The 113,682-nt window shown below is 52.4% G+C and carries 114 protein-coding genes, 2 tRNA genes and 2 pseudogenes (2 of these 118 cut by a window edge); 54 read left to right on the forward strand and 64 right to left on the reverse strand.

Annotation, left to right across the window (positions count from 1 at the left end; all coding sequences use genetic code 11):
• From trmD to ffh, 4 genes and pseudogenes are all read right to left on the reverse strand, one after another.
• Positions 1-200, reverse strand: the 5' end (the start) of a protein-coding gene (gene trmD / locus AACZ19_RS12075; protein ID WP_339634253.1) for a tRNA (guanosine(37)-N1)-methyltransferase TrmD. It extends 517 nt beyond the left edge of the window; the window shows 200 of its 717 coding nt (coding positions 1-200); it begins with the start codon at positions 198-200; its stop codon lies off the left edge, out of view.
• Between the two features lie 13 nt (positions 201-213).
• Positions 214-768, reverse strand: a complete 555-nt coding sequence (gene rimM, locus AACZ19_RS12080) for a ribosome maturation factor RimM (RefSeq protein WP_339634255.1) — start codon at positions 766-768, stop codon at positions 214-216.
• 315 nt (positions 769-1,083) lie between these two features.
• Positions 1,084-1,323: pseudogene (gene rpsP / locus AACZ19_RS12085) on the reverse strand (30S ribosomal protein S16); the annotation flags it as partial.
• Between the two features lie 34 nt (positions 1,324-1,357).
• A complete protein-coding gene (gene ffh / locus AACZ19_RS12090) occupies positions 1,358-2,719 on the reverse strand; it encodes a signal recognition particle protein (RefSeq protein ID WP_339634256.1) in 1,362 nt (453 codons plus the stop codon).
• Between the two features lie 249 nt (positions 2,720-2,968).
• Between ffh and dapF the strand changes: the two genes are divergently transcribed.
• From dapF to AACZ19_RS12115, 5 genes are read left to right on the forward strand one after another with little or no spacing between them, the layout of a single operon-like run.
• Positions 2,969-3,808 carry a diaminopimelate epimerase gene (gene dapF / locus AACZ19_RS12095; protein WP_339634258.1) on the forward strand — a complete coding sequence of 280 codons (840 nt, stop codon included), beginning with the start codon at positions 2,969-2,971 and terminating at the stop codon, positions 3,806-3,808.
• Positions 3,808-5,073: a tRNA (N(6)-L-threonylcarbamoyladenosine(37)-C(2))-methylthiotransferase MtaB gene (mtaB, locus tag AACZ19_RS12100; protein ID WP_339634260.1), complete on the forward strand. Its 1,266-nt coding sequence runs from the start codon at positions 3,808-3,810 to the stop codon at positions 5,071-5,073. Before dapF ends, mtaB begins: the two co-directional genes overlap by 1 nt.
• 8 nt (positions 5,074-5,081) lie before the next feature.
• On the forward strand, positions 5,082-6,023 hold the full coding sequence (gene ftsY, locus AACZ19_RS12105) for a signal recognition particle-docking protein FtsY (protein WP_339634262.1): 942 nt from the start codon (positions 5,082-5,084) through the stop codon (positions 6,021-6,023).
• Positions 6,024-6,037: 14 nt separating this feature from the next.
• Entirely contained in the window at positions 6,038-6,613 is a 576-nt protein-coding gene (locus AACZ19_RS12110) for a septation protein A (protein WP_339634264.1), read from the forward strand.
• Positions 6,610-7,458, forward strand: coding sequence for a DUF3445 domain-containing protein (locus AACZ19_RS12115; protein WP_339634266.1), 849 nt, complete (start codon positions 6,610-6,612; stop codon positions 7,456-7,458). Before AACZ19_RS12110 ends, AACZ19_RS12115 begins: the two co-directional genes overlap by 4 nt.
• On the opposite strand, the gene AACZ19_RS12120 is transcribed toward AACZ19_RS12115, so the two are convergent.
• From AACZ19_RS12120 to ccmA, 11 genes are all read right to left on the reverse strand, one after another.
• On the reverse strand, positions 7,455-8,213 hold the full coding sequence (locus AACZ19_RS12120) for a DUF4197 domain-containing protein (protein ID WP_339634268.1): 759 nt from the start codon (positions 8,211-8,213) through the stop codon (positions 7,455-7,457). The two genes, AACZ19_RS12115 and AACZ19_RS12120, sit on opposite strands and share 4 nt — an antisense overlap.
• A gap of 24 nt (positions 8,214-8,237) precedes the next feature.
• Complete coding sequence (locus AACZ19_RS12125) at positions 8,238-8,801, reverse strand: NUDIX hydrolase (RefSeq protein WP_339634270.1); 564 nt, start codon at positions 8,799-8,801, stop codon at positions 8,238-8,240.
• 37 nt (positions 8,802-8,838) lie between these two features.
• Entirely contained in the window at positions 8,839-10,227 is a 1,389-nt protein-coding gene (gene ccmI / locus AACZ19_RS12130) for a c-type cytochrome biogenesis protein CcmI (protein ID WP_339634272.1), read from the reverse strand.
• Positions 10,224-10,727 (reverse strand): cytochrome c-type biogenesis protein, encoded by a 504-nt coding sequence (locus tag AACZ19_RS12135; RefSeq protein WP_339634274.1) that lies wholly within the window; start codon positions 10,725-10,727, stop codon positions 10,224-10,226. Before AACZ19_RS12135 ends, ccmI begins: the two co-directional genes overlap by 4 nt.
• Positions 10,724-11,257 carry a DsbE family thiol:disulfide interchange protein gene (locus AACZ19_RS12140; protein ID WP_339634276.1) on the reverse strand — a complete coding sequence of 178 codons (534 nt, stop codon included), beginning with the start codon at positions 11,255-11,257 and terminating at the stop codon, positions 10,724-10,726. Before AACZ19_RS12140 ends, AACZ19_RS12135 begins: the two co-directional genes overlap by 4 nt.
• A gap of 4 nt (positions 11,258-11,261) precedes the next feature.
• On the reverse strand, positions 11,262-13,259 hold the full coding sequence (locus AACZ19_RS12145; protein WP_339634278.1) for a heme lyase CcmF/NrfE family subunit: 1,998 nt from the start codon (positions 13,257-13,259) through the stop codon (positions 11,262-11,264).
• Positions 13,259-13,699: a cytochrome c maturation protein CcmE gene (gene ccmE, locus AACZ19_RS12150; protein WP_339634280.1), complete on the reverse strand. Its 441-nt coding sequence runs from the start codon at positions 13,697-13,699 to the stop codon at positions 13,259-13,261. Before ccmE ends, AACZ19_RS12145 begins: the two co-directional genes overlap by 1 nt.
• A complete protein-coding gene (gene ccmD / locus AACZ19_RS12155; protein ID WP_339634282.1) occupies positions 13,696-13,902 on the reverse strand; it encodes a heme exporter protein CcmD in 207 nt (68 codons plus the stop codon). The genes ccmE and ccmD overlap by 4 nt, the downstream gene beginning before the upstream one ends.
• A 110-nt stretch (positions 13,903-14,012) precedes the next feature.
• Positions 14,013-14,747 (reverse strand): heme ABC transporter permease, encoded by a 735-nt coding sequence (locus tag AACZ19_RS12160; protein WP_339634284.1) that lies wholly within the window; start codon positions 14,745-14,747, stop codon positions 14,013-14,015.
• A 29-nt stretch (positions 14,748-14,776) separates the two neighbouring features.
• Complete coding sequence (ccmB, locus tag AACZ19_RS12165) at positions 14,777-15,445, reverse strand: heme exporter protein CcmB (protein ID WP_339634286.1); 669 nt, start codon at positions 15,443-15,445, stop codon at positions 14,777-14,779.
• Positions 15,442-16,050, reverse strand: coding sequence for a heme ABC exporter ATP-binding protein CcmA (gene ccmA / locus AACZ19_RS12170; protein WP_339634289.1), 609 nt, complete (start codon positions 16,048-16,050; stop codon positions 15,442-15,444). The genes ccmB and ccmA overlap by 4 nt, the downstream gene beginning before the upstream one ends.
• A 282-nt stretch (positions 16,051-16,332) precedes the next feature.
• Between ccmA and acnA the strand changes: the two genes are divergently transcribed.
• From acnA to AACZ19_RS12185, 3 genes are all read left to right on the forward strand, one after another.
• Positions 16,333-19,026, forward strand: a complete 2,694-nt coding sequence (gene acnA / locus AACZ19_RS12175; RefSeq protein WP_339634291.1) for an aconitate hydratase AcnA — start codon at positions 16,333-16,335, stop codon at positions 19,024-19,026.
• Between the two features lie 178 nt (positions 19,027-19,204).
• Positions 19,205-19,879, forward strand: coding sequence for a DUF1223 domain-containing protein (locus AACZ19_RS12180; protein WP_339634292.1), 675 nt, complete (start codon positions 19,205-19,207; stop codon positions 19,877-19,879).
• A gap of 70 nt (positions 19,880-19,949) precedes the next feature.
• Positions 19,950-20,771: a hypothetical protein gene (locus AACZ19_RS12185; protein ID WP_339634293.1), complete on the forward strand. Its 822-nt coding sequence runs from the start codon at positions 19,950-19,952 to the stop codon at positions 20,769-20,771.
• On the opposite strand, the gene AACZ19_RS12190 is transcribed toward AACZ19_RS12185, so the two are convergent.
• Both AACZ19_RS12190 and AACZ19_RS12195 read right to left on the reverse strand, forming a co-directional pair.
• Positions 20,760-21,086: a hypothetical protein gene (locus tag AACZ19_RS12190; RefSeq protein ID WP_339634294.1), complete on the reverse strand. Its 327-nt coding sequence runs from the start codon at positions 21,084-21,086 to the stop codon at positions 20,760-20,762. The genes AACZ19_RS12185 and AACZ19_RS12190 overlap by 12 nt on opposite strands.
• Positions 21,070-22,179: a hypothetical protein gene (locus tag AACZ19_RS12195; protein WP_339634295.1), complete on the reverse strand. Its 1,110-nt coding sequence runs from the start codon at positions 22,177-22,179 to the stop codon at positions 21,070-21,072. Before AACZ19_RS12195 ends, AACZ19_RS12190 begins: the two co-directional genes overlap by 17 nt.
• 108 nt (positions 22,180-22,287) lie before the next feature.
• Between AACZ19_RS12195 and AACZ19_RS12200 the strand changes: the two genes are divergently transcribed.
• Positions 22,288-23,661, forward strand: a complete 1,374-nt coding sequence (locus tag AACZ19_RS12200; protein ID WP_339634296.1) for an MFS transporter — start codon at positions 22,288-22,290, stop codon at positions 23,659-23,661.
• 38 nt (positions 23,662-23,699) lie between these two features.
• Here the strand turns inward: AACZ19_RS12200 and htpG are convergent, their stop codons facing one another.
• On the reverse strand, positions 23,700-25,577 hold the full coding sequence (htpG, locus tag AACZ19_RS12205) for a molecular chaperone HtpG (protein ID WP_339634297.1): 1,878 nt from the start codon (positions 25,575-25,577) through the stop codon (positions 23,700-23,702).
• Positions 25,578-25,901: 324 nt separating this feature from the next.
• Between htpG and AACZ19_RS12210 the strand changes: the two genes are divergently transcribed.
• The gene (locus AACZ19_RS12210) at positions 25,902-26,630 is read left to right on the forward strand and encodes a UTRA domain-containing protein (RefSeq protein ID WP_339634298.1); all 729 of its coding nucleotides are present in this window, start codon (positions 25,902-25,904) and stop codon (positions 26,628-26,630) included.
• 26 nt (positions 26,631-26,656) lie between these two features.
• Here AACZ19_RS12210 and AACZ19_RS12215 read toward each other — a convergent pair whose 3' ends face one another.
• On the reverse strand, positions 26,657-28,159 hold the full coding sequence (locus AACZ19_RS12215) for an AAA family ATPase (protein WP_339634299.1): 1,503 nt from the start codon (positions 28,157-28,159) through the stop codon (positions 26,657-26,659).
• Between the two features lie 278 nt (positions 28,160-28,437).
• Between AACZ19_RS12215 and AACZ19_RS12220 the strand changes: the two genes are divergently transcribed.
• The gene (locus AACZ19_RS12220; protein WP_339634300.1) at positions 28,438-28,974 is read left to right on the forward strand and encodes a hypothetical protein; all 537 of its coding nucleotides are present in this window, start codon (positions 28,438-28,440) and stop codon (positions 28,972-28,974) included.
• A 3-nt stretch (positions 28,975-28,977) separates the two neighbouring features.
• On the opposite strand, the gene AACZ19_RS12225 is transcribed toward AACZ19_RS12220, so the two are convergent.
• The 18 genes from AACZ19_RS12225 to urtA form a co-directional block, all read right to left on the reverse strand.
• A complete protein-coding gene (locus AACZ19_RS12225; RefSeq protein WP_339634302.1) occupies positions 28,978-29,340 on the reverse strand; it encodes a hypothetical protein in 363 nt (120 codons plus the stop codon).
• Between the two features lie 85 nt (positions 29,341-29,425).
• On the reverse strand, positions 29,426-30,571 hold the full coding sequence (locus AACZ19_RS12230) for a M14-type cytosolic carboxypeptidase (protein ID WP_339634303.1): 1,146 nt from the start codon (positions 30,569-30,571) through the stop codon (positions 29,426-29,428).
• Positions 30,568-30,975 (reverse strand): hypothetical protein, encoded by a 408-nt coding sequence (locus AACZ19_RS12235; RefSeq protein ID WP_339634304.1) that lies wholly within the window; start codon positions 30,973-30,975, stop codon positions 30,568-30,570. The genes AACZ19_RS12230 and AACZ19_RS12235 overlap by 4 nt, the downstream gene beginning before the upstream one ends.
• 42 nt (positions 30,976-31,017) lie before the next feature.
• Positions 31,018-31,989 (reverse strand): zinc transporter ZntB, encoded by a 972-nt coding sequence (locus AACZ19_RS12240; protein WP_339634305.1) that lies wholly within the window; start codon positions 31,987-31,989, stop codon positions 31,018-31,020.
• Entirely contained in the window at positions 31,986-32,948 is a 963-nt protein-coding gene (locus AACZ19_RS12245) for a mechanosensitive ion channel domain-containing protein (RefSeq protein ID WP_339634306.1), read from the reverse strand. Before AACZ19_RS12245 ends, AACZ19_RS12240 begins: the two co-directional genes overlap by 4 nt.
• A 104-nt stretch (positions 32,949-33,052) precedes the next feature.
• Complete coding sequence (locus tag AACZ19_RS12250; protein WP_339634307.1) at positions 33,053-33,448, reverse strand: type II toxin-antitoxin system MqsA family antitoxin; 396 nt, start codon at positions 33,446-33,448, stop codon at positions 33,053-33,055.
• 118 nt (positions 33,449-33,566) lie between these two features.
• Positions 33,567-34,181, reverse strand: a complete 615-nt coding sequence (ureG, locus tag AACZ19_RS12255; RefSeq protein ID WP_339634309.1) for an urease accessory protein UreG — start codon at positions 34,179-34,181, stop codon at positions 33,567-33,569.
• A complete protein-coding gene (locus tag AACZ19_RS12260; RefSeq protein ID WP_339634311.1) occupies positions 34,178-34,909 on the reverse strand; it encodes an urease accessory protein UreF in 732 nt (243 codons plus the stop codon). The genes ureG and AACZ19_RS12260 overlap by 4 nt, the downstream gene beginning before the upstream one ends.
• A complete protein-coding gene (locus AACZ19_RS12265) occupies positions 34,854-35,339 on the reverse strand; it encodes an urease accessory protein UreE (RefSeq protein ID WP_339634313.1) in 486 nt (161 codons plus the stop codon). Before AACZ19_RS12265 ends, AACZ19_RS12260 begins: the two co-directional genes overlap by 56 nt.
• 3 nt (positions 35,340-35,342) lie before the next feature.
• Complete coding sequence (gene ureC, locus AACZ19_RS12270) at positions 35,343-37,055, reverse strand: urease subunit alpha (protein WP_339634315.1); 1,713 nt, start codon at positions 37,053-37,055, stop codon at positions 35,343-35,345.
• Between the two features lie 2 nt (positions 37,056-37,057).
• Entirely contained in the window at positions 37,058-37,375 is a 318-nt protein-coding gene (locus tag AACZ19_RS12275) for an urease subunit beta (RefSeq protein ID WP_339634317.1), read from the reverse strand.
• Positions 37,376-37,385: 10 nt separating this feature from the next.
• Positions 37,386-37,688 carry an urease subunit gamma gene (locus AACZ19_RS12280; RefSeq protein ID WP_339634320.1) on the reverse strand — a complete coding sequence of 101 codons (303 nt, stop codon included), beginning with the start codon at positions 37,686-37,688 and terminating at the stop codon, positions 37,386-37,388.
• A gap of 12 nt (positions 37,689-37,700) precedes the next feature.
• Positions 37,701-38,600: an urease accessory protein UreD gene (locus tag AACZ19_RS12285; protein WP_339634322.1), complete on the reverse strand. Its 900-nt coding sequence runs from the start codon at positions 38,598-38,600 to the stop codon at positions 37,701-37,703.
• A complete protein-coding gene (gene urtE, locus AACZ19_RS12290; protein ID WP_339634325.1) occupies positions 38,572-39,267 on the reverse strand; it encodes an urea ABC transporter ATP-binding subunit UrtE in 696 nt (231 codons plus the stop codon). Before urtE ends, AACZ19_RS12285 begins: the two co-directional genes overlap by 29 nt.
• A 2-nt stretch (positions 39,268-39,269) precedes the next feature.
• Entirely contained in the window at positions 39,270-40,043 is a 774-nt protein-coding gene (gene urtD, locus AACZ19_RS12295) for an urea ABC transporter ATP-binding protein UrtD (RefSeq protein ID WP_339634327.1), read from the reverse strand.
• A complete protein-coding gene (urtC, locus tag AACZ19_RS12300) occupies positions 40,040-41,218 on the reverse strand; it encodes an urea ABC transporter permease subunit UrtC (protein ID WP_339634329.1) in 1,179 nt (392 codons plus the stop codon). Before urtC ends, urtD begins: the two co-directional genes overlap by 4 nt.
• A 3-nt stretch (positions 41,219-41,221) precedes the next feature.
• Positions 41,222-42,859, reverse strand: a complete 1,638-nt coding sequence (urtB, locus tag AACZ19_RS12305) for an urea ABC transporter permease subunit UrtB (RefSeq protein WP_339634331.1) — start codon at positions 42,857-42,859, stop codon at positions 41,222-41,224.
• A gap of 78 nt (positions 42,860-42,937) precedes the next feature.
• Positions 42,938-44,224: an urea ABC transporter substrate-binding protein gene (urtA, locus tag AACZ19_RS12310; protein ID WP_339634333.1), complete on the reverse strand. Its 1,287-nt coding sequence runs from the start codon at positions 44,222-44,224 to the stop codon at positions 42,938-42,940.
• Positions 44,225-44,576: 352 nt separating this feature from the next.
• Here urtA and AACZ19_RS12315 point away from each other — a divergent pair, with 352 nt between their 5' ends.
• Positions 44,577-45,887: a hypothetical protein gene (locus tag AACZ19_RS12315; RefSeq protein ID WP_339634335.1), complete on the forward strand. Its 1,311-nt coding sequence runs from the start codon at positions 44,577-44,579 to the stop codon at positions 45,885-45,887.
• 94 nt (positions 45,888-45,981) lie between these two features.
• Here the strand turns inward: AACZ19_RS12315 and AACZ19_RS12320 are convergent, their stop codons facing one another.
• The 4 genes and pseudogenes from AACZ19_RS12320 to AACZ19_RS12335 form a co-directional block, all read right to left on the reverse strand.
• Positions 45,982-46,191, reverse strand: a complete 210-nt coding sequence (locus AACZ19_RS12320) for a cold-shock protein (protein WP_339634337.1) — start codon at positions 46,189-46,191, stop codon at positions 45,982-45,984.
• A gap of 210 nt (positions 46,192-46,401) precedes the next feature.
• Positions 46,402-46,812: pseudogene (arfB, locus tag AACZ19_RS12325) on the reverse strand (alternative ribosome rescue aminoacyl-tRNA hydrolase ArfB); the annotation flags it as partial.
• A 62-nt stretch (positions 46,813-46,874) separates the two neighbouring features.
• The gene (locus tag AACZ19_RS12330) at positions 46,875-47,105 is read right to left on the reverse strand and encodes a DUF465 domain-containing protein (RefSeq protein WP_339634339.1); all 231 of its coding nucleotides are present in this window, start codon (positions 47,103-47,105) and stop codon (positions 46,875-46,877) included.
• A gap of 94 nt (positions 47,106-47,199) precedes the next feature.
• A complete protein-coding gene (locus AACZ19_RS12335) occupies positions 47,200-48,174 on the reverse strand; it encodes an NADPH:quinone oxidoreductase family protein (protein WP_339634341.1) in 975 nt (324 codons plus the stop codon).
• A 112-nt stretch (positions 48,175-48,286) separates the two neighbouring features.
• On the opposite strand from AACZ19_RS12335, the gene AACZ19_RS12340 reads away from it, so the two are divergent.
• Positions 48,287-49,243 (forward strand): helix-turn-helix domain-containing protein, encoded by a 957-nt coding sequence (locus AACZ19_RS12340; RefSeq protein WP_339634343.1) that lies wholly within the window; start codon positions 48,287-48,289, stop codon positions 49,241-49,243.
• Here AACZ19_RS12340 and AACZ19_RS12345 read toward each other — a convergent pair.
• Both AACZ19_RS12345 and AACZ19_RS12350 read right to left on the reverse strand, forming a co-directional pair.
• Positions 49,195-50,853 (reverse strand): AMP-binding protein, encoded by a 1,659-nt coding sequence (locus AACZ19_RS12345; protein WP_339634345.1) that lies wholly within the window; start codon positions 50,851-50,853, stop codon positions 49,195-49,197. The genes AACZ19_RS12340 and AACZ19_RS12345 overlap by 49 nt on opposite strands.
• Before the next feature lie 54 nt (positions 50,854-50,907).
• On the reverse strand, positions 50,908-51,702 hold the full coding sequence (locus tag AACZ19_RS12350; RefSeq protein ID WP_339634347.1) for an enoyl-CoA hydratase/isomerase family protein: 795 nt from the start codon (positions 51,700-51,702) through the stop codon (positions 50,908-50,910).
• Between the two features lie 117 nt (positions 51,703-51,819).
• On the opposite strand from AACZ19_RS12350, the gene AACZ19_RS12355 reads away from it, so the two are divergent.
• A complete protein-coding gene (locus AACZ19_RS12355) occupies positions 51,820-52,245 on the forward strand; it encodes a PaaI family thioesterase (RefSeq protein ID WP_339634349.1) in 426 nt (141 codons plus the stop codon).
• A 42-nt stretch (positions 52,246-52,287) separates the two neighbouring features.
• Here AACZ19_RS12355 and AACZ19_RS12360 read toward each other — a convergent pair.
• Positions 52,288-52,362: transfer RNA gene (locus tag AACZ19_RS12360), tRNA-Gly, on the reverse strand.
• Between the two features lie 159 nt (positions 52,363-52,521).
• Here AACZ19_RS12360 and AACZ19_RS12365 point away from each other — a divergent pair.
• The 5 genes from AACZ19_RS12365 to AACZ19_RS12385 all read left to right on the forward strand — a co-directional run bounded on the left by AACZ19_RS12365 (position 52,522) and on the right by AACZ19_RS12385 (position 55,349).
• Positions 52,522-53,022, forward strand: a complete 501-nt coding sequence (locus tag AACZ19_RS12365; protein WP_339634351.1) for a prolyl-tRNA synthetase associated domain-containing protein — start codon at positions 52,522-52,524, stop codon at positions 53,020-53,022.
• Positions 53,023-53,182: 160 nt separating this feature from the next.
• Positions 53,183-54,088: a thioredoxin gene (gene trxA, locus AACZ19_RS12370; RefSeq protein WP_339634353.1), complete on the forward strand. Its 906-nt coding sequence runs from the start codon at positions 53,183-53,185 to the stop codon at positions 54,086-54,088.
• On the forward strand, positions 54,085-54,744 hold the full coding sequence (locus AACZ19_RS12375; protein WP_339634355.1) for an LON peptidase substrate-binding domain-containing protein: 660 nt from the start codon (positions 54,085-54,087) through the stop codon (positions 54,742-54,744). Before trxA ends, AACZ19_RS12375 begins: the two co-directional genes overlap by 4 nt.
• A gap of 21 nt (positions 54,745-54,765) precedes the next feature.
• Positions 54,766-54,966 (forward strand): Trm112 family protein, encoded by a 201-nt coding sequence (locus AACZ19_RS12380; protein WP_339634357.1) that lies wholly within the window; start codon positions 54,766-54,768, stop codon positions 54,964-54,966.
• Entirely contained in the window at positions 54,966-55,349 is a 384-nt protein-coding gene (locus tag AACZ19_RS12385; RefSeq protein ID WP_339634359.1) for a DUF971 domain-containing protein, read from the forward strand. Before AACZ19_RS12380 ends, AACZ19_RS12385 begins: the two co-directional genes overlap by 1 nt.
• 4 nt (positions 55,350-55,353) lie before the next feature.
• Here the strand turns inward: AACZ19_RS12385 and AACZ19_RS12390 are convergent, their stop codons facing one another.
• On the reverse strand, positions 55,354-56,583 hold the full coding sequence (locus tag AACZ19_RS12390; RefSeq protein ID WP_339634362.1) for a UbiH/UbiF/VisC/COQ6 family ubiquinone biosynthesis hydroxylase: 1,230 nt from the start codon (positions 56,581-56,583) through the stop codon (positions 55,354-55,356).
• Positions 56,584-56,635: 52 nt separating this feature from the next.
• Between AACZ19_RS12390 and AACZ19_RS12395 the strand changes: the two genes are divergently transcribed.
• The 10 genes from AACZ19_RS12395 to AACZ19_RS12440 all read left to right on the forward strand — a co-directional run bounded on the left by AACZ19_RS12395 (position 56,636) and on the right by AACZ19_RS12440 (position 68,162).
• Positions 56,636-58,003: an amidase family protein gene (locus tag AACZ19_RS12395; protein ID WP_339634363.1), complete on the forward strand. Its 1,368-nt coding sequence runs from the start codon at positions 56,636-56,638 to the stop codon at positions 58,001-58,003.
• Positions 58,004-58,206: 203 nt separating this feature from the next.
• Entirely contained in the window at positions 58,207-58,545 is a 339-nt protein-coding gene (locus tag AACZ19_RS12400) for a P-II family nitrogen regulator (protein ID WP_207041894.1), read from the forward strand.
• Between the two features lie 10 nt (positions 58,546-58,555).
• Positions 58,556-59,881, forward strand: coding sequence for an ammonium transporter (locus AACZ19_RS12405; protein WP_339634367.1), 1,326 nt, complete (start codon positions 58,556-58,558; stop codon positions 59,879-59,881).
• A 226-nt stretch (positions 59,882-60,107) separates the two neighbouring features.
• A complete protein-coding gene (locus AACZ19_RS12410; RefSeq protein WP_339634368.1) occupies positions 60,108-61,337 on the forward strand; it encodes an ammonium transporter in 1,230 nt (409 codons plus the stop codon).
• A 146-nt stretch (positions 61,338-61,483) separates the two neighbouring features.
• Positions 61,484-62,677 (forward strand): aminotransferase class I/II-fold pyridoxal phosphate-dependent enzyme, encoded by a 1,194-nt coding sequence (locus tag AACZ19_RS12415; protein ID WP_339634369.1) that lies wholly within the window; start codon positions 61,484-61,486, stop codon positions 62,675-62,677.
• Between the two features lie 9 nt (positions 62,678-62,686).
• On the forward strand, positions 62,687-65,062 hold the full coding sequence (locus AACZ19_RS12420; RefSeq protein ID WP_339634370.1) for a DNA translocase FtsK 4TM domain-containing protein: 2,376 nt from the start codon (positions 62,687-62,689) through the stop codon (positions 65,060-65,062).
• A 96-nt stretch (positions 65,063-65,158) separates the two neighbouring features.
• Positions 65,159-65,776, forward strand: a complete 618-nt coding sequence (locus AACZ19_RS12425) for an outer membrane lipoprotein carrier protein LolA (RefSeq protein ID WP_339634372.1) — start codon at positions 65,159-65,161, stop codon at positions 65,774-65,776.
• Positions 65,777-65,839: 63 nt separating this feature from the next.
• On the forward strand, positions 65,840-66,433 hold the full coding sequence (locus AACZ19_RS12430) for a hypothetical protein (RefSeq protein WP_339634374.1): 594 nt from the start codon (positions 65,840-65,842) through the stop codon (positions 66,431-66,433).
• A 22-nt stretch (positions 66,434-66,455) separates the two neighbouring features.
• Positions 66,456-67,268 carry an exodeoxyribonuclease III gene (gene xth / locus AACZ19_RS12435; RefSeq protein WP_339634376.1) on the forward strand — a complete coding sequence of 271 codons (813 nt, stop codon included), beginning with the start codon at positions 66,456-66,458 and terminating at the stop codon, positions 67,266-67,268.
• A 96-nt stretch (positions 67,269-67,364) separates the two neighbouring features.
• Positions 67,365-68,162: a glucose 1-dehydrogenase gene (locus AACZ19_RS12440; RefSeq protein WP_339634378.1), complete on the forward strand. Its 798-nt coding sequence runs from the start codon at positions 67,365-67,367 to the stop codon at positions 68,160-68,162.
• Between the two features lie 5 nt (positions 68,163-68,167).
• Here AACZ19_RS12440 and AACZ19_RS12445 read toward each other — a convergent pair whose 3' ends face one another.
• The 7 genes from AACZ19_RS12445 to AACZ19_RS12475 all read right to left on the reverse strand — a co-directional run bounded on the left by AACZ19_RS12445 (position 68,168) and on the right by AACZ19_RS12475 (position 78,312).
• Positions 68,168-68,656 (reverse strand): class I SAM-dependent methyltransferase, encoded by a 489-nt coding sequence (locus AACZ19_RS12445; RefSeq protein WP_339634379.1) that lies wholly within the window; start codon positions 68,654-68,656, stop codon positions 68,168-68,170.
• Complete coding sequence (gene queG / locus AACZ19_RS12450; RefSeq protein ID WP_339634381.1) at positions 68,643-69,809, reverse strand: tRNA epoxyqueuosine(34) reductase QueG; 1,167 nt, start codon at positions 69,807-69,809, stop codon at positions 68,643-68,645. The genes AACZ19_RS12445 and queG overlap by 14 nt, the downstream gene beginning before the upstream one ends.
• A complete protein-coding gene (locus AACZ19_RS12455; protein ID WP_339634383.1) occupies positions 69,790-70,458 on the reverse strand; it encodes a glutathione S-transferase family protein in 669 nt (222 codons plus the stop codon). The genes queG and AACZ19_RS12455 overlap by 20 nt, the downstream gene beginning before the upstream one ends.
• A gap of 86 nt (positions 70,459-70,544) precedes the next feature.
• Positions 70,545-70,817, reverse strand: a complete 273-nt coding sequence (locus AACZ19_RS12460; protein WP_339634385.1) for a hypothetical protein — start codon at positions 70,815-70,817, stop codon at positions 70,545-70,547.
• A gap of 214 nt (positions 70,818-71,031) precedes the next feature.
• Positions 71,032-75,594: a glutamate synthase large subunit gene (gene gltB / locus AACZ19_RS12465; RefSeq protein ID WP_339634387.1), complete on the reverse strand. Its 4,563-nt coding sequence runs from the start codon at positions 75,592-75,594 to the stop codon at positions 71,032-71,034.
• 15 nt (positions 75,595-75,609) lie between these two features.
• Positions 75,610-77,052, reverse strand: coding sequence for an NAD(P)-dependent oxidoreductase (locus AACZ19_RS12470; RefSeq protein WP_339634389.1), 1,443 nt, complete (start codon positions 77,050-77,052; stop codon positions 75,610-75,612).
• Positions 77,053-77,358: 306 nt separating this feature from the next.
• Positions 77,359-78,312: a complex I NDUFA9 subunit family protein gene (locus AACZ19_RS12475; protein ID WP_339634391.1), complete on the reverse strand. Its 954-nt coding sequence runs from the start codon at positions 78,310-78,312 to the stop codon at positions 77,359-77,361.
• Positions 78,313-78,481: 169 nt separating this feature from the next.
• Between AACZ19_RS12475 and AACZ19_RS12480 the strand changes: the two genes are divergently transcribed.
• The 10 genes from AACZ19_RS12480 to AACZ19_RS12525 all read left to right on the forward strand — a co-directional run bounded on the left by AACZ19_RS12480 (position 78,482) and on the right by AACZ19_RS12525 (position 86,111).
• Positions 78,482-78,568 (forward strand) — tRNA-Leu (locus AACZ19_RS12480).
• A 69-nt stretch (positions 78,569-78,637) separates the two neighbouring features.
• Entirely contained in the window at positions 78,638-79,252 is a 615-nt protein-coding gene (locus AACZ19_RS12485) for a ribonuclease D (protein ID WP_339634394.1), read from the forward strand.
• Between the two features lie 131 nt (positions 79,253-79,383).
• Positions 79,384-80,385: a KpsF/GutQ family sugar-phosphate isomerase gene (locus AACZ19_RS12490; RefSeq protein ID WP_339634396.1), complete on the forward strand. Its 1,002-nt coding sequence runs from the start codon at positions 79,384-79,386 to the stop codon at positions 80,383-80,385.
• A gap of 4 nt (positions 80,386-80,389) precedes the next feature.
• On the forward strand, positions 80,390-81,067 hold the full coding sequence (lptC, locus tag AACZ19_RS12495) for an LPS export ABC transporter periplasmic protein LptC (RefSeq protein WP_339634398.1): 678 nt from the start codon (positions 80,390-80,392) through the stop codon (positions 81,065-81,067).
• A complete protein-coding gene (gene lptA / locus AACZ19_RS12500; RefSeq protein WP_339634400.1) occupies positions 81,068-81,649 on the forward strand; it encodes a lipopolysaccharide transport periplasmic protein LptA in 582 nt (193 codons plus the stop codon).
• A 14-nt stretch (positions 81,650-81,663) separates the two neighbouring features.
• Entirely contained in the window at positions 81,664-82,437 is a 774-nt protein-coding gene (lptB, locus tag AACZ19_RS12505) for an LPS export ABC transporter ATP-binding protein (protein ID WP_339634402.1), read from the forward strand.
• 33 nt (positions 82,438-82,470) lie between these two features.
• On the forward strand, positions 82,471-84,018 hold the full coding sequence (rpoN, locus tag AACZ19_RS12510) for an RNA polymerase factor sigma-54 (protein WP_339634404.1): 1,548 nt from the start codon (positions 82,471-82,473) through the stop codon (positions 84,016-84,018).
• A 160-nt stretch (positions 84,019-84,178) separates the two neighbouring features.
• On the forward strand, positions 84,179-84,781 hold the full coding sequence (raiA, locus tag AACZ19_RS12515; protein WP_339634405.1) for a ribosome-associated translation inhibitor RaiA: 603 nt from the start codon (positions 84,179-84,181) through the stop codon (positions 84,779-84,781).
• Positions 84,782-84,825: 44 nt separating this feature from the next.
• Complete coding sequence (ptsN, locus tag AACZ19_RS12520) at positions 84,826-85,290, forward strand: PTS IIA-like nitrogen regulatory protein PtsN (protein ID WP_339634407.1); 465 nt, start codon at positions 84,826-84,828, stop codon at positions 85,288-85,290.
• A gap of 59 nt (positions 85,291-85,349) precedes the next feature.
• The gene (locus tag AACZ19_RS12525; protein ID WP_339634409.1) at positions 85,350-86,111 is read left to right on the forward strand and encodes an FkbM family methyltransferase; all 762 of its coding nucleotides are present in this window, start codon (positions 85,350-85,352) and stop codon (positions 86,109-86,111) included.
• Positions 86,112-86,146: 35 nt separating this feature from the next.
• On the opposite strand, the gene AACZ19_RS12530 is transcribed toward AACZ19_RS12525, so the two are convergent.
• Positions 86,147-86,365: a hypothetical protein gene (locus AACZ19_RS12530; protein ID WP_339634411.1), complete on the reverse strand. Its 219-nt coding sequence runs from the start codon at positions 86,363-86,365 to the stop codon at positions 86,147-86,149.
• Positions 86,366-86,400: 35 nt separating this feature from the next.
• Positions 86,401-86,859: an Hsp20 family protein gene (locus AACZ19_RS12535; RefSeq protein WP_339634413.1), complete on the reverse strand. Its 459-nt coding sequence runs from the start codon at positions 86,857-86,859 to the stop codon at positions 86,401-86,403.
• A gap of 191 nt (positions 86,860-87,050) precedes the next feature.
• On the opposite strand from AACZ19_RS12535, the gene AACZ19_RS12540 reads away from it, so the two are divergent.
• On the forward strand, positions 87,051-88,562 hold the full coding sequence (locus tag AACZ19_RS12540; protein WP_339634416.1) for a 3-hydroxyacyl-CoA dehydrogenase: 1,512 nt from the start codon (positions 87,051-87,053) through the stop codon (positions 88,560-88,562).
• Between the two features lie 16 nt (positions 88,563-88,578).
• Here the strand turns inward: AACZ19_RS12540 and AACZ19_RS12545 are convergent, their stop codons facing one another.
• The 4 genes from AACZ19_RS12545 to nthA all read right to left on the reverse strand — a co-directional run bounded on the left by AACZ19_RS12545 (position 88,579) and on the right by nthA (position 90,554).
• Positions 88,579-88,842: a hypothetical protein gene (locus AACZ19_RS12545; protein ID WP_339634417.1), complete on the reverse strand. Its 264-nt coding sequence runs from the start codon at positions 88,840-88,842 to the stop codon at positions 88,579-88,581.
• Positions 88,843-88,907: 65 nt separating this feature from the next.
• The gene (locus AACZ19_RS12550) at positions 88,908-89,270 is read right to left on the reverse strand and encodes a nitrile hydratase accessory protein (RefSeq protein ID WP_339634419.1); all 363 of its coding nucleotides are present in this window, start codon (positions 89,268-89,270) and stop codon (positions 88,908-88,910) included.
• Entirely contained in the window at positions 89,260-89,931 is a 672-nt protein-coding gene (gene nthB, locus AACZ19_RS12555; RefSeq protein ID WP_339634421.1) for a nitrile hydratase subunit beta, read from the reverse strand. The genes AACZ19_RS12550 and nthB overlap by 11 nt, the downstream gene beginning before the upstream one ends.
• An 11-nt stretch (positions 89,932-89,942) precedes the next feature.
• Positions 89,943-90,554: a nitrile hydratase subunit alpha gene (gene nthA / locus AACZ19_RS12560; RefSeq protein ID WP_339634423.1), complete on the reverse strand. Its 612-nt coding sequence runs from the start codon at positions 90,552-90,554 to the stop codon at positions 89,943-89,945.
• A gap of 158 nt (positions 90,555-90,712) precedes the next feature.
• On the opposite strand from nthA, the gene AACZ19_RS12565 reads away from it, so the two are divergent.
• The 3 genes from AACZ19_RS12565 to AACZ19_RS12575 all read left to right on the forward strand — a co-directional run bounded on the left by AACZ19_RS12565 (position 90,713) and on the right by AACZ19_RS12575 (position 93,042).
• Positions 90,713-91,252 (forward strand): hypothetical protein, encoded by a 540-nt coding sequence (locus tag AACZ19_RS12565; RefSeq protein ID WP_339634425.1) that lies wholly within the window; start codon positions 90,713-90,715, stop codon positions 91,250-91,252.
• 105 nt (positions 91,253-91,357) lie between these two features.
• Positions 91,358-92,260: an ATP-binding cassette domain-containing protein gene (locus tag AACZ19_RS12570; protein ID WP_339634427.1), complete on the forward strand. Its 903-nt coding sequence runs from the start codon at positions 91,358-91,360 to the stop codon at positions 92,258-92,260.
• Between the two features lie 5 nt (positions 92,261-92,265).
• The gene (locus AACZ19_RS12575; protein WP_339634428.1) at positions 92,266-93,042 is read left to right on the forward strand and encodes an ABC transporter permease; all 777 of its coding nucleotides are present in this window, start codon (positions 92,266-92,268) and stop codon (positions 93,040-93,042) included.
• Between the two features lie 15 nt (positions 93,043-93,057).
• On the opposite strand, the gene AACZ19_RS12580 is transcribed toward AACZ19_RS12575, so the two are convergent.
• Complete coding sequence (locus AACZ19_RS12580) at positions 93,058-95,325, reverse strand: NADP-dependent malic enzyme (protein WP_339634430.1); 2,268 nt, start codon at positions 95,323-95,325, stop codon at positions 93,058-93,060.
• A 96-nt stretch (positions 95,326-95,421) separates the two neighbouring features.
• Here AACZ19_RS12580 and mutS point away from each other — a divergent pair, with 96 nt between their 5' ends.
• On the forward strand, positions 95,422-98,100 hold the full coding sequence (gene mutS, locus AACZ19_RS12585; protein ID WP_339634431.1) for a DNA mismatch repair protein MutS: 2,679 nt from the start codon (positions 95,422-95,424) through the stop codon (positions 98,098-98,100).
• Between the two features lie 75 nt (positions 98,101-98,175).
• On the forward strand, positions 98,176-98,946 hold the full coding sequence (locus AACZ19_RS12590; RefSeq protein WP_339634432.1) for an SDR family oxidoreductase: 771 nt from the start codon (positions 98,176-98,178) through the stop codon (positions 98,944-98,946).
• Between the two features lie 3 nt (positions 98,947-98,949).
• Here the strand turns inward: AACZ19_RS12590 and AACZ19_RS12595 are convergent, their stop codons facing one another.
• Complete coding sequence (locus AACZ19_RS12595) at positions 98,950-99,582, reverse strand: LysE family transporter (RefSeq protein ID WP_339634433.1); 633 nt, start codon at positions 99,580-99,582, stop codon at positions 98,950-98,952.
• 3 nt (positions 99,583-99,585) lie between these two features.
• A complete protein-coding gene (locus tag AACZ19_RS12600; RefSeq protein WP_339634586.1) occupies positions 99,586-100,008 on the reverse strand; it encodes a DUF1801 domain-containing protein in 423 nt (140 codons plus the stop codon).
• A gap of 152 nt (positions 100,009-100,160) precedes the next feature.
• Here AACZ19_RS12600 and AACZ19_RS12605 point away from each other — a divergent pair, with 152 nt between their 5' ends.
• The 8 genes from AACZ19_RS12605 (at position 100,161) to AACZ19_RS12640 (ending at position 110,532) form a co-directional block, all read left to right on the forward strand.
• Positions 100,161-102,953 carry a [protein-PII] uridylyltransferase gene (locus AACZ19_RS12605; RefSeq protein WP_339634435.1) on the forward strand — a complete coding sequence of 931 codons (2,793 nt, stop codon included), beginning with the start codon at positions 100,161-100,163 and terminating at the stop codon, positions 102,951-102,953.
• A 35-nt stretch (positions 102,954-102,988) separates the two neighbouring features.
• Positions 102,989-104,545, forward strand: a complete 1,557-nt coding sequence (gene murJ, locus AACZ19_RS12610) for a murein biosynthesis integral membrane protein MurJ (RefSeq protein ID WP_339634437.1) — start codon at positions 102,989-102,991, stop codon at positions 104,543-104,545.
• Positions 104,546-104,658: 113 nt separating this feature from the next.
• Positions 104,659-105,660, forward strand: coding sequence for a tryptophan--tRNA ligase (trpS, locus tag AACZ19_RS12615; RefSeq protein WP_339634438.1), 1,002 nt, complete (start codon positions 104,659-104,661; stop codon positions 105,658-105,660).
• A 79-nt stretch (positions 105,661-105,739) separates the two neighbouring features.
• Positions 105,740-106,729, forward strand: a complete 990-nt coding sequence (locus tag AACZ19_RS12620) for a DUF2333 family protein (protein WP_339634440.1) — start codon at positions 105,740-105,742, stop codon at positions 106,727-106,729.
• 53 nt (positions 106,730-106,782) lie between these two features.
• A complete protein-coding gene (locus tag AACZ19_RS12625; protein ID WP_339634442.1) occupies positions 106,783-107,268 on the forward strand; it encodes a universal stress protein in 486 nt (161 codons plus the stop codon).
• Between the two features lie 307 nt (positions 107,269-107,575).
• Positions 107,576-108,535, forward strand: a complete 960-nt coding sequence (locus AACZ19_RS12630; protein ID WP_339634445.1) for a glucosaminidase domain-containing protein — start codon at positions 107,576-107,578, stop codon at positions 108,533-108,535.
• Positions 108,536-108,685: 150 nt separating this feature from the next.
• On the forward strand, positions 108,686-109,456 hold the full coding sequence (locus tag AACZ19_RS12635) for a glucose 1-dehydrogenase (protein WP_339634448.1): 771 nt from the start codon (positions 108,686-108,688) through the stop codon (positions 109,454-109,456).
• Between the two features lie 32 nt (positions 109,457-109,488).
• On the forward strand, positions 109,489-110,532 hold the full coding sequence (locus AACZ19_RS12640; protein ID WP_339634449.1) for a malate/lactate/ureidoglycolate dehydrogenase: 1,044 nt from the start codon (positions 109,489-109,491) through the stop codon (positions 110,530-110,532).
• A gap of 42 nt (positions 110,533-110,574) precedes the next feature.
• On the opposite strand, the gene AACZ19_RS12645 is transcribed toward AACZ19_RS12640, so the two are convergent.
• The 3 genes from AACZ19_RS12645 to ddpX are packed head-to-tail and all read right to left on the reverse strand — an operon-like array spanning position 110,575 to position 113,009.
• On the reverse strand, positions 110,575-111,345 hold the full coding sequence (locus tag AACZ19_RS12645) for an aldolase/citrate lyase family protein (RefSeq protein ID WP_339634451.1): 771 nt from the start codon (positions 111,343-111,345) through the stop codon (positions 110,575-110,577).
• A gap of 26 nt (positions 111,346-111,371) precedes the next feature.
• Positions 111,372-112,406, reverse strand: coding sequence for a polysaccharide deacetylase family protein (locus AACZ19_RS12650; protein ID WP_339634453.1), 1,035 nt, complete (start codon positions 112,404-112,406; stop codon positions 111,372-111,374).
• A 24-nt stretch (positions 112,407-112,430) separates the two neighbouring features.
• Entirely contained in the window at positions 112,431-113,009 is a 579-nt protein-coding gene (ddpX, locus tag AACZ19_RS12655) for a D-alanyl-D-alanine dipeptidase (RefSeq protein WP_339634455.1), read from the reverse strand.
• Between the two features lie 92 nt (positions 113,010-113,101).
• On the opposite strand from ddpX, the gene tsaB reads away from it, so the two are divergent.
• On the forward strand, positions 113,102-113,682 hold the 5' portion of the coding sequence (tsaB, locus tag AACZ19_RS12660; protein ID WP_339634457.1) for a tRNA (adenosine(37)-N6)-threonylcarbamoyltransferase complex dimerization subunit type 1 TsaB. 130 nt of this gene lie beyond the right edge of the window; the window shows 581 of its 711 coding nt (coding positions 1-581); the start codon lies at positions 113,102-113,104; the stop codon falls past the right edge of the window.

A 113,682-nucleotide genomic window follows, 5' to 3' on the forward strand; every position in this document is an offset into this window, starting at 1 on the left:
ATTCCGGCCCCGCCGCCAAAAGGACTGTCATCAACTGTGCGATGATTGCCTTTAGCAAAATCGCGTATATCACTGACCTTCAGGTCCCACGCCCCCTCTTCCAGCCCTTTACCAGCAAGGCTTAACCCAAGCGGCCCCGGAAACATTTCCGGGAATAGGCTCAAGATATGGGCGGTCCAGACCATCCGCTTTCCTGCCATCCGTTCTTCCGCGCTAAGACTTTGCCGTCTCTGGCGGAGACTCCGGATTTTCAAAAAAATCCTCACTCAATTCAACGACGATCCGGCCTCCCGCAATATCCACCTCGGGCACCATCTCGACGGTAAAGGGAATCAATACCGCCGAATTATCGCCTTTGTTTTCCGGCACAATCTCCAGCATGTCGCCCGCACCAAAATCATGCAGCCGCAGGATTGTACCGAACTTCGTCCCATCCCGAAAGAATACCGGCAGACCGATCAGATCGGCATGATAATATTCTTCCTCTTCTTTCGTATCGGGCAACCGGTCCCGCGTAACATAAAGTTCCGTTCCTTTAAGGGCCTCAGCCGCACTGCGGTCTGATATACCCTTTATTCGCACCACCGGCAAACCTTTGCTAAGACCGACAACTTTCAGCTTATAAGTTGCCTTCCCCGATTGATCCTGCAAGGGACCGTAGGCAACAATATCTTCGGGGTTTTCAGTGAAACTTTTCACCTTCAACTCGCCTTTGATACCTTTCGCTCCGACGATCACGCCCAGCAGCAACATGCCTGCCTGCGGCATAGCAATATGCCCTTAAGCTTCTGCCTTTTTATCAGATTCATCAGCCGAAGGCTCTTCCGCGGCTGCTTCCTCTGCTGGCGCTTCTTCAACCGCCGCCTCTTCAGCAGGAGCTTCCTCTGTTGGAGTTTCCTCAGCTGGTGCTTCTTCGGCCACGACCTCTTCAGCTGGGGCTTCTTCAGCCGGCGCTGCCGCAGCTTCAGCAGCTGCATCTGCCGCCGCCTGCTTGGCTTCGGCCTGTTCGCGCAAACGCTCCTGTGCCTTGGCTTTCGGCTTGGCTTTTTCCGGATTGCTGCGAACTGGCTTTTCAGCAAGTCCGGCACTAGCCATCAGACTGGCAACGCGATCTGTCGCCTGTGCGCCATTGCCAATCCAATGCTGAATGCGTTCGGCGTTCAGGGATACACGATCTTCGCTATCCTTCGGCAACATCGGGTTATAGGTGCCAAGACGTTCAATATACCGTCCATCACGCGGGCTACTGGCCTCTGCCACAACGACACGATAGAAAGGGCGCTTTTTAGCGCCCTGACGGGTGAGGCGAATTTTCAATGCCATATTAAGTTCTTTCCTTTAACAGACTCAATTTCAGTTACAATTTCATTCCCGGCGGCAAAAGACCTTGCATGCCGCCGCGCGCAACACCTTTTTTGCCGAGTTTCTTTACTTTTTTCATCATGCCCGCCATCTGCTTGTGCTGTTTCAGCAAACGGTTGACATCCTGAACGGTCATGCCGGATCCTGCGGCAATCCTCTTCTTACGGGACGCGGCAATAATTTGCGGATTACGCCGTTCTTTTGGCGTCATTGACTGGATCATCGCTTCCTGACGAACCAGAAGCTTGTCGTCGAGGTTCGCGGAATCCAGCTGCTTTTTCATCTTGCCGACACCCGGCAACATTCCAAGCAAGCTGTTCATGCCGCCCATTTTACGCATCTGTCGCAGCTGGCTGGCCAGATCATCAAGATCGAATGTGCCCTTCTGCATCTTGAGGGCGAGTTTATCGGCCTCGTCTTTTTCAATAGTCTCCGCTGCTCTCTCAACCAGCGAAACGATATCGCCCATACCAAGGATGCGGTTCGCGATCCGATCCGGATGGAACGATTCCAGCGCGTCAAGTTTTTCACCCGTGCCCAACAACTTGATAGGGCAGCCGGTTACCTCGCGCATGGAGAGAGCCGCACCACCGCGTCCGTCGCCATCGATGCGGGTCATGACAATACCAGTCACATCAACACGCGCCTTGAACTGCTCGGCCACATTAACCGCATCCTGACCGGTCAGGCTATCGACAACCAGCAGGGTTTCCGTGGGATTGGTATTGCGATGGACGGCGTCCATCTCCGCCATAAGCTCTTCATCCACATGCAGGCGACCTGCCGTATCCAGAAGGACGACGTCAATACCCTGCAACCGGGCGGACTGAACGGCGCGATTCGCAATATCCACCGGCATCTGCCCGGCGACAATCGGCAAGGTGACAACACCCGTTTGCTCGCCCAGGATTTTAAGCTGCTCCTGAGCGGCAGGACGGCGAACGTCAAGAGAGGCCATCATGACCTTCTTGCCCTTTTTCTCCGTCAGCCATTTGGCGATCTTCGCTGTCGACGTGGTTTTACCGGAGCCTTGCAAGCCGACCATCATATAGACAACAGGTGGCACGGCGACGAGGTTCAGCTCTTGTTGCTCGGATCCCAGCATCTCGATCAACTGGTCATGCACAACCTTGATGACCATCTGCGCCGGATTAACGGATTTCAGGACATCCGTACCAACAGCCTTGGTTTTGACCCGTTTGATAAAGCTTTTGACAACGGGCAGCGCGACATCCGCCTCAAGAAGGGCAACGCGCACTTCGCGCATCACCTCCGAGACGTCTGCCTCTGTAAGGGCGCCCCGCTTGGTCAATCGACCCAGGACATCGCCCAGTCTGCCTGTCAAACTTTCGAACATTCGGTAACTAACCTGTTCAAACCACTTAATAATTCCATCTCGCGGCAACTGTTTCAAACAATGCAAAAAAGCGCCAGGGCGCGAAACTCGCGGGCTGACGGATACCAAAAAGGTACTTCTATGTTGCGACTCAGTTGTCTTGAGTGGCCGGAATTAGCCACAGACACCCGCATAAGTCAAGCAGAACTCTTGGCTGACCGCCGATAAATATGCTGGACCGCAAGCCTACAAACGCCTATATCGCGGGTTATGGAACCGATACCCTTCATAAAGATGCATGGCCTTGGCAATGATTTTGTCATCATTGATGGACGCGAGCGGCTGCCCGAACTTTCGGGAACCGCCTTGCGAGCTATTGCCGATCGGCATCGTGGTGTTGGCTATGACCAGCTGATCGTGATGGAGCCCGGCAATTCAGCCGCCGCGATATTCATGCGCATCTATAACGCCGACGGCAGCGAAGCCGAAGCCTGTGGAAACGCAACGCGCTGTGTCGCACATCTGCTAATGCAGGAAAGCGGCACGCAAGATGTCATTATAGAAACGCGCGCCGGACTACTCGTCGGCACAAGGAATGATCACGGCGACATTGTCATTGATATGGGAAAGCCGAAATTGGAGTGGCAGGAAATACCGCTGTCGCAGCCCGAGGACACGGCACATGTCCGCTTGGAAGTTGGCCCCCTCGCCGATCCGGTTGCTGTCAATATGGGCAATCCCCATGCGGTCTTCTTTGTTGATGAGGCGGAGGCTATCAATCTTGAAAAATGGGGTCCGGTCGCGGAAACCCACCCGCTATTTCCGGAAAAAGCCAATATCAGCGTCGTCAGTAAGATGAATGAGGGTGAATTTCGACTGCGGGTCTGGGAACGCGGCGTCGGGATCACGCTCGCCTGTGGTTCGGCGGCTTGCGCCACCATGATCGCGGCCAATATCCGTGGTTTGGCCGACAAAGCCGCCAGGTTACATCTTAACGGCGGACCGCTTGATATGCGTATCGACGAAAACGGTCACATCTTTATGGGCGGCGCCATCGCAACTTCTTTCCGCGGCTTTCTGGATACCGACTTATTCAAGGGAGCCGCCTGATGGGAGAGATTAAACCGCTCGCCATACCGGAGGTTATAACTTTCGGGTGCCGCCTGAATACCTATGAGTCCGAAGTCATGCGCGGACACGCCACCGCAGCTGGCATGAACAATGCCATCATCATCAATAGTTGCGCCGTTACCAATGAAGCAGAACGTCAAGCACGGCAGGCCGTTCGAAAGGCCCGCCGTGACCATCCGGAAGCAAAAATCATCGTAACGGGCTGCGCGGCCCAGACGAATCCTGATCAGTTTGCAAAAATGCCCGAAGTTGACCAGATTCTTGGTAATCTTGAAAAGCTGGACCCGCACTCCTTCGGACTGGAGCAGAGCGAGCGGGTACAGGTAAATGACATTATGTCTGCAGAAGAAACGGCAGGTCATCTGATCGAAGGATTTGACGGTCGTGCCCGAGCCTTCCTGCAAATCCAGAATGGCTGCGATCATCGCTGCACCTTCTGTATTATCCCTTATGGCCGTGGCAACAGCCGCTCTGTGCCGCTTGGCGCGATTGTCGAGCAGGCGCGCGCGCTCACCCAGAATGGATACAAGGAATTCGTCCTGACCGGCGTTGATATCACTGCCTATGGCGAAGATTTGCCGGGCCGTCCGACTTTGGGTCAGATGTGCCGCCGCCTTCTTAATGCTGTACCGCAAATCGAACGACTGCGCTTGTCCTCGCTCGACCCCGTGGAAGTCGATGATGACCTGTGGCGTCTGATCGAGTCGGAGCCGCGTCTAATGCCACATCTACACATAAGCCTGCAAGCCGGGGATGATATGGTATTGAAACGGATGAAGCGGCGGCATCTGAGGAAAGATGTATATGATTTTGTTGAAAAGGCTCGCAAGCTCCGGCCAGAAGTTGTGTTTGGCGCGGATATCATTGCCGGATTTCCCACCGAGAGCGACGAAATGGCAGAGAATAGTGTCAGGCTGATTGAGGAATGCAATATCGTCTATCTACATGTTTTTCCCTATTCCGCGCGTCCGGGGACACCCGCCGCAAAAATGCCGCAGGTTCCGGGAGATATTCGAAAGACGCGCGCCGCTACCCTTCGCCAGGCAGGAGAGATTAATCTGTCCCGGTTTCTTGAAACGCTGGTCGGAACCAAGCAGTCCATTCTGGTGGAAAATGAGACAACGGGAAGAACCTTGCATTACGCGCCGGTCAACCTTGATTTCCCGGCCAACGGGGGCGACATTGTCGACGTTAGAATTACGGGCACAGATGGCAGAAAATTGTTTGCCGGGCATTTGGAATAAACAGCGTAATGAGTGAAACTAAAGAGAAAAAGGGCTGGTTCCGTCGACTAAGCGATGGCTTAAAACGCTCTTCCGGTGCAATATCGAGCGGTATTTCTGACATCTTCACTAAGCGCAAGCTCGATGATGATGTCGTCGAAGAGCTGGAAGAGCTTTTGATCAGCGCCGACCTTGGTGTCTCAACTGCAGCCCGCATTTCAGCAAACATAGCTAAATCCCGCTATGACAAGGAAATCGCGCCGGAAGAGATCCGCAGCGCCCTGGCAGATGAGATCACCCTCATTCTCGATCCGGTCGCAAAAGACTTTGAACTTCAGGAAAGCCGCAAACCCCATGTGGTTCTGGTTGTCGGGGTAAATGGATCAGGAAAAACAACCACTATCGGTAAATTTGCTAAACAATACAAGGCTATGGGTAAGAACGTAATGCTTGCCGCAGGGGATACATTTCGCGCGGCCGCCGTTGAACAGTTACAGGTTTGGGGCCAGCGCACGGGTTGTGAAGTCGTGACTACCAAAGTTGGCGGAGATGCAGCCGGCCTTGCCTATACGGCCCTTGAGAAAGCAAAGATTGACGGCGCGGATTTATTACTGATCGATACCGCCGGGCGACTGCAGAATAAATCAGACTTGATGGCGGAGCTTGAGAAGATCCTTCGCGTGATCAAAAAGCTCGATCCGGATGCACCGCATTCATGCCTTCTCGTACTGGATGCGACAACGGGACAGAACGCCATTAACCAAGTGGAGATATTTGGCAAAATCTGTAACGTGACAGGGCTGATCATGACAAAGCTGGATGGAACGGCCCGCGGCGGTGTGCTCGTCGCAATCTCGGATCGCTTTGGCCTGCCGGTTCATGCCATTGGTATCGGTGAGGGCGAAGATGACCTCCAAGCCTTCGCCGCGAAGGATTTCGCCCGCGCCCTTTCCGGTGTCGGCGGCAACTAACAGGACGCGTGTAGATGACAAGCAGCAATCCAATGCCCAAGGGACTAAAACCGGCAACAGAGTTAGGCCCGATATTGATTTTCTTTGCGGCCTATTATTTTGGTGATCTGTTCATTGCAACCGCCGCCATCATGATCACAACCCTTCTTGCGCTGGCCATTTCCTATTACTACACACGAACGTTGCCGATGATGCCTTTGGTTACGGCAGTGGTCGTGACCATTTTCGGCGGGCTTACCCTATATCTGAATGACGAAACCTTCATAAAAATGAAGCCAACGATCATTTACGGGATTTTTGCCGCGGTTCTGTTCGCCGGGCTGATGCTCGGGAAGTCCTTTATCAAAATCCTGTTTGATAATTTCTGGAAACTCGATGATACGGGATGGAGAAAGCTTACTATTCGCCTCGCGGTTTTTTTCCTGTTCATGGCCGTTGCCAATGAAGCCATATGGCGGAATCTCTCAACCGAGATATGGGTGAACGCGAAGGTGTTTGGGTTCACCGCGGCGACATTCCTCTTTTTCGTCGCGCAGGTGCCGCTGATAACCCGGCACGGAATTCAGGAAAAGCCAAATCCGGACGCATGAGCCTTCTCTACTTCCCTCTAGATGGTACTGATTTTCGCCTGAGTATGGGCCTTCAGGCCCTGCGAGGCCGCTCCTGGATCGACACGGATCAAAATCATGGGCGGGATGTAGCCGAAAAGAGCAGGCTCATTCAAGATCATCGAAATCAGGTCTTTGCCGAAACATCCGGGAGTTTGTCCGCGCAGCATAAAATCCTTGATCTTGTCAGAAATGAAGTGGCTGCCAACCACCGCAACATTACACCTCTCGCGTCAATAAAAGAGGAGCCGAGCCCGCTCATTCAGGCGGCCCTGGCCGTGCAGGAGGATCTCGTCCTCATGAGAGAGACGGATGACGGATATATCCTTGCCGCGGCTTGCGTCTGCTTTCCGACGGGTTGGAACTTGGCCGAGAAAGTCGGCAAGGTCATGCAGACCATTCACCAGCCGGTGCCGGGGCTTAACCCGCGCCTCGGGAAGCCCATCGACCGGTTTTTCCGCAAACTGAGGGCCGGCAAACAGGTGGAGCGGTTCAATTGGGGCCTATATGACAGCGATGCCCTGTTCCAGCCCGGATGGTGGCGAAGGAAACGCGCCGTTGATACGTCCATCAACTGTCATAATGTCGGTGAAAAGATTTTTTTCCGGGTCGAGCGGCAAACCCTTCAAAGGATAGATGATGACCCGGATATTCTTTTTACCATCCGGATTTTCAACAACAGCCTAGCCGAGGTATGCGAAGACAGAGCTCGTGCGAAACGTCTCCTGCATGGGCTTCAAACCATGAACGCCGATATGCGCGGCTACAAATCGCTTCCGCGGTATGAACAGTTAATCGCGAAGTATCTGGAGCAGGCCGCAAGCTAATTCCCGAAAACGGTGGTCAGGATTTCCGTTGTCCGCTTGACCGGATCATTGCGAATGGCGGCCTCTTCATCGGCGAGGTAGTGAAACAATCCTTCCAGCGTCATGTCCGTGGTGTAGTCGGTCAGGTTGGTTTTGATATCCGGAACCAGCGGATAAGTCTTGTATTGCGAAACCAGACTGTCATAGAGGGAAATTGCGCCGACATCCTGCAGAGATTGTTCGATAATCGGGCGGATAGTTTCGGTCAGCTCCCCCGTTGACACCTTCCGGAAATATTGGGTAGCCGCGTCATCCGGCCCGCTATAAATGGACTGCGCATCCTCAACGGTCATTTCGGATATCGCATTTATGAGGATTTCCTTGGTTTTCGGCGCAGCTGCTTCCGCTCCGCGGTTAAGGCGTTCCTCAAGGTCATCCGCCATGCCGGAAAGACCGAACTTTTTCATCAACGACTGTGCCTGCTGCATCTTTTCAGGGAGCGGTATATGAATGGCCGGGTCATCATTATACCCGCCAGTAGTTCCAATCTGGGCGACGACCGTTTCCGTCCCGACCTGCAAAGCTTCCTTCAGACCCTCAATAATCTGGCTCGTCGAAAGATTGCTCGTGCTCCCACTCTCAGAGCCGCCGGTGACCGAAGATGCCGAATCCGTAATTTTCTTTTGAATATTATCGAGTAATCCAGCCTGTACGTTTGTGCTAAAGCCAAGCGCTATAAGAGCGCCCATGACAAGAGCCGCCACTGTCTTTTTCATACTGATTTCCTTTTTTCCCGCCGATCAGCGTCGTATTATTTCGAGTGACTTCTCGAGCATGTCACCAACAGCGTTCGAAAAGGGAGTGAAACTCTCCCTATCCTTGATCTCCTGATACTGATGTAGCGCCCAATAGACCGTTGGAAAGGCAAGATCGTTCCAGGGTATTTCAGCCCAGTCAAACAACTCGACTTCCAGCGATTCAGGTCCCGCTGAAAATTCCGGCTCTTTCAGGATGGATCGATACATGATCTGTACCTGACTGATATGCGTTACGCTATAAACGGCGAGCAGGTCGCGAATATGAATTTCCGCTGTCGCCTCTTCATACGCCTCACGAATTGCGCCATCCGCGGTCGTCTCATTTTGCTCCAGGTATCCGGCAGGAAGGGTCCAGAATCCCTTGCGCGGGTGAATGGCACGCTTGCAGAGGAGGAATTTATCTTCAAAGGTAACGACAGATCCCACAACGATTTTCGGGTTGTCGTAATGCACCCAGCCACAGTCCGCGCAAACGTGGCGTTCCATATTGTCGCCCACCGGAACCTTGCGCTCAAACGCATAATCATCTGGATTTGTTGACGTCAACGGCCATTATCTTTCTACTGTTCAATATGTAACGGTATCAATTTTTATTCTTATCGGAAAGGCTCTTTATGGCGGCTCCCGCAGCGTCATACACAGGAGTACCTGCTTCCGTCACCGCCTGCAACCGCCGCCAGAAATCTATGGCCCCTGCATCATTTCCTTCCGCTGCTTCGGCAACACCCAGATACCAAAGAGCCTGGGGATGCTCAGGGTTTTTATCAAGCAACATGCGATAGAGCCCGATGGCTTGCGCGGGCGGTATTCCATTGTCTTCCGCCATTTGGACATAGGCGAAGGCTTCTGCCTCAATTGCTGTCGAATCTTCCGATTTCAGCATTCGGGCCCGCCCATAGGCATTGGCCGCTTTTTCATGCTGCTGAAGCGTTGAATAAGCCTGACCCAGACGCATTAACCCGGCATAGTCCGGTGCTTCCTCCATGCGCGACGCCAGCCCTTCAACCATGGAGGCAATCATGTCCTGCCGCTCCTGCGACGACATATCGGCTGCTGCGGCTATCTCCGCATCCGACGGTCCCTTGGGTATATCGGGCACATTTTTGCGAGAAAAGAGATCTCCAAGATCTGTTCCAGTCAGTTCAGCTGTCTGCTCAATGCGTTGCTCCAGAACCGGCATGAAGGGTGCTTCAGCCGGACTTTCTTCATAAAGCAATATCCATTTCTGAAGTGCACCAGCGTTATCACCGGCCTCCGCATCTCTCAGAGCAAGATAATAACGGGCACCCGGATTTTCCGGCTCAAGCGCAAATGCTTTTTCAAACGCTTCTTCAGCCGCCGCCGTCACATTCCCATCAGCCGCAAAATAATAGTTTTCTCCCGCCCCGATATAAAGCTCCGTCGCTCTTGGCGCTAATAACGTTGCTTTCTTGTAGGTTTCTGCGGCCTCTTCATATCTCTCCATCCGGCTCAAGGTGCGGGCCAGAAGAACCCAGCCTTCCAGATTGTCCGGCTGTTCCTTTAATGCTTCGATAAGACGCTGGATCAAAGGTCCTGCATCCCTTGCTTGTAGCGCTCTCGTGTCTGCCGCGAGGTCACGCCCGGCCAACGGGCGAGCGAGTTCATTCGGAGAACCAAGTTCGTTATAAAGGCCGAAGCTGACAGCCGGAATGACAACCGCAAGCACGGCTGCGATACGCCAATGCTTCCCGGTATTTAGGGATGAAGAGGCTTCATTTTCAGAGCGGTCCAACCGCAACATACGCCGCTTGATTTCAAGCGCCATGGCCTCCGCCTCGGATTTATCGATTGTTTCACGTGTAACATCTGTTTCCAATTCATCCAGCTGTTGACGATAAACAGCCAGCCCCTGATCCGCATGACGACGGGCCATACGGTCCGTTCGCAGAAACGGCCAGGCCAGAATCGCGAGTGCCGCCAGAATGATCAAGGAAACAATGAACCAAATCATGGTTTATGCCCGGATACGTCCGTTTCGGAATCAAGCAGGGTTTTCAATTCGGCTTCTTCATCTGCCGTGAGTTCACTTGTGTCTTCCGCGTCAGGTCGCCTATTCCGGCCACGAAGGAACATAAACGCCGCAATCGCGCCGATGATGAAAATCAGTACTGGTCCCAACCAGAGAAAAAGCGTGCTGAGTTTGAATGGCGGGTCCAGCAATACCCAGTCCCCATAGCGGGTCACCAGAAATTCGCGAACCTTGTCGTCGCTCTCGCCGAGCGCGACACGTTCCCGGACAATCTGCCTCAGGTCTCTTGCAAGATCGGCATTGCTGTCAAGAATGGATTGGTTCTGGCAAACCAGGCAGCGGATATCTGCCGAAATATCCCTTGCCCGCGCCTCTTGTTCAGGATCATCCAGCCGTTCCTCTAGGAAGACAGCCGACGCTGACAGGAGGATCATCGGTACAAACAGCAACGCGAGAATAAAAGAACGAGCTCCAGTCGTCACGATCCTGCCTCATTCAGCAACGGCCGGATGCGCATATCGAACATGTCCTTGCTGACCGGGCCGATGATTTTATCCAGTATCTTGCCGTCCGCACTGATGACAAATGTTTCGGGTACGCCATAAACACCAAAGTCGATACCGACGCGCCCTTTCAAATCCATCCCTGTCCGTGCGTAGGGATTGCCATGGCGATCTAGCCATTGGGCGGCGGCATCCGGCTTGTCCTTATAGTTGAGCCCGTAAATCTCAACGACATTCTGTTTTGTCAGCTCCATAAAGAACGGGTGCTCGGCCATACAGGCAACACACCAGGAGGCAAAAACATTCAGCAGCGTCACCTTGCCCGTTGCCAGATCCGCTTGCGCGAGGCCCGGTCCGTACCCGGGTACCGGCTCCAGCGAGAATGCAGGCGCAGGCTTACTGACCAGCTCAGACGGAATTTCTGTCGGGTTGAGATTGAACAGGGCGTACCACAGGATCACGGCAATCGCCGCGAATGTCAGAACAGGTGCCAGAAACTTCAATTTCATTACCCTATCCTTTCACACTTGAAGGAACAGGTGTCGCCGCAGAAGCATGCTTTGCCGATCTCGGCGCGCCAAGACGCAACCGCCTGTCACTTAAGCTGATCGCACCGCCTGCGAACATCACAAAGGCGCCGATCCAGATCCAGGAAATGAAAGGCTTGTGGTAAATCCGGACCGCATATCCGCCCTTTCCGTCCGCTTCGCCAATAACCGTATATAGATCAGCACTTAGCATCGGTCGGATTGCTGCCTCCGTTGTCTCCATCGGTGGATCTGTATAACGCCGCTGTTCAGGATAAAGATAAATGCCCTTGTTATCGCCCGTATAAGCGAGAAAGGTGCCCTGAACGGCGTCATAATTCGGACCAGTAATCGTCTCGGCCCCGTCAAAACGGAATTCATATCCGCCAACCGTCACGGTTTCACCGGGGCGCATGACACCAAGATGCTCACTTTGCCACGTTTCAGATGCCGTGATTCCCAGAATGACAAGGGCGACACCGATATGGGCAACTGTCATGCCATGAGCGCTTCGCGGGAGCTGGATCATTCTCTTCCAGCTACTTGCCAGCGGGCCGCGAAACAGCTTGATGCGTGCTGTCCATTCGAGGATGGAGCCAACCAGCAACCAGGCAAAAAGGCCCATTCCAAGCAGGGCCATTATCGGGGCACCCGTCTGCCACCACCAGAGAAATCCTGTGAACGCAAGCGCCGCAAACAGTGCAAATTTGAGGCGCGAGACAACGCCCGCAAGGTCACCTCTTTTCCAGGCAAGAAAAGGCCCAAACGCCATCGCCACGGCTAAAGGAATAGCAAGCGGCAGAAATGTCGCATTGAAATAAGGCGGTCCGACAGAGACTTTTGCGCCCGTGAAGGCATCAAGGAAAATCGGATAAAGCGTTCCAAGGAGAACCGTCGCCGTGATGGTGGAAAGCAGCAAATTATTCAGAACCAGTGCTCCTTCCCGGCTGATCGGGGCGAACAAGCCGCCCCCTTTCATCTTCGGCGCACGAATGCCGTAAAGCAATAGCGACCCCCCGATGACGAATATCAGGAATATCAGGATAAAAACACCCCGCGCCGGATCAGACGCAAAGGCATGAACCGAATTCAGAACGCCGGACCGCACCAGGAAAGTGCCCAGAAGGCTCAGGCTAAAAGCAATAATCGCCAGCAGAATGGTCCAGTTTTTAAGCGCATCGCGCTTTTCCACAACAATCGCGGAATGCAGAAGTGCCGTTGCTGCCAGCCAGGGCATGAATGAGGCGTTTTCAACCGGATCCCAGAACCACCAGCCGCCCCAGCCGAGTTCATAATAGGCCCACCAGGAACCGAGCGCGATCCCGATGGTCAGAAATCCCCAAGCCGCCAGCGTCCATGGCCGCACCCAGCGCGCCCAGGCCGGATCGACCCGTCCCTCAATCAAAGCCGCAATCGCAAATGAAAACGTAATCGATAATCCAACATATCCGAGATACAGAAAAGGCGGATGAAAGGCGAGGCCGGGATCCTGCAATAACGGGTTGAGTCCATTGCCATCAAGCGGCGCAGGACTGACCCTCTCGAACGGATTGGAGGTGAACAGGATAAACATCAGGAAGCCCACACCGATCAATCCCTGTATGGCCAGAACCCGCGCCTTCAAGCCGTCCGGCAAATTACGCCCGAAAAGAGCGACAGCCAACCCGAAGAGCGCCAGTATCCAGCTCCAAAGGAGAAGGGAACCCTCGTGATTCCCCCACACACCACTGATTTTATAGAGCATCGGCTTGAGAGAGTGCGAGTTGTTCACAACGTTTAGAATGGAAAAATCACTGGTGACGTACCCAATAGTCAAGCAGGCGAATGCTCCGGAAATGGCGGCAAACTGGACAAATGCCGCATTATCGCCAAAACGCATCAAGGGACGATTGTCACGTGCCGCACCGACTAGTGGCAAGGCACCTTGCAAACAAGCCGTGACCAACGCCAGAATTAGAACAAATTGACCGATTTCCGCAACCATCAGTCACTCCCCTCAGGTTTCCATTGCCCCGATTTTTTCAGAGCCTCCGCAACTTCGGGCGGCATATAATTCTCATCATGCTTGGCCAGAACATTTGTCGCGACGAATAACCCCTCTTCGGTCAGGGAGCCTTCGGCAACAACCCCTTGCCCTTCACGGAACAGATCGGGAAGCAATCCGTCAAACGTAACCGGAACCGCCTCATTCAAATCCGTTACCCGAAAGCGATGTGTTACCCCTTCGCTGCCAACGCTGCCCTCTTCAACAAGTCCTCCAAGACGAAAATTCCGTCCTGCCGGGATTGGCTTTTCCAAAAGGTCGGACGGGCTGCGAAAAAAGACAAGGCTATCCTGAAAGGACGTAAGCACCAGCACAGCCGCAAGGCCAAGCACGGTCATTCCCCCAAGGACAAAATATAACCGGCGTTTTTTGCGCGTCATGGTTTGCTTTCCCGAACGGCAGAGGCACGGCCGCGCTTTTCTGATCGATTGCTTTCTGCCACAGCCAATTCCCGCTCCACCGCTTTGAGTTTCCGGAAGCTCAAGAGATAAAGCGCCAGCAGCACAATTGCAGACAGCACGAAGCATGGCCATACAAACAGCCCATACCCGCCCATATCAAAAAAGTTTGTGACCTGCTCCACCAATTTTCCTCAAATCCTGCTATTGTCGGCGAATATACTGACTCTGCGCCTAAAATACATACTGGAACCCTAATTCTGCGTCACAATGCCGCGATCATCCTTTGGACACGTCATTGCTTTCGTAATTCAGCTATCTGCATAACACGCAGGCGCCTTTGTAAAATCTCAGCTTTTACACGGATTATCAGAACCATGACAAAGAAAGCCGTATATGCCAGCCCCATAATTAGAAGCGGAATCAAAATCGAACTATGTATCTTTGGGCCTGACATGGTAGCGACGCTGGCCGGCTGGTGGAGCGTGTTCCACCAGTCCACAGAAAACCGAATGATCGGTATATTGATAACTCCGACGAGCGCAAGGATCGCCGCGGCCTTCGCGGCCTTGGCTGTATCATCAAAACTTTCCCATATCGCCATATAGCCAAGATAAAGGAAAAGCAGGATCAGCATGCTTGTAAGCCTCGCATCCCAAACCCAGAATGTCCCCCACATCGGCTGTCCCCAGAGCGAACCGGTCACCAGCGCGAGAAAGGTGAAAGCCGCGCCGATCGGCGCTGCGGCCTTCGCCGTCAAGTCGGCAACCGGATGCTTCCAGATGAGGCCGACGGCTGAAGAAACGGCCATGACCATATAAATCATCAGCGCCATCCAAGCGGCGGGCACATGAACGAACATGATCCGCACTGTATCTCCCTGCTGATAATCAGGCGGCGCGACGAACAATCCCATATATAATCCGGTCCCTATGAGAATAACCGTCGACCAGACGCTCCAGGGATAAACCATTGAAATAATCGATAGAAAACGTTTCGGGTTCGCATATTTGTGTAAATCGATTGCCATGCTTAACTACAGTTCATTCAATTGGGTCATCACGATAGGGACAAACGTAACCCGGCCGCCGCCGCAACCGGACCGAGGACCAACGCACCCAGCGAAATCCCGCCCAGCAACAATAAATGCGGTGCAACGGAAAGCTGCGCTATCGCGGCATCAACCGCCGCCACACCAAAAATCAATACCGGTATATATAGGGGAAGCACCAGAAGTGACAACAAAACTCCACCGCGCCGCATTCCCACGGTAAGCGCCGCCCCGACAGCGCCGATCAGGCTTAACGTCGGCGTGCCAATCAGAAGGGCCGACGTAAGGGCAAGAATTCCCTCGGCGTGTATGTTCAGGGAAAGCGCCAGAACGGGTGCAACAATGATTAGCGGCAGGATTGAGGTAAGCCAATGAGCAAATACCTTGGCAAGCACAAGAAGCTCGACAGGCAAAGGTCCGATCATGAGGAGGTCCAGCGCGCCATCTTCAAAATCCGCCTGAAACAGCCGATCCAGAGTTAGCAAACAGGCGAGCAACGCCGCTACCCAGAGAACACCCGGACCGATCCTCGCCAGGATCGACAGTTCAGGTCCGACACCGAGTGGAAATAAAACGATGACGATTACAAAGAAGGAAAGACTTAGCGTGACGGCACTTCCTTGCCGAAATGCCAGCATAACGTCACGACGGATCACTTGAAAAAAACGACCTGTCATGTATCTGCACCCAATTCAAGGATTTTGCTACCATCCAGCTCCAGATCCTGATGGGTTGCATAAATTGCCATGCCTCCAGCTGCCAGATGCTGCGACAGACGTTTCCTGAACTGACCAATATATTGTCGGTCAAGGGCGCTGAGTGGTTCATCCAGGATCCATAGGGGCGCCGGTGACGCCGCCAAGCGCGCGAGGTTAGTCCGTTTCCTCTGTCCCTGAGAGAGAATACCCGCTGGTACATCCCGTAGCGGCATCAGGTCAAACTCCGCCAGCGCCGTCGCCACATCTGCTTTGCCATGATAGTCTGCCCAGAACTTTATGTTCTCCTCAACCGTCATCGCGTTTTTAAGAGCATCCTGATGACCGAGATACTGATAGGCCCCGACATAGTTTTCGGGATCGTCCAGTATATCTTCGCCCTGCCATGTGATAGACCCGCCCAGAGGTTTCAGCAACCGCGCACAAATTCTGAGGAGCGATGATTTACCTGCACCATTGCGTCCGCGCACCCAAAGAGCTCCCCCTGGGGTGAGTGAAAATGAAACATTCTCAAAAATAAGCTGGTCGGCCCGCTGGCAAGCGAGATTATGGACGGAAAAACTCATGGCAGCGGCGTATTGCTCCGAAGAGATATGGATCAGGCACTTATATTCCCTCTGAGTACAGCAAGAAACTGCGTTTCGCAAATGTTTGGCGCATTGGCCACTGATTGATTCATGGCGATCTGAGCTATAGTTATCTAATAGTTTAAACTGGGGACCACTCTATGGCATGATAGCACTTGAGAAATTCTCTAATTTAGGGCACATACGCTCATTATTGAACCAATGAACCGGTGCCGCTATGCTGGCATTTCCCGTTCCCCTTACCTTTTAAGGAGCGAAACGTTGACAACAACTGGTCACGACAGCCTGAATATTCGCCGTTCTCTCGATATCGATGGAGAGAAATATGATTACTATAGCATCCCGGAGGCTGAAAAAGCCGGTCTGGGTGATGTTTCCCGCCTCCCCTTCTCTCTGAAAGTCCTACTTGAGAACCTGCTACGCCATGAAGATGGCCGCACCGTGACGTCAGAAGACGTCAGCGCTCTCGCCGGTTGGCTGAAGGACCGCAAGGCGGACCGTGAAATTGCTTATCGCCCGGCACGCGTTCTTATGCAGGATTTCACCGGCGTTCCGGCTGTGGTCGATCTCGCCGCCATGCGCGATGCAATGGTTGCTCTCGGTGGCGATCCGGAAAAAATCAATCCGCTTGCTCAATGCGACCTCGTTATTGACCATTCGGTGATGGTAGATAAATTTGGGACCGCCGCATCTTTCGGTCAGAATGTGGAACTGGAAATGGAGCGCAATGGCGAACGCTATGCCTTCCTCCGCTGGGGTCAGAAAGCGTTCAACAACTTCCGCGTTGTGCCGCCCGGAACCGGCATTTGCCATCAGGTGAACCTGGAATATCTCGCACAAACCGTTTGGACGACAAAAGACCAGAACGGCGCCGAAGTTGCCTATCCGGATACACTTGTCGGCACGGACAGCCATACGACCATGGTCAATGGCCTTGCCGTTCTTGGCTGGGGTGTCGGTGGGATCGAGGCGGAGGCCGTTATGCTCGGTCAGCCGATATCCATGCTAATTCCGGAAGTCGTCGGCTTCAAACTGACCGGCAAGCTAAAGGAAGGTACAACGGCGACAGACCTTGTGCTGACAGTGACACAAATGCTCCGTGCTCAGGGCGTTGTCGGCAAATTCGTTGAATTCTACGGCCCGGGTATTGCCGAACTTGGTCTCGCCGATCGCGCAACCATCTCCAATATGGCACCGGAATACGGCGCAACTTGTGGCTTTTTTCCGATCGATGCGGAAACCATCAATTACCTCAACTTCACGGCCCGCGATCCAAAACGGGTCAAGCTTGTGGAAGCCTACGCAAAGGCGCAAGGCATGTGGCGTGACAATGACACACCAGATCCGGAATTCACGGCAACGCTGGAACTCGATATTTCAACGGTAGAGCCGAGCCTTGCGGGGCCGAAGCGGCCTCAGGATCGTGTTCTGCTGTCCGATGCGGCGAATTCTTTTAAGGGAAGCCTGCCGGAACTAGCCGGAGAAAATGCCAACCTTGACGTCCAGGTTGATGTTGCCGGGACGGATTATAAAATTGGTCATGGCAACGTTATTATTGCAGCAATTACTTCCTGCACCAATACATCAAACCCCAGCGTGATGTTGGCGGCCGGATTGGTTGCGCGCAATGCGCTCAAGAAAGGGCTCACTGTTAAGCCGTGGGTGAAAACTTCACTCGCTCCCGGCTCCAAAGTGGTAACCGATTACCTCGAAAAAGCCGGATTGCAGGATGATCTGGATGCGCTGGGCTTCAATCTCGTCGGGTATGGCTGTACGACATGTATTGGTAACTCCGGCCCCGTCGATCCGCATATCGCCGATGCAATTGCTGAAGGCGAACTCGTTGCCTGCTCGGTTCTTTCGGGCAACCGCAACTTCGAGGGCCGTGTCAGCCCGCAAGCAAAAGCCAATTACCTTGCTTCGCCGCCGCTGGTTGTCGCATATGCCATCGCAGGATCGCTTCATGTCGACGTTACAAAAGATTCTCTCGGAACGGACACGGACGGCAATCCCGTTTACCTGAAGGATATCTGGCCAAGCAATGCCGAGGTTCAACAGACGGTTAAGGATGCTGTTGCCCGTGATATGTTCCAGCATCAATATGCCGACGTTTTCTCAGGCGATGCGAATTGGCAGTCAATCGAGACGGCAGAAGGCCAGACCTATAGCTGGGATATTTCGTCTACATATGTACAGCACCCTCCTTATTTCGACGGCATGCAGAAAGAGCCCGGTGCATTTGAGGATATTGCGGGCGCCCGTATTCTTGCCTTGCTCGGAGATTCTGTAACGACGGACCATATTTCACCTGCCGGAGCGATCAAGGCGGACGGACCCGCCGGTGAATACCTTACGTCGCATCAGGTTAGCCCGAAGGATTTCAACTCCTACGGCTCTCGGCGCGGCAACGATCAGGTCATGACCCGCGGTACTTTTGCCAACATCCGCCTTCGCAACGAGGTGGCACCAGGCACGGAAGGTGGTGTCACCCGCCACATGCCTGACGGAACACAGATGTGGATCTTTGATGCCGCGGAAAAATACCGCGCGGAGGGAACGCCTCTCGTCGTATTTGCCGGCAAGGAATACGGCACAGGATCCAGTCGTGACTGGGCCGCAAAGGGAACATTGTTGCTTGGTATCAAGGCTGTCATCGCAGAAAGCTTTGAGCGCATTCATCGCTCGAACCTGGTTGGCATGGGCATTCTGCCGCTGCAATTCCCCGAAGGAGTGACACGGAAAACACTTAATCTGGATGGCAGCGAGGTTGTCGACCTGACCGGCATCGAAGACGGGATTACCCCGGGCATGAGTGTCCGTTGCAACATTACACGAACGGATGGGTCATCGCAGTCAATCGATCTTCTGTGCCGGATCGACACGCTGGACGAAGTTGAATACTATCGTCACGACGGTATTCTTCAGTATGTTCTTCGGAACCTGTCAGCCAGTTAATTACGGGTTACATAAAAAACGTAGAAACGGTGGTCCTGGTTGGCCGCCGTTTTTTATTCACCGCTCTCTCACTCACAGGTGATTTGTCTGTGAAGCAGTTATCCGCTAAATAGTTGTCATGAAACAATTTCATATCAATTGCATTGCGATGGTTATTGCTGTCCTTTTCGGGATGACAATGTCAGTCAACTCCGCTGTCGCCGAGAGCGCCCACCAACCGAAGACGGTTGTGGAGCTTTTTACATCGCAAGGATGCAGCTCCTGCCCTCCGGCCGACAAGCTCCTTGGTGAGCTCATTGAAGACAGAGACATTCTCGGACTTTCTTACTCCGTTACCTATTGGGACTACATCGGCTGGAAAGACATTTTCGGTAGCGCAGATAATGATGCACGACAGGTCGGATACAGGGGCGAGTTCAACTCACGTTATGTTTACACACCTCAAATGGTGGTTGATGGCGAAGACCATGTGGTCGGCTCTGATCGCAGTGGTGTGAATGCCCTTATCGAAAAACAGGGAGGCGCCACAAAGTCTTTGCCTCTGCAATGGTTTTTTAAGGGAAATCAGCTTTTGGTTACTCTCCCCGACTTAGATAGAAATGCGACGCTTTGGCTTGTCGATATTGACCATGCTGCAGATGTAGACATTAAACGTGGTGAGAACACAGGCCGGATCATCACCTATCATAATGTTGTCCGCAAAATCCGCTCCCTCGGCGATTGGGACGGATCCGCCAAGGAAATCGCGTTGGATCTTGCGGAAATGCGCGCTGAAGGACGTGACGGCTGTGCACTGATCATTCAACAAGAAAGCTATGGCCCGATCCTCGGGGCGCTGGAAATCAAGCTTTAAGAAGCAATTTGTTGATCCATTTCTAACTCTCGGGCACAATGTTCTGAAACAAGAACAAGAGTGGTGCCAAATGACCAAGAACGATGTCCCCCTTAAACCTGCTGCAACCGTTTTACTTATCCGGGACCGGATCAGTGAAAATGACAAGATCGAAGTTTTTATGGTCGTTCGCCACCACGAGATTGACTTCGCCTCCGGCGCGCTTGTGTTTCCCGGCGGCAAGGTGGATGAGGGTGACATGGACCCCGCTCTCATCGGATTCCTGCCTGAAAGCGAACGCGGCGATGATGCGCTTCGCAGCTTCAAGATAGCGTCTATCCGCGAAAGTTTTGAGGAAGCCAATATCCTCCTCGCCCGTAACAGGAAAACGAATAACCTGGTTACGCATGACCGGCTGGAAGAGTTGGCGGAAAAATACCGGATGCCACTGCAGAATGGCGAGCTTTCCATACTGGAGATGGTCAGGGCGGAAAACCTGGAACTGGCGACAGACCTGATGGGCCATTTCGCTCATTGGCTGACACCGACGCATATGCCCAAACGCTTCAACACTCATTTTTTCGTTGCAAAAGCTCCCCCGCACCAGCTTGCGGCACATGATGGCGGGGAATCGGTGGATTCCGTCTGGATTGGTCCAAATAAAGTATTGGAAGAGGCTGACAAGGGAAAATACACCGTCATATTTCCAACCCGAATGAATGTCGAAGTCCTCGCTCGCTTTTCGTCCAGTGAGGAGGCCGTCGAAAACGCCAAGGGAACGGATACCTTCTCGGTTATGCCGCAAATGGAGGTAACGGAGGAAGGCAAGTTCCTGTTAATTCCGAAGGAGGCAGGTTATAGCGTTACCCGCCGCCGGGTTGACAAGATTATGGACCGGCCGTCAAGCAAGTAGGGAGAGTGCAAGGCTCACGCCTTTCGAAAGAATAGTGAATATGACCTTATCCTGCTGTTTTCGTTCCGTTATCCAGTTCGATAAATCTGTAAGATCTGACTTTGCATTTCGAAATTCTGTCGTGAGCGTCGTATAGTCAGCGTCACGTTCGTCCATTTGCTTTACCTGCAAAGCCTGTAACTCTGCATAAAGAGCCGCCTTTCCCTTTTCAAGATTGGCAAGTTGGGCAGACGGCAAGTCAGATACGGATTGGGCGTTCAACGCATTCAACGCATCCTGTAACTTCTTAAGAGCTTCTTCATTGCTGGTTTTCATCATTTTTTCCGGCATTTTGTGAGGTAAGGGTGGATTTCTGGACGCTTTTTCCGACTGCATCGCCCTCCGTTAGCTCCAATATTTCTGCTTTGACAGCCGACAACGATTTCACGAGTTCCTTCACTTTTTCCTGAAAGAAAACGCCTTTTAAGGTCGCGGAAAGCGACACAGTTTGAGACCCCTCCGCCGCCTCAAGCGTCTCAGTAATTGTTTGATGAGCAGCAACCATCGCGACCAGCGTCATCTGCGTATCATCAAGGAGCTTGTCAAGTTTCAGCCCTAGTTTCTGTATGACAATGATCCGCTTGATTGCATCTCTGTGAGCCGATGTGTCTGCCGTGCTGCTTTTTGTTGTCTGTGCCAGCTTGTCATTCCAGGTGTTCGCATCAAAATCGATGGCGTTCTTGACAATTGCACGTAGCCCGCCCTTGCATAAGCGTAAGCTTGACATAGCAGCACCAACATCATTTTTTGGAACAGTATAGCTGCATTTACTCGATTGGTCCGCCGGGGCCCCGATATCGAAATACAAGAGAGTTGCGGCATTCTTCAGCGTTTCATCTCCCTTCTGTACGATAGGAAGCAAGCGTTTGTCTCGGGCGGGCAGGATTAGAAGCTCGTCGAACAGGCTGAGATCATTCACCAGTTGGTTGGAGTCCAGAAAGGAAAGCGAATGATCGACGTTGAAATTATCAGAACTCAACGATTTCAGATTTTCCACCGTCCCGAAGAGCCGCGTGTAGACAGACGAGATTGATTGACCGGAAGTAACAACGGCGAGTGTCTCTGCATAACTATCAAGCGCCGCCAAGACACTCTTTCTCGCCGCAATATCTTTAGCCTGAAATAACGGCTCATAGTTTGCCTCAGGGTGTCCCCCGAGTTCCAATTGGAACTGCAAATTATCTATAAAGCCGAGAGTGTTGATCTCCTCAGCCAGCTCGAATTCTTTTTCGATAATGGCAGAGAGCGTGACGACACCGCGAGAAAAGTCATTCACCTCCTCTGTAAGCAGCGTATCATCAATAACGCTACAGGAGGAAACCCCAACCAACAGAAAAATAAGGACGGCAATTTGCAGCAACGGTTGCATCTGATAAAAAAGACCATTGTTATTTCCATAAATACTATTTGGAGTTGATTATAAAGATTACAATTTAAATTATTTATAGCTTTATTTCTATCTAACGGGAGCGATCGAATGCGGGGGATAGACGATAATAACAGGCGTTGGTGGGTTCTGGCTGCAATGGGCGGTGTGCTTATTCTTATTGTGCTCGATGAAACGATCCTTGGTGTTGCCCTTCCGACATTGCGTGAAGAGCTCGGCATATCGGAAATTGAATCGCATTGGGTTGTAAACTCATACCTCCTGGTATTTGCCGGCCTCGTTGCGGCAGGTGGACGGTTTGGCGATATTCTCGGTCTCAGGAACTTGTTTATTATTGGCGTCTTTATATTCGGGATAGCCTCCCTCCTGTGCGGCTTTATGAATGATGGCACGATGCTCATTGCAATGCGGGGCGTTCAAGGTATCGGTGCTGCCATCATACTCCCTGCGTCTATGGCAATGCTGACCATAGTGTTTCCGGAAAATGAAAGGGGAATGGCGCTTGGCGCTTATGGCGCGATTGGAACAATTGGCTTGATTTTAGGGCCGCTCGCCGGCGGCGCACTTGTCGAAACACTCTCTTGGCGATGGATTTTCTGGATCAATCCGGTCATCGTTATCGCCGTTGCCCTGGTGGTAATTAAGGCCTGGATTAATCCGCCGCGTCTCGCGCCGTCCACGCATTTCGATTTCGGCGGGCTTGTCAGCCTGATAGCCGGGCTCGGACTGATCATTTTTGCCCTCATGCAAGGCCCCGACTGGGGGTGGCAAAACCCGACTGTCTGGATACCACTTGTTTTGGGTATCCTCGCTGCGACGCAGTTCATCCTGATCGAACTGCGGGCAAAACAGCCATTGATCGAGGTTGATCTTTTTACAAATGCAAGTTTTTCTGTGTGTAATTTGGTCGTTTTCGCGGCCCAGTTCAGTAAGATCAGTGTCTTTATCTTCGGTGCCCTTTATCTACAACACCGGCTGAATTATACGGCGATCGAAGCTGGGATTGCCCTCTTGCCTGCCGTTCTCCCGGCACCGATCAGCGCGCCCATGGCCGGATATTTCGCGGATCGCCTAGGCGCACGAGTACCGACTTTTTTCGGCATCATCCTCTCAATAATCGCCTTTTTCTGGATGGCGTTTACGGCCGATACCGGCAGCTATCTATCTTTCTTCCCCGCCCTGATAATCTGGGGGGTCGGTCTCGGCTTTCTTTTTGTTCCGCCGATGCGGGCCATAATGAATGAAGTTCCCATGGAGAAACAGGGACTTGCCGGTGGTATAGTTCTCTCCGCCCAGATGCTCGGCGGAACCGTCGGCATGGCAGTCAGCAGCGTCCTTTTTTCTACCTTCCGGGATTATCAAGTAGTTTTCCTGGCAGTCGGCATACTGTTCCTGATCCTTCTGCCACTCGCAATGAAAACGATCCGCCCGGATGAAGAATTGGTAATAGTGGAAAGCGGCTAAACCAAAAAACGGCATATCGCTTTCCGCCGTCTAAATCTCTAGGCCGAAATGCTACCCGCCATGAAGTCAGCCATACGTTTGGAAAAGGCAACGGGGTCTGCGACCGGGTCTCCTTCAACGATATGGGCCTGATCAAGCAGAAGTAGAGCTGCATCCTGAAGAGCGTCGGAGGCCCCGTTTTTCTTACTGCTCGCCGCAAGTTTCTTGATCAGCGCATGTTTCGGGTTCAGCTCCAAAATACGCAGGCTCTCTCCCGCGCCAAATTGTTTATGGGCCTTAAGCAGTTTTTCAAGATGGATATCCATATCACCGTCATCCGCAACAAGGCATACGGGGCTCCCGGTTAGGCGGACAGAGGCCCGAACGTCCTTGACTTTGCCTTCCAACGCCGTCTTGAAAAACGCGATCAGACTATCTAATTCGCCATCTTCCGGCTTTGGCTCATCCGTCGTTTCCGCATCTGTATCTGTAAACTTGTCCAGTTCCGCAGCGCCACGTGTCACTGACTTGAACGGCTTGCCATCAAATTCATGTGTCCGACTTAGCCAGAAGCTATCGACGGCGTCCGCCAGCAACAGAACCTCAATTCCCTTAGCGGCGAACCCTTCAAGCTGAGGGCTTGATTTCAGGGCACCGAGGTCTTCACCGGTAATATAGTAAATAGCGTCCTGACCTTCCTTCATGCGGGACACATAGTCAGCGAGACTTGTCTTTGTTTCGCCTGCCGTGCTGTTGAATAGCGATATTTTCAGAATGCGATCCCCATTCACTGCGTCTTCGTAAATCCCTTCTTTGAGGACCGCTCCGAAATTATCCCAGAATTTTGCATAATTCTCAGAATCCTTGGATACTTTCTTTTCAAGCTCTCCCAATACTTTCTTGACCAGGCCGCTCCGGATTTTCTGCAGTACGGGGTTATGTTGTAGCATCTCACGACTGACGTTGAGCGGTAGGTCCTCGGAATCGACAACTCCCCTTAAGAACCGGAGGTAAGCCGGGATCAGCTCCTCGCAGTCATCAGTAATGAAGACCCGTTTCACATAAAGCTTCAGATGTGATTTGCGTTCCGGATTGAACAAATCAAACGGTGGCTGCTCAGGCACGAACAGCAACACAGTATATTCAATCCGCCCTTCCGCCCGGCTGTGCAGCGTCAGCCAGGGGGTATCGAACGCTTGTCCCACATGATGATAGAATTCGGTATATTGCTCTTCGGTTATTTCATTTTTGGACCGGGTCCAAAGGGCGCTTGCACTGTTAAGGGTTTCATCCTCCTCACCCTCCTTGGAAGCTTTCAGGATAACAGGCAGTGCAATATGATCCGCATAGGTCTTTACAATCTGACGAAGACGCGCCGGCTCCAGAAACTCTTTGGCTTCTTTGCGCATATGCAGGACAATCGTCGTGCCACGTGTCTCCCGCGTGCCTGAATCAATTGTGAATGTACCATGACCTGCAGACGACCAAACCGCCGCAGAATTATCCCCTGCCCGACGGCTCGTCACCGTGACCTTGTCGGCCACCATGAACGCGGAATAGAAACCAACACCAAATTGGCCGATCAGCTTGACATCCTTGCTTGCATCGCCGGTCAGCTCTTCGGAAAAGCGAGAAGTGCCAGACCGGGCAATCGTACCCAGATTTTCTACCATGTCCTGTTCAGACATGCCGATGCCGTTATCTTCAATTGTGAGGGTTCCGGCTTTCTCGTCAATTGTGATGACGATTTTAAATTCCGGATCCTCTTTTATCAGATCCGGCTTAGTCAGCGCTTCATAGCGCAACCGATCACAGGCATCAGAGGCATTGGATATCAATTCGCGCAGAAAAATTTCCTTCTCGCTGTAAAGCGAATGCGTCACGATATCTAAAAGTTTGGCGACTTCTGCCTGAAATTCATGTGTATGATCTGTCATTTCCATCCTGCATCTCAGAAAAAATTCTTCTGACGTCTATATGACCGGTCAGGTAAGTTCATTCAAGGGCAAAAAGGGGATTTTAAAAGGCAGGAATGTGAATCTGGCCCACCCCGAGGGGCGCAGAAAATCGGGGCAGGCCATTCACAGATCATCAACATATTTTCATAAGTTGAAGGTGATCGGTACGAATATCATATATTTATTTGGAATGATCGTTCAAGTACTAATTTTAAAAATCGGCCATAATCTGGTTCGTGAATTCACATCCGGGCAATATGTGTCGTCCTCATGTAGACACCAACAAAATGACGGACCTTGCCGATGCCCCAGATTAAGTCGCAAAGTGACCCCCGCCCCTATGCGCCACCAAAACCTCTGTATGAACAGGTTAAATCCTATGTGTTGAGAAATATAGAATCCGGGCAATGGCCTGCCTATTTCCAGCTGCCGTCCGAGCATACGCTGGTCCGTGAGATGGGGATTTCCCGCATGACCATACATAGAGCGTTGCGTGAACTAACCCAGGCCGGATATCTGGAACGTATTCAAGGTGTCGGTACCTTTGTCACCTCCCCGAAAAAGCAGCCGAAGATCCTGGAAATTCGGGAAATCGACGATATTATCCATTCTCGCGGTGGGCGCCACCAATGCGATGTGCATTTTCTGCAGGCTGAAGAAATCGAGAAAGGCATCGCCGCGACGATAGCGATGACGCCAGGAGAAGAGGTGTTTCGCTCCTACTTCGTGCATCGGGAGAATGGAGTTCCTGTCATGTTAGAGGACCGCTACGTTCATCCGGCATTCATGCCGGACTATCTCAGCCTGGATTTCAGCCGAATAACCGCCGACACATATCTCAGCCGCAAGTTTGCCCTGCTGTCACATACCCATAGCATACAGGCCGCCGTCTCAAATGCCGAGATCAATCATTTTCTGGAACTGGAGGCAACAACAGCCTGCCTTGTCGTCAACCGAAAAAGCTGGCTCGGAGATGACGTCGTCACGACCGCACGCTTGGTCTTCCCGGGCAATCGCATACAGTTTACGTGAGGATCACAGAAAACAATTACCCTGCTTTATACAGCAGCAACCGTTGGCGTCGAATTGTCAGCCTTACCCGCTTTCGCGGCCGTTTTTCCTGCGCCCTTGGCTGACGTTGTGTACAGATTCTTCAATGCGTCGACGACCAGTTCCTTGTTGATATAAGGATCAGCCCCCTGATATTTGCAGGCCGCAATTATCTGATCGACAATGAATTTTGGCTGATAGCAGGCGAGTTCGAAACTGTTATTCACCTGTAGTTCTTCAACCACTGTATCCAAAACCTCGTCAGTAATTTCCAAACCACGGGAGCTACCAACCATCTTGAAGATTTCGGAATACTGCTCACGGGACGGCCCGACAGTTTCAAGCTTGTACGGGATACGACGCAGAAAAGCGGGGTCCATAAGATCGTCCGGCGACAGGTTGGTGGAGAAGATCACAAGCTCATCAAACGGTAACGAGAAGCTTTTTCCGGTGTGCAGTTTCAGATAATCAATCCTGCTTTCCAGAGGAACAATCCAGCGATTAAGCAGGTCTTCCGGGCTGACAAGCTGTCGGCCAAAGTCATCGATGATAAAAGTGCCATTGGAGGCTTTTACATGGAGCGGTGCTTCATAATATTTTGCATGTGGATTAAAACTGAGATCGAGCATTTCCAGGGTAAGTTCGCCACCCGTAATGACAACCGGCCGTTCACAGGGAACCCAGCGACCGTCAAATTCTTCACGGCGAAGCCCGGAATTTTTTGTTCTTTCATGCTCGCTGCCGAATTTCGGCTTGTGAATCGCCGGATCAAAAACCTTGATGATCTGGCCGTCCACTTCAAAGCAGTATGGAACATAGATAACATTGGCAAAAATCTCGGCGACCTTTTCCGCAACTGTCGTCTTACCGTTGCCCGGAGGACCGTATAGGAGAATGCTCTTACCAGCATTAACACCAGGGCCGAGGCGGCGCACGAAGTCTTCGGTTATGACGAGATTTTCGAAGCTTTTTTGAATTTTTTCCTGCTCAACCCGCTCATTCGTAATTTTCTGCTGGTTGATCCGGGCCTGATAATTCGACAAGGAAACGGGAGCCGGGCCAACATACTGGTTTTGCTCCAACGCCTCAATTGCATAACGCTTCCCCGTTTCCGTCATGACATAACGGGTTTCCGAAAAGGTTGATTGATCTGTGTTACCAAGAGATTCCAGAAACTTACGATCACCGGCTTCCTGAATAAGGCGATTCACAACACCGATCGGTAACTTGATTGCACCCGACAGTTCAGACGCGGTTTCCAGGCTGTTGACATACATTAGCTTGAATAGAATACGCAGCAGATTGGCGTGCGGAATACCGGTTTCCTCAACGGATTTGGGCGCACGCGGCGCCTCATAAATGGCCCGGTCGAGCTGATCCTGGGTCAACGCACCGAGGGCAACAAGGTTATCACCGAGCCGCCCACCATTTTCTTTCTGCCGATGAAGGGCAATTTTTATATCCTCAGGCGTCACCAAGTTTTGCGCCAACAAGATATCACCGATGAGCATTCATATTCTCCAGTTCTGTTTCCGCCATTTTCTTTCAGTCAAGCCAGAAAAGCCGAAATTCGACAGATAGTCCGCCAATAACCTCCCAAGTCTTATCTGATTTTCGTTAACGCAAGGTTATCCACAGGAAAAAAATTCAATTTTCTTTACCCGCCACAACAGTCTTTTTCGTGTTGAATATAATTCAATTGATACGCAAATGAGTTGTCTGATTGAAACTAAGGTTGTACTCCTGTTCATCAGAAGATGAACCAACGCTGAAACTTGCGGGAAATGCCATGGCCGATTACAAAGCATTACTATCCGTTTTTTCAAAGGATCGTGTAGGCCTTATCTCATTGGTCACAGGACATCTTTTCGACAAAGGCATCAATCTGGAGGATACATCTTTCGCCGTTCTCGGAAAGGGTGGCGAGTTCACAAGTGTAATTGATATTCCGACTGATCTCTCAGAAAAAGCCCTTATCGACGAATTGCATTCCCTTGAAGGAATGGAAAGTGCGGATATTGATGTCCGCCGTTTTTCTTTCGGGGATGTTGACACTCCGCCTACAGAAGTAACCCACTATATCCATTGCGAAGGGCCCGACCAACCGGGAGTGCTTGCCCGGCTTTCAGAAGTATTCATTGATTTCGACGCGAACATTGTGCGGCTGAAATCCGATCAGATAGATCAGAACGGTAAAAAGAAATTCATTACCCGCTTCTCAGTGTACATCCCGCAGGCGCGCGTCAGCAATTGTCTCGCCGCACTTGACAATACCGCAAGCGCACTTGGGCAGACTTTGTCTGCGGAGACCGCATATGAGGAATAGTTTTTAGCTGTTCCTGAAAAAAAGAAATCCGAACAGCGCCATGTTGAACACGGCTATAAACGCCGCAATAATCGCAATTGGTTCATATTCCGGCATTCCTGCATAGAGAAGACCAACGCCAAGCGTTAATCCAATCACAGTCACATGAGCCAGCCAATAAGTGAGAGGTGCAAGTTTGGCCTCCGCGACAATTGGCCAGTTCTTATATATAAGCCCCATCAATGCCATCGTCACCCAGCCCAAAAGATTCAGATGCGCATGCGTTGGCATTTGCGAATGATCTTGCGACGCCGCCATATAAATCCCAAGGATCATGCCCAGTATAATGTATATGATCGACGACTTGATAAATCTTCCCGCCAGCATAGGTCTCCCTCCCCCTCCCATTTTAAAAATCAGCAAATCAGCGTGATTTCAATCAAGTAAAGAGAAGCTCAAATTTAAGTAAACTTCAATTGCTATTTTCACTTTGGAGGCGATCCAGAAGATAAAACATGACTTCAAGGACGGAACTGCCGAGTTTTCGCGCCCGTTCCGGTGACCAGCCGTATTTCACATCGGGCCTGTCTGCCGTATCCTTGAACGGCATTTCCAGCGTCATGGCAAGGCAGCCAAAATACTCGCTGACGTGGTTGACGCACAACGTCATGTTCCCGGCCCCCTTCTTTGGGATAGGGTAGCCGTGCCGTGTTTGGAAGTCTGGATTGATTTTCTGCCAACTACGCTTGAAATCTGTCAGCAGCCTGTCTTTCTCCGCATTCCAGCTCGGAATGCCCTGGGCGCCGGCTATGAAGTTGTGGGGCAAGCCCTCATCTCCGTGAACGTCGAGGCAAAAATCAACGCCGGTTTCCCGCATTTTTTCCCGTACGAGATAAACTTCTGGGCTCCTCTCCATGTCCGGCTCCTGCCATTCCCGGTTAAGGTTGGCGCCCGCCGCATTGGTGCGCAGGTGTCCACGGCGACTCCCGTCCGGGTTCATGTTCGGCACAACATGAAAGCAGGCCGCATCCAGAAGGGCGTTTGACACGGCATCATTCGGATCCCGCAAGCGATCCAGAAACCCTTCCATCCACCATTCCGCCATCGTTTCACCAGGGTGTTGGCGCGCGATCAGCCAGAAATTCTTCTTGTCCCTACCTGTTTCTCCAATGGTGAGGAGGTCCACATCCTGACCGTCAGCAGTCTTGCCCAAAACGGACTGCGACACCCTCGGCGATAGAGCTGACCGCGCAATCAGGTCCGCATGCCGCTCCATCGAGTAGGGAGCAAAATAGGCATAATAGACAGAATTAGATTCCGGCTTATGGGTCAGTATTAGCTCGCCATCCTGATAAGCTGTCTCAATCCGGAACCAGTCTTCACGATCATAGGACGCTACAGCACGATAGCCTTCCCAGCCGCGCACATAGGATGCATCGCCCGCATTCTTCAACCGCATTACGCAGTCACGTCCTTTCATCCCGCTGAGGCGAAAGTAAAACCACTGGAAAAACTCAGCATTTGTATCCTGTCGGATACGCAGTTGAATATCTAATGGGTCGTCGCATGTATCGCACTCAATGTTACCGCCATCGAACGCACTGCTCACCTGAATCATACACGTCCTTTCAAGCTACCGGCATCTTTAGACGCGCAATAGGCGCGCCAGCCGCCAAACCCGGTAATTTCATTTTGTCCGTCGCAAAGCAGGGCCTCCCCAAGAACGCCGAGTTCCATCTCCCCGTCGGAAAGCTCAATCTTTCCGATGCAAAGCCCAGGAGGTTCCTGTTTCAGAATACGAGCTAAACCGCCAGTCGGCACTTCCCAAATCTCCAAATCAATGGCCTTTCCACCGATTGCCACTTTCTGCATCGCGGGATGTTTGTCATTAATTGACCAGAGGCGATAGCAAGGGGCCGTTTGTGCCTCTTTTACGAACCGGGAGTTCACTGCAATCAAGTTCCCGTTCAATTCAAAACCCCGCATCAATGTACCATTTACAGCCAGCAATACTGACGTCATGCGGAGCTCTCCTCTATGAAAAATCACCTATATTCATGCCGTTTAAAACCACTTAAGTTTCTTGAACAGCAATATCTGCAACCCGACAAGCACTAAAAGAATTCCAGAGAATATATAAAAGGCATAGGGGTTTTCGACGCCCGGGATACCCCCGACATTGATCCCGAGCAGGCCGGTCAAAAATCCCAGGGGAAGGAAAATCGCCGCGATAACCGAAAGTACATAGAGATTCCGGTTCAACCGATCCGCAAGAATGTTCGCCAGTTCATCTTTCACTATCTGGGCTCGTTCACGAATGGCATCCAAATCCTCCACATAGCGCATCAGATGATCATAGCTTTCCTGTAGATGTCGTTTGTGCGGGACGCCTATCCAGGGCAGATCCGACAAGCGTAGTTGCCCGATTGCATCCTTCTGCGGGGCCATGTAGCGGCGCAAGATAATCGCCTCTTTTCTGATTCCAATAATCTGTTCACGAAGTATTGTATCCGGGTTTTCAAGGATTTTTTCCTCGACATTATCCGTCTCTTCGTCAAGCTCCAGCAGGACTGGTGCCATTCGTTCGGTCAATCTGGAAATCAGCATATTGATAAACTGGCCTGCATCCTTCGGTCCCTTGCCGGCTTTAATTCTCTCTTCAATATCCGGAACGGCCTTTAACTGACGCCGCTGAACACTGACGATACGAGCTGGATCAATCCATAGGCGAATGGAAACCATATCTTCCGGATCCGCATTCTCGTTCAGATTAACGCCCCTCAAGATGATCAGCGCACCGTTCCCAATTTCCGCAATGCGAGGACGGGTCTCCTCAGCCAGCAATGCGTCCACAACAAACGGATCGAGATAAGAAATTTCCTTATCAAGCCATGGCTTGGTGTCCGGATGACCCAGATCGAGATGAACCCATGCAAGGGTTTCCTTTTTCAGTTCGCGAGAAATAGCCTTGTCGCTGACAGATTGGCCACCGCCTTCACCGTCAAAATCATAGGCAAGCAGAATGGGGCTACTCATTTCAGGGTCTCCGAATTCTTGATGTGCAGATCCCGCTGCGGGAATGGAATCTCGATATCGTTTTCCTTGAACTTCCGCCAGATCGCAAACATTACTTCGCTGCGCGGGCGGATGCGCCCCTCGGCAACGTCCTCAACCCAGAAATAGAGCGTGAAGTTTACGGAGCTATCGGCAAAATCAACCAGAAAGCACTCTGCTTCAGGCGTGTCCATACACCGTGGGTGCTCTTGCGCCGCCTCGGTAATAAGCCGGGCGGCGAAATCAAGGTCCGTACCATAGGCAACACCGACGTTGATATCAACACGGCCGCGAGAATTACTAAAGGTCCAGTTTGTCACACGGTTCGTTATGAAATCTTCATTCGGGACCATGGTTTCATGTCCGTTGAAGGTTTCAATCCGGGTATATCGCGCGCCGGTTTCCCTGACAAAACCACTGGTCCCATCGCCAAGCTCGATCAAATCCCCTTCTTCGACGGATTTCTCGAATAACAGAATGATCCCGCTGATGAAATTAGAGGCGATTTTCTGCAAGCCAAAACCGATACCAATGCCGAGAGCACCACTAAAAACTGTAAGCGCCGTCAGGTCGATCCCCAGCACTCCCAGTACAAACAGGAACGCCAAAAAATAAATTACGATCTGGATCGCCTTGATAATCAGCGCCCGATTACTGGACCGGATGCGCTTTATGGATTTGATCCGATTTTCCAGCATCTCGGAAATGATGCCGACCAACCAGAAAAGGACGATGATGATCGTAACGGCCTTCACCAGCAGATAGACAGAAAACCGCATCTCTCCGAGGTGAAAAGCAAATTTGTCAGAATCGAGAAATTCGCGAACGGGCTGGAGATAGCCGAGGTAGCCGAAAATTATAAATCCGGCGACGACTAGCACCAATAGCAACTTGGCAACCCATGCGCGCGGTTTAAAAATCGAGGTCCAGAACTTCGTCATCGGTAAAGCATTACTCCCACCAACACATAGGGGGAATAATACTGCACATCAGCTTTTTGGCCATGATTTTCTGTTACAATTGGCCCGGCAGCGGCACAAAAACCTCAACGCTGCAACTCGACCATGAGTTCCGGGTATTTGGATACCAACCGCAAGAGGTTGTTCATCGGTTGTGATATTGTGACCTTGCCGGTTTCATATTTTTGAAAGGCATTTGGCCCGCCGCCAAAGATCTGGCCTGCTCGACGTTGCGACAAGTTAAGATCGGTACGTACTTCCCGAATTCTTTCGGGCGTCATGACGCCCAGAAATTCAGCCTTTAGCTCCGCCTTGATCCGCGCCACATCGTCCCATGCACTCTCTTCCACCATACCCTCGGCACAGTCTGAATTGGTGCAATAGAGCCCCGGAAGGTCTACCTGGCTTTGTAAATGTTTGTAATCAATTGCGTATGTGCGAATTTGGCGTTCAACATCACCGCCACATAAAGGACAGGCCATAATCTTCCTCAACAAATAACTCTACATGAAATGAATTAAACGATTAAGGGCTGGTAACAATAGACTATGGCACCAATATGGCGCCCTTGCGTCACGACGCCTGCACGGAAGCTTCATCTCAGAGACCGCCCTTGTCGAGTATAAACCCGGCAACCTCAGCAACCCCTTTCCCTGCCTTGATATTCGTGAAGACGAAAGGTCGCTCTCCGCGCATTTTCTTTGAATCCCGATCCATAACACCCAAATCAGCGCCAACATACGGAGCAAGGTCAATCTTGTTGATCACCAACAGATCAGAGCGGGTGATTCCGGGCCCGCCCTTGCGGGGGATTTTGTCTCCGGCAGAGACATCAATGACATAGATTGTGATGTCCGCCAGCTCAGGGCTGAATGTGGCGGCAAGATTATCCCCGCCGGATTCAATCAAGATCAGCTCCAGGCCGGTAAATTTTTCTGAGATGTCTGCGACAGCAGCGAGGTTGATGGACGCATCCTCACGGATAGCGGTGTGCGGGCACCCCCCCGTCTCAACACCAACAATCCGGTCAGGCGAAAGCGCCCCGGAGCGTGTTAGAAATTCCGCGTCCTCACGGGTGTAAATGTCGTTCGTGATAACCGCGATATTGTAGTCATCCCGCAAATACTTACACAGCGCATCTGTAAGAGCGGTTTTCCCGGACCCTACCGGGCCGCCAATTCCGACACGCAAAGGTCCGTTGAGTGCTGACGTCATGATCTGAAAAGCCTCGTATATTGTGTTTCATGTAAGGAAGAGCACCAGTCAACCATCAGGGTTGCCGAGCCCAGGTCATCTAATGTTGCCCCCATGGCGTAGGTCGCAACATGCCCGGTTTTTTCCGCGAACGACGCAATCGCACGCTGTCCGTCCGTTTGACCAAGTGGAACAATGCGCACCGCCGCAGAAACAAGGTTGGAGACAAATCCGTGAAGATATGCTGTCAGTGTTTCCTGAAGCGGCAACCTGTAGTCGGCGGCCGCAATCCCGATGGCAACAGGATGAATAACCGGCCCCGACCAATATGCCTTCAGCGCGTCAAGATTTTCAGACTGCGGGCCTGCATCGGAAGTAACCCGGATAAAGGCGCGGCCCTGCTGCGTGGTTTCAAGCGAAATCTCTTTCGTTGACGCGAACGCATGGCCCGTCTCCGCGATTTCTTTCAATGTTTCCACATCATGGTCCAGCGCCGCCCGATAGGCGGTTGCGAGTAAAATACAGTCAGACTTTCCGCTACCATGTTCCAGAATATCGTCAATCCAGGAGATGAGACCCTCCACACTGGTCAGCAAACCCGCCTCAACGGCATATTCGATGCCGTGACTATAAGTATAGGCACCGATTGGATAGGAAGGCGACATCCAGGACATCAGTTGAAAAAGGGCCCGGTTATCCATGACTGTGCCCATGTGAAGGACCGTGATCGTGCCCTTCCGTCTCGCCATGCCCATACGCGCCGCCTTCCGGGTTAAAAGGAGCCTCCAAGCGTTCCACAATTGCACCGAGTTTGACCAGCATTTCCTCTATCACATGATCCTGCCGGATACGCATCCGGTCCGCCATCAGTTCCGTTGGAAGATGCCGGTTCCCCAGATGCCAGGCGATGCGCACGAGATGCGCCAAATTCAGTGATCGAATATCCGCGACGGGCTCATCCTTTGCTCGGACCAGAACACCGGAGCCATCGTCAAGCGGCAGAATATCACCGTCGCGCAAGGTTTTTACTTCCTGCAGGTTAAGCAAAAATTCTATTCCACTGTCCGTTGTCAATTTTATCCGGCGGCGGCGGCGGCTATCGAAATCGAGGGTTATCGTATCAAGGATATTTCCTTCGAACTTGGTATCTTTAGGGCATACGGCGCTGACCTGGTTCATGATCTAATACATAAAATAGCGTTGCGCCATCGGCAATTCCGATGCGGGCTCGCAGGTTAGCAATTCCCCATCCGCGTGAACCAGATAGGTCTCCGGATCGACATCGATTTTCGGCGTGAAGCTGTTATGGATCATCGATGATTTGCTAATGCCGGAGCGGGTATTCTTTACCGGCAAAAGCTCCCTCTCCAACCCTAACTCGCCCTTCAAATCATATTGCAGCGATGCTTCGCTGACAAATGTGACAGAACTCGCCGTCAGGCTTTTACCGAACGCCCCAAACATCGGACGGTAATGAACGGGCTGCGGCGTTGGAATGGATGCATTGGGATCCCCCATCGGAGCGGCGACGATTGTTCCGGATTTCAGCACCAAATCCGGTTTTACTCCAAAAAATGCGGGAGACCAGAGCACGAGGTCCGCCAGCTTTCCCGTTTTGATGGAGCCGACATATTCATCAATACCTTGAGCAATGGCCGGGTTAATGGTGTATTTCGCGATATAGCGCTTTACCCGGAAATTATCATTTTCCCCTGTTTCCTCCACAAGGCGTCCACGCTGCTTTTTCATTTTATCCGCCGTCTGCCAGGTCCTTATCAGGACTTCGCCGACCCGTCCCATAGCCTGACTGTCCGACGCGATGATGGAAAACGCACCCATATCATGAAGAATATCCTCCGCCGCAATAGTCTCCTTGCGAATGCGGCTTTCAGCGAAAGCAACATCTTCCGGTATGTTCGGGTCCAGATGGTGGCAGACCATCAGCATATCCAGATGCTCGTCGATGGTATTCACAGTGAAGGGCCGCGTTGGATTGGTCGAGGACGGAAGCACATTTTCCTCCCCCACAACCTTGATAATATCCGGTGCATGCCCGCCGCCCGCCCCTTCCGTATGAAAGGCATGGATCGTCCGGTTTTTGAACGCCGCCACTGTATTTTCAACGAAGCCCGACTCGTTCAATGTGTCCGTATGGATCAGTACCTGCACATCCATATCGTCGGCAACCGCGAGGCAACAATCTATCGCCGCCGGCGTCGTGCCCCAATCCTCATGCAGTTTTAGGCCACAGGCCCCGGCCTGCACCTGTTCCACCAGTGGCTCGGGCTTGCTGGCATTGCCTTTTCCGAAGAAGCCGAGGTTCATGGGAAATGCTTCTGCCGCCTGCATCATCCGGGCAAGATGGAAGGCTCCGGGAGTGCAGGTGGTGGCATTCGTTCCCGTCGCCGGTCCCGTACCGCCGCCCATCATAGTTGTCACTCCGCTGTACAAGGCGTCATCAATCTGCTGCGGGCAAATGAAGTGGATATGCACATCAAGCGCGCCAGCCGTCAGAATTTTCCCTTCCCCCGCAATCACTTCTGTGGATGGGCCAATGATAATATTGACATCGGACTGGATATCAGGATTTCCGGCCTTGCCGATTGCGTGAATTTTACCGTCACGCAAGCCGACATCTGCCTTGACGATGCCCCAGTGATCGATGATCAGGGCATTGGTGATAACCGTATCGACGGCACCGTCTGCGCGCGTTACCTGTGATTGCCCCATGCCGTCGCGGATCACTTTGCCGCCACCGAACTTGACCTCCTCACCATAGGTGGTGAAGTCCTTTTCAACCTCGATAAAAAGCTCGGTATCGGCAAGACGGACTTTATCGCCCGTTGTCGGTCCGAACATGCCGGCATAAGCACCTCGCGAAAAGGTAACCGCCATCTTTAATCTCCCTTGTCCAACGGGCCCATAACGGCCTGATTAAATCCGTATATCTTGCGTGCTCCGGAAATCGCAACAAGCTTCACATCCCGTGTCTGGCCGGGTTCGAACCGGATCGCTGTGCCGGACGGAATATCAAGACGAAATCCCTTTGCAGCCTCCCGATCAAACTCAAGTCCTGGATTCGTTTCCGCAAAGTGATAATGGCTTCCCACCTGAACGGGACGATCCCCCGTATTCGATACCGTCAGGGACATTGACTGGCGCCCCGCATTCAACTCGATATTTCCCTCGGCCGGGATAATTTCTCCTGGTTTCATCTCGGGCTCCTTATCGAATGGGATCGTGAACAGTGACCAGCTTGGTCCCGTCAGGGAAAGTGGCTTCTACCTGAACTTCATGGATCATGTCGGCAATCCCGTCCATAACCTGTTCCTCGCTGACAACGGTACCGCCTTCGCTCATCAATGTTGCGACGGATTTACCATCACGTGCACCTTCGATCACGTAATCAGTTATCAGGGCAATAGCTTCTGGATAATTGAGTTTTACCCCCCGCGCCAGCCGCTCGCGCGCCACCATGGCCGCCAGAGAGACCAGCAATTTATCCTTTTCCCGTGGTGTGAATTGCATACTCCGCCCCTTTTATTGATTTTCCCATGCTTTTGGCAGCGCGACAGGATATCCTGATAACGTCGATCTCAATTGCGTCAAAATACGTGCAAGTGCCCGGCGAAGGTCATACCCGGTTTCGGCCATGACCCGCATGATCAGTAGTTCATCCCTGCAGGTGACCGCCGCTCTGACGCCACAGTCCCGTGCGAAGGTTTGCGCGGTTTCCAGGTATGTCGAGGCGGCATCATCCGCCACCAGAATGGTCGCGACTCCCCTTGCGCCCGCAAGGACCGCTGGTCGCTTTGTCTCAACATCGATGTCCCCGTCCAGCATGAACTGATCGACCCAATGGAGTTTGCCGTCCCGCCAGATTTTCCAGCCATCCCGCACATACGCCGAGTGTAGCGTCTCTCCGTAGGCAGCGCGTCCAAAAACCGTCGCCTCCAGCGCTATCAGGCGACTTCCCGTTTCCAGATGTACCTTATTCATTCGACGAAGGCGGCTCTTTTCAAAAAGTATGGTCTCCTGGGGGAGCCACTCAAGCGTAGCCCCGGCGCCCACCTGCATTTCCGCCTCAATAACCGCCGTATTACCAACCGACTTATAAATTTTCTCTGCCGCCTGCCCGGAAACTGTGAGGCCCGCACCCGGGCCCAATGTAACCTGATAGGCCATGTGATCTCCGCCTGTCAGGCCTCCCGCCGTGTTAATCAGGACAGCCTCGGGATATTCTGAGTGATCAACTTTCGGGAACCGAACCCGGCCGCATCCTTGCTGATAAAGATGGGCAAGTTTCGATGCATCCTTTTTCCGGCGGAACCTTATTTCCACGCGACCTTCAGAACGGGCAAGCGCCGCGGGCGCTTTTTCCATTGCAACCGGAATTGCAGTACGATCAGGATCAAACAGTAAGGTATTTTCGAACGTCACTTTCCAGCATATCCTCTTTCGCACCAGCCAAGACCACTTCACCGCGATCCATGACGGCGAAACGATCCGCCAGATCGCGCGCAAACTCAAAATATTGCTCGACCAGCAGGATCGCCATATCCCCGCGTTCACGCAACAGTTCTATTACTTTTCCGATATCCTTGATGATGGACGGCTGGATTCCTTCCGTCGGCTCATCAAGAACAAGAAGCTTGGGCCTCATCACCAGAGCCCGGCCAATTGCCAATTGCTGCTGCTGCCCGCCGGACAGATCGCCCCCCCTTCTTCTTAGCATATCTTTAAGAATGGGAAACAGGTCAAAGATTTCTGCAGGAATATATCTTTCCTTGAGCGGGAGTGCGGCAAACCCCGTCTTGAGATTCTCATGAACGGTCAGAAGCGGAAAAATCTCGCGTCCTTGCGGGATGACGGCAATTCCTTCGCGGGCACGCTGATGCGCGCTCATATTTGTAATATCCTTGCCATCCCAGACGATCTTGCCGCTTGAGACCGGGTGTTGCCCGACAATTGCCCTGAGCGTACTGGTTTTCCCCACGCCGTTCCGGCCCAACAGGGAGGTAACTTCGCCTTTCTTCACCTCCAGTGAGACATGCCGCAGAGCCTGGCTCGCGCCATAGAAAAGATCGACATTTTCAACAGTCAGCATGATCAGCGCCCCAGATATACTTCAACGACACGTTGGTTGTTTTGCACAGTATCCAGGCTGCCTTCGGCGAGGACAGAACCTTCATGTAACACCGTTACCTTCGATTTAAGTGCCCGCACAAACTCCATATCATGCTCCACCACCACAACGGAATGAGTCGCGGATATATCACGCAGCAAAATAGCAGTCTGCTCAGTCTCAGCATCGGTCATGCCTGCGACCGGTTCATCGACTAGCAATAAATCCGGATCCTGCATCAGCAACATGCCAATTTCCAGCCACTGTTTCTGCCCATGAGAGAGGCTGCCGGCAAGATCGCCCGCTCTTTCTGTAAGCCGAATGGTGCCTAGTACATCCATTATTCGCGCGACCTCATCATCATTAAGCGCCGCAAAAAGCGTTGTTATGACACTCTTGTCGCCTTTCAATGAAAGCTCAAGATTGTGAAAGACAGTCTGGCTTTCGAACACCGTCGGTTTCTGAAACTTGCGACCTATCCCAAGGTTCGCGATATAAGCTTCGTCATGTTTTGTAAGGTCAATGCCATTCTTGAAAAAGACTTCGCCCGTATCCGGTTTCGTCTTGCCCGTGATCACATCCATCATCGTCGTTTTACCAGCCCCGTTGGGCCCGATAATCGCCCGCATTTCACCAGGCTCAATCACAAAGCTGAGATTGTTCAATGCCTTGAAACCGTCGAAACTGACACTGACACCGTCGAGATAAAGGATCGACGTGAAGTCCTGATCATTTGACTCTTTGGGAGGGGTTGTCATTGTTCTTCTTTCACTGAAACTGGCATGCTCATATCAGGGTTTCGCCGCCGTGTGTTCTTTAGTTTGTCTATCCATATTCCTGCCGTCCCCACAATGCCCTTGGGCAGGAAAAGAGTGGTGAAAATGAACAGCCCCCCCAGGAAATAGAGCCAGGCCTCGGGGAAACTACCGGTGAAATAGCTCTTACCCCAATTGATGAGGAAGGCACCGAGAACAGCTCCCCACAGGGTACCCCTACCGCCGACCGCCACCCAGATCACCACTTCAATCGAGTTGGCGGGAGAGAATTCAGACGGATTGATAATACCAACCTGCGGCACGTAAAGCGCTCCGGCAATTCCGGCCAGTACAGCCGACACAACAAAGACAAAAAGCTTGTAATATTCCACCCGATAGCCGGAGAAGCGCGTCCGGCTCTCCGCGTCACGAATAGCGATAAGCACCCGGCCAAGTTTTGATTGAGTGATAAAGCAGCACACCAGATAACCAAACGCCAATGCAATCAGGGAGGCGACAAAGAGGCCGAGCCTTGTTCCCGTCGCCTGCAAATCAAAGCCCAGAATATCCTTAAAATCCGTCAGGCCGTTGTTCCCACCAAATCCCATGTCATTGCGGAAGAAGGCCAGCAGCAGGGCATAAGTCATGGCCTGCGTGATAATCGAAAGATATACCCCGGTCACCCGCGAACGGAAAGCAAACCAGCCAAAGACAAAAGCGAGGAGGCCCGGCACGACGATCACCATCAGCATGGCAAAAGGGAACATATCGAACCCGTACCAATACCACGGCAGCTCAGTCCAGTTCAGGAACACCATGAAATCCGGCAGAATTGGATTGCCATAGACACCGCGATCTCCGATCTGGCGCATCAGGTACATCCCCATGGAATAACCACCTAGCGCAAAAAAAGCACCGTGACCAAGGCTAAGGATACCTGCAAACCCCCAGATAAGGTCCACGCTGAGAGCCAGAAGCGCAAAGCAGATATACTTGCCCATCAGGCTGACCAGGTAGGTCGGCACGTGGAAAGGCGAGCTCGGCGGGAGGAACATATTACTGAGAGGAACAAGGAGGGCGGCAACAAGAAGAATCCCCAAAAACGTCTTGCCGCCGCCCGGAAGACCCGTCATGAGGGAAACAAACGGGCCTTTTTGTGCATTGTTTATCGCTTCCATGGCTTAATTCTCCACAGCGCGACCTTTAAGGGCGAATAGCCCCCTGGGTCGCTTCTGGATAAACAGGATGATGAAAACAAGAACCAGTATCTTGGCGAGTACGGCGCCGGTGTATGGTTCAAGGAATTTGTTGGTGATACCGAGGCTGAGGGCCCCCACTAAGGTCCCCCACAGATTACCGACGCCACCGAAGACAACGACCATGAAGCTGTCGATAATATAGGCTTGGCCAAGATTGGGGCTGACATTGTCGATCTGGCTCAACGCGACACCGGCCATGCCCGCAACGCCAGAGCCAAGCCCGAACGTCATGGCGTCAACCCAACCGGTCCGGATTCCCATCGAGGCGCCCATCTTGCGGTTCTGGGTGACGGCACGCATCTGCAAACCGAAGGAGGTTTTACGCAGAACCAGCATCAGCATCATCAGGACCGCCGCCGCGAAAAATATAATGGCGATTCGGTTGTAGGTCAGCGCCAGTCCGCCGGTAATTTCCCATGTCCCGCTCAACCAGTCAGGAGAGGAAACTTCCTTGTTTGTAGGGCCAAAGATTGTGCGGACGAATTGCTGAAGTATCAGGCTCAGCCCCCATGTCGCGAGCAGGGTTTCAAGCGGTCGCCCATAGAGGAAGCGGATGATACTCCGCTCGATCGCGACACCGCAGAGACCCGCGACGATAAAAGCTGCGGGAATCGCTGCGATGAGCGAAAAGGTAAGAAGTTCCGGAGCGAATGTCCGGCATAGTTCCTGGACCACATAGGTCGTATAGGCACCGATCATGACCATTTCACCATGCGCCATATTGATGACCCCCATAACGCCGAAGGTGATGGCAAGACCAATCGCGGCCAACAGAAGAACTGATCCGAGCGAGATGCCCTGAAAGATATTCTCAATGACCGCCATAAAGGCAAGTTTCTCGTCAATCCTGGCCAGCGCCGTTTCTATATTATCAGCAAGCTGCAATTCTTCGGGCGATGGGGTCTCAATGGCGGCGAGCCTGTTCGCTTCACCGCTCAGCAGAAATTTGATTTCCGGGTCATGCAGTTCCTGTAACAGAAGAAGCGCCTCCTCCTGAACTGGCAAAGTCTCGCCATGGACAAAGTTTAGAGCAGCCAGAGCCCGGCGCATGGCCGTCGCGACCCTCTCGTCGGTTTCCGCGGCGAGGGCATCTGTCAAGGGAACCTGCATTTCCTTCGGACGACTCTTGAAGACAGCATCGGCCGCCTTCAGCCGAAGAAGCGGGTCATCATTCAGAAGTGTGAGCCGCCCAAGAAGGTCATTGATCAGGCCCCGCATCCGGTTGTTAATACGGATTTTAGACATATCCCCGCTTTGCAGGTCACCGAGATCTTCATCGGTCAGAATATCCGTGACCAGATCTCCACCGGCAGTCGGCTTGCGGTATACCAGGCGATCATCGGCCTTGAGTGCATATAGATCCCCGGCCAGCAGCGTCTCCAGTATTAGAATTGCGCGCGCATCTCCGGTAGCGGCAACGGCCTCTGTTGCCTGGATCTTATCGTTGTAACTTTTTGAAAGAAGGCCTTTTGCCGCCTCTTCTAGGTCGGCCCGCGCCGATGCCTGAATTGCCACTGTGAAAAGCAGCGCCGCAACAATAATTTTCAGAATAATCCGCATGGGGGTTTCCGGATTCTCGCTTTAATTTATGGGAGGAAGAAGGGTCGGACGAACGCCGACCCTTCGATACGTTATCAATCAGTACATCGGCTTTTCACAGCCACCGCAGACGTATGGATAAGTCCAGTCTGCAATCAGCTTCGCACTTTCGGGAATATAATCACTCCACGCGTCGCCAACGACAACGTCTTCTGTCCGCCAGACCGTTTCAATCTGTCCATTGTCCTGGATTTCACCAATAAGCACCGGCTTGGACAGGTGATGATTGGTGTTCATGACAGCCGTACCGCCGGTCAGATTTTTGACTTTCTGGCCATACATTGCCTGACGCACCGCATCGACATCCGTGGTACCTGCCTGTTGAACAGCCTGCGCCCACATCTTAAAACCGATATAGGTTGCTTCCATTGGGTCATTGGTGACGCGTTTATCGTCACCGATGAAGGCTTTCCACTTCTTGATGAAGGCATCATTTTCTTCGCTTTCAATGCTCATGAAGTAGTTCCAAGCAGCGAGATGGCCGACCAGCGGCGCCGTATCGAGACCGGCCAGTTCTTCTTCACCAACCGAGAAAGCGACGACAGGAATGTCCGCAGCATCAATCCCCTGGTTGCCAAGCTCTTTATAGAAAGGAACGTTGGCGTCACCGTTAATGGTGGAAACTACAGCGGTTTTCTTGCCTTCCGAGCCAAACTTTTTAATATCGGAAACAATCGTCTGCCAATCGGAGTGGCCGAATGGAGTGTAGCTGATCATGATGTCTTCCTCAGCAACACCCTTGGCTTTGAGGAAAGATTCAAGGATTTTGTTCGTCGTACGCGGATAGACATAGTCTGTACCGGCAAGAACCCAGCGCTTTACATTGCCACCTTCTTCGCTCATCAGATATTCAACAGCCGGAATCGCCTGCTGGTTCGGTGCAGCGCCGGTGTAAAATACATTGCGTGAGCTTTCTTCGCCTTCATACTGCACCGGGTAAAAGAGCATGCTGTTCAGTTCTTCGAAAACCGGCAGAACCGATTTGCGCGATACGGATGTCCAGCAACCGAAAACTACATCGACTTTCTCCACTTCGATCAGTTCGCGCGCTTTTTCCGCAAACAGAGGCCAGTTCGAAGCGGGATCAACCACAACCGCCTCAACCTTCTTGCCCAAAAGGCCGCCATTTTTATTAAGATCGTCAACCATCATGAGGACCGCGTCCTTCAATGTTGTTTCCGAAATTGCCATCGTGCCGGACAGGGAATGCAAAACCCCTACCTTGATCACGTCATCTGCAGCCTGGGCCGTCCCCAGACCGAGAGCGCTTGTCGCCAACATGGCCGCGCCGGTAATCACACCTGCGACTTTGCGTAGTCCTAACATTTGATGATGCCTCCATAGCACATTGTTTTTTTGCAGTGCCCTGTAAAAAGCAAGGGTCATGCCAAATGTCGAGCCTCAGGCTTTTGTCATTGTTATCTAATTGATATTATTATCAATTTTTAATTAGTGCATAAGAGGGTGCGAAGCAAAACATGGTTAAGACTTCAACAGCCTCATCATTTATGATTATTTTTTATGCATATTTATGGCAACCCTGATGAGACAGATCATTTTTGACTGTTTTTTAGGCAATTTGACATTCTTTACCCTGCTTTCACTGTGGCATTTCTTTTTGGGCTGTGAAACACTGAGCAAGAACCGCTGAACTTTAATCACGGTCAGGGAGGGAAGAATGAGGAAGTTACTTTATGTGGCAGTTATGGCAATGATCATGAGCGGAACAGCGTCGGCAGCAGACAATCGGGTCGACGGATTGCGGCCGGACGCACCTGAGCTTGCCGCCCCCGGAGATCATGCTATTGGTGTTCGAACGCTTGAACTTGTAAACAAGGGGCAGGTCGACATCCTGAAAGTCGAGGCGGGCAAACCGCTGCCGCAGTATGACCGTCCGCTGACTGTGGAAGTCTGGTATCCTTCCGATGGCACAAATCGAGGTGGTGAATACAAGGATGTCTATATTCGCGATGGCCAGACAAGAGTTACACTTTACGGGCAGGCGGTGCGCGATGCCGCGCCAGCAAAACCCGCGCAGGCCTTTCCGCTGGTAATTATCTCGCACGGTTTTCCAGGCAATCGTTTCCTTCTTAGCCATCTGGCCGAAAACCTTGCATCAAAAGGGTATGTCGTAGCGTCCATCGACCATACGGACAGCACGTACCATGATAAGGCGGCCTTCGGCAGCACGCTGGTCAACCGGCCGCTGGATCAGAAATTCGTCCTCGAGGAGATGGATCGATTAAGCAAGGATACGAGCAGCTTTCTGAACGGACTGGTAAATGCAGAAACCGCCGGTCTTATCGGTTATTCCATGGGCGGCTATGGCTCGGTGATCACAGCCGGCGGCGGCGTTACTGAAGCCAGCACAGAGTATAGCTGGGGTGCACCTGCCGGCACATTAAAGAGAATGGTTGCAGGGACTGATGAACATGAGTCCCTGATGGATGGTCGATTTAAGGCGATCGTCTCAATCGCCCCATGGGGCATGAACACCGGATTTTGGGATGCGAAGGGGCTCGCCGGGATCCGTGTCCCAATGTTTTTCATCGCCGGAAGCGCAGACGACGTGTCCGGATATGAAAACGGAACGCAGGCAATTTTCAACAATGCCGTAAACACAGACCGCTACCTCCTGACATTCGAAAATGCAAATCATAACGCGGCCGCTCCCATTCCGGCCCCAATAGAGTCATGGCAACCAGCCGAGGGGCTCGATTTTGTTCCGTTTGAACATTACGCGGATGCTGTCTGGGATACCGTGCGAATGAATAATATCACACAACATTTCGTCACCGCCTATTTCGGGGAGAAACTGAAAGGTAACGACGGCATGCAGAGTTATCTGGATATCATTGAAGTTGCCAATGATGGCGTTTATGCGGTTGAGAAAGACGGAACTCCCAAGCCTGAACATACCTATTGGACCGGCTTTCAGAACCGTACCGCCAAAGGCCTCAAACTGGAGCATAAAAGCAAGGGAAAATAGCGCTCTTGCCATTGACAAGGCCTGAAAGCCATAAAACCAAGACACAAAAAAACCGCCGTCAGCGAGAGCCGACGGCGGTTTTCTTATTAGATGATTATTCTACTACAGAAAGATTTTCTGCGGAAGATTTACCATTTTTGCCAGTTTCCAGTTCAAATGAAACCTTCTGACCTTCATTCAGGCTGCGAAGCCCAGCACGCTCAACAGCTGAAATATGAACGAAAGCGTCATTTCCGCCATCATCAGGCTCGATAAAGCCAAAACCTTTTGTTGGGTTGAACCATTTTACAGTACCTGTAGCCATAGTTTTATTCCTTATAGCAACATGAAACGCGTGGCCCACACCGTGCGGACCTCCGGTTTTCGTAACGATCACATTGTCAGGGAATAACTAAGGTAACCAGCGCACCGATTATTTAGGCAAGTCAAAACGAATGTAACACGTTGCGCTTATTTATAGATTATTTTGAGTAAGTCAATAAATTATAACAAAGTGACATGCAAATAGCCGCCGTCAATCGAGATCAATTTTGCTGCGGCTTTTCTTCAGTCCGCCCCGGCGCTGCTTTTTTTCAAGGCGGCGTAGTTTCGATGAATAGGTCGGTTTCGTCGGTCTGCGATACTTAGGAACTACAGCTGCTTCCCGAATCAGCCCACAAAGCCTCTCCAACGCGGACTTGCGATTACGATCCTGCGAGCGGTACTCACTCGCGGTCAAAACCAGAACCCCTTCCTTCGTCATGCGCTGTCCCGCAAGCTCTCTCAATTTAGCAAATACAAAGGGCGGTAAGTTAGGGCTAGCTTTTGCATCAAAGCGCAGCTGAACAGCCGTCTCGACCTTGTTGACATTCTGTCCACCCGGACCAGACGACCGAATAAAACTCTCCGTAACTTCCGAGTCATCCAGCGTTATATTGTTGTTGATCCTGATCATAATGATCTAGTTAGACAAGAAATCCCGCCCCGACACAAGGCCTGACGATATCGTTACAGGTATGTGCTGATCTGATCCTTGAGCGACAGGCGCTGGCGGCGGAGTTGCTTCTCAAACCCCTCGTCAGCCGGCGCGACATTCGTTTCAATCCGATGGATTTGGCGATTAACGGAATGATACTCCTCACTCAGCTTGGCAAAATGCGCATCATTTTGGGTCAGTTCATGAATCCGTTCCTTCGATTCAGGAAACTCTTCAGCAAGTTCATGGGGAACATGTGTCATCTTCAATACCCTCCAGTTCAAACTTTAACAATTACTTGCCCTAAAGTTAATCCGCAAATGGTTTGATACAAGATCCCCGCGACGCTTTAGCGCACTAGCCAACCTGAACCAGAGTCTTTCCGATAGCCTCTCGGCTTTCAAGGCGAGACAGGGCCATTTTCGCCTGGTCAAGTGGGAATATTTTATCAATAGTCGGGCGCACCAAGCCCCGTTCGCTTAATGTAAACAGCTCTTCCATTACAAGCATGGAGATGTCAGGGCGGTTCCAGGCGGTCAGCGACCAGTTCGTCCCAACCACCGAATAGGATTTGATAAGCGGCATATTAACGCCAAGGTCCGGAATACGGCCAGAGGCAAATCCGACGATCAGTAACCGTCCTCCCATCGCCATCCTCCGCGAGCAAATATCAAACAAATCACCACCGACCGGATCGTAAACAACATCAACGCCCCGGTTGTCGGTAAGCTCCTTTAACCGTTCGCCCAAATCTTCTTCGCGATAGTTGATCGCCACATCCGCCCCTGCCTCCAAAACGGACCGTACTTTCTCAACGCTAGAGCACACCGCGATGACCCGCGCGCCCAGCGCCTTGCCAATCTGCACAGCATAGTTTCCGGTTCCTCCCGCTGCCCCAAGAACGACCAGCGTTTCTCCCGCGGCGAGTTGGCCGCAATATCTCAGGCCATACATCGCGGTTCCACCAGCAAGCGGGATTGCGGCGCCAAGGTCGTGAGAGAGACTGTCAGGCAGTTTGAAGCACATCTGTTCGCGCGCGGAGCTGTACTCCCCTAAAGCCCCCTGCCCCATACCAACAATCCGGTCGCCCACTTTCAGTTGGCGGCAATCCACTCCGATCTCCTGCACGACGCCAGAGAACTCCAGACCAAGGACAAACGGCGTGTCCGGCTGATCCTGATATAGACCTTTGGGTTGAAGCACATCTGGAAAATTAAGAGCCGCGGTTTTGACCTCGACAATGACGCCCCTGGGGCGAACCATGGGCTTTGGAAAGTCTTTTAACCGCACCCCGTCCAATCCGCTCAGATCGTTGACAACAATCGCTTTCATTATTCTTGGTTCCGTCTTGCTGTTCTATATGGTTTAGGATAACCACAAAAGTCTCATATCGCAAGTATAAAAAGTCTCGTACTGAAAGCATGGTGATGCTATATCAAATGGTATGTTGCAGAATGAATTAATCGTCGATAGCAGTTGTTCGGTCGAGCGCTCCTTCGAGATTCTAGGAGGGGCATGGACCTTTCTGGTGCTGCGCGAGGCGCTGCTGGACAATGTCGTGCAGTTCGACAGCTTCCAGTCAAACCTCGGTATTGCCCGCGAGTCTCTGAAACGGGTGCTCAAGCGCCTTGTGCGGCATGGTGTCATGGAACACCGCCCTCTCAACGAGGGCGGACGGCGAAAGGGTTATTTTCTCACAGAGCAAGGGCGCGACCTCCTGCCCGCTCTTGTAGCCGCCCTGAATTGGGGGCAAGACTGGTCAGATAAAGAGCCGACAGGCGAAAGGCTGGTTCACACAAACTGTGGGCAGCCGCTAAAAAAAGCGGTGGTCTGCTCTGAATGTCATCAGGTAGTAGATCCCCGTGACGTTCGTTTCGAAAGCCGGATCCGGACTAGAAGCAAGGGACGGGAGAGATTTGCCAAGATGAGATATGTCGAACAGGCACTGCTGGAACGCCAGCGTCCTTGTTCCATTGCCCGAACCATGGCAACGATTGGCGACCCATGGAGCTTTCTGATCATACGTGAATGCTTTTACGGCGTTCGACGGTTTGATATCTTTCAGCGCCGCCTGTCCATTGCCAGCAATATTCTGGCGGCACGCCTTAAACGGTTTGTTGCGGCTGGAATTTTAAAAACCCGCCCTGTCCCCGATCAACCGCATCTTTCAGAGTATCGAATGACCGAGAAGGGCATGGCGCTATACGCCATCCCACTCGCGATTATTGCCTGGGGAGACAAGTGGCTTGCCGACGACAAGGGACCCCCCCTTATCCTGACCCACAAAAGCTGCGGACATACGTTTTCGGCGAAGCTTTTCTGCCAGACTTGCAAAACAGAGGTCGATATCGATCAAGTTACGTATCGGCCCTCTTCCCGGAGTGATTGCGAACGGACGTAGTTTTCCGCCCATTTATAGTCGGGCTTGCCATTGGCGTGTCGCAGAATTTCCGGAACCACAAAAACCGCCTTTGGCAGTTTATAACGGGCGACGTGACGAGCGCATTCTGTCTTGATCTCCTCGAGATCGGCGCGCTGGCCGTCTTGAAAAGCAATCACAGCGACGACCTCTTGGCCCCAGCGCGCGCTCTGTCGGCCCAAAACCAGCGCGTCTTTGACGGCCGCATGCTTTTTCAGCGCTTCTTCAACCTCCTCAACAAAAACCTTTTCACCGCCACTGTTGATTACCAGTGAGTCCCGACCGAGGAGACGCACGATATCTCCGGGCAGGAGCTGAGCTCGATCCCCCGCCATAGCGTATCGCTCACCCGCAAGTTCGACGAAGGTCTTCTTCGTTGCAGCCTCGTCATTGAGATAGCCAATCGGCACATAGCCCTGCCGCGCCCACCATCCGGTTCCCTCATGCCCGGGTTCCAGCAAGGCGGTTTTGGTGTCATTCAGAACCGCGTTGCCGGGAGACAAACTGAACGTCCCGGGCGCATTCCCCTCCAAGTCATCCACATGCTGGCCCTGGTTCCCCCCTTCAGAGGATCCCAAAAAATCAAGAATACGGGTTTTCGGGAGCAATCGCACCAGCTCTCGCTTGGTTTTGACAGACAAGTGAGCGCCGCTATTGAGAAAGAAACGCAATGACGCAAGAGTATGATTGCCCTTCTTCATCTCCTCAATAAGGGGAAGGGCAAAAGCATCCCCGACGATCGAGATCATCACGACTTTCTCACGATCGATTGTATCGAGAATATCGGTTGGATCCAGTTGATCCACCTGGTCCTGAATGACGACGGTATTCCCGGCGAAGAGGCCCATTATGGCATTCCATTGTCCCGCCGCATGCATAAAGGGCGGCGCCGGCAGAACCGGCATTGACCCTTTCAGCGCGGTGGCGGCGACTTCCTCAAGACTGTCAATAATACCCTTGTCGGATAGTCGCCGCCCGCCCAGAACGGAAATCATTATATCCCCCTGCCGCCAGAGCACGCCCTTCGGCTTACCGGTGGTGCCTCCGGTATAAAGAATATAAAGATCGTCCGGGCTATAGTGTAAATCCGGCACGGCGGGTTCAGACACCGCAAGCAGCTTTTCATACTCAACAGCGTCTTCAATATAACTTGGGCCACCGTCATTGATTTCGATAAAATGCTGAAGATCCGGAACCTGATCCCTGATTGCAGCCAGCTTCTCGCCAAAGCTCCGCTGATAGACAATTACCCGTGCACCGGAATCGCTAAGCAAATAGACGAGTTCGTCCTCGACGTAGCGATAGTTGACATTGAACGGGGCAAGGCGTGCCTTGAAGGCACCAAACATCCCCTCCAGATACTCATTGCCGTTATGAAGATAGATAGCAAGACGGTCCTGCCCGGACTGCCAGTTCTGCAACTTCGCGCGTTCCTGATGACAACCAAGTCCGAGAGCAAGCAACGCGTTAGCGAGGCGGTTTGACCGGTCCATAAAATCTGCAAAAGACCAGCGTTGCCCGCGGCAAACGATTGCTTCACGATCCGGTATCGCCGCTGCAACACAGTCCAGCACCTCTGGTAAATGGAACATTATATCTCCCCAGATAAACCACCGGAGCAAAAACCGTCCGGTGGGTACCAACTTTTAGTCCGACCAGAAGTCCTTGGACAGCTCACGCCGTTTCTTTCGGGAATCCGCGCTTTTGAAATCCTTCAATCCAGAAGAACCTCTGGCATAAGGCATGATGGGCACCTCAAATGCCAACGCTCCCTGAACCGGCAAATCAGCGCTTTTATTCAAGGCGAACTTAGTCCGCCGGACTGTAATCGGGTGTTTCTGCAGCATAATATGTGTTAGTTGGGCGACTTGATCGTCCAGTTCCTCGGGAGCGACAACGCGGTTAACCAGATCGTAGCGCTCCGCTTTTTCCGCAGTGAACATCATACCGATCAGGTTCCATTCCTTCGCCTTGCGCCGTCCGGCAAATTTCGGAATACGCGACAGCCCGCCCCAACCGGGTGTGATATCCCAGTCAATTTCCGGCATCCCCCAGCGTGAACGATCCGTCGCCACCACAAAGTCACAGACGAGCGTCAGTTCAAGGCCACCGCCCGTGCATACCCCGTCAACGGCGGCAATCGTGACCGGCGTCAAATCCTCGATCAGCTGCACTGTTTCCTGGTAGAGGCGTACCTGCCAGTAGCTCTCATCGCCCCGCCATTCGTTGAATTCCTTGATGTCATCACCGGCGCAAAAGGTCTCGCCTGCCCCGCGCAGGATCATGACCCGGCATTCCCGATCGGCGCGTACTGCGAGAATTGCTTCCTTCAACTCTGCGGAAAGCTCCCGATCCAGCGCATTATGCACTTCGGGCCTGTTGAGGGTAATTGTCGTGACAGCATCCTGTCGGTCGAAGATCAGTTTCTTATAGTCACTCATTCTTTTTCCTTCCCGTTAGGTTTTTCTTGTTCGTTATAGTAACTTTCGTTATAAGATTAATAGAAAGTCTAATAACGAAAGTCAATGCACAAAAAAATTGAAACGAAGGCGACCGTTATGAGCAATAAACCATCACACAGAGAGCCGCCTCCTGGCTTCAAGGAAAGCCTGACACGCGGGCCCTTTTCCACCCACAACGGCCCGTTCTATCACAAGGTGGATGGGGAGCGTTTCTGGCATGGCCTCTTCATAACAGAGCGTCATTGCAATTCTCGCGGACGGCTGCACGGCGGAATGATGACAACATTCGCAGACGGGCTAATGGCCACCGCCGTCCGGCGCGCAAACCGGAGACCCGCCGTAACAGTCAGCCTGAATTGCAATTTCAGCGCCTCAGCGGATATCGGCGACTGGCTTGAAGGAACCGCGCGACAGAGTGGAACCGGCGACGGCTTCGCCTTTGTCGAGGCTGAGGCCTGGGTCGGCGACAGGATCGTTTTTAATGCAAGCGGGGTTTTTCGGCTTCTTGAGGCACGGAGCTAAAACAAAAAACCCCCGCATTCCGGCCGGGCCTTTTTGGAAAATTGGAGCGGGCGATGAGATTCGAACTCACGACCCTAACCTTGGCAAGGTTATGCTCTACCCCTGAGCTACGCCCGCTCGAGCGTGCAACATTCGTTGCGAGGCGGGATAATACGTAAATAGCCCCTGAATGCAAGCGCGTTTTCTGAAAAAATGCGGCTTTTGCCAATTCTTTATTTCCCTCAATGGATAGAGCCGTTAATTTTCCGGTCGGTCACGCAGAGGAAAGGATCGAGAATGCCCGCAACCCCAGAGGAACTGTTTGCCAAACTTGATACATTGGGAATCAACCACGAGACCCATCATCATGCGCCAGTTTTCACGGTCGACGAGGCGCAGGCACATACCGACCACCTCCCCGGCGGGCACTGCAAAAACCTGTTTCTGAAAGACAAGAACGGTGATCTCTATCTTGTCGTCTGTCTCCAGGACACAGCGGTCGACCTAAAAGCATTCAGGGGCCTTGTTGGCGCGAAGAACCTGAGCTTCGGCAAACCGGAGCTATTATATGAGGTGCTGGGCGTCGAACCCGGCTCTGTTACGCCCTTTTCCCTGATAAATGACATGGAGAGGAAAGTTTCCGTTGTCCTCGAAAAGAGGATGATGGCACTCGACCTGCTCAACTACCATCCGCTGCGCAATACAATGACGACGCAGATTTTACCGCATGATCTGGAAAAGTTCATCACCGATTGCGGGCACAAGCCACAAATTCTTGACCTTCCGGAACGCAATTGAGAATTTCAATAGCACCTTGATTGTTTACAGCTCTGGCCTAAATCACCAACAGGCCCACTTAACAAAGCGGAGTTTAGATGCTATTTCAAAGTCCGGGCAGCTGTCAGCTCTGGCGGTCTGCGTTTCTTTGGTAACAAACAGACACTGGTAAACTAGACTTATGGAAACTCTGATTAGTGACGGCGCCGGCTCAGGCAATGATTGGATCAAGGACGGCTCCACCGAGACATTCATGCAAGACGTGGTCGAGGCCAGCAAGGAGACCCTTGTTCTTGTAGATTTATGGGCTCCATGGTGCGGCCCCTGCAAACAGCTCGGCCCGATGATCGAAAAGGTTGTAAAAGACGCAAAAGGCGCAGTACAGCTTGTCAAAATCGATATTGATCAAAACCCCCAGATTGCGCAAAGTCTTCAAGTTCAATCAATCCCCGCGGTCTTTGCCTTCAAGGACGGGCAGCCGGTCGATGGTTTCATGGGAGCCTTACCGGAGAGCAAGATCAAGGAATTTGTCGAGCGCCATGCGGGCCCGATCGGTCCGTCGCCTGTGGAAGAAGCCTACCAATCCGGCACCGAGGCGCTGGATAGGGACGATACAGAAGTAGCGCTGGCCGCCTTTGCAAAGATTCTTGAAATAGAGCCCGAACATGTTGATGCCAAAGCGCAACTGGCCCGGCTTTATGTTAAGCTGGGCGAGCTGGAAGCGGCCAAAAGTCTGATGGAAACAATTCCTGACAGTCCGCAAAAATCTCCCGCTGTCTCGGCGGCGCTTGCAGCCATCTCAATTGCAGAAAATGCCACGGACGCCGCAGATCTGGAGCCGCTTCGCGCAAAAGTCGAACAGAAACCTGACGATCTGGACGCGCGGCTGAAATTTGCAAAAGCGCTGGTCGGAAATGGCGATTACGAAGCGGGCGGCAACGAACTGATCGAGATTGTTCGCCGAGATCGCGACTGGAACGAAGCGGCGGGACGCCAAGAATTGTTAAAACTCCTGGATTTGATGGGGCCGACAAACCCGCTTACGAAAACGCTCCGCCGCCAATTGTCGACGATCCTTTTCGCATGACGGATACCGGGGCAAATACGGGATTGGAAGAGCTCCCACCTGTATTACCGATCTTCCCGCTAACGGGCGCCCTGTTGCTGACAAACGGGCATCTTCCGCTCAATATATTCGAGCCGCGCTATCTTGCCATGGTACAGGACGCCATGGCGACGCACCGCCTGATCGGAATGGTCCAACCCCGGGATCCCGAATCCGATCTTATGACGCCGGAAATATATAATGTCGGCTGTGTCGGTAAAATCTGCGAGTATGGAGAATTACCCAATGGCATGTTGCGCATCACGTTGGAAGGGATGTGCCGGTTCGAAGTCATGAAAGAACTCGACATAGCAACGCCTTATCGACAGGTCACCGCGAACTACCAGAGGTTCAAGCATGACCTGGAGCCGGTGCATAGAAACTGCGTGGACCGGGAAGCGCTCCATGAGGCGTTACATCATTTTCTGGAATTTGAAGACGGCGCCAGTGACTGGCAAACGCTGGATCATCTTGAAGACGATAGCTTAGTGAATTCTCTTTCCATGATCTGCCCCTTTTCGCCTGTTGAAAAGCAGGCCCTTCTGGAAGCCGCTGACATCGCAACAAGATCGCATTTGCTGATCAGCCTGCTGCAAATGATGTTGCAACAGGTCGAAGCTCACCGCACAGTACAATAAAAATGTTGGAAGGCCCGAGCCATGACTGAAAACAAGAACCTTGCGGTGGATCCAAAACTGCTCGAAATCCTCGTCTGCCCCCTCACCAAGGGGCCCCTGATTTTTGATCGGGAAAATAACGAACTGGTCAGCAAGGCGGCGGGGCTCGCCTATCCGATCCGCAACGGAATTCCGATCATGTTGATGGACGAAGCCCGGGAAATCGATGAGATAAAAGGATAATGAGCGGTGAAATCTATGATCAGGCCGGTCGCCCGAAGCCGCAGGAAGTGCGGTTGAAAAAATCGGAAAAGGCGCTTTTGGTCTCTTTCGAAGACGGACACTCCTTTCGCTTTCCGGCGGAACTCTTGCGGGTTGAAAGCCCTTCGGCCGAAGTGCAAGGCCATGGCGCGAGCCAAAAGCAAACGGTTTCCGGTCGACGGCACGTGGGCATTATGGGGCTGGAGCCTGTGGGAAATTATGCCATTCGTATCACTTTCGATGATCTCCATGACACCGGGCTGTTCTCCTGGGCCTACCTCTATGAACTCGGCCTCAATCAGGAAAGTGTTTGGCAGACGTATCTCGACAATCTTGCGCAAGCCGGACTAAGCCGCGACCCCTAGGGTGTCAGAGCGCCTCACCGCGAAGAAGCCGGGGCATCTTACCAACCGTACCGCGCGCATGTTCCATGAAAAAGCCCTTCAAAGGGGGCATTCTGTTCACTGCCGCAAGGCCAAGATCACGCGCGAGCCGGACAGGACCAATATCATTTGTGAAAAGCCGGTTCAGGCCATCCGTGATCGCCAGCAGGGTCAAGCTGTCAAACCGGCGCCACCTCTGATAATCATCAAGCGTCATGGTACCGCCAATATCCTGGCCGAGCCGGGCTGCATCGATCACCACCTCGGCAAGCGCCGCCACATCGCGCAGGCCTAAGTTAAGGCCCTGTCCGGCAATTGGATGCATGCCATGGGCGGCATCCCCGATCAGCGCAAGACGTTCATCCACATATCTTTCCGCCTGATGCAGGCTCAGCGGATAGCTCCAGCGTGGGCCAACCGCCTCCAGTTTTCCGAGATAATCCCCAAAACGTTTCGCCATTTCCCGCTGAAAGTCTTCTTCGCCAAGTGCCATGATTACGTTCGCCCGCTTGGTAGGTTCGGTCCAGACGAGAGAGGAACGGTTGCCCGTCATCGGCAGGATAGCGAAGGGCCCGGGGTTGAGAAAACGCTCTTGGGCAACACCATGATGCGGCACTTCATGAGCAATTGTACATACAATTCCCATCTGGTCATAGGACCAGCCAACCGTCTTGATGCCTGCTTCTTTTCTAAGCGGAGAATTACGTCCGTCGGCGCCAACAACAAGTCGCGCGGTTAAAATATCACCTGACTCAAGTTGCGCTGTCACCCCGGAACTATCTCGCGTGATCGACCGATATTCCGCTGGTGCCAAAACGGTCAATGTCGGTATTTCCTTGGCACGCCGGTAGAGAGCTTCACGAAGATGCCTGTTTTCAACCATGTGTCCAAAAGGCTCATCTCCAAGCTGGCGGTGGTCGTAATGGAGGAAACATTTCGAGGGACCGTCCGTAATACGGATATCCAGCATCGGCTCCTTCTCGGAGACATGCTTCCAGACACCGGACGCTAGCAGCAGGTTGCGCGATGCGTGCGCAATGGCGGACACTCTCCCATCGAATTTTGCGTCAACAAGTTTAGCTGGCTTTTCCCGCTCCAGCAAGACGACTTCCAGACCCGCCGCCGCGACCGCAATCGCAAACGGCAGACCATTCAGTCCCCCGCCCACAACAAGAATATCCGCTTCAATAGTCTTGCCCGCCATCTTCGCCGCCATTTAACTCTTTACCTCTATTGCCTCATTTCGGATATAGGCCTAACCTGCCGCCATGACAAAGAACTGGCACGACTTGACAGCCCTTGAACTAGGGCAGCATATAGGCGAAGGGGCAATTGATCCAATTGAACTTGCGCAATATTTTTTTGGCCGGATCAAAGAGCATGACCCGCAGAAGCGTATATATGTCCGCTTGACAGAAGAGCGAGCATTAAAAGAAGCGGAAGCCGCCAAAGTTCGCGCCAAAAATGGCACACGGCTCAGCCCACTGGATGGCGTTCCAATTTCCTGGAAAGACCTGTTTGATACTGCCGGTATTGCAACGGAGGGTGGATCGCGCCTTTTTGAAGGTCGGGTGCCGACCAGAGATGCAGAATGCCTGACACGAGCAGGCCGCGCTGGCCTCGTCTGCCTTGGGAAAACGAACATGCCGGATGTCGCCTTTTCAGGTATCGGCGTCAACCCCTGGACAGGCACAGGGCCGAATCCCTTCGATAAAAATATGGAAAGAGTACCTGGCGGATCGTCAGCCGGAGCCGCGCTTTCCGTTGCGGAAGGGCTGGCACCGGCGGCGATCGGTTCGGACACAGCAGGTTCCGTTCGCATCCCGGCGGCGTGGTGCGGCTTGACAGGCCTTAAAACAACTCATGGGCAAATTTCCCTGGAGGGCGCGATGCTGCTTTCCTACTCACAGGATACCGTCGGACCACTTACCAAGGATGTCGCGGACGCAAACATTCTCTATTCCATTTTATCCGGTAGGCCAAAACCCGACCTTTCGGGCGTATCTTTAAAAGGCGTGAGAATCCTGCGCGCGACAAGCCAGTTTGACGAACTCTGTGACCCTAAAATACTTTCTCGGGTGAAAGAGGGCCTGTCGTTATTAAAGGTGGCAGGCGCAGAAATCACGGAAGGGCCGGTGCCAGCCTTCAATGATGCGGTGGCACTCTCCGCCCGACATGGAAGCCCGGCGGCCATTGAGGCCTGCATGATGTATGGGGATCAGATACGCGCCAACCCGGGCGCCATGTACGCGCCGATAGCAGAACGTATTCTGGCAGCAGAGAAATTCTCGGCTGTAGACGCTGCCGCACTCTATCGCGGCATGGAAAAGCTGACAGCCGACTATCTGCTGCAAACTGCGGGATATGATCTTGTGGTCGGCCCGACGCAACCGGAACATCCCCCGGCGATCGCCCCGCTCCTCGAAAGTATTGAGGCTTACCTTCGCGCGACGCTTATGTCGATCAGCCTGACACGCCTCGCAAATTTGCTACGTCTTTGCGCCACGACACTGCCGTGTGGCTTGGAAAGCGGATTTCCCGTTGGCATGATGCTGATGGCACCGGGAAACACTGAAGGAAAGCTGTTACGCCTTTCCGCGGCGGCGGAGCAGGCCCTAAAGCCACTAAATGTCTAAATTTTAGGCAAATACGCACATTTGCATAATTATTAATCATTTTTTGGCTCTCTTAGTGCCCTCTTTTTTAGCACCCCCTTGTTAACTCTTTGATAACAAATTAAAAATTTCGTCGGGCCTCAACTGGCACGGGTCTTGAAAAAAAAGACCCGAAACCGGGATCATTCTTTCCCGGTCACGAACAAGTCAAAGAGGTGAGCATCATGAAGCTGGTTATGGCTGTTATAAAGCCCTTCAAACTTGATGAAGTGCGCGACGCCCTGACATCGATTGGTGTCGATGGGCTGACAGCAACCGAAGTTAAGGGGTATGGCCGACAAAAGGGGCACACGGAAATATACCGTGGTGCGGAGTATGCCATCTCCTTTCTCCCCAAAATTAAAATTGAAGTTGCCGTAAAAGAGGATCTGGCTGAACAGGTGGTGGAAGCCATCGCCGGTGCGGCCAAAACCGGACAGATCGGCGATGGAAAAATCTTTGTTTTCGATTTGATGAATGTTGTCCGTATTCGCACGGGCGAAACCGACGCAGATGCGCTCTAGGAGAATATTGATGCGTAACTTGACATACATAAAAACTGCCGCCGCCTCCGCTGCGGCCTTTGCTCTTCTCGGCGCCGTGCCTGCTTTCGCGGCAGTCGATAGTGAAACCGCCTATGTTCTGAACACCTTCTCCTTCCTGGTGAACGGCGCTCTCGTCATGTGGATGGCGGCGGGCTTTGCCATGTTGGAAAGCGGTCTCGTCCGGTCCAAGAATACCGCGACGATCTGCCTTAAGAATATTGCTCTTTATTCAGTCGCCGGCCTTACTTTCTACCTTGTTGGCTACAATCTGATGTATATGGACGTTTCCGGCTATATCGGAAGCTTCAGCCCGTTCTGGGCACCAGATGATGCTGAAGCTCTTGCCGGAACTTTTGCGGACGGCGGTTATTCAGCTTCCTCCGACTGGTTCTTCCAGATGGTCTTTGTGGCAACTGCAGCCTCCATTGTATCAGGCGCTCTGGCTGAACGGATCAAGCTGTGGTCTTTCCTCCTTTTCGTCGTCCTTCTGACGGCCATCATATACCCAATCCAGGGTTCCTGGGTATGGGGTGGCGGCTGGCTCGCCGAGATGGGCTTCTCCGATTATGCCGGGTCGACACTGGTCCATTCAGTTGGGGGCTGGGCTGCCTTGACAGGTGCCATCATTCTTGGGGCTCGTAGAGGCAAGTATACTTCCGAAGGTAGAGTAAATCCGATCCCCGGTGCGAACCTTCCGCTTGCGACGCTCGGAACGTTTATTCTATGGATCGGCTGGTTCGGCTTTAATGGTGGTTCTGTTCTGGCGCTCGGTTCGGCCGCCAGTGCAATCGAGATGGCTAACGTCTTCGCCAACACTAACATGGCCGCTGCAGGCGGCGTGATCGCGGCGATGATCGTTACTCAGATCATGTACAAGAAGGTCGATCTTACCATGGCGTTGAACGGTGCGATCGGCGGCCTGGTCTCCATCACGGCGGAACCTGCCGATCCAACCCTCGGCATGGCAATCCTGATCGGTGCTTTTGGTGGTGTCATCGTTGTCTTTGCTGTTCCATTGCTCGACAAGTTGAAAATCGATGATGTCGTCGGCGCCATTCCGGCCCATTTGTTCTGCGGCATCTGGGGTACAATCGCTGTTGCGATTTCCGATCCGGAAGTGACCTTCGTCGCTCAATTGACCGGTATCATTGCCATCGGCGCCTTCGTAGTTGTTCTCAGCACTGTCTTCTGGCTGATCCTAAAATTCACGATCGGTATCCGGGCAAGCGAAGAGGACGAGCTTGAAGGGCTCGACAAAGCAGAGCTCGGACTTGAAGCCTACCCTGAGTTTGGGCAAGGTTCTCAGTCCTTCTAATCCCTCTACATAGCCTGTTGCGCAGAAGAAATTCTGCGCAACATATCGGCAAATGCTCAAGTTTTAGTCATTGCGATGACTATTTCTTGAGCATTTTCCGCTTTTGGTTTCTGGCGACCGCCTGCAAACCGCAGTTAAGCCCCTAAACCCTCGTTTGGCACAATCCTTGATACAAAGAATGCAATCCGCGCCCCAACGCGGCAATATCATGAGGGAGTTTAGTTAAATGTCTGACGGAATTTCGGGCACGGACGTTTTGTTCGTGCTGCTGGGGGCCATTCTGGTTTTCGCCATGCACGCCGGCTTCGCCTTTCTTGAGGTAGGCACCGTTCGCCGTAAAAATCAGGTGAACGCACTCGTCAAGATCCTTGCCGATTTCGGCGTATCAACAGTTAGCTATTTTTTCATTGGTTATTCAGTTGCCTATGGTGTCGATTTTCTCGTCAACGCGGCGGTTCTCTCAGGTGAAACCACCGCTGAAGGCTATTCCTTTGCCAGCAACGGTTATGATCTGGTAAAGTTCTTTTTCCTGCTCACATTTGCGGCTGCCATACCGGCGATCATTTCAGGTGGCATAGCGGAGCGGGCAAAATTCTGGCCACAGCTGATCGCGACGGCAATCCTGACCGCATTGATTTACCCGTTCTTCGAAGGCATCGTGTGGAACGGGAATTTCGGCATTCAAAATTTGATCGAGAATTTCTTTGGTGTCGGGTTCCATGATTTTGCGGGTTCAATTGTTGTCCATGCCATCGGCGGCTGGATCGCCCTTGGGGCAGTCCTATTGCTGGGCGCCCGGCGAGGGCGCTACACAAAAGACGGTCGTGTTATCGGTATTCCGCCATCCAACATCCCGTTTCTCGCCTTAGGATCCTGGATACTGTGTATTGGCTGGTTCGGCTTTAATGTCATGAGCGCCCAGTCAATCGGCGGCATATCCGGCCTGGTGGCAATGAACTCGCTGATGGCCATGGTGGGTGGCATCATTGCGGCTCTCATCGTCGGTCGTAACGATCCGGGTTTTATTCATAACGGCGCGCTTGCGGGCCTGGTTGCCGTCTGCGCCGGGTCAGACATTATGCATCCCATCGGCGCTTTAGCGACGGGCACCATAGCTGGCGCTCTGTTTGTCGTTGCTTTTACCATCTGTCAAAACAGGTTAAGGGTGGATGATGTCCTTGGTGTCTGGCCCCTGCATGGTCTCTGCGGGCTTTGGGGCGGCATCGCGGCGGGTATCTTCGGGCTTGAATCCCTTGGAGGCCTCGGCGGAGTGAGCTTTTTTGCCCAGCTTGTCGTCAGCCTTTTGGGATGCGCCTACGCGCTTCTCGCCGGATTTCTTGTCTATGGCGCCCTAAAGGCTATCAGCGGCATCCGCCTATCCGAGGAAAATGAGTTTCTCGGTGCGGATCTCAGCATCCATAAAATCGGCGCCTATCCGGAAGAAGACGTGCGCTGATCGGCGCCATGACGCCGGAAACAGTGGTATAAAAGCACGTTCAAGGCAAATAACAGGCCGCAACCTATCATGCGGCTTGTATCGTCACCGCGAATTAACTAGATTTTGGCGCGCTTTATACCATTTGTAATCGGCATCAAGGCCATATGATCAATTCCGAACTGTCCCATTTACGCGGCTCTCCCTTTGAGGCCCTCCGCCAACTGCTCGATCCGATGCCGTCGGCACCGGGCATGGAGCCGCTGATCCTGACGATCGGAGAACCGCAACATAAACCGCCGCAGTTGATGATTGATACACTGCGCGCAAATGAGCATCTATATGGCAAATATCCGCCAATTGCCGGAACGCCGGAATTACGGACTGCAATCACGGGATGGCTCAATCGCCGCTATGATCTCCCAGATGGGATGATAGATGCCGACAGCAATATCGCGCCAGTAAATGGTACAAAAGAAGCGTTGTATATGATCGCCTCCGTTCTTACGGAGCGGGCCGGTCACAACCAGCCCCAACCGGCAATTTTACTGCCAACACCCTATTATCATGTCTATCACGCAGCGGCGGTAATGGCCGGTGCGGAGCCGGTTTTTCTACCTGCCGGAAAAGCGACACATTTCTTTCCCGATCTCGACGCTCTCGACCCGGAGCTGCTGAACAGAACATCTGCCTTTTATCTGTGCAATCCGTCCAATCCCCAGGGAACCGTCGCGGATGCGGCATATCTGAAAGCCGCCCTGGAACTTGCGCGCAAGCATGACTTCACGCTGATCGTAGACGAATGCTATTCGGAGATTTACGATAAAACACCCCCCACGGGAATTCTCGAGATCTGCGCCCAGGAGGGAGGCGCGCTGGATCCTGTGCTGGCCTTTCACTCCCTTTCCAAACGTTCCAGCGCGGCGGGGCTTCGGTCCGGGTTCTGTGTTGGCGAAACTCCGCTCATTCAGACATTTCTGAACTTACGCAGTTTCTCGGGCGCCGCATCGCCCCTGCCGGTCTGTGCCGCGGCCACAGCACTTTGGAACGATGATGCCCATGTCGAGGAAAATCGTTCCCTCTATCGCGCCAAATTCGATATGGCCGAAGAGTTGTTTGGGTCGGAATTCGGATTCTACCGCCCCGAAGGCGGCTTTTTCCTCTGGCTTGATGTCGGCGATGGTGTCGAGGCGGCCAAACGCCTCTGGACAAAGGCCGCGATCCGGGTGCTGCCGGGCCAGTATTTGAGTGTTGCTGGCCCTGATGGTATTAACCCGGGAGATCCTTACATCCGGGTTGCCCTCGTCGCTGAACCGGAAAACAGCAAAGAGGCTTTATCTAGGTTGGCCAATAGCTTATAGAATACAAGTATGATGTTTAAATCAAAAGGCTCCAAATCAATTTCCCTGTTGCCGAGTGGAAGCGTAGATTTTCTTCACCGACGGCTTATCGAGCTGGGTGGATTTGCACTTCTTATACTTGCGCTGATCTGTATTTTATCCCTCGTTTCCTACTCACCGGATGATCCGAATTTCAATCATGCGACTGCTAATCCGGCAGGTAATTTTCTGGGTCTCGGCGGCGCACATCTTGCGGACCTGTTACTGCAAACGATCGGATTCGGCGCCGTCGCGCTGGTTCTTGGACTGATCGCCTGGGCCTGGCGTGTGATGTCTCATCGTGGATTACGCTGGGGATGGATCCATCTGGCGGTACTTCCTTTCGGCGTATCGTTTGCTGCGGCGACGTTGGCCGCCTTGCCGGTTGCCGATAGCTGGCCTCTTAATTCCGGATACGGCGGCATTGTTGGAGAGGTCATCTTCAACTCCGTGACCGTGGCCGGCCAGCAAATCGGTATCAATATTCATCCGGCAATTCTCGGTCCAATTTTTCTGGTAATTGCTGCCGTCCTTCTCCTTATTTCGTTTGGTGTCTCCGGGCAGGAATGGCGGATTGTCGGTCTTTCGCTGAAAGCCATTGTGCAAACATTGCTGCTGGCGCCCGGCTATCTGCGGGATTTCCGCTTTCGCGGCAATGCCGATGACATAGATGCGGCGGAAGACGAAGAATCGGGCGCGCCGCCACGGAAGAAAAAAGCGCGGCTTAAAAAGTCAAAGGTGCCGGAAGTACGCAAAGCCATCGAACCACAGATCGAGCAGCGCAGATCCAGCGCCGCCGTTGGCAAACGGGTTGCCGCAGAAAAACAACCCGCACTTAAGCTTGGTCCGGCGGATGAATATCAATTGCCGCCGCTTGATCTCCTGTCACTCCCGAGCGCAAAGCAAGCATCCAAACCCGTCAGTGAGGAGGCATTGTCCAAGAACGCCAGATTGCTTGAATCCGTGCTCGATGACTATGGGATTAAAGGCGATATCAGCCGTGTGCGTCCCGGACCGGTAGTGACCTTGTACGAGCTGGAACCTGCGCCGGGGCTGAAAAGCTCACGTGTCATCGGGCTTGCTGACGACATTGCCCGCTCCATGAGCGCCATTTCAACCCGTATTGCCGTGATCCCCGGACGCAACGCCATCGGCATCGAGCTTCCGAACCAGCGGCGGGAAACGGTGTTTTTGCGGGAACTCCTCTCGGCCGCTGCCTACGAAAGCACAAACTCAAAACTAACTCTTGCGCTTGGCAAGGATATTGGTGGTGATCTGGTGGTGGCGGACCTGTCCCGGATGCCACATCTGTTGATCGCCGGCACGACCGGCTCGGGTAAATCCGTTGCCGTCAATACGATGATCCTGTCCCTGCTCTATCGGCTGTCTCCGGAAGAATGCCGGTTTATCATGATTGACCCGAAAATGCTGGAACTGTCTGTCTATGACGGAATTCCGCATTTGCTGGCGCCAGTGGTTACCGAACCGGGTAAGGCCGTAGTTGCCCTTAAATGGGCCGTTAAGGAGATGGAGGAACGTTATCGCAAGATGGCGGAGCTTGGTGTCCGAAACGTTGATGGCTACAACCAGCGTATTCGCGAGGCCCAGAAAAAGGGCGAGGTCCTCAAACGGACCGTTCAGACAGGTTTCGACACAGCAAGCGGAGAGCCGGTATTTGAGGAACGTGCCCTCGATACGGAACCGTTACCCATGATCGTCATCATCGTCGATGAAATGGCGGACCTGATGATGGTTGCTGGCAAGGATATCGAGGTAGCGGTACAACGCCTCGCCCAGATGGCCCGTGCCGCAGGGCTGCATGTGGTCATGGCAACCCAGCGTCCGTCCGTCGACGTCATCACCGGCACCATCAAGGCGAACTTCCCAACACGGATCAGCTTCCAGGTTACCTCAAAAATTGACAGTCGCACCGTCCTTGGGGAACAGGGCGCGGAGCAGCTCCTTGGTCAGGGTGACATGCTCTATATGCCGGGTGCCGGACGGGTACAACGTGTCCATGGCCCGTTCGTCTCCGATGAAGAGGTTGAACAGGTCGTCAGCTTTCTGAAAGCGCAGGGCGAACCCGATTACAAGGAAGAAGTCACTGAAGAGGATCAGGGCGATTTCGATGGCATGATGGGCGGGCCCGGCGGAAATTCAGGCGATGAACTCTATGATCGCGCCGTCGAGCTTGTCTGCCGGGAGCGAAAAGCCTCCACCAGCTTCGTGCAAAGGCATCTGCAAATTGGCTATAACCGCGCCGCACGGATTATTGACCAGATGGAAAAAGAAGGTGTCATCGGGGCTGCCAATCATGTGGGTAAGCGCGAAGTGCTGGCCCGGGACATCAATGACCGCGAACGATAAAGGAAAAGGCTTTTTTCTGGCTTTTTCCCCAAAGCATTCCCATATTTGGAGAATATTGGCGAAAGAGCCAACCTTCGATCCCTAGGTGAGAATTGAATGCGTTATATGCTGAAACCAGCCCAAATCCTATTTACGCTACTGATAGTAACGATCAGCGCGTCCCCCGCTATTGCGGAATTGAATGCACAGGATCAGGCCGAGATTGATCGGGTCGAGGCCTACCTTGATACCATCAAGACCATGAAAGCCGATTTCCTGCAAATCGACTCTGCTGGTGGGATCGCCGAAGGCAAGGTTTATATGCGCAAGCCCGGCCGCATGCGGTTTGAGTATAAACCACCTGCCCAGATCCTTGTGGTCGCGGATGGTCTCTGGCTCGTCTTCCATGACAAGGAGCTCAAGGAGACAACGCGCCTGCCGCTTTCAGCAACACCGGTGAACGTCCTGCTTAAGGAAAATGCCGATCTGAGTGATGATGTTACCGTCACCAAAGTTGAGAATGATGCCAGTACAATCCGCCTGACCATTGTCGATACGGATAATCCGGATGAGGGTAATATCGTGCTGATCTTCAGCGATAATCCGCTTCAGCTGCGCCAATGGCTTGTAACCGATGCACAAGGGCAGGTCACAAGCATCAGCCTTGGCAAGGTGGAGAAGAATATCAAGCTGAAGCCTGAACTGTTCACCTTCTTCGACAGCCAATACGAATAAGAATGAATTTATCTCCTGTTCCATGTTAGAAAATCGGTCATGTTTAACAGCCGGAGTCCTGATATGGAATATGACGACGAGTTCGATGAAGATCTTCCAGACATCGAAGATTATCCGACGTTAATATCCGTTGTCCGCTTCAATAAGCTGATTCCGTCAATTCCCTGGTTTAGCGAGGTGGGTGAACCTTTGGATCAGGATAGCGTGACTGCAGCCCGCGACTATATGGACGGGCTGGGATTTCCAGGTGTGTTTGTCGCTGAGGTAGAAAATTGGGAAGATGCAGCCTATGCCGCCGCCAATCCGGAATTCAACAGCGAATGGTGGGACGCAGAAGAACAGTTACGGATGGCGCTGACAACATCCGCCCTTGAACTCATGAGCGAAGAGGATCTCAATCTCGCACTCACCCATGTCTCGGCCACGGCCTCCGATATCATCAATAACGCGGTGGAGGCCGCCACAATGGACGCCGGGATCGAAGATCAGGAACTGATCCGCGCCACTGCCGGATCAGCTCTGCAGAGCTGTCATCAGGCAGCGCTTGTTCTCGCCGCGGGAGAAGAAGACACCCACCCCTTCGCCCTGAAATACAGGCTTTTTGAGCATGGCCATTGGCCAATTGCCATTACCGGCAGCAGCTTTAATATTTTCTAGAATTGTCCAAGAAAGAGGAAAAATGAGTCATCTGCGTGTCGCCACCTGGAACGTCAACTCCGTTCGCGCCCGCCTTGCCCATGTGGAAACATTTGTCGAGCAAAGTCAGCCGGATATCCTGTGCCTTCAGGAAACGAAGGTAACCGACAACGAATTCCCGCTTAAAAGTTTTGCCAAGATGGGATATGAACATTACGCCATTGCCGGACAAAAAAGTTACAATGGCGTTGCGATTTTCTCAAAAATTCCCTTTGTCACGACAGAGCCCATTCAATGGTGCGGCAAGGATGATAAGAGGCACCTCGCCATTACGCTTGAAACCGGGATGGAAATCCATAATTTCTATGTCCCGGCAGGCGGCGATATTGCTGATGTCGCCCTGAACGACAAGTTCGCCCACAAACTGGATTTCATGACGGAAATGGCAGACTGGTTTGCCGAACGCCGCACGGATGACAATAAAATGATTCTGGTAGGCGATCTTAATGTTGCTCCTTTTGAGACCGATGTCTGGAACCACAAACAACTCTTGAAGGTTGTCAGCCATACCCCAATCGAAGTGGAGCATATGGCACGGATGTATGAGTCTCACGGCTGGATCGATGCAATGCGCCATTTTGTGCCGGAACCCGAGCCCCTGTTTTCCTGGTGGAGTTATCGCGCGCGTGACTGGAGGGCCTCCAATCGCGGGCGGCGGCTTGATCATGTCTGGGTAACCCCAGCCCTAAAGCCGCATTTGAAAGCGATGGAAATTGCGTTCACTTCACGCGACTGGGAAAAGCCATCTGACCATGCGCCCGTCATTGTCGATTTCGACCTTACCGGCATGAGATAGCCAAGGCTTCCGCTCAACAATTTGCCGCTTTAGGCTTGCCCGACGATGGGGCTTACGGCAAAGTTCCCAGACAATAATAAAAATTGGGGAGCGAAAATGTCAGAGAGTTCAAATGCAGCAGGCCGATTGAACGGAAAAATCGCCTTGGTAACTGGCGGAGCCTCGGGCATTGGCCGGGCTACTGTCGAGCGGTTCCTGCGTGAGGGAGCGAAAGTAGCCCTTACCGATATCGGACAGGACAAGGGCGAGATACTTGCAGCTACCCTCGCAGACGAAGGCTATGACGTTTTTTACCAAACCCTTGATGTCGTTAATCCCGATGAATGGCACGCAGTTGTTGATGCCGTTGTTGCGCGATGGGGACGGCTGGATATTCTCGTTAATTCTGCGGGTATCGGCCGGGCAAAGGGCCTGCTAGATATGTCATACGATTTCTGGAAGCAAACGATTTCAATCAATCTGGACGGCACCTTTCTGGGAACGCAAACCGTTGTAAACAGCATGAAGGATACCGGCGGCGGGTCCATCATTAACATCTCCTCCGTCCTCGGGTTTGTTGGGTTGTCCAATATTTCCGCCTATGCCGCCAGCAAGGGCGGTGTCCGGCTGTTCACCAAGGCCGCGGCCATTGAATGCGCTGAAAAAGGCTACAACATCCGGGTAAACTCGGTGCATCCGGGATATATCGAAACGCCCATGGTGATGCGGCGATTCGATAAAATCGACGAAAGCGAACGCGAAGCAGAAGAAACCCGGCTGAAACAGTCGCACCCTCTTGGCCGTCTTGGCAAGCCGGAGGAGATCGCCTCAATGATCCTGTATCTAGCCTCCGACGAGGCCGGATTTGTAACGGGGGCCGAGTTCGTTGCGGATGGCGGTTATCTCGCCCGTTAAAGCCCCTAAAGCTGCCGATACATATGATAGCGGCCTTCTGCAACGCTGCCGGGGAGTGGCTGGGCTTGCCAAATGTCCATTTCAAATGGCTGGTCACTGACGATAACGGCGCCGGACACCAGCAGCCTCGGAAGGCTCTCTCCAAGCATCTTTGCAAGTGCGACACTCGCGGCCTTGTCGCCGGAACCAATATCGCAATGGGCCAGAACCGCCTTCATTTTCATTCGTTCAACGGCAATCGGCAGGGTTTCCAGAAAATCCCCGACAATCATATGATCGTCATCTGGGATGCAGTCTGGATGCGCTTTCACATGACGATCGAACACATAAATATCCCGCTCCGGCATGAGAAAGCGTAAATGATCATATGTCCTGCCGTTTCCGAGGCCGAGCTCCAAAACGCTTCCGGGCATATCGTCGATAAGGGCGGCAGCATGGTTCAGGCAATCCCGCTGTGCACTCACCCGCCGTATAAAACTATCAAGCCGACTCATTTTGGTACCCTTTGCTTAATCGCCATTCGGTGAGAACATCGTTATCTGTTTCCTGTTCGGTTATTTCGTCCCGCAACCGGTTATACGACTCAGCGTCGGCAAGCCGACCCACAGCCCAGACAGCCGCCACCCTGACAATTGGCGACGCGTCCTGTAAAAGTGGCGTCACAACCTCAAGGTCTTCACAGTTATCGCCATTGCCAATTGCAATCAATACGTTTCGGACAAACCGATTACGCCCGAGCCTTTTTACCGGTGTCCCGGCGAATAGCGCCCTAAAGGCGGTATCATCCAGCGTTGCGAGCTCTGCCAGTTTTGGAGCCGTAAGCGCCGGCTTTGGTTTCAGGCTCAATTCCCTGGCATGTTTCGCATATTTATTCCAGGGGCAAATGGCCAGACAATCGTCGCAGCCATATATCCGGTTCCCTATCAGTGGCCGCAGGTCGCGCTCGATATGCGATTTCGTTTCAATTGTAAGGTAAGAAATGCAGCGTGTGGCATCGAGCTGGTAGGGCGCCGGAAAGGCATTGGTTGGGCATATATCAAGACAGGCGGTACAGGACCCGCAGCTCCCCTCTTCCCTGGCGTCTGACGGAATATCGAGCGTCGTGAAAATACATCCAAGAAATAGCCAGGATCCAAACTCCCGGCTTAATAGATTGGTGTGCTTTCCCTGCCAGCCAAGGCCTGCCGCCGCCGCGAGGGGCTTTTCCATCACCGGCGCGGTATCAACAAACACCTTGACGTCCCCGCCATGATCCCTGATGAGCCCGCGCGCGATACGCTTGAGCTTCTTCTTGATCACATCATGATAGTCGCGGCCCTGCGCATAAACGGAGATAACGCCGCGATCAGCCTTTCCAGTATGGGTGAGTGGATCTGTCTCTGGACCATAATTCAGGGCCAGCACAATAACGGTCCGCGCTTCGGGCCAAAGGGCCTGCGGATGACGGCGCCACGCCGCTTTCTCGACAATCCAATCCATATCGCCATGACGCTCGAGCGCGATGAACTCCTGTAGCCGGTCACCGGGAGTCTCCCCAATATCGGCGGGTGCAAACCCGACCGCATCGAAACCCTCAGCCTTCGCCATTTCGCGAATACGCGCTTTATCGACGGGAGAGTTATCTGGCTCAGAAATCAAGGTCGGCATAATGAGATGGCGCGGGCATACCAGGTAGATTATCCGCCAGAATAGGCCTGAAGCTCGGACGCGATTTAGCCCGGGCATACCATATTTTCGCAGATGGATGATGCTCCCACGGCACATCCCCCAGATAATCTACGCTGGACAATTGAGCCGCCGCGGCGATGTCGGCAAGACTGAAATCATCTCCGGCCAGCCAGGAACGACGCTCAACGAGATAGGTAATATATTCGAGATGATAATGAATATTGTGATGCCCGGCGCGAATGGCGGCGGTATTCGGTGTCCCCGACTTGGTCAGTCTCTTCATGATCTTTTCTTCAACCAGGTTATCCGTCACCTCGGTGAAAAATTTTCGGTCGAACCAGCCGACAAGGCGCCGTGTCTCTGCCCGGTCAAGGCGATCCTTGGGGAGCAACGGAACGTCCTCATAAGTTTCGTCAAGATACTCGCAAATCGCCTGACTGTCAGACAAAGTGATATCGTTCTCATCCACCAGCACAGGCACCTCTCCCGCCGGGTTGCGGGCGAGAAGATTGCGTCGTCGTTCCCATGGTTTTTCTATTTTAAGTTCGAATTTCAACCCTTTTTCTGCCAATGCCAAACGGACTTTACGGCAAGCGGGCGAAATCCAGAAGTGATACAGTGTTCGCATGGGGGGACATTAACCCATGCGGCCGGAATGTAGAATAGGCTGATTGCAGGTTTTCCTAAAAATGTTGCGGCCAGCTAAACCGCCTATCAGTTCACAGGATATATACGAAGGCTCTCACTCCGCTGAAGAAGCCGCGCGCATTCACGCCGGATACGTTCAAACATTTCCGCAACCCGTAACTTGCCAAGCTGGTCCAGCCGATCAACTTGCCGAAGCGCCATTTCCGGTGCCTCCTCGCCATAGACAAGGATGAAGCGGCGTGCGGCCCATTTGACATCCACCATGCTAATGATGGGATCGGCATATGTGCCGGCGGACAAACCAGTTTCCAGATTATTGAAGGACGTTGTGTTTTCCATTTTGGTATCTCCAGCAAACATAATTCATGTTCTCGATTTACCTAAACAACAGCAAACTCCATGCCAATTTGAAGACGTCTTTTCTGCGCTATTTACAGCATTGCCATACGAAATTCGTTACCAGGAGGGACATTCTACCCGGTTTGCGGCAAATTCTGCCGAAAAAATGCCGGAGCGTTTCGGCTCCGGCTATATGTTTTAGGATTGTTCTTACTCAAGCTGTTTGCTGGGCAATCTCGTCTGATATCGGATGTTCCAGCTTGTTCAACATTTCTTTCGGGCAAACCTGATAGAACTTCTCCCGCTCCCAATCCCAATCGGCAAGAAGGGCTTGGGCAAACTCAGAATGAGTATTTTCAGCATGATCCGCGATCATTTTTTTCAGGACCTCTTCCCAATGAGCGGATTCAAGTCGTTGATAAACGACTGATTCGCCATTTATGTGAATTGGCAAGACATCATCAATGTCATAAACGAATGCCATCCCGCCCGTCATTCCGGCCGCGAAATTGTCTCCAACGGACCCCAAAATCGCCACCAGACCGCCTGTCATATATTCGCACCCGTTGGTGCCGCAGCCCTCAACCACGGAAACCGCACCCGAGTTTCTGACAGCGAAACGCTCTCCCGCCTGACCGGCCGCATAGAGCGATCCTGAGGTTGCGCCATAAAGAACTGTATTGCCAATGATGGCATTTTCGTTCCATTTGAGCGGACTTGATGTCAGGGGACGGACAACAATACTGCCACCCGACAGTCCCTTGCCGCAATAATCATTGGCATCACCAAGTACTTCGAGCTTTAATCCCTGAACTGCAAAAGCACCAAGGGACTGGCCGGCTGAGCCACGAAGCCGAACCGTGATATGGCCAGGCTCCAGCCCAGTCATCCCGAATGTTCGAACGATCCGCGATGACAGCTTGGTGCCAATAGCCCGATGCGTGTTACGAATGCTGTAGGCAAGCTGCTTCTTCTCACCGCCCTTGGTGAACACGCTGGCCGCGTCCATGATCATCTGCGCATCCAGCGTTTCCGGCACAGGGACCGGCCCTTCATTGACGCAGTAACGCGGATTGTTTCCGGCATCGGCTTCCGCCAGCAGCGGGTTCAGATCGAGATCATCAAGATGGGCAGAGCCACGGCTGACCTGCGAGAGCAGTCCGCTACGCCCAATAATTTCCTGCAAGGACCGGTATCCGAGTTGGGCCAGAATCTCGCGCACCTCTTCAGCAAGGAAGCTGAACAGATTCACAACCTTGTCGGCGTTCCCTTCGAATTTCTTGATCAGATCCTCGTCCTGGGTACAAATGCCAACCGGACATGTATTTGAATGACACTGGCGTACAAGAATACAGCCCATCGCTACCAGCGCGCCGGTACCAAGTCCATATTCCTCTCCGCCCATCATCGCGCTGATGACAATATCACGGCCGGTTTTCATGCCGCCATCGACCCGCAGCAAAACGCCGTGGCGAAGCTTGTTCAAGGTCAGCACCTGATTGACCTCCGGCAGTCCCATTTCCCATGGTACACCGGCATATTTCAACGACGTCTGCGGGCTCGCGCCAGTGCCGCCAGAGTTGCCGGAGATCATGATGACATCCGCCTTTGCCTTGGCCACACCGGCCGCGACGGTACCGATCCCTGCTTCCGCGACGAGTTTGACGCAGACCCGGGCCTCAGGGTTGATCTGCTTCAGGTCATAAATGAGCTGGGCTAGATCCTCGATTGAGTAGATGTCATGATGCGGTGGCGGCGAAATCAGGGTAACACCGGGGGTCGAATTCCGGAGCTTCGCAATCATCTCCGAAACCTTGAAGCCCGGCAACTGCCCTCCCTCGCCGGGTTTCGCACCTTGCGCAATCTTGATTTCGATTTCTTCACAGTTGTTCAGATACTCGGCTGTGACACCAAAACGACCCGAGGCAATCTGCTTGATTGCGGAATTGGCGTTATCGCCATTGGCCCGTGGCTTGTAACGGTTGACATCCTCACCACCTTCACCGCTGTCGGACTTGCCGCCGATCCGGTTCATGGCGATTGCGAGTGTTTCATGTGCCTCCCGGCTGAGGGCGCCAAGGCTCATGGCGCCAGTTACAAACCGCTTGCGAATTTCCGTAATGCTCTCGACTTCATCGATGGAGATCGGTTGACGTTGGGACTTGAAATCAAGAAGATCGCGTAAATTGACCGGCGCCATCCGGCGCATCCCATCACTGTATTTTTTGTAAAGTGAGTAGCTGTCCTTCTCGACCGCTGTTTGCAGCAAATGCACCAACTCACCATCAAACGAATGGACCTCCCCGGACGCGCGGTATCGATACAACCCTCCGACAGGAAGGCTGATGACATCCTCGCGATAAGCTTTAGTGTGCTGTTCAATCACCTTGTGCTGAATGCCTGGCAGGCCAATTCCGGACACACGCGATGGCATGCCGGGGAAAAATTCCGCCACCAGCGCCCGAGACAGACCCACGGCTTCGAAGTTATACCCGCCGCGATAGGAACTGATGACGGATATGCCCATCTTTGACATAACCTTCAAAAGACCCTGATCTATCGCATCCTTGGCACGGGCAAGGCAGCTCTGAACATCCAGACCCGGGAACAAACCCCGTTCATGGCGATCCATAATAGCTTCCTGCAGCAAGTAGGCATTAACCGTTGTTGCCCCCACGCCAATCAGAACGGCAAAATATTGCACATCGAGACATTCACCCGACCGGATATTTATGGATGTAAAGGTGCGTAGTCCTTCATTCACGAGATGCGTATGAACACCCGCAGCCGCCAGGATAGAGGGAATAGGCGCGCGTGATTCATCACAGGTTATATCGCTCAGGATCAGGTGGGCGCACCCTCCCCTAACAGCGTTTTCCGCCTCTGTCCGGATATACCGAAGCGCGTTAGTCAGCGCATCCGGTCTATCCTCAACATTGAAGGTACAATCAATGACCTGAGCGCCGTCACCCATATATTCCTGCATGGCGTCAAACTCACCATTGGTCAGCACAGGTGATTCAAGTGACAGGATTTCCGCCTGGCTCTTATCCTCATCCAGAATGTTGTTCAGGTTACCAAGACGGGTCTTGAGCGTCATGACACTGCGCTCGCGCAGGCTGTCAATTGGCGGATTTGTCACCTGACTGAATCTCTGCCGGAAATAATGGTGAAGACCGCGATATTGCTTGGACAGCACGGCAAGCGGCGTGTCGTCGCCCATAGAGCCGACTGCTTCTTTTCCATCTTCCACCATAGGCTGGACAATCAATTCCAGATCCTCAAGTGACCAGCCGGCGCAAAGCTGACGCTTCCGCAGATTTGTCCGGTCAAACTTCCGGGTTTCCGGTGATCCCGAAATTTTGCTGCCAAGATCCACCGTATTCTCGATCCATTTGTCGAAAGGCTGGGCATTCGCCATCTTGTCTTTCAATTCACGATCAAAATAGAAACGACCTTTCTGGAGGTCGACACCGATCATCTGACCGGGACCAACGCGGCCTTTTCGTGTAATCCGGGATTCATTGACCGGAACCATGCCGGTTTCAGAACCGACAAGCAGCAGATTATCCCCGGTGATCGTATAGCGCAGCGGACGGAGACCATTACGGTCCATTCCGGCAATGACCCAGCGTCCGTCTGTCGCACAGATCGCCGCCGGGCCATCCCATGGCTCCATCACCGAGTTACAATAGGCATAGAGCGCCTTGTGTTTCGTCGGCATATTCTCCTTATTCGCCCAGCTTTCCGGGATCAGCAAGGTTTTTGCCATTGGTGCGCTACGTCCAGCGCGGACCAGCACTTCAAATACAGCATCCAGGGCCGCACTGTCCGAACTTCCCGCCTGAATAATGGGTTTCACATCATCCGACTTATCACCGAATGTATTGGAGACCATGCGGATTTCGTGGCTTTTCATCCAGTTGATGTTGCCCCGGATTGTATTGATTTCGCCATTATGGGCCAGCATACGGAACGGCTGCGCCAGGTTCCATGTTGGGAAAGTGTTCGTCGAATAACGCTGGTGATAAATCGCAAAGGTGGAAACAAACCGCTCATCCAGCAAGTCAGGATAAAAGCTGGAAAGCTGTTCCGCCAGAAACATTCCCTTGTAGATGATGGAACGGCAGGAAAGCGTACAGATGTAGAAGCCACTGATATGTGCCGCAAGGACCTTTTTCTCGATCCGGCGGCGAATGATATACAGGTCGCGTTCAAACTCATTATCGTCCACACCGCGCGTGTTCGCGATCATAATCTGCTCGATTTCAGGGCGGGTGGCGTTAGCTTTTTCCCCGATGATGCTCGCATCGACCGGTACCTGGCGCCAGCCATAGATATAATATCCAAAAGCAAGTATCTCGCTCTCGACAATTGTCCGACAGGTTTCTTGCGCCTCAAAATTTGTTTTCGGCAGGAAAACCATACCGACTGCCAGCTTGCCATCGATGGGCTCATGACCGGTGCGAACGATATGCTCTTTAAAGAAGTCCTGCGGAATTTGCACATGAATGCCGCAACCGTCGCCGGTTTTACCGTCCGCATCAACGGCCCCGCGATGCCAGACAGCCTTCAACGCATCAATACCCGCCTCAACAACGGAACGCGATGGCTTGCCATCAATAGCAGCCACAAGTCCGACACCGCAGCTGTCTTTTTCCTCGGCCGGATCATAAAGACCGTTTGCCTGTAAATGAGCGGCATTCTCCGTCCAGGATTTAACAAACTCTTCACCGGCGGAGAGGTTAGCGGATTGATTTTCAATTTGCTTTTTCATGTTCATCTCACTCCGTTAAGAGGCCAGCGCCGACTGTTCGTTTCTTTGTTTTTCCATAAGGAACTGATGTACAGATTGCGCCGCGTCCCGTCCGTCACGAATAGCCCAGACAACAAGAGATGCCCCGCGCACAATGTCACCAATGGCAAACACACCTTCAAGATTGGTCATCGCCGTCTTGAAATTAACGGCGACTGTCCCCCAGCGTGACACCTCAAGGCCTGGTTCATCGAACAGCTGTGGAATATCCTCGGCATCAAAACCCAATGCCTTGATAGCGAGATCGCAGGGGATATCATGCTCTGAGCCTTCTATCTCCACCGGCACCTGACGTCCCGTTGAATCAGCAATCCCCAAATGCATGTTGATTGCCTTAACGCCGCGCACGGTATCATCCCCCAGAAACGCCTTGGGCGCAGAAAGCCAGACAAATTCAACGCCTTCCTCCTCGGCATTTTCAACCTCGCGCAATGACCCTGGCATGTTCTTGCGGTCCCGCCGATAGAGGCATTTAACAGACTTAGCGCCCTGACGCACGGCAGTGCGTACGCAATCCATCGCTGTATCGCCACCACCGATAACAACGACGTTTTTATCCACAGCATTCAGCGTTCCATCCTCAAATTCCGGGACAGAATCGCCCAGCCCTTTGCGATTTGAAGCTGTCAGATATTCCAGCGCTGGAACAATGCCGTCAACACCGCTACCCGGCATGGAAATGTCCCGCGATTTATAAACACCGGTCGCGATAATGACGGCATCATGCTTCGCGCGAAGTTCTGCGAGGGTCGCGTCGCGGCCGACGTCGAAGTTCAGGTGAAAGGTAACCCCGCTGTCATTCAATAGCTTTGCACGCCGCTCAACCACTTCCTTTTCAAGCTTGAAATTGGGAATGCCGTAGATCATCAACCCGCCAACCCGATCATAGCGATCATAAACATGCACCTGATAGCCCTTTTTACGAAGCTGATCCGCCGCCGCAAGGCCGCCGGGACCCGCGCCGATCACACCAATGGATTGATCCCGCTCCTGCTGCGGAACGGTTGGCTTCACCCAGCCCTTCTCCCATGCGGTATCAGTAATGTATTTCTCTACAGCGCCAATTGTGACAGATTCGAAACCTTTCTCAATTACGCAGGACCCTTCACACAGACGATCCTGCGGGCAAATCCGCCCGCATATTTCCGGAAAATTGTTAGTCGCTTGACTGACTTCATAAGCCTCTTCCAGGCGCCCGGCGGCAGTCATCATCAGCCAATCCGGGATATTATTCTGAACCGGGCAATGGACCTGACAATAGGGAATACCGCATTGTGAACAGCGGCTTGCCTGCTCCGTCGCGCGGTCGCTGTTGAATTCATCATAAATCTCGCTGAAATCCTGGCGCCGGGAGTCCGCAGCACGCTTCGTTGGCATTTTCTTTTCCAGCGAGACAAATTTCAGCATTTTTTCAGTCATCAGCTATTCCCGTTCCGAACCCGCCACGCCAGGTCCAGCTATCCATATTTACAGTCAATCATATTACAATTACAAAGTCAGATTTGACGCACAGCTTCCGGCATCCTCTTAGCCCTTTTTAAGCAAGGCGGAACATCCGGAAATTGTGGCCCGACGGTTCTAAATACCTCAATTATATCATGAATGCCAGCTAAAATGTGCATTTATGTCAGTATTTATGACCTAAATGCACAAAGACTTTGTCAAACCGCAACGAAAATCTATTAAAATTGTAGGCCGACCAGATACTTTAGTTCCGTTTCGGACCTATTTTTCGGCTTCGTATTTCAGCCCGCCACCCCGACGATATCGCCTTAAATACTCAGGCACGACAGCGTCAATGGTGGTCGGCTTTATGCCGAGATCCTCGAGATTCGGGAAATCGCCACTCGGGACATTATCATATTTCAGAAGCTTCACCTGATCCGGGGTCAATTGCGGTCGTCCTGGCGCCATTGCCATAAATGTTGCCATCAGCGACATCATACCTGACGGAACAGGCAGCAGCAGGCATTTGCGATTGGTAAATTTAAGAACTTTCTCCATCAATTCGCAGAAGCTATAGGCATCGGGCCCTGAAAACTCCCAGACCTTGCCTTGCTGTTCTGGCGTTTCCAGAATCCGGTCAATCGCATCCACCAGATCTTCAACCCAGATTGGCTGCATCTTCTTATCTCCACCGTCTGCCAACGGGAATACCGGCGCCAGCGACAGAATACTTGCAAACCTGTTGAAAAAGTCATCATCCCGGCCAAAGACGACAGATGGCCGGAGAATTGTTGCACCGGGATATTCTTTCGCCGCCAACTCCTCGCCAACAGCCTTGCTGCGAGCATAGGCGGATTCATGATCCTTGCTGGCGCCGAGGGCGGACATGTGAACTAACTGCTGCGCTCCGGCTGCCTTCGCGGCCGCAGCAATCCTTTCAGCCGCGTCTACATGCAAGCGCCCGAAGTTCTGAGCTCCACTTTCATAGAGGACGCCGACCAGATTAATTACGATATCAGCACCGGCAACGGCTTTCTCGACCGAGCGCTGATCCCGGACGTTGGTTTTAAAGCCAAGTATCTGTCCCACGGTCCCCTGGGTCATCAGTTGTGCCGCACCTTCCGGATCGCGTGTCGCAATGCGAATTTGGTGACCTTTCGCCGCAAGCCGCCCCACCAGATGGCGGCCAATAAAGCCGGAACCGCCGAAAATGGTAATCAATTTAGCCGACATAACTTATCTTCCTCTGTCCTCAAGCAGCACATGCTTTCCGCTGAACTGAGGCCAATATTTACCTGCTTAAACCACCTGCGCCAAGTGCAAACCGAAAAATACTTGAAAAGAATTGACGAAGTTAGTTGACATCCGATCACGCGCTTTATATCAGAGGCGACAATAAGTTGCCCAGGTGGCGGAATTGGTAGACGCGCTAGCTTCAGGTGCTAGTTTCTGTATGGAAGTGGAAGTTCGAGTCTTCTCCTGGGCACCAATGCTTCAGCATATATTTACGGTTATGCCTCTATCCTTCACACCGCGCTAGCCGTTATCGGAGGATGAAATGGCAATTTTTCTGCATCAGGGCGATCTGCCGGACGACATGGACCTTGGCCCAATTGTCGCCATAGACAGTGAAACGATGGGATTGCTGCCACATCGGGATCGTCTTTGTCTCATCCAGCTTTCCTCCGGCGATGGAGACGCCCATCTGGTGAAATTTGATGGCAAAAACTACGACGCCCCCAATCTTGTCCGTCAGCTCGGCGATCCGGACCGGCTTAAACTTTTTCACTTCGGTCGCTTCGACATTGCAGTCATCGAACACTATCTCGGCGTCACGTGCGCCCCGGTATATTGCACAAAAATTGCCTCTCGCCTTGTGCGGACCTATACGGATCGGCATGGCCTGAAAAACCTGTGTCAGGAGCTGCTTGGGATTGACATTTCCAAGCAACAGCAATCCTCCGACTGGGGCGCCAAGGAACTGACGGAAGCGCAAATGGAATATGCTGCGTCGGATGTTCTCTATCTCCACGACCTCAAGAATTGCCTGGACCAGATGCTGGAACGAGAAGGCCGCATGGACCTCGCGCACCGATGTTTCGAGTTCTTACCTGTCCGGGCCAAACTTGATCTTTCGGGCTGGATGGACACGGATATATTCGCGCATAGCTGACACCGGGCCAAAAGCGGCTATTAACCTTGTTAAGAACACATAATTTTCTTATATATTGAATAAGTTTAACAAAACGTACTTAGGCCCGGCATTAAACAGGCGGGAAATAAAAGCAGACAACGGATCAATCTATGACAATTTCGAAGGAAGCGGTGACAGCAAGGGTTGAAGATAACCCGGATATCGTTGCCGCCCGGAAAGTCCTGAAAGCAGAGGCTGATGCGCTCCTGCAACTTCAGGATGACCTCGATGCGGAATTCGTCAAGGCGCTTGATTATATATTTGCAGCAAAAGGTCGCGTTATTGTAAGCGGCATGGGAAAAAGCGGCCATATCGGCAACAAGATAGCCGCCACCCTTGCCTCCACGGGCACCCCCGCTCAATTTGTGCATCCCGCCGAAGCCAGCCACGGTGATCTTGGCATGATCACCAACAACGATGTCGTCCTCTGTCTTTCTAATTCCGGCGGCACGAAAGAACTGAGCGATATCATTGCCTATACCCGCCGGTTCCATATCCCGTTGATCGCCATTGTCGGCAAGGCAGACAGCACGCTCGGTCGCCGCGCCGATGCCCTGCTGCTGCTGCCCGACGTGCCGGAAGCCTGCCCCATGGGCCTTGCGCCGACGACATCCACAACCGCCGCATTGGCGCTGGGTGATGCGCTCGCCGTTGCGCTTCTGGCCCGCCGCGGTTTCAATGCCGAGAATTTCCGGGTTTTCCACCCGGGTGGCAAGCTTGGTGGCTCCCTGATCAAGGTCGAGGACTTGATGCACACAGGCGAAGCCATGCCTCTCGTCCCGGAAGGCACCCCGATGAGCGAGGCGCTTATTGAGATTTCGGCCAAAAGCTTTGGGTGTGTCGGTATTCTGGGGAAAGAACAATCTCTGGCGGGAATCATTACGGACGGAGATTTACGGCGCCATATGGGCGCCGACCTGCTGAACAAATCTGTGAATGACGTCATGACTCATAGCCCACAGACCATTTCGGCTCATGCTTTGGCAGGGGAAGCCCTGGCACAAATGAATTCAACCGGATTCAACGGTATTACCTGCCTTTTCGTCGTTGATAACAATAAAACCACCGGTATCATCAGCGTTCACGACTGCCTTCGCAGCGGGGTGATGTGACATTATGAAACCCGCCGATGTGCTTACGTCCGAAGAAAAGATTTCCGGGGAGACCCTCGCCGGGACGAAGGATTTTGTGGGTACACCGGGTTTCGCGGAAACGAAGTTTAACGCGCGCTACAGCCACTTCGTCGCAATTATCAAATTTATCCTTCTCGGGCTGGCCATACTTCTCGTCGGGCTTGCTTTTATCTTGCCCAATCTTGATAAACCTGAAGGATTTACCCTGGATTATGCAGATGTCACGGTTTCCGATGACGGTCTGACCATGAAGAATCCACAATATGTCGCAAGCGACATAAGCGATCGAAACTACGTAGTCACGGCGGATACAGCGACCCAGAAAACCGCCACGGCATCCCTGGTATCCCTGAAAAACCTTCAGGCCGACATCACGCTAAATAGTGGTGACTGGATTTCCGTTTCAGCACCTGAAGGTGAACTTGATACGGAAACCGGAATTCTCGACCTCTATGGTGAGATCAATGTTTTCAGTGACAGCGGCAATCAACTGACCGCCAATTCCGCCACGGTAGACCTTAAAAAGAATACGATAAGAAGTGACAAACCGCTTAAAGGCCATGGCCCGCTTGGCATTATCGAAGCGGATAGGCTTGTCGCCGACCAGATAACTGGTAACATACGCTTCGATGGCAACGTCAAGCTGATCATCAACCCATAAATGGACAACGGACAAATCCCGAAAATGCCCAGGCACCTCTCGAAAATAACAGTAATTTTGCTTGCCATCAGCCTGATGGGATCTGGAGGTTTACCGGACGCATATGCACAATCAGCGACAAGCGGAGGCGGCTTCGATACAAATCAGCCCATAGAGATCACGGCGGATTCCCTGGAAGTCCAACAAGCAAATCAACAGGCAGTCTTTGAAGGGAATGTACAGGTCGTACAAGGTGAAATCCGTATGCGCTCAAGCAAGCTGGTCGTTCACTATTCAGAAAAAAATCAATCCAACGATGGCGCCCCCACCAATATCCGCCAGATCGATGCGATGGGAGATGTTTTTCTGTCCAGTCCGCGTGAAACCGCGCAGGGCGACAAAGGTGTTTATGATGTAACGAATAAACAGATCGATTTGCAGGGAAATGTGGTATTAACACAGGGAAAGAACGTGTTGCGCGGTGATAATTTAACGCTTGATCTTGTCTCCGGCAAGAGCCGAGTTGAAGGTGGCGCGACGACCGATGGCAAAACGGGCCGCGTGAAAGGAATATTTGTTCCTGAGAAAAAAGCCGGCGAGTAGAGTATGGAACGGTTATGACAACAGGAACTCAAGAAGTGGATCAGGGCCCAAGGCTGGTAGCTGAGAACAGCGGTTTGAAAGCGAAAAATATCGGCAAATCCTTCAAGAAGCGCCCAATCCTTCGCGGTGTTGATATCACCGTAAATCGCGGGGAAGCGGTTGGCCTGCTCGGCCCGAACGGTGCCGGCAAGACCACAAGCTTCTATATCATCTCCGGCTTGCTGCGGCCGGACTACGGTACAATAATACTGGATGGCCGCGACGTAACGGAACTTCCGATGTATCGTCGCGCCCGCCTTGGCATCGGCTACCTGCCGCAGGAGGCCTCTATCTTTCGCGGCATGAATGTCGAACAGAATATCCGCGCTGTGCTCGAACTAATTGAGCCTGTGCATGAAAAACGCGAAAGTATGCTTGAAAGCCTTCTGGCGGAATTTTCTATCTCACATCTTCGGCGTACACCTGCAATCGCCCTTTCCGGCGGGGAACGGCGACGGGTTGAAATTGCCCGCGCGCTGGCCGGAAAGCCCAACTATATTATGCTGGACGAACCCTTAGCCGGGATTGACCCAATTGCCGTCGGGGATATACGGGATCTGGTTTCCCACCTGAAAGACCGTGGCATCGGCGTTCTGATTACGGAACATAACGTTCGCGAAACACTTGATATCATCGACCGTGCATATATTCTTAACGAAGGTCGTGTCATAAAAGAGGGGATCCCGTCGGAGATTGTGTCCGACGAAGGAGTGAGACGCGTTTATTTGGGGGATCGCTTCAATCTCTAGACCGCTGGAGATTGACAGGGATCAGGAGTGACAATGGCGCTAACGCCAAGACTTGATCTAAGACAAAGCCAGCAGCTTGTGATGACACCGCAACTGCAGCAGGCGATCAAGCTGTTGCAGATGTCTAATCTGGATCTAGCCACCTATGTCGAGCAGGAATTGGAGAAGAATCCACTTCTTGAACGTGATGACGCCATACCGGGTGATGACGATTACAAGGCCTCGGACGACACATCGGATTTTGAGGGAGACGGCGACACAGGCCCGCTTGAAGAAATCAGCATTTCCGATGACGCGCCTTTATCTGCGGCCGAAAACGCCGCCATCGATACTGACTACGACAATATCTATACCAGTGACGCGGCTTTAGACAATCCATCGGATGCGATCGGGGCGGATGCTGCCAATACCGGGTTTCTTGCCGCAAGTACAGGGGGGAGCAGTTCCTTTTCCGGAACAGACGTAAATCTGGAAAATACGTTGAGCGATGATATCTCTTTGCGGGACCATCTTGCAGCCCAGCTGAACCTTCTTGGTTTATCGCCCGCAGACAAACTCATCGCATCTTATCTCATCGATCTCGTGAGTGATACCGGCTATCTTGTCGGCGACCTGGAAGAAGCGGCTGAATCGCTTGGCTGTACGGAGGAGCGGCTGAATAGTGTATTGGACACATTACGCGGATTAGAGCCAACAGGCGTTTTCGCTAAGGATTTGGCGGATTGTCTAGCGTTACAGCTAAAAGAGAAGAACCGTTACGATCCTGCCATTGCGGCCCTTCTCCAGAATCTTCATTTGCTCGCGGAAGGCAATCTCAAGGAGCTGCTCGGGGTATGCGGGGTGGATCAGGAGGATCTCGCAGAAATGATAGCGGAGATCAAGGAGCTGGATCCAAAGCCTGGTCTCCAGTTCGGTAGCGAAATTGCCCAGACATTGGTGCCAGACATCTTCGTGCATCGGCGCCCGGATGGCGGCTGGCATGTCGAGCTGAACAGTGAAACCTTACCGAAAGTACTGGTCAACAATCGCTACTATTCCGTCATCAATACAAAATCCAGGCGCAAAGAGGAGAAAGAGTATCTCTCCGAGTGCCTGAACTCGGCAAACTGGCTGGTTAAATCTCTTGAACAGCGGGCCCAGACCATCCTGAAAGTGGCCTCCGCACTGGTTGAGGAACAGGAAATGTTTTTCACCCAAGGCATTGAATTTTTGCGGCCGCTAAACCTTAAAACCATTGCCGAAGCAATCTCTATGCATGAAAGCACAGTGAGCCGGGTCACCTCCAACAAGTATCTGGCGACATCCCGCGGAGTGTTTGAGCTGAAATACTTTTTCACGTCCGCCATCAATGCGACATCAGGAGGCGATTCCCATTCGGCGGCTTCCGTACGCCACAAATTGAAACAACTCGTGAATGATGAAGCACCAAACCGAGTTCTTTCAGATGACAAAATCGTAGAATTAATGAAACTACAAGGGATAGATATTGCGCGGCGCACCGTTGCAAAGTATCGTGATGCCATGAACATACCGTCTTCCGTAGAGCGTCGAAGACTTAAGAAGCAGTTGATTGCTTCATGAACAGGGATCCAGAAAATGGTGCCTCCGGCACGTCACTTTTTCGTTTCTGATTGCGCGTGTTGACATTGATACGCACAAAAACTATGGTCCCGCCCTCAAATGGAATTGAACGCTGTTTTTTGGCGGAAACTGGTCACACTTCTAGGATTGGATCATTGAGATGCATGTGATTGTAAAAGGTAAGCAGATTGATGTCGGCGATGCCCTTCGCGAGCATATTGAAGAGAGTCTGGAAAGCGGCGTTTCCAAATATTTTGATAACGCAATAGACGCACAAGTGACACTAAGCCGGATCAGCCATAACTTTCATACCGAATGCAGCGTCCATATTGGATCTGGTATTGATGTTACTGCGTCCGCGGATCACACCGATGCCTACAGCAGTTTCGATTCAACATTGGCGCGTATCGAAAAGCAGCTGCGGCGCTACAAGCGACGCCTTAAAAGCCATCATGGCAAGGAACGTTATCAGGCCAAAATGGCGTTCGCGGCTCAAAGTTATGTGCTTGCTCCGGAACCGGAGGAAGATACGGACGGAACGGAAGAGCAAGATGATTGGCAGCCTATGATCATCGCAGAAAGCAGTGCAGATATACCGGACTGTTCAGTTGGTGAAGCTGTTATGCGTATGGACCTTGCAAACCTGCCGGCAATGATGTTCCACAACTCTGGAACTAAAGAGTTAAATGTTGTGTACCGGCGACCTGATGGAAATATCGGCTGGATCGACCCGCAGGTCGCAAAAACCGAGAAATCAGCATAGAAACTTGCTTTTTGCCCCCATAACGACCAACTAAACCAGGTATCATGGAAATCAGTGATCTCATTCAGCCGCACACGGTCTTTGCGGATCTGAAAGCCACCAGCAAGAAGCAGGCTTTGCAGGAACTGGCACGTCGTGCCGCAACTGTTACGGGCTGTTCCGAGCGGGACATCCTCGATGTGCTTATTGAACGGGAACGGCTCGGTACGACCGGGATCGGAAAAGGCATCGCCATCCCGCATGGCAAGCTTCCTGGCATCGATCGTGTTTATGGAATTTTCGCTAAGCTAAATACAGGCGTTGATTTCGATTCAATGGATAATCTGCCGGTTGATCTGTTGTTCTTGTTGCTGGCCCCGGAATCGGCGGGCGCGGACCACCTCAAGGCATTATCACGAGTATCCCGTACGTTACGGGACAAGGGGCGCTGTGAAAAGCTACGTGGCAGCCATGACGCCGACGCACTCTATGCAATCCTCACGGAACCAGGCGCTCAATCCGCAGCATAGGACTTACCGTGTCTCGGTAAAAAGCGCATAATTAGGGCATAAGAGAACGGAGGTTGCTTATGGCCGAGTATTTTCAGTGGAGATTTACCGCATCCTGGTGCGCGCATATTTTCAAGGCCATGTTTAAACAGCACCACAAAGAGCTTCGGGAACCATTCGAAAAGTTTCTTGGGAAAGACGCTGTCATTTTCGATGTAGGCGCTCATAGCGGTCAACTTAGCAAACTCTTTTCCAAGATAGCGCCTGATGGAACAATATATTGTGTTGAACCAGGAACCTATGCCCGTACTATCCTGCGAGCGGCGCTTTGGTGGAATAAATGCAGAAATTGCCTTGTCCTGCCTTTTGCTCTGGATAATACGTCAAGACTGACAACATTATCGCTGCCAGAAAAAAGGCCAAATGTATTTGGATTTGGCCTGACTCATCTTTCGAATGATTTCAGTGATCATGACGGACGCTATAAATTGGTCAGAGATGTGTGCGCAACCTTCACGTTGGACGAGGTTGTAACAACGCTGGGCATCGAACGGCTTGATTTTATCAAAGCGGATATCGAGGGATTCGAGCTGAATATGCTTCAAGGAGCGCAGCAGACAATTGATAGCTTGTCTCCTGTAATATACCTCGAAATAAACGATGATTATTTAATTCGCGCAGGCACTTCCAAGGAAAAGGTCTGGGAGTTTATGACCGACAGGAATTACATCCCTTATTTTTTGGACGACAAATCACATGAATTTGTCGACTTAGATGCCAGTACTCCAAGAGGCGGTGATATTCTTTGGGCCCACCACACGAAAGAAGGGCTGGTTCAATAAGGATTAGTTTGCGCCATCACAGGCCGGCATCGATACTAGTTTACCAGAAATGCCTCGAAATCATTCTGACGCGCTACTACCAGCGCGGCACTGGCGGACTTCTCTTCTCCGAGTTGCTGGCCATTGGCGGCAAAAATTTGATATGTGACAGCGCCGTTTTCCTCAACAGCGCGCACATAGGCCATATCCATCGACCCGAGCATGCCAAAGGCCGCCGGACTTAAATGACGGAGAGTGGATTCCTGATATTGCATTTTCAAAAACTCCTTAACGCGACCCTTAATTCTTTCTAGTCAATCAATTCAGATGAATTAACTGTTTTAATTTCTTTTTTCGACCGTTTTGTCTTGATCTCAATCCGGCGGCTTTCTGATTTCGGCAATGGCAACTGTAATCCGACATGCAAAAGCCCGTTTTCCATTTCCGCACCCCTTATTTCCAGCCCCTCGGCCAAGACAAATTTACGCTGGAACTGACGGGCGGCGATCCCACGATGCAGGAACACACGATCCGCCTCTTCCTGTTGTTTACCATGGATTATAAGTTGGTTCTGTTCCAGTGTTATCTGTAAATCTTCTTCCTTAAATCCGGCCACGGCGAGGGTTATTCGCAGCTCTCTCTCGCCAATCTGCTCAATATTATAAGGGGGATAACCTTCATTCGAAGATTTGGAGAGCTGTTCGAGAATCTGCTCAAAGTGATCGAAACCCAGCATCAGCGGGTGATTAAACGACGTTGCACGCGGCATGCACTTCCTCCTCCAATGAGCGAGACAGCTTTTTATCGGCGACGGTCCGCCGCCTTGGATAGCCCACAATGGCACTACTGTTAAAATATGTAATGATTGTGCACTGTGTCATCAAGGCTGGGTTTCACAAATATCGTGAGCGGGGTATAAGTGGCTCGAATCTATGATCAAGAACAAGAATGGAAAAAACTATGAGCATCGACCCACAAAAACAGGATTTGAAAATTGGCATTGTCGGAGCGGGCGCCATGGGGCGGGGTATCGCCCAGGTATCCGCAACAGGTGGGATGCCGGTTTATATTTTCGATGCGGCTGACGGTGCGGCAGCGGCAGCGAAAGACTTCATTGTTTCGATGATAAATCGCTCTATGGAAAAAGGCCGCATGGAAAAAGAAGAAGGGGAAGCCGCAATCGCCCGACTCCACGTTGCGGAAAATCTTGACGGTCTGGCAGATTGCGATCTTGTGGTCGAGGCAATTGTTGAGAATATCGATATCAAGCAGAAAGTATTCCAGCAACTGGAAGAAATTGTCCGTCCGGAAACAATCATTGCTTCCAATACTTCCAGCATCCGTATTTCCTCGATTGCATCCGCTTGCAATCATCGGGAACGGATCGCCGGGTTGCATTTTTTCAACCCGGTCCCCCTCATGAAGCTGGTTGAGGTGATCAATGGTACCGATACGAGCGCCGAAGTAACCGAGGCGCTTGAAGTCATCGGCAAGCGCATGGGCCGGGTTCCAGTAGTGGTAAAGGATGCGCCGGGTTTTCTGGTCAATCTTGGCGGCCGCGCTTACTCAACGGAGTCCTTGCGGATCGTCTCCGAAGGGGTAGCGACACCGTTTCAGGTGGATGCTGTCATGCGTGAGGCTTGCGGTTTCCGCATGGGCCCATTCGAGCTTTTGGATCTTACCGGGATCGACGTCAATTTTCCGGTCAGCCAGATCATCTACAACGGTTATTTCCAGGACAAGCGACTGTCCACATACCCTCTGCATGAAAGCATGATGGAAGCGGGACGACTTGGTAAGAAAACGAAAGCCGGGTTCTACGCCTATACAGACGACGGAACGATCATTCGCCCGGACGTGGAAGAGCAAATCTCAGCCGCTCCGGCAACACAGGTCGTGCTCGCGGAACCGTCCAAAGCGTTGGAAAAACTGATGGGCGAAATCGGGGTTAAAGTACTGACATCAGATGATGGCACCTCCCCCATACTTGCAGACCCGATCGGTGAAGACTGCACGGCCGTTTCGGTCCGCCTTGGTGTTGACCCGAAGCGTCTAGTCGCGATCGACACGCACACAGGCGTCGTCTCCCGTGCCACCATAATGGCAGCGCCCGGCGCTAACGAAGAGATTGTCCAGTCAGTTATGGCAATGCTGAGCGCCGTTTCCGGCGGTGTCACCCGTATCAAGGACAATCCGGGGTTCGTCGCGCAGCGTATTCGCGCAATGATCGCTAATCTCGGCTGTGAAATGGCCCAGATCGGCGTGGCAACCCCTGAAGATATCGACAAGGGAATGAAACTGGGACTCAATTACCCCTTTGGCTCTGTTGAGCTTGCGGAGCACATGGGCAGCCGGAATTGCCTGAAAATCCTCGAAAATCTACAAGCGATTACAGGAGAAGACCGTTACCGGCCAAGTCAGTGGCTCCGACGTCGCGCATTGCTGGATCTTCCGATCCACACACTGGATTAAGCGCCGCGCCCGCCTACTATTGGGTGGGCGTGTCTTCCTCACGGTCCATGGCCATTTGCGCCATTTCCTGCAGAGCCCCTGCCGCATTGCCGCCGAGGCTGGTCTCAACCGCTTGCATCATCGTGGCAATGACGGCGGCCGTGAAGTGATCCCGCTCCAATCCGGCGGAAAGGCAATCCTCCAAGGCTTTGTCAAGATGGCCGGTAATAATCTCGGCCGCCTTGTCGAGTTTGTCTTTCACATCGGCTTCAGGCAGGGAAGAATTAAAATTATCAGACACTGGTTTTCCATTTGTTGAAAATCTACGTCCCGAAGACATAAGGTTTTCACATCAGAAGAGCAAATTTATTCGGGTGTTTTTCCAAGCGTAATCGGCTGGCCATGCGGCGTATGGTCAGCCGCATCCCGCCATTCGGCTTTCCGGCGCATGAGTTGCTCCGGTGTCAATAACTCCTTCTGCGCAACAATTTTTTCAAGAGCCGAAAGCCAGCAGAGGTAATAGGCCGTATTGCCGATACCATTGCCAGCAGAGGTATCTGAGGCGATCTCCCCGCCAAAGATTTCCGCCCATTCACTCCAACTGAATTGTCTTGCCTCATGAAGCTTGACTGTCAACGCAAAGGCCTGGGCCTGCCAAGGCTCCTCAAAAACCGGGCCCCCTTTATCCTGAGGGATACTTATTTTTGCGAGTTCAGGATCAATCTGCACCGCGGGACACCTCTAGATAATCGTCCCAAAGGTCGACATAAATATAGTCTCCTTCAGTCCCGTCTTTAGGACCCCACAGTTCTGTGGAGGCAAATCTGACGCTATAAAGATGTTGTGGATCATTTTTTCCATGAGCGCTTGCATCTGGAAAAACATGCAGGCCGTAATCCTGTATAATCACACCTTGATGCCCCCTGACATAGCGAGGTAGACGGGTATGCCCTTCCGGATGGATATTTCTTGCTGTTACGACATCGCCAACATTAAACCGCGCTGCTTTGCCGTCATCCGCCAAATAATTGCCGCCCTTGTCCATCAGTGCATCGACATCTTCGGCTTTCATCGCGGGCCGCGGGGATGATACGGGCCGAGGCGCCACGGCGCCGGACAGTTCTTCCTCAGAGATAACGCCCTTTTCCGAGAGGATTCGAACTAACCCGTCAAGCCAGATTTCGTAATAGCTGCTGGCGAGATATTTCGCCGGATCCATGCGTTCGCGCGCATGGCGGGATTCATCAATATTGCGAATACCCACGGCAGTAACCGCATTGTTAAGCGCAAACATCCGTTTTTCCCAATCAGCATGAAAGACCGGTTCGGCTTCCTCCGCGACAACCGGTCCCATACCATGCATTCCCCCCATATCATGTATGCTGTCCATATAGGTTCTCCTTAGGGTTTTACCGGGCTCTCCGCCATCTTCGTTCCGATCATACTGTCTCTGCTCACCAGTTCCGCCAGCGCTTCTTCATCAAGGTCATCTGATCCTTCTGGCCGTGTCGGAACGACAAGATAGCGGGTTTCCGCCGTGCTGTCCCATACCCGGACTTCCATGTCATCGGGAAGATGTGTTCCGAATTCCTCTAGCACTTTTCTTGGCTCACGCACGACCCGCGCGCGATAGGGCGCAGACTTGTACCAGACCGGCGGCAAACCCAGCACCGGCCAAGGATAACAGGAACAAAGCGTACAAACGACAACGTTATGGACCTGATCGGTATTCTCAAGTGCAATCAGTTCTTCCCCTTGCGCCCCAGAGAAACCGAATTCAGCAACTGCCGCCGTCGCATCGGCAAAAAGCCGTTCCCGAAATTCAGGATCCACCCAAGCCCGGGCCACGACCTTTGCTCCATTCTTCGGCCCCACCTTGTTTTCATAACGATCAATCAAGGCATCAAGGGCATCGGCCTCTACCAGACCTTTTTCAATGAGCAGGGATTCCAGACTTTTTACCCGCAGTACGGTCTCTGACAGCGGATCGCCGTGTTTGTGGTCATGTGCCATTTTATGCCTCCCGGAACATTTCGGGTTTTCTTAATAATTCGTTAAGGCTCTATCGGCGAATATAGGCTCTATTTGTTCGAAGTTCAAAAGCATTTGCGGAAACTCTGGTGTCGGTCGTCATTGAGTTCCAGCCAAGATTGAGACCGAGAGGGGAAGAAATGACCTGGATTAAAACCGTTTCGTTGGAAGATGCCGACGGACCACTTAAAAATCTTTATGACCGGATCATGGATCCCAACGGACATATCGATAATGTTTTGATGGCCCATTCATTGAGGCCACATCTGATGGAAGGACATTTCGACCTACGCGAACATGTCCTGAATAACAGCGCAAATGCTCTTGCGAAATGGAAGCTGGATGCAATCGGCATATATGTCAGCCTGTTGAACGGCTGCGATTATTGTGTTGAGTATTATTTCGCGTCACTTGAAAACATTGTTGAGGCTGAAGAAGACGCTTCCCGTCTCCGGGCGGCACTCGAAGCAGGCGAGCCGGAACGCGTTTTTACCGGAGCGGATCTCGCCATGATGTTCTACGCCAATCTTTTGACGGCCCGGCCTGACAAAATTTCTGTCAGTATGATAGAAGAACTCCGCAATGCCGGGCTTGAGGATGGCGAAATTCTCGAAATCAATCAGGCCGTTGCCTATTTTTCCTATGTAAATCGCACTGTCCTAGGGCTCGGCATCCACTAAAACGTCAAGTCTTGCGCTTCGGTCTTAAAGTCCATAATCTCCTGCTCTGTTTGTCTGGGCGAGGGCAATGTTCATCGCCCGGCCGTTTTGACAAGAAAGAGCTTTATGGAAAATTCTCCCGTCATTGCAGCCGCTGGCCTGATCAAAACGTACGGCTCACTGGAAGTCGTGAAAGGTATCGATTTCTCGGTTCCCGCTGGGCAATGCTTTGGCTTGCTCGGCCCCAACGGAGCCGGTAAATCGACAACCATGCGGATGATCATGGGGCTGTCGGAAGTCACCGGCGGAACGTTGACTGTCTTTGGCGAGCCTGCCAGTGGAATGGCGCGTAACATCAAGGCCAAAATCGGCCTCGTGCCGCAGGAAAGCAATCTTGATCCGGATATTACGGTCCTCGAAAATTTATATGCCTTTGGCCGCTATTTTGCGCTGCCCAGTGCTGTCATAGAGGAGCGGGCCGCAAAGCTTCTGGAATTCATGCAGCTTGACGACAAAAAACACGCCCCGGTCAATGCGCTTTCGGGCGGTATGAAGCGGCGCTTGATTATTGCACGCGCTCTGGTCGGTGATCCTGAAATGGTTATCCTCGATGAACCAACGACCGGCCTCGACCCGCAGGCACGCGTTCTCATCTGGAAGCAATTGTTGGAGCTCAAGAAAGACGGACGAACATTGCTCCTGACGACCCACTACATGGATGAAGCGCAACGGCTTTGTGACCAAATTGTCATTATCGATGGCGGCACAATTCTCGACCATGGAACACCGGAAGAGTTGATTGCCCGCCGGGTGAAGGGCTTCGTGTTCGAAATTCAAAAACCTCATGTTCCCGGGTCCTCCGCAGACCGCTGGGACCAGGAGGATATTGGCGACTCTGTGCTGTACTTCGTCGAAGATACCGCAGAGTTTATTGCCGATTTGCCGGAAGAAGCGATCTACCTCCATCGCCCTGCCAATCTGGAAGATGTTTTCCTGCGCCTGACCGGGCGGCAGCTAAGAGAGAATTGAAGCCGATGAAGATGCCTGAGATTCCTTATATTCATGCGGTCTACGACAGGCAATATCGTGTCTTTCGAAAACTGCTTGGCTCCGCCCTCGTATCAAACGTTGCGAACCCAATCCTGTTCCTGTTTGCCTTCGGGTTCGGCATGGGATCCTTCATTGATACCATGGCGGGCATGAGCTATATGACGTTCGTCGTTGCCGGCATGGTTGGGTATTCTGCAGCCTTTGCCGCAAGTTTTGAAACGTCAATCGGCGCCTTCACCCGGTATTTCCTGCAGAAGAACTGGGACGCCATTCTCTCGACCCCGGTTACACTCGCGGAATTGATGATGGGTGAAATTCTCTGGGCTTCGGTAAAAGCCCTTTTTTCCGCCATCTGTGTCCTGATTGTCGGCTGGATGTGGGGTGGCGTTCCCGTGACATTTGGGCCGCTCATAACTTTGCCGATTGTTTTCCTGGGTTCAATCTGTTTCGCCTGTGCCGGGCTGGTCGCGACTGCGTACGCAAAGGGGTATGAATTCTTCGCCTATTTCTTCACATTCTGGGTGACACCCATGTTTGTGTTCTGCGGCGTTTTCTTTGAGATATCCCGCTTTCCCGACGCGGTCCAGTATATCGCCTGGGCATTTCCGATGACGCATCTGATCGCCGCCATACGGCCGCTTATTGCCGGAACGGCGATCGATCCGGCTCTCATTGCGTTGCATACGGTCTATATAGTGGTCTTCAGCGCCGCAGCTTTCGCCATTGCTCATCGCAAATTGCGGCAACGGCTTTATGACTGATAATTGAGGCCGGGCTTACTGCCCGGCTTCGTGCGCTGCAAGCGCCGCCATATTTACAAGATCGGAAACCGTCGCGCCGATCGGCACAATCTGGACAGGCTTCGAAAGCCCGACAAGAAGCGGCCCAATAACTTTACTTTCGCCGAGGACCGGCATCAGCTTTGACGCGATATTCGCCGAATGTAGGCCCGGCATCACGAGCACATTGGCCGGGCCGGAAAGGCGGCAGAACGGATAGAAGCTCGCCATCAGTTCGGGATCGAGCGCGACATCTGCTGAAATATCCCCTTCATACTCAAAATCCAGCTCTTCCTTATCCAATAATTCCACGGCCTCACGAACACTATCGGCCGTGTAGTGTTTCGGATTTCCAAAGTTGGAATAGGAGAGCAAGGCAACGCGTGGCTCGTGCCCCAGGCGGCGGGCAACTTCCGCGGCTTCTTTTGAAATTGAGACCAGCTCTTCCGCGGTTGGCAGGGTTGTTACCGTCGTATCCGCCATGAAGACTGTCCGGTCCCGCCCGACAATGATTGAAACGCCGATCACACGCTGATCGGGCTTTGGATCGATCACCTTCTGGATTTCTTTGAAAGCAACAGAGAAACGGCGGGTTACGCCGGTGAGCACCGCGTCCGCATCGCCCATGGCAACCATGCAGGCGGCGAAAATATTCCGGTCCCGGTTGACAAGGCGGGCGCAATCGCGAAACAGGTAGCCTTTACGTTGCAGCCGTTCATACAGGAAACTGTAGTATTTTTCCCGATGTTCCATTTCACTGGCGTTATAAATCTCAAGAGTTTCGGAGCCATCGATGCCAATTTCGGCCATGATTTTCTTAACTTCATTTTCGCGCCCAAGCAAAACCGGTATTCCGTAACCCGCCTTCTGAAATTCGACAGCCGCGCGGATGACTTTTTCCTCTTCACCTTCGGCAAAGACGACGCGGCGCGGCGCGGCGCGCACCTCATCCAGAATAAGTTGCAAGGAACCTGCCGTCGGATCAAGGCGAGCGCGAAGCTCGTTGCGATAGGCAAGTTCATCAATGATGGGTCGACGGGCGACACCGCTGTCCATCGCGGCCTTAGCAACAGCGGTCGGAACATGGCTTATCAGGCGCGGATCAAACGGCACGGGAATGATATAGTCCGGACCATAGATAGGACGCTTGCCTTTATAGGCGGCGGCGACTTCGTCGGGCACGTCCTCACGCGCCAGCTCCGCCAGAGCTTCCGCCGCGGCAATTTTCATCTCCTCGTTGATCGTCGTCGCACGAACATCGAGAGCGCCTCGAAAAATATAGGGGAAGCCGAGAACATTGTTCACCTGGTTCGGGAAATCAGACCGGCCCGTCGCCACAATTGCATCTTTCCGCACTTCCGCAATTTCTTCCGGACGAATTTCCGGATCGGGATTCGCCATTGCGAAGATTATGGGTTTGTCTGCCATGGATTTTACCATATCCTTGGTGACTGCCCCTTTCACAGACAAGCCAAGGAATATATCCGAGCCGATCATGGCATCTTCAAGGGTGCGCGCGTCCGTCGCAACCGCATGGGCGGATTTCCACTGATTCATTCCTTCTTCACGGCCTTGGTATATGACGCCTTTTGTATCACACAGAATCGCGCTGTCATGCGGCAGTCCCATTGCCTTTATCAGTTCAAGACAAGCGATAGCCGCCGCCCCTGCGCCATTCACCACGACTTTGGTATCTTTCAGGTTTCGTCCTGTCAGATCCAGCGCGTTGATAATTCCCGCCGCGCAAATAATCGCCGTGCCATGTTGGTCGTCATGAAACACCGGGATATCCATAATTTCCCGGAGGCGCTGCTCAATTATAAAACATTCCGGCGCTTTGATATCCTCTAGATTTATGCCACCAAAGCTCGGCCCCATCAGGCGGATACAATTCACCAGTTCATCGACATCTTCGCTGTCAAGTTCCAGATCAAAGCAATCGATATCGGCAAACCGCTTGAACAGGACCGCCTTTCCCTCCATCACCGGTTTTGACCCCAATGCCCCAAGGTTGCCAAGACCGAGTACGGCCGTCCCGTTGGAAATTACGGCAACGCGATTTCCCTTGGTGGTGTAATCATAAACCCGCTCCGGGTCATCCGCGATAGCAAGACAAGGTCCCGCCACGCCGGGAGAATAGGCAAGCGAGAGGTCGCGCTGTGTCGCCACAGCCTTTGTTGCCACGATTTCAAGTTTTCCAGGCTTACCCTGCGCGTGATATCGCAAGGCCTCTTCATACTGGCTGAAATCCGGTTTATCACTCATCGACCCGCGTTCCTGTCCTAATTCTGTTCTCTAACTATTCGTAAAAATATCTGACAAAGCAGTTGGAAAAATAGCCTGCTATGGTAGTTTTCCTTCATGCCTACCCTAGTCAAAACCAAGTCGCAACTGAATAAATCGGCAACTCCCATGATGGCGCAATATCTGGCCATCAAGGAAGAGCATCCCGACAGCCTGCTTTTTTACCGGATGGGTGATTTTTACGAACTGTTTTTTCAGGATGCGGAGATTGCCGCGGCATCACTTGACATTGCGCTCACGAAACGGGGGAAGCACGCGGGAGAGGATATTCCGATGTGCGGCGTGCCGGTTCATTCAGCAGATGGGTATTTGCAAAAATTGATCCGCAAGGGCCATCGTGTCGCGGTTGCGGAACAAACCGAAAGCCCGGCGGAAGCAAAAAAGAGAGGGTATAAGGCGGTTGTCGCGCGCGAGGTTGTACGGCTGGTGACACCCGGAACGATAACCGAAGATAACCTGCTGGACGCCCGCAGCCATAATTTTCTCCTGGCGATGGCACGTGTCGGCAAGGACCACGCAATGGCATGGCTGGATATCTCAACGGGAGAGTTCTTTGCGACAGCAACTCGCCCTGAAGAACTGGGAGCTCACTTGTCCCGTCTCCAGCCAGGAGAAATACTTGTTTCCGAAAAATGGCTGGAAGACGGAGAAATTGTCGAACTGACATCTGAATGGGAGAAGGCCCTGACACCGCTTCCCTCTGTCCGTTTCGATAGCCAGAATGGTGAGAAGCGCCTGAAAAAGCTGTTCGATGTCGCTACCCTTGACGCGTTTGGCGCATTTAGTCGCGCGGAACTGGCAGCTGCTGGCGCCCTTGTAGATTATGTGGAGCTTACCCAGAAGGGGAAATTTCCGCTGATCAAGCCGCCAGTTCAAATGGCAACAAATGATGTTATGTCGATTGACTCGGCGACGCGGCGGAACCTTGAATTAACCCGCACCATGAGCGGGGAGCGAAGCGGTAGCCTGTTGGCAACCATTGACCGGACCGTGACAGGCGGCGGTGGACGGCGACTGGCCGCAGATATTTCGAGCCCTCTCACACAGCCTGCCGAAATAATGAAACGACTTGATATGGTCAGTTATTTTGTCGGAGATCATGAGCGCCGGGAACGGCTTCGAGATATTTTACGGCGATGTCCTGATACGGAAAGAGCATTATCTCGTTTGATGCTGGGACGCGGCGGACCGCGAGATCTTGTGTTAATTCGTGATGGACTCGCAGAAACAGCCAATATCCGTGACGCCCTTACGCGAAGGAATCTCGATACCTTGCCTGAGGCATTGACAGCCGCAAGCGAGCAATTGGGATTTCATGCGGAACTGGTAGAAACCCTGAAAGCTGCCCTTGCACCAGATGTCCCATTGTTGGCGCGCGACGGCGGGTTTATTGCTCGCGGCTTTCGTGCGGATCTTGACGAGTTTCGCACCCTTCGTGACGAGAGCAGGCGTCATATTGCAGGCTTGCAGGCCGCCTACGCAAAAGAAGTGGGCATCCCCTCGCTCAAAATAAAACATAACAATGTCCTCGGTTATTTTATCGAAATTACCCCGCGATTCGTCGAGAAAATGACCGATGATTTCATCCATCGGCAGACAATGGCCAACGCTGTGCGTTATTCGACAGTTGCCTTGGGGGAGCTGGAAGACAAGATTTCCCGTGCGGCTGACCGGGCACATGCGTTGGAACTGACGCTATTCGACGAACTGGTCGCCCAGATCAAAGAAACAGGTGCGGCGATTCTCGCTGCCGCAAGTGCTATCGCGGAAATCGATGTTGCCGCCAGCCACGCGGAACTGGCGATCGAGCAATCCTATTGCCGTCCTGTTGTCGATGACAGCCTCGGTTTCGAAATTACAGGCGGGCGCCATCCCGTTGTCGAAATAGCCCTTAAAGCCGATGCGGAGGCAAACTTCGTTGCCAATGATTGCTGCCTCAATGAAGAACAGCGCCTTTGGTTGCTTACAGGCCCGAATATGGCCGGTAAGAGTACCTTCCTCCGCCAGAATGCCCTGATTGCCATACTCGCCCAGATCGGGGCTTTTGTCCCCGCAACAACCGCTCATATTGGAATAGTAGATCGTCTGTTCAGCCGTGTGGGCGCCGCCGACGATCTCGCGCGCGGCCGATCGACCTTTATGGTTGAAATGGTCGAAACAGCAGCAATTCTCAATCAGGCCGGCCCTCGCTCCCTTGTCATTCTTGATGAAATCGGACGCGGAACAGCAACCTTTGATGGTCTCTCCATTGCCTGGGCAACGGTCGAAAACCTCCATGAGGCCAATCAGTGCCGGGCCCTTTTCGCGACCCATTATCATGAGCTGACAGCCCTTGCCGGAAAACTCCCCGCCCTACAAAATCACAGTATGCGGGTTCGGGAATGGAAGGGAGATGTGATCTTCCTCCATGAAGTTGCCGAAGGCTCGGCGGATCGATCTTACGGAATCCAGGTGGCAAAACTTGCGGGGCTGCCAAAGGCGGTGATTCATCGTGCGGAAACCGTTTTGAAAGCGCTTGAGGAAAAGGATCAGGGATCCGCCGCAACGCGACTTGCCAATGATTTGCCGCTTTTTGCGACTGTCATCAAGGAAGCCAAGGAGCATGACAAGCAAAAACTCCCTTCGGAGCTTGAGGAGCGACTGGGAGAAATCAATGCTGATGACTTATCCCCACGTGAGGCCCTTTCGCTTTTGTATGAACTCAAGGAATTAATGGACAGGAACACATCTAGTTAATGACAATCGGCATAGCGATCATTAACCTAGATTCCAGCATATAATGAAATAACAACAATAAATGGGAGACATTTCATGTTTGATTTATCAGGAAAAACAGCCGTCATTACAGGGTCCAGCAAGGGCATTGGCAAGGCCATTGCACATCAGATGGCATTGGCAGGCGCAAAGGTCACGATTTCCAGCCGGAAAGCAGACATCTGCGAGGAGGTGGCTGCGGAAATCAATGCGAGCCTGCCCGAGGGAAGCAGCGGCAAGGCCGTTTCCGTCCCGTGCAATATCAACTCCAAGGAGTCCTTGCGGAACCTGGTGGACGAGACCCACAAGGTCTTCGGCGATATTCATATCCTTGTATGTAACGCCGCATTAAACCCTTATTTCGGACCATCTACGGACATCCCGGATGATGCGTTTGACAAAATCATGTCGGCAAATATCAAGTCGAACCACTGGCTTTGCAATATGGTCCTGCCGGAAATGAAAATGCGCAAGGATGGAGCAATCATCATTGTATCGTCAATTGGCGGGATTCGGGGGTCGGCGGTGCTTGGTGCCTACAGTATCTCCAAGGCCGCCGATATGCAGCTCGTTCGCAATCTTGCCGTGGAACATGGGGCCGACAATATCCGGGTCAATGCCATCGCGCCGGGCCTTATACAAACGGAATTTGCACGAGCACTGTGGGAAAACCCGGATATCCTGAAAAAGGCAACCTCCCGGGCACCCCTGCAGCGGATTGGTCAGCCTGACGAAATTGCTGGTGCCGCAGTCTACATGGCCTCTGATGCCGGAACGTTCCTGACCGGACAGACTTTGGTGATCGACGGCGGGCAGACAATAACCTGACACTTACATTTGCGTTGCTGCCAGCTGATCAATGATAAGGTTGGCAGCAACGATAAGCATGATACCCGCCACACTCAAATCCAGAATACGGGCACCTTGACGGGTCCTCATGGCAGGGGCAAATACACGCGCGCCATATCCGATGCTGAAAAACCACACGAATGATGCCGTGATAGCCCCGACCACGAAATAGACCCTTGGCATAAATTCATATCCGGCCGCTATACCGCCAAGGAGAATGACTGTATCCAGATAAACATGCGGATTAAGAAATCCGAATGCGAGCGTAAGCAGGATCGCCTTGCGCTTTGATGACGTAACTACTTCGTTTTCTTTTACTGGTTTTATTGGCGGCCATATGGCCCGGCGTAGTGACATCAGCGCAAAGGCAATCAGGAATAGTGCGCCTCCCCAGCTCGCCCAGGGTACCAGCCAGGGAAAGGCGGCAATGGCCGAGCCAAGCCCCATCGCACCAAGCAAAATCAACAAGGCGTCAATACACGCCGAGAGAAAGCAGATAATAAAAACCTGATCCCGGGCCATTCCCTGACGCAGGACAAAGAGGTTCTGCGCGCCGATGGCAATGATCAGCGCAGCCCCAATCAAGGCGCCATCGACAAACGCCCCAAAATACACGGATTACACCTTTACGGCAGGTGATCTATGTTGATGATAGGTAAGCGCGGCAAGAATGAATTCCTCCAGCTCCTTTTCCGGCAGCTGATCGTCCAGCTTAAACAGAAGCGCCCGCGTCCCGCTATATCGAAAGGTGGCTGGGTGGGCTTGCCGGAAATCATTGATCAAAGAAGTCTGACAATGAACATATAGGCCATAACTATCTGCTTCTTTCGTCGGGGCAAGACGGATTGGTGTCCCGGTTTTGGTGCTTGAATGATAGCTTGGGACACCCCATTTCAGTGTTTCGGAAATTTCAATGCCGTCGAGGCGGTCAGCTAACTCAAAAATGAGCTGCCGAAGAACCAAAAGCCGGGCCCTGATGGAGTCGGGATAGGATTTGTAAACGGCAGCAACAGCCAGATCATCAAACTCAAATTGTTTCATCACGGTTGCCCTCTCTGCAAAACCCTGTGTTATCATATAAGAAAAACACAGATAATTAAGGCTTTTCCAGCTGTTTTTTGCTACACAGCAACTCAAATAAGGAATAAGGCCGCTTGTGAAGCGACAAGCTGAGCCAGTTAATCGGAAGTGAAATGGAAAAGATTCCAAATCGTAAAGAGATTATAGACCGCCGTGCCCTTGTTCTGGCGATCGCGGAAATTGCCGAACGCCACTCCCCAAGTAGCTTCGAGTTCCGGCGGGACACTCTTAAGTTACTCAAGAAAAGCCTGGACGACGGAAACAAGGTGATTGAGAAACGGTTTCTCCAGTCCAACAAGGGGCGTGCGATGATGTACGCCCAATGCTTTCTGGTTGACCAGTTAATCCGCTCCATCTTCGATATCGCCACACAGCATGTTTATCCGTTGAGCAATCCGACACCGGAGGAGAAGCTCTCCCTCGTGGCAGTCGGTGGCTACGGCCGCGGCGAACTTGCACCCTATTCAGATGTCGATCTTCTCTTTCTCTTTCCCTACAAGCAGACCTCCTGGTGCGAACAGGTGATCGAGTTTGTGCTCTACATGCTCTGGGACCTTGGCCTGAAGGTCGGCCATTCCACGCGTAACGTCAATGAGTGCATCCGCCTTGCGAAAAAGGACACCACCATTCAAACCGCGATGCTGGAGGCCAGATACCTATGGGGCGACCAGGAAATGTTCAAAGAGATGTATCGCAAATACATGAAAGAGGTCGTTGCCGGGCATAGCCGTGAATTTATCGATGCCAAACTTCAGGAGCGCAAAGAACGTCATGAGCGTTTCGGCAATTCGCGCTATGTGGTGGAACCGAATATAAAAGAAGGGAAGGGTGGCCTGCGCGACCTTCAAACATTATTCTGGATCGCGAAATTCCTGCATGGCACCACAGATATCTCCAAACTGGTCGAGCTTGGGGTTTTCACAGAAAAAGAACGAAGAAAATTCACTAAAGCGTCTAACTTTCTCCGCTCTGTTCGATGCCATTTGCATTACCTGACGCACCGCCCTGAAGAGCGGATCACCTTTGATGTGCAGCCTGAACTTGCGAAACGACTGCAATATAAAGATCATGCGGGGACTAAAGGCGTCGAACGGTTCATGAAGCATTATTTCCTCGTCGCCAAGGACGTCGGGGACCTGACCCGGATTTTCTGCGCCAATCTTGAGGCGGAGCAACAAAAGATGAGCCGCCTGCCCATTCCCCGCCTGGGACTTGGAAAGCGGAAGCTGAAAGGATATGTCGTCGAAAGCGGCCGTATCAATGTGAGCGATGATGACGACTTCAAGAAAGACCCCATCAAGATGCTCGAATTGTTTCATCTGGCACAGGAAAAGGGGCTGGACGTACATCCAAATGCACTTCGCCTGATCCGGCAGGATTTGCGGTTGGTAAACCGGAGCCTGCGCAGCGACCCGAGGGCAAACCAGCTTTTCCTTGAAATGATGACAAGCCGAAAGGATCCGGAGACCACCTTGCGCCGGTTGAATGAAGCGGGCGTTTTTGGTCGTTTTATCCCCGATTTCGGTCGCGTCGTCGCCCAGATGCAGCATGACATGTATCATGTCTATACGGTGGACGAGCATACGATCCGGGCCATCGGAATCGTCTCGCAGATTGAGGCAGGCGCCCTTGCAGAAGACCATCCGCTCTCTCACAAGATCATGCCCAAGATCATATCGCGTAATGTTCTCTATTGTGCGGTATTAATTCATGATATCGCCAAGGGCCGCGGCGGCGATCATTCGATTTTAGGGGCCGAGGTGGCTGAAAAACTCTGCCCGCGGCTCGGGCTCTCCCCGTCCGAAACTGAGACGGTTGCCTGGTTGGTCCGATATCATCTTGCCTTCAGCGGCTTTGCGTTCAAACGTGATATTTCCGATCCGAAGACCGTTGAAGATTTTGTGGAAATCGTTCAAAGCCCGGAACGACTGCGATTGTTGCTCGTTTTGACTGTTGCCGATATCCGCGCTGTCGGGCCAAATGTCTGGAATGGCTGGAAGGGCCAGTTGCTTCGCGAACTCTATTATGTCGCCGAGAATGCTCTTACCGGCGGCCATGTCTCAGAGGGACGGTCCGCGCGAGCAAAGCATTGTCAAGACGAATTACGGGATCAGCTTAAGGGTTGGACAAACGATGAGGTCGAAAGCCATATCGGGCGCTTCTACCAATCCTATTGGATCGCAACCAGTAAAGAAGACCGTATGGTACATGCAGAACTGATGCGAACTGCGGATAAGGAAGGATCGCTTTTTACCATTGAAGCAAAAAGCGACCCCTTTCGCGCAATTACTGAGGTGATCGTATATACGGCGGACCATCCGGGATTATTCTCACGCATTACCGGCGCCATGTCAGTAAGCGGCGCCAATATTGTTGACGCAAAAATCCACACAACAACGGACGGCATGGCGCTTGATACCTTTTACATTCAGGATTCAGAAGGCAAAGTATACGACCAGCGCGGCCGGATGATGAAATTGCGCCAGGCCATAGAAGACACATTACAAGGTGTTCGCAAACCGCATCTGGAAATTGTTGATCGCCGGGAGTCCAGCCTTCCCAGCCGGACGGAGGTGTTCACCGTTCAGCCAAGCGTTATTCTGGACAACAAAGCCTCGAACACCCATACGGTTATCGAAGTCAGAGGACGTGATCGACCGGGCCTTCTTGCAAAACTGACACGAACGTTGTTCACCTTGTCTCTCTCCATCTCCTCTGCCCATATCGCAACCTATGGAGAGAGAGCGGTTGACGTTTTCTACGTCAAGGACAGTTTCGGCCTGAAAATTACCAACAAGGTCAAGCTTGCAAATATCGAAAAGAAACTGCTTCTCGCTCTTACGGAAGACATGATCCCGAAAAGAAAATCGGCACGGGCAAAAAAAGCAGCGAGCAGCGGAAGCTGATGGGCAGTACAGGCTTAGCTGTGGTATAGGGCATTATGAGTTTGATTAAGTCCGTTGCCACCGTTGGTGGCTTTACCATGATAAGCCGTGTGCTCGGTTTCATTCGCGATATCCTGATGGCCTCAGTGCTTGGAGCCGGACCGGTCGCGGACGTATTTCTTGTTGCCTTCCGCATTCCCAATATGTTCCGTCGACTGGTGGCAGAGGGCGCCTTCTCCGCAGCCTTTATCCCACTATTTGCTCGCAAGCTGGAAAGCGAGGGCAAAGAAATGGCCTTGGAGTTTGCCAGTCACAGCCTTAGTGTCCTGACTGGTTTTCTCCTCATTTTCTCTGCCCTGTTCATGATTTTCATGCCGTTAATGATGCAGTTTCTCGCGCCGGGATTTGAAGTCGGCGGCATGCGATATGAACTCGCCGTCGATTATACCCGCATCACCTTTCCCTATCTGACAGCCATGGCCATCGTTGCCCTGCTTGGCGGTGTCTTGAATGCATTTTACAAGTTCGCGGCAATGGCGGCGGCGCCTATCCTCCTAAATATCATATTGATCGGCAGCCTTCTCCTGGCCTTTGAACAACGCGAAGAGACAGTCGGTTTTATCTTGTGCTGGGGCGTTGCCGCCGCCGGCGTCGCACAAATTATCTATCTCGTCATCGCCTGTTGGCGTTCCGACATCAAAGTGCCCCTTGAACTTCCGGTGATAAACAAGGACATAAAACGCCTTTTTCAGCTAATGCTTCCGGGCATGCTCGGTGCGGGGGTCATGCAGATCAACATTCTTGTCGGCACAATTATCGCGTCCTTCCTAGCGACCGGCTCCATTTCCTATCTTTATTATGCAGACCGGGTGTATCAACTCCCTCTTGGCGTAATCGGAATTGCGGTCGGTACGGCGCTTCTTCCTATGCTCTCACGGCAATTACGCAGCGGAGAAGAGAAAACTGCGCTCAACAGCATGAACCGAGCCGTGGAGCTTTCCATGCTTCTGACCCTACCCGCCGCCGCCGCCCTCATGATTATACCAGAGGAAATTGTTACCGTTCTTTTCCAGCATGGTGAATTTACTGCCACAGCGAGCCTTGCGACGGCCACCGCGTTATTTGCCTTTGCAACCGGACTTCCGGCTTATGTGCTTGTAAAAATCCTGGCACCGGGCTTTTTCGCGCGGGAAGACACCACAACACCGGTGATTGCAGGCGTTCTCTCCATGATCCTGAATGTCGTTCTGAGCCTCATTCTGATCCGTTATATCAATCATGTAGGTATTGCGGTTGCAACGTCCCTCTCTTCCTGGTTCAACGTCATTTTTCTGTTCAGCATTCTTCGTAGGCGTGGTCACTATACGGCTGATACCAGACTAATGCGCCGTCTCGCCGGAATGTTCCTTGCCACAATAATAATGGCCGGAGGCTTGTTTGTTGCACGTGAATTTTTAAGCAGTTCTCTCGCAGGAGACGCAACAGATAGAATTCTCGCCCTTGTTGCCTTGGTCGCGGGCGGCGGCGGCATATATGCCATCGGCGTTCTGATAACAGGCGCCGCCCCGCTTCAGGATATCAAAAACATGCTCAAACGTCGTCCGAACGCGTAAATCTGTTGACGATACGCAAGGCGCCTGCAATAAGGCCGGTTCCCAGCCCGGACGGTCCTGAAGATCAGCCTGTCAATGTAGGGCTCGTGTCCAAAGCGTGAGGATCTTTTGAAATGTCTCGTATTTTCTCCGGCGTTCAGCCTACCGGTAACCTTCATCTCGGCAATTATCTCGGCGCAATCCGTAATTTCGTCGGACTGCAGGACAACTACGAGTGCATTTACTGTGCCGTGAATATGCATGCCATTACGGTCTGGCAGGACCCTGAGGATCTCCGTAACAATACACGAGAAGTCGCCGCCGCTTACCTGGCCGCAGGCGTCGATCCGAAGCGGTCCATCATTTTTGCGCAAAGCAGCGTTTCCGCGCATGCCGAACTTGCCTGGATTTTCAACTGCGTTGCCCGCCTTGGGTGGCTCAACCGGATGACCCAGTTCAAGGAAAAGGCCGGCAAGAATCGTGAAAATGCCTCCGTAGGACTTTATGCCTATCCAAATCTGATGGCCGCAGATATTCTGGCCTATAAGGCAACCCATGTTCCCGTCGGGGAGGACCAGAAACAGCATCTGGAACTCACCCGTGATATCGCTCAAAAATTCAACAAAGACTATGGAACGGAAACTTTCCCGCTGGTAGAACCCCTTATCTTTGGTGAAGCGACCCGCGTTATGTCATTGCGCGACGGATCGAAAAAGATGTCGAAATCAGACCCGAGTGATTATTCACGCATAACCTTCACCGACGATCGCGACAGTATTGCGATGAAACTTCGCAAGGCACGTACAGATCCTGATCCGCTTCCCGAAAAACTGGACGAGTTGGATAAGCGTCCGGAGGCCGCCAACCTTGTGGGTATTTATGCGGCGCTCGCCGACATGAGCAGGCAACAGGTGCTGGATGAGTTTTCCGGTGCCGCCTTCTCGACCTTCAAACCGGCGCTGACCGACCTTGCCGTCGAAAAATTCGGCCCGATTGGCGAGGAAATGAAACGTCTCCGTGCCGACCCGGGTCATGTGGATGCCGTCTTGAAGGATGGCGCAGAACGTGCATCGGCCCTTGCCGCACCAGTGCTGGCGGAGGTCAAAGACATTGTCGGCTTTCTTCTGGCGCGTTAGCTCTGCTTGTAAGTTCGAGCAAAAGGACATACATCTTGGTCTGGGATCGAATGAATGATCTGGTGACAGGGCGGAGAAGATGAGCGAAATCGGGAACGACGGCAAAGAAACTAAACGAATTGGGCGGCGCACCGATGCAATAAAGGAAGGGGCGAAGAGAAGCTGGAAAGTCTTCGCCCTTCTGATCTTGCTGTTTTTGATCCTTTACTACCCAATCGGCATGATCACGATCAATAATATCGAGGATGACACGTCATTCGTGCCGACGGGTAAAAATGTTGTCGCGGGCGGCAGTCATGCCGTGGACATGATGGCCGGCCTGATCGACCGTGAGATTAACGTCAATCGCTGGACAGCAAATGATCCGTTCTTCATGCCCTCAGCTGCACTTGACAACATGCCAAACTATCAGCAAGGCATCATTTCCGCGCTTGCGCGTTTTGGCTTTGAGCTCACAGACCAGATAGGCCGCACGCGGGGTTCAAGCCAGACTGACCCGGACTTGCAGGAAGCCGCTGGCCTTTTACAATATTCCGGAACGAAATGGGCTTGGGATCCGACAATTTCCCTTTTGCCCACCGCCGCCTCTGAAGAACAATATGAGAAAGCCCGCAACTCGCTAATCGATTATAACAAGCGGCTAGCCGAAGGAAATGCCGTCTTCGAAAGGCGCGCCGATAATTTGCTTGCAACCCTGGACCGGATTGCACTTGATATGGGCTCCTCTACCGCAACCATTGATCAGCATGTCGACGAAAATTCGGGCGGTTTCATTGATTTCCAAGCAGACAATATTTTCTATGGCGTCAAGGGACAGAGTTATGGCTATTACATGCTATTAAAGGCGCTTTCCCAAGATTTCGAAAGCCTAATCAAGGAACGTGGATTGACCAATGCTTGGGCACAAATGCTCGACAGCTTCAAATATGTGATTGATCTTGATCCTTTTATCATCGTCAATGCAGCACCGGATTCCCAGTTTCTCCCCAACCACCTTACAGCACAGGGATTTTATGTGTTACGTGCCCGGACACAGCTCCAGGAAATCAGCAACATTCTCTTGAAATAACTGCGCCGATAGTGGCAGGATAATTTTCAACTTGAACAAGTGGCGGAGCCTATATGTCTGACGATACCCATAGTGGTGTGCGAAACAAATTCCTTGTTGTCGTGGATGACACGCCCGAATGCAAATCAGCTATCCGCTTTGCGAGCCGTCGCGCCTGGCACGTCGGGGGAGGCGTGATCCTGTTATACGTTATTGAGCCACCCGAATTTCAGCATTGGATGGGCGTTGAGCAGGCGATGCGAGAGGAAGCCCGCGAAACCGCAGAGGAACTTCTACAGAATCTCGCAGAGGAAATTCAGAAAGAAACCACACTCGTACCGGAGTTCGTGATCCGTGATGGTTACAAAAAGGAAGAAGTTCTTGCCCTGATCGAAGAGGATTCCGATATCCGGGTTCTTGTCTTGGCCGCCTCTCCCGAATCTGGAGGCCCCGGTCCTTTGATCAAAAGCCTGGTTGGAGAAATGTCAGGAACATTTGCAATTCCAATCACTGTCGTTCCTGGCAACTTGACAACTCGACAGTTGGATGCCGTAACCTGAGGGCCGCCTCATTGTTTTCCTGGAAACAACTGGGTGATTCGAAGTTTGAAGCGTTTTAATTTGATGAAAATTTTGCGTTTATTTATAGACACTTGCTTAAACATATGAAATGTCAGAGATATTTCGACGGTGAAAATCATCGCTTGATCTTGGCATGTACGGAAGACATATTTCCTCATCGTTTCGGAATGTAGTTTTACCCGTCCGACTCTACATATAGTGCCTGTTTATATACGACCTGCTATATTTTGTATAATTCGTTTGAAAACGTAATTTTAGAGCATAGAGAACAACACAGTTCGTCACAATGCAGCTACTCAAATCCAGTTTAAAATCCAATAGAATTGCGACCTTGGCGGTGATCCTGCTGGCGATGGCTTATGTGGTGCCCGAATTTATCGGCAGCATACAAAACCCGCTATCAGCGTCAGGCGGCTCTAGCGATAAGTCGGTCGCCAAAATTACGGCAAGGCACGGCCAGTTCGACCTTGCTTCATTGGATGCCGCTCTTTCAGAGGTAAGTTTCCGGCTTGATGACGTTCGAGATGGCGGGCCGGTGCCCCGGTTCTATGTTGATCGGATACCTGTCGATATTCTTGAAGTGAACGATGTTGAAAAACGCAAGAAAACCTTCATCAAACTGGTTTTACCGCAGATTCTGAGCATCAATGAGAATATTGAAGTGCAGAGAGAGCGGCTGACAGGTTTGTTGGAAAAGAAGTCCGCGGGCGCTCCCCTGAAAGCGAATGATCGCAAATGGTTGCAAGAGCTCGCTTCGCGCTATCGTGAAGAGTCCGTTGAACCGGCAGCGCTTCTAGAGAAGGTGGACAAAATCCCGGTTTCAATTGCTTTAGCGCAGGCCGTCGAAGAATCGGGCTGGGGGACGTCGCGCTTTGCCCGTGAAGGAAACGCTCTCTTTGGGCAGCGAGTCTGGGCAACAGGCAAGGGAATTGTTCCGGAAGACAGGAGTGAAGATGAAACTCACGAAGTCAGGGCCTTTAAATCGATAGCCGATTCCATTCGATCCTATGTGCACAATCTGAATGTTCACCCCGCATATGAGGAGTTTCGTGAAGCCCGTGCCTCGAACCGATCGGGGCCTGACACGAGGGCGAGTGATCTTCGGTTGGTCGATACACTTGATGTATATTCCGAAAAGGGGCAGGAATATGTGGATAACCTGCGCAACCTGATCAAGACAAACAGGTTCCAGGATTTTGAAGATGCAATCCTTTCCCCCGAGCGGCTGGCTGACAACCGCCCCTGAGCCAACAAATATTTCCTCATCCACCTCCGGCCAAAACTTCCGTCTCGCAAATCGTTGCGGGATATGAAAATATAGTCTCCGACCTATTCTCAAAAACAATGTAGGCCCATTAATTGGTGCGCCCGCAATAAAAAGAAAAAGGGGGAGATCATGGGACGACTGGAAAACAAGATTGCGCTGGTAACCGGCGCCGCGACCGGGATCGGCCTGGCGACAGCCCGCCGCTTCATTGAAGAAGGCGCGAAAGTCTTCATGACAGATATCAATGAAGAAGCCGGAAAAACGGCCGTAGAGGAATTCGGAAGTCAGGCAATATTCGTCGTTCAGGATGTCGCAATCGAAGAGCATTGGAAATCGGTTATGCAAACCGTTCTTTCAGAATCGGCGGGGCTTGATATCCTCGTCAATAATGCCGGGATACTCTCAATCGGTGACCGGCAGACAATTGAGGATACGGATCTTTCTCATTGGCAGGCCATTCAGAAAGTAAATGTGGAAGGCGTTTTCCTGGGATGTCAATCGGCTGTCAGAGCTATGAAGGGCAGAGGTGGCGCAATCGTCAATCTTTCCTCCGTCGCCGCCATCATCGGGACCCCGCATCTTCTGGCCTATGGCGCCTCAAAAGCGGCGGTTCGACAATTAACGAAATCGGTCGCCATTCATTGCGCCAACCGGGGTTATGGTATTCGCTGCAACTCAGTCCATCCGGATCCTGTCCGGACAAATATGGGTGACGCACTGATGGGTATGTATGGCAACGACATCGAGGCCGGCTGGAACGCCATCCCGGACCGGATACCTATCAAAACGCCGAGTGAGCCGGTCGATATCGCGAACGGTGTCCTGTTTCTGGCATCTGAGGAAGCACGCCATATAACCGGGGCAGAGCTTGTTATAGATGGCGGCCTCACCGCCATTTAATTTCACTGAAAATTCATGAGAGGAAATGATCGATGAAAATTGATCACAACGAACTACACAAGTTCATCGAGGCCCTTTTAACTGCGACGGGCAGTTCACCAACCGAAGCAAAGATCGTCACCGATCATCTGGTCCTTGCCAATCTTTCCGGCCATGACAGTCATGGCGTCGGCATGATTCCAGCTTATATGACGAATTTGAAGGCCGGGCTGCTGCATCCAAACCAGCATGTCGAAATGGTGCAGCAGAACGGATCGATGCTGGTTTTCGATGGCAGGGCCGGATATGGTCAGGTCGTTGCCCGGGAAGCGATGGAACAGACCATCAAATTGGCGCAGGAAACAGGCCTTGCTCTTTCTGCGCTCCGCAATGCGCACCATATCGGGCGGGTCGGGACATATGGGGAGCAATGCGTCGATGCCGGGTTGGTTTCGTTGCATTTTGTCAATGTAACGGGACATCGCCCTTTGGTGGCGCCGCACCGTGGTGCCGATGCCCGCTATGGCACAAATCCAATCTGCATTTCCCTGCCGGACACAGCGAAAGAGCCCCGTATCATTCTTGATTTCGCCACAAGCAAGGTCGCCCTTGGTAAGTTACGTGTCGCAAACAACAGCGGCAAGGAAGTTGCAGAAGGCCTCGTCATCGACAAACACGGCAATCCGACAACGGATCCCGGCGTCATGTGGGAAGAAGAGGTCGGCGCGCTTCTACCAATCGGCGAGCATAAAGGCTATGGCCTCGCGCTGATGTGCGAACTCCTAAGTGGGGCGATTGGTGGCGGCGGCACGATCCAGCCCGGGAACCATCGCGATACCCGCATCATCAATAGCATGCTTACTATTCTGATCGACCCTAGCCGCCTGACCGATACCGATTATATCGCCAGCGAGATGAAAGCCATGTGCGATTATGTCCGCCAATCACCACCGCGCAAAGGACATGACAATGTGATCCTGCCGGGCGATCCTGAACGTGAACAACGGAATCTACGACGGGCGAACGGCATTGAGATCGATAACGAAACATGGCGACAGATAATGGAAGCAGCAGAAGAATACGGCGTCAGACCGTAACTCTCATTTGAGCGAGTTCTTCTTATATATAAGAGCAAGTGCTTATTTTTTAAGGTTTTTCAGCAGATCTCCGGCAGCCGTCGCTGCCAATCCTGTGTCGCCTGCGCAAAGAAGAAAATCGAATCCTTGGGCGAACAGGTCATTTGTCTGCTTCGGCCCTTTTGAAATGCAGCCAAGAAATGCCGGGCTCGCCTTGATCTTGTCCCGCGCCTCCTCGAAAAGGGCCTTCACTTCCGGATCATCAAACTCGGCGAGTTTGTTAATACTCCCAGAAAGATCATTCGGCCCGATGAACAGCATGTCGACCCCGTCAACGGCGGCAATACTCTCAATATTGCCAACTGCTTCTTTGGTTTCAATCTGGCAGATGATCATCAGATCTTTATCAAGATTGTCCCGGTATTCTTGCGCCGTGCGACCGTAACCACCAGCCCTGGCGGCCCCAAAACCCGCGCTTCGGATTCCGGTTGGCGGATAACGGCAGGCGGCGACGGCGGCGCGCGCCTCCTCTGCCGTATTGACCGACGGGATCATAACCCCGTCCATTCCCGCGTCAAGTCCGCGCTTGATCAAGACTGTATCGTTCCACGGCACCCGCATCAGTACCGTTACCTCATTAACCGAACGAGCCGCGCGATATTGATCGATAGCCGTTTGAAGGCTGCCCGAACCATGTTCGTGATCGATCATCAGGGCATCGAACCCGGCGCCAGCGACGATCTCCGCCATATCGGAGGAATTTGAAAACAACCAGCAAGCCGCGGCCTTTTCTCCAGCCTGTAATTTTTCTTTTAGCTTATTCGGGCGATACATGACAGTTTCTCATTGTTGGGGCGAATTTATTTCGCGATGTAAAAAAGGGATCCGAACCAACGCCAACGGCGATCTGGTCCAAGTAGCGTACAATTAATTCGGCCTCGACCGGGCTTAAAAGCGGCGGCAAGCCGTATCTCGATCCTTGAATCACCAATTTTCTCGATGGGGACCGCCCCGCCCGTTTGATTGGAAGAGAAGCAGGATAATCCATTCAGGTTCCCATAGTTTTCCGCAATGGTGAAACCGAAATTCGGCGGGTTGCGTTTTAGAAAATTGTCTGACGGTGTCACATCCGTTACGCGCAGCGGCAAGGCATTTGCCGCCAAGCGGAACCGTCCGATCCCCCCATAATTCTCGCTCATGGCAAATCGGGGAAGCTCCAGCCGGTCATGACCGGAATAGGAAACGCCGGACTGCTGTCCGAATGCCGCCTTGAATCCGATGTCCCGGATAACCGCTTTTACCTCACTGCCATATTCGCCATACGGATAAGCAAAAATGGCGGGGACAAAGCCCAGCTCCGCCTGAAACTGTTCGCTTGCCAATTTAATGTCTGCTTCTATTTCCTCGGCGCTCATCAAGGGAAGATGTGCATGGCTGTAGGTATGATGTCCGATGTGCACGCCTGCATCCCGCAACTCTCTTATCTGATCCCAGTTCATGGAACCTGGAAATTGCTTTTCCACGCCTTCTACGGCCACAAAAACAGTGAAGGGCAAGTTCGCCTCTTTAAGCAGAGGCCAGGCAATGTCGTAAACGGACTGATATGCATCATCGATCGTGATCGCAACTGTCCTGTCCGGCAAAGATTCACCGTTTTCCAGCCGATCAACGATTTCATTGAGTGGCAAAACGGTATATTTGCCGTTTTTCAGCTCCTGAATATGTTCCTTGAACTGATCAACACGGATATTGGTGGAGGTGTGCTGGTCTTCCCCAAACCGGTGATACATGATCACACTCGCCCAGTCGGCTGCCCTCGCCGTGCTGTGCCATGCCAATGATAAGATGATCATTGCCACAAGTGAAACTGCCTGAAATTTTTGTACTCTAGTCAATCTCATCGATCCTTAACTCGCCTCTCATACCCCGGGCTTATCCATCATCCGGCTTCCTGCCGCTCTATCAGAAAGGGTAGGATATCGGCGTGGTTTAAACAATTGGTAATGCCACCATTCATTCTGATAAAAATCCCAACCCGCCGCCGTCATCAGGCCCAGAAGAATAGCACGGTTGCGCTGAGCTTCCGCTGAAATATCCCGCGCGCCATGAAAAGATGTTGCGGTCATCGCATCGAAGTCCGTTCCCATTTCGAGTTCTTGTCCGCTGCTGTCAATGAGCGTCAGGTCAATCGCCGCGCCACGTGAATGCGGGGAACCGTTAGAAGGATGCGAGAGGAAATCCGCGTTCGGTGTGTGATCCCATAAAGCCTGCACTGCCTCTGTCGGGCGAAATCCGTCAAATAACTTGAATTTCAAGTCCAGAGCAGCGGCAAGGTCAATCGCGCGTTGCAGTTTTTCAGCGGACTCCAGGAGCAGGAAGCAGGCGCCCCGCCGGTAGACAGGCGCACCGGTAAAATTATTCGCAGTCGCATATCGCAGGTCAAGCTCGACATTGAAGTCAGTTGGAGTAATTTCGGTTAAACTCTCATTTAGGGACATTTCAAACCTATTTACTTGAATTCACGCGACATTGGGCGTAACACTCTGGCCTCACGGAGACCCTACATGGCGCGACTACGGAAGGCAATATTATGAAGATACTGGCGTTTGATACAGCGCTTAATGCCTGTTCTGTCGCCATAACGGACGATCATGATGTTCTCGCACATATTCATGAAAAGCGCCGTCGGGGCCATGCGGAAACATTAATGCCCATGATTGAGGGATTAATGGGAGGTATCGGACTTGCCTATAGGGATATTGACCTGATTGCGGTTACCGTTGGCCCAGGAACCTTTACGGGCCTTAGGATAGGTCTTGCGGCAGCACGCGGCATGTCCCTCGCTGCGCGAAAGCCGCTTGTCGGCGTTACAACACTGGAAGCATTGGCTGCGGCGGTGCCTGAGGAAATGACCCAAGAGCGCCCCGTGATCGCGACCGCGGACGCGCGGCGGGGAGAAATTTACCTGCAAAGCTTCGATGTGAGTGGCGGTGATAAAATCATTTCACCACTGACACCTGCGAAAGCCTGCAAAATAGAAACGGCTCTCGCGTCAGCAGGGGTGGAAAAGGCGGTCGTTGTCGGGTCTGGGGGCTCTTTGCTCCAAAACCAGCCCGGATTTGATGAAGCAAGGTACCAGATTCTCGACCTGGATGAAGATCCGGATGCCCG

Source organism: uncultured Sneathiella sp. (genome assembly GCF_963973085.1).
In the GTDB taxonomy this organism is placed as follows: Bacteria; Pseudomonadota; Alphaproteobacteria; order Sneathiellales; family Sneathiellaceae; genus Sneathiella.

Coding starts and splice junctions, on each gene's coding strand:
- AACZ19_RS12410 (WP_339634368.1), top strand. CDS start 60,108: ATGTCTGACGGAATTTCGGGCACGGACGTTTTGTTCGTGCTGCTGGGG.
- AACZ19_RS12115 (WP_339634266.1), top strand. CDS start 6,610: ATGAGCCTTCTCTACTTCCCTCTAGATGGTACTGATTTTCGCCTGAGT.
- lptB (WP_339634402.1), top strand. CDS start 81,664: ATGACAACAGGAACTCAAGAAGTGGATCAGGGCCCAAGGCTGGTAGCT.
- AACZ19_RS12405 (WP_339634367.1), top strand. CDS start 58,556: ATGCGTAACTTGACATACATAAAAACTGCCGCCGCCTCCGCTGCGGCC.
- AACZ19_RS12430 (WP_339634374.1), top strand. CDS start 65,840: ATGGAATATGACGACGAGTTCGATGAAGATCTTCCAGACATCGAAGAT.
- AACZ19_RS12485 (WP_339634394.1), top strand. CDS start 78,638: ATGGCAATTTTTCTGCATCAGGGCGATCTGCCGGACGACATGGACCTT.
- trxA (WP_339634353.1), top strand. CDS start 53,183: ATGGAAACTCTGATTAGTGACGGCGCCGGCTCAGGCAATGATTGGATC.
- AACZ19_RS12640 (WP_339634449.1), top strand. CDS start 109,489: ATGAAAATTGATCACAACGAACTACACAAGTTCATCGAGGCCCTTTTA.
- AACZ19_RS12385 (WP_339634359.1), top strand. CDS start 54,966: ATGAGCGGTGAAATCTATGATCAGGCCGGTCGCCCGAAGCCGCAGGAA.
- AACZ19_RS12630 (WP_339634445.1), top strand. CDS start 107,576: ATGCAGCTACTCAAATCCAGTTTAAAATCCAATAGAATTGCGACCTTG.
- AACZ19_RS12200 (WP_339634296.1), top strand. CDS start 22,288: ATGCGGGGGATAGACGATAATAACAGGCGTTGGTGGGTTCTGGCTGCA.
- AACZ19_RS12145 (WP_339634278.1), bottom strand. CDS start 13,259: ATGGTTGCGGAAATCGGTCAATTTGTTCTAATTCTGGCGTTGGTCACG.
- AACZ19_RS12470 (WP_339634389.1), bottom strand. CDS start 77,052: ATGACTGAAAAAATGCTGAAATTTGTCTCGCTGGAAAAGAAAATGCCA.
- AACZ19_RS12535 (WP_339634413.1), bottom strand. CDS start 86,859: ATGCCGCGTGCAACGTCGTTTAATCACCCGCTGATGCTGGGTTTCGAT.
- gltB (WP_339634387.1), bottom strand. CDS start 75,594: ATGAAAAAGCAAATTGAAAATCAATCCGCTAACCTCTCCGCCGGTGAA.
- AACZ19_RS12180 (WP_339634292.1), top strand. CDS start 19,205: ATGTCAGTCAACTCCGCTGTCGCCGAGAGCGCCCACCAACCGAAGACG.
- AACZ19_RS12455 (WP_339634383.1), bottom strand. CDS start 70,458: ATGCGAACACTGTATCACTTCTGGATTTCGCCCGCTTGCCGTAAAGTC.
- AACZ19_RS12445 (WP_339634379.1), bottom strand. CDS start 68,656: ATGAGTCGGCTTGATAGTTTTATACGGCGGGTGAGTGCACAGCGGGAT.
- ureG (WP_339634309.1), bottom strand. CDS start 34,181: ATGACGTCAGCACTCAACGGACCTTTGCGTGTCGGAATTGGCGGCCCG.
- AACZ19_RS12265 (WP_339634313.1), bottom strand. CDS start 35,339: ATGAACCAGGTCAGCGCCGTATGCCCTAAAGATACCAAGTTCGAAGGA.
- AACZ19_RS12570 (WP_339634427.1), top strand. CDS start 91,358: ATGGAAAATTCTCCCGTCATTGCAGCCGCTGGCCTGATCAAAACGTAC.
- AACZ19_RS12620 (WP_339634440.1), top strand. CDS start 105,740: ATGAGCGAAATCGGGAACGACGGCAAAGAAACTAAACGAATTGGGCGG.
- ptsN (WP_339634407.1), top strand. CDS start 84,826: ATGGAAATCAGTGATCTCATTCAGCCGCACACGGTCTTTGCGGATCTG.
- AACZ19_RS12230 (WP_339634303.1), bottom strand. CDS start 30,571: ATGATTCAGGTGAGCAGTGCGTTCGATGGCGGTAACATTGAGTGCGAT.
- AACZ19_RS12110 (WP_339634264.1), top strand. CDS start 6,038: ATGACAAGCAGCAATCCAATGCCCAAGGGACTAAAACCGGCAACAGAG.
- AACZ19_RS12475 (WP_339634391.1), bottom strand. CDS start 78,312: ATGTCGGCTAAATTGATTACCATTTTCGGCGGTTCCGGCTTTATTGGC.
- AACZ19_RS12240 (WP_339634305.1), bottom strand. CDS start 31,989: ATGAGTAGCCCCATTCTGCTTGCCTATGATTTTGACGGTGAAGGCGGT.
- AACZ19_RS12185 (WP_339634293.1), top strand. CDS start 19,950: ATGACCAAGAACGATGTCCCCCTTAAACCTGCTGCAACCGTTTTACTT.
- AACZ19_RS12525 (WP_339634409.1), top strand. CDS start 85,350: ATGGCCGAGTATTTTCAGTGGAGATTTACCGCATCCTGGTGCGCGCAT.
- AACZ19_RS12280 (WP_339634320.1), bottom strand. CDS start 37,688: ATGCAATTCACACCACGGGAAAAGGATAAATTGCTGGTCTCTCTGGCG.
- urtB (WP_339634331.1), bottom strand. CDS start 42,859: ATGCGGATTATTCTGAAAATTATTGTTGCGGCGCTGCTTTTCACAGTG.
- AACZ19_RS12635 (WP_339634448.1), top strand. CDS start 108,686: ATGGGACGACTGGAAAACAAGATTGCGCTGGTAACCGGCGCCGCGACC.
- urtA (WP_339634333.1), bottom strand. CDS start 44,224: ATGTTAGGACTACGCAAAGTCGCAGGTGTGATTACCGGCGCGGCCATG.
- AACZ19_RS12120 (WP_339634268.1), bottom strand. CDS start 8,213: ATGAAAAAGACAGTGGCGGCTCTTGTCATGGGCGCTCTTATAGCGCTT.
- AACZ19_RS12440 (WP_339634378.1), top strand. CDS start 67,365: ATGTCAGAGAGTTCAAATGCAGCAGGCCGATTGAACGGAAAAATCGCC.
- AACZ19_RS12215 (WP_339634299.1), bottom strand. CDS start 28,159: ATGCTCATCGGTGATATCTTGTTGGCGCAAAACTTGGTGACGCCTGAG.
- ccmB (WP_339634286.1), bottom strand. CDS start 15,445: ATGACAGGTCGTTTTTTTCAAGTGATCCGTCGTGACGTTATGCTGGCA.
- ccmA (WP_339634289.1), bottom strand. CDS start 16,050: ATGAGTTTTTCCGTCCATAATCTCGCTTGCCAGCGGGCCGACCAGCTT.
- AACZ19_RS12225 (WP_339634302.1), bottom strand. CDS start 29,340: ATGCTGGCGGGAAGATTTATCAAGTCGTCGATCATATACATTATACTG.
- AACZ19_RS12345 (WP_339634345.1), bottom strand. CDS start 50,853: ATGTTCCATTTACCAGAGGTGCTGGACTGTGTTGCAGCGGCGATACCG.
- AACZ19_RS12565 (WP_339634425.1), top strand. CDS start 90,713: ATGACCTGGATTAAAACCGTTTCGTTGGAAGATGCCGACGGACCACTT.
- AACZ19_RS12490 (WP_339634396.1), top strand. CDS start 79,384: ATGACAATTTCGAAGGAAGCGGTGACAGCAAGGGTTGAAGATAACCCG.
- raiA (WP_339634405.1), top strand. CDS start 84,179: ATGCATGTGATTGTAAAAGGTAAGCAGATTGATGTCGGCGATGCCCTT.
- AACZ19_RS12575 (WP_339634428.1), top strand. CDS start 92,266: ATGAAGATGCCTGAGATTCCTTATATTCATGCGGTCTACGACAGGCAA.
- AACZ19_RS12530 (WP_339634411.1), bottom strand. CDS start 86,365: ATGCAATATCAGGAATCCACTCTCCGTCATTTAAGTCCGGCGGCCTTT.
- AACZ19_RS12355 (WP_339634349.1), top strand. CDS start 51,820: ATGAGCAATAAACCATCACACAGAGAGCCGCCTCCTGGCTTCAAGGAA.
- ccmE (WP_339634280.1), bottom strand. CDS start 13,699: ATGACGCGCAAAAAACGCCGGTTATATTTTGTCCTTGGGGGAATGACC.
- AACZ19_RS12315 (WP_339634335.1), top strand. CDS start 44,577: ATGAGGAAGTTACTTTATGTGGCAGTTATGGCAATGATCATGAGCGGA.
- mutS (WP_339634431.1), top strand. CDS start 95,422: ATGCCTACCCTAGTCAAAACCAAGTCGCAACTGAATAAATCGGCAACT.
- rpoN (WP_339634404.1), top strand. CDS start 82,471: ATGGCGCTAACGCCAAGACTTGATCTAAGACAAAGCCAGCAGCTTGTG.
- nthB (WP_339634421.1), bottom strand. CDS start 89,931: ATGGACAGCATACATGATATGGGGGGAATGCATGGTATGGGACCGGTT.
- AACZ19_RS12245 (WP_339634306.1), bottom strand. CDS start 32,948: ATGACGAAGTTCTGGACCTCGATTTTTAAACCGCGCGCATGGGTTGCC.
- AACZ19_RS12260 (WP_339634311.1), bottom strand. CDS start 34,909: ATGGCGAGACGGAAGGGCACGATCACGGTCCTTCACATGGGCACAGTC.
- urtC (WP_339634329.1), bottom strand. CDS start 41,218: ATGGAAGCGATAAACAATGCACAAAAAGGCCCGTTTGTTTCCCTCATG.
- AACZ19_RS12235 (WP_339634304.1), bottom strand. CDS start 30,975: ATGACGTCAGTATTGCTGGCTGTAAATGGTACATTGATGCGGGGTTTT.
- dapF (WP_339634258.1), top strand. CDS start 2,969: ATGGAACCGATACCCTTCATAAAGATGCATGGCCTTGGCAATGATTTT.
- AACZ19_RS12335 (WP_339634341.1), bottom strand. CDS start 48,174: ATGAAAGCGATTGTTGTCAACGATCTGAGCGGATTGGACGGGGTGCGG.
- AACZ19_RS12420 (WP_339634370.1), top strand. CDS start 62,687: ATGATGTTTAAATCAAAAGGCTCCAAATCAATTTCCCTGTTGCCGAGT.
- AACZ19_RS12580 (WP_339634430.1), bottom strand. CDS start 95,325: ATGAGTGATAAACCGGATTTCAGCCAGTATGAAGAGGCCTTGCGATAT.
- AACZ19_RS12395 (WP_339634363.1), top strand. CDS start 56,636: ATGACAAAGAACTGGCACGACTTGACAGCCCTTGAACTAGGGCAGCAT.
- AACZ19_RS12365 (WP_339634351.1), top strand. CDS start 52,522: ATGCCCGCAACCCCAGAGGAACTGTTTGCCAAACTTGATACATTGGGA.
- AACZ19_RS12605 (WP_339634435.1), top strand. CDS start 100,161: ATGGAAAAGATTCCAAATCGTAAAGAGATTATAGACCGCCGTGCCCTT.
- AACZ19_RS12425 (WP_339634372.1), top strand. CDS start 65,159: ATGCGTTATATGCTGAAACCAGCCCAAATCCTATTTACGCTACTGATA.
- xth (WP_339634376.1), top strand. CDS start 66,456: ATGAGTCATCTGCGTGTCGCCACCTGGAACGTCAACTCCGTTCGCGCC.
- mtaB (WP_339634260.1), top strand. CDS start 3,808: ATGGGAGAGATTAAACCGCTCGCCATACCGGAGGTTATAACTTTCGGG.
- lptA (WP_339634400.1), top strand. CDS start 81,068: ATGGACAACGGACAAATCCCGAAAATGCCCAGGCACCTCTCGAAAATA.
- AACZ19_RS12250 (WP_339634307.1), bottom strand. CDS start 33,448: ATGGCCTGTCCTTTATGTGGCGGTGATGTTGAACGCCAAATTCGCACA.
- ddpX (WP_339634455.1), bottom strand. CDS start 113,009: ATGTCCCTAAATGAGAGTTTAACCGAAATTACTCCAACTGACTTCAAT.
- AACZ19_RS12540 (WP_339634416.1), top strand. CDS start 87,051: ATGAGCATCGACCCACAAAAACAGGATTTGAAAATTGGCATTGTCGGA.
- ccmI (WP_339634272.1), bottom strand. CDS start 10,227: ATGATTTGGTTCATTGTTTCCTTGATCATTCTGGCGGCACTCGCGATT.
- AACZ19_RS12140 (WP_339634276.1), bottom strand. CDS start 11,257: ATGAAATTGAAGTTTCTGGCACCTGTTCTGACATTCGCGGCGATTGCC.
- lptC (WP_339634398.1), top strand. CDS start 80,390: ATGAAACCCGCCGATGTGCTTACGTCCGAAGAAAAGATTTCCGGGGAG.
- AACZ19_RS12210 (WP_339634298.1), top strand. CDS start 25,902: ATGCCCCAGATTAAGTCGCAAAGTGACCCCCGCCCCTATGCGCCACCA.
- ffh (WP_339634256.1), bottom strand. CDS start 2,719: ATGTTCGAAAGTTTGACAGGCAGACTGGGCGATGTCCTGGGTCGATTG.
- AACZ19_RS12380 (WP_339634357.1), top strand. CDS start 54,766: ATGACTGAAAACAAGAACCTTGCGGTGGATCCAAAACTGCTCGAAATC.
- nthA (WP_339634423.1), bottom strand. CDS start 90,554: ATGGCACATGACCACAAACACGGCGATCCGCTGTCAGAGACCGTACTG.
- AACZ19_RS12330 (WP_339634339.1), bottom strand. CDS start 47,105: ATGACACATGTTCCCCATGAACTTGCTGAAGAGTTTCCTGAATCGAAG.
- AACZ19_RS12275 (WP_339634317.1), bottom strand. CDS start 37,375: ATGAAACCAGGAGAAATTATCCCGGCCGAGGGAAATATCGAGTTGAAT.
- AACZ19_RS12220 (WP_339634300.1), top strand. CDS start 28,438: ATGGCCGATTACAAAGCATTACTATCCGTTTTTTCAAAGGATCGTGTA.
- AACZ19_RS12195 (WP_339634295.1), bottom strand. CDS start 22,179: ATGCAACCGTTGCTGCAAATTGCCGTCCTTATTTTTCTGTTGGTTGGG.
- urtD (WP_339634327.1), bottom strand. CDS start 40,043: ATGACAACCCCTCCCAAAGAGTCAAATGATCAGGACTTCACGTCGATC.
- AACZ19_RS12415 (WP_339634369.1), top strand. CDS start 61,484: ATGATCAATTCCGAACTGTCCCATTTACGCGGCTCTCCCTTTGAGGCC.
- AACZ19_RS12625 (WP_339634442.1), top strand. CDS start 106,783: ATGTCTGACGATACCCATAGTGGTGTGCGAAACAAATTCCTTGTTGTC.
- AACZ19_RS12375 (WP_339634355.1), top strand. CDS start 54,085: ATGACGGATACCGGGGCAAATACGGGATTGGAAGAGCTCCCACCTGTA.
- murJ (WP_339634437.1), top strand. CDS start 102,989: ATGAGTTTGATTAAGTCCGTTGCCACCGTTGGTGGCTTTACCATGATA.
- AACZ19_RS12320 (WP_339634337.1), bottom strand. CDS start 46,191: ATGGCTACAGGTACTGTAAAATGGTTCAACCCAACAAAAGGTTTTGGC.
- trpS (WP_339634438.1), top strand. CDS start 104,659: ATGTCTCGTATTTTCTCCGGCGTTCAGCCTACCGGTAACCTTCATCTC.
- ureC (WP_339634315.1), bottom strand. CDS start 37,055: ATGGCGGTTACCTTTTCGCGAGGTGCTTATGCCGGCATGTTCGGACCG.
- ftsY (WP_339634262.1), top strand. CDS start 5,082: ATGAGTGAAACTAAAGAGAAAAAGGGCTGGTTCCGTCGACTAAGCGAT.
- urtE (WP_339634325.1), bottom strand. CDS start 39,267: ATGCTGACTGTTGAAAATGTCGATCTTTTCTATGGCGCGAGCCAGGCT.
- AACZ19_RS12190 (WP_339634294.1), bottom strand. CDS start 21,086: ATGAAAACCAGCAATGAAGAAGCTCTTAAGAAGTTACAGGATGCGTTG.
- AACZ19_RS12600 (WP_339634586.1), bottom strand. CDS start 100,008: ATGAAACAATTTGAGTTTGATGATCTGGCTGTTGCTGCCGTTTACAAA.
- AACZ19_RS12390 (WP_339634362.1), bottom strand. CDS start 56,583: ATGGCGGCGAAGATGGCGGGCAAGACTATTGAAGCGGATATTCTTGTT.
- AACZ19_RS12645 (WP_339634451.1), bottom strand. CDS start 111,345: ATGTATCGCCCGAATAAGCTAAAAGAAAAATTACAGGCTGGAGAAAAG.
- AACZ19_RS12160 (WP_339634284.1), bottom strand. CDS start 14,747: ATGGCAATCGATTTACACAAATATGCGAACCCGAAACGTTTTCTATCG.
- AACZ19_RS12350 (WP_339634347.1), bottom strand. CDS start 51,702: ATGAGTGACTATAAGAAACTGATCTTCGACCGACAGGATGCTGTCACG.
- AACZ19_RS12340 (WP_339634343.1), top strand. CDS start 48,287: ATGTTGCAGAATGAATTAATCGTCGATAGCAGTTGTTCGGTCGAGCGC.
- AACZ19_RS12590 (WP_339634432.1), top strand. CDS start 98,176: ATGTTTGATTTATCAGGAAAAACAGCCGTCATTACAGGGTCCAGCAAG.
- htpG (WP_339634297.1), bottom strand. CDS start 25,577: ATGACAGATCATACACATGAATTTCAGGCAGAAGTCGCCAAACTTTTA.
- AACZ19_RS12460 (WP_339634385.1), bottom strand. CDS start 70,817: ATGGAAAACACAACGTCCTTCAATAATCTGGAAACTGGTTTGTCCGCC.
- queG (WP_339634381.1), bottom strand. CDS start 69,809: ATGCCGACCTTGATTTCTGAGCCAGATAACTCTCCCGTCGATAAAGCG.
- AACZ19_RS12400 (WP_207041894.1), top strand. CDS start 58,207: ATGAAGCTGGTTATGGCTGTTATAAAGCCCTTCAAACTTGATGAAGTG.
- rimM (WP_339634255.1), bottom strand. CDS start 768: ATGCCGCAGGCAGGCATGTTGCTGCTGGGCGTGATCGTCGGAGCGAAA.